Source organism: Acinetobacter sp. WCHA45 (genome assembly GCF_002165255.2).
In the GTDB taxonomy this organism is placed as follows: Bacteria; Pseudomonadota; Gammaproteobacteria; order Pseudomonadales; family Moraxellaceae; genus Acinetobacter.
Genome location: NZ_CP028561.1, coordinates 1,268,775 through 1,384,117, shown reverse-complemented (window position 1 = coordinate 1,384,117; position 115,343 = coordinate 1,268,775). Strand labels below are relative to the sequence as shown.

Genomic DNA, 115,343 nt, shown 5'->3' with positions numbered 1-115,343 from the left:
TTTCTAGATAGCTGATTTCTTGCGAAGCTGTTGCTTCCATTTGTGCACGCGCAAACTGCTCACCTTGATCTTGATGATCATAACCAGCTTTTAAAATACGACCTAACGGACTTTTTACAACGTCTTCTTGCTCTAAATGTGAAATAACATTATCCACATTTGAGCCTTGAACCAGTAATGCTTGAGGTAAAACTTGTGACCGTCTTAAGCGAATATATCGCTCAATTGTAATAGCAACCGTAAAAATTGATGAGAGAATAAGCGGTAGCATTAACCAACCACCCGCTTTCACAAGTTCCCACATATTATTCCCCAATAATATTTAAAATATAAAAGGACGCACCTTAAATATTAGTTAGGTAAACAAATATTTAAAATTCCATCCAACTCATCCAATGAGTGATAATGAATGACCATTTTTCCTTTACCTTTTTGGTTATGGTCAATTTTAACATTTGCTCCAAAACGTTCCGATAGTTTCTGAGTCAATTGTTCAATATCAGGAGAAACCTGCACCTTTTCCTTTGCAGGCTTTGGTTCACTCCACTCACGTACTAACTGTTCAGTCTGACGCACTGATAATGCTTTTTCAATTACGATTTTAGCAACATCCATTTGCTCTTTTGCTTTTAGGGTCAGAATGGCACGAGCATGTCCCATATCAAGTTGACCTTGTTGCATTAAGTCCTTAATTGGATCAGCCAAACTTAATAACCGCAATAAGTTACTCACCGTAGTACGAGCCTTACCTACTGTATCTGCGATTTCTTGATGACTTAAACCAAATTCATCATGGAAACGCTGCAAAGCTACCGCTTGATCAATTGGATTGAGATCTTGTCGCTGAATGTTTTCAATTAACGCCAATGCGATTGCGACTTGGTCATTTAAATCACGTACAATTGCTGGAATTTCAGCCAAACCTGCTAATTGGGCAGCACGCCAACGGCGTTCACCTGCAATAATCTCATAAGGGTGTTGTTCATCATCTACTGGACGAATCACAATCGGTTGCATTACGCCATGCTTCTCAATTGATGAAGCAAGTTCCTGTAAATCTTGTTCTTGAATAAAACGGCGTGGCTGATATTCGCCACGTTTCAGTAAATTGACATCAATTTGCTTGAGTTGACCATGATCCAAAGCCTGTGCTTCAAGTTGCAATTTCTCTTTTTGAATTGAACCCAATAGTGCATCTAAACCACGACCTTTAGCCAATCCGCGTTTTTTGATGCTCATACAGCACTTCCTTTTTTCACTTTACTTTTCTTCAACATTTCTGCAGCTAAATTCAAATATGCAACTGCACCTTTTGAGCTTTTTTCGAAATAAATCACTGGTAAGCCATGTGCTGGCGCTTCAGCCAAACGAATATTCCGAGGGATCACCGTTTCGTATAACTTTTTACCAAAATATTGCTCTAACTCAGCAGACACGTCACGGGTTAAAGCATTACGAGCATCATACATCGTACGTAACACCCCTACAATTTCCAAGTTTGGATTCAGGGCTTTTTGTATACGATCAATTGTTTGTGTCAAATCTGCCAAACCTTCCAAAGCATAATATTCACACTGCATCGGAATAATTACACCATTGACCGCAGCCAAAGCATTCACAGTTATCAAACTTAGGCTTGGTGCACAATCTACAATAATATAATCAAATGCTGAATCTACTTCTTGTAACGCATTTTTGAGAATAAACTCTCGCCCTTCTTGCTCGGCAATTGCTAACTCAACGCCAGCAAGTTCACGATTTGCACCTAAAACTTTATAACCAACGTCAGCTTTCTGAATTGCTGTTTCAATTGGCACTTCACCCAACAACACATCGGTAATCGAGTAAAGTAAGTCATTCTTTTGAACGCCAGACCCCATAGTGGCATTACCTTGAGAATCCATATCAACCAATAAGACACGTTTCTTCAAAATCGCCAAAGAAGCAGCAAGATTAACGGCTGTTGTGGTTTTTCCCACGCCACCTTTTTGGTTTGCAATCGCAATAATTTGAGCCATGATTACCCTTAATATTTTTTATTGAATTCGTTGAAGTAAAAGTAAATGACGTTGTTCATCTAATCGCGGCACACGCAACTCAATCACTTTGCATGAATACTGTTCTTTGATCTGTTCCATTTCATCAGTTGGAACCAAACCTTTCATTGCCGCAATAATACTCTGCTCATGCATATAGGGTTGCGCTGCATCTACAAAATCAGTTAATGAAGCAAATGCACGACTAGTAATGACATCAAACTGACCAAGTTCATCAATCGTGTCTTCATTTTCTACACGTGTTTGAACTGCAACAACATTATCCAATTTTAAATCGGCAATAAATTGCTTAAGAAAACGAATTTTTTTTCCATTTGAATCTAATAATACACACGAGCGCTCTGGTTGACATAATGCAATGATCATGCCCGGCATTCCACCACCCGTGCCAACATCTAATAAACGTCCTTGTGGCAAATCATTTAAAATACTTAAGCTATCTAATAAATGTTTAACCAGCATTTCTTTCGGGTCACGAATCGCTGTCAGGTTATATGCTTTATTCCATAGCACGAGAGCATCTTGATATTTCAATAAGAGTGTTAGCGCTTCCTCACTTAGGTTTAAACCTAACGCTTGACTACCTTGCTTTAATTCTTGAAAAAAAGGATGCATAACAGTGCGACATCTCGATAAACTTGCCGTGCAGTATACCCATTTCTGATGCAAGGCACAGTAGGACTTGTTGAACGATTATGCAGTTAAACATTTTCAAACCTGATAAACTGCACAATCTATTCAGTTTTTTGTCTTTCCTTAGACAAATTTAAGGTAAATAAGACAATAACCTATTACGAAAACTTATTTTGCTTAATTTGTTGATCTAGCTGTTCCAAACGTTCAGGTGTGCCAACATCCACCCAAATCCCTTGTAATTTTTCAGCTGACACTTGTTGTTGTTGCATCGCTTGCTTTAACAATGGCGCTAGAGGTCTTTTACCATTTTCCAAACCATTAAACATCTGCGGAGCTAATACTGCAATACCACTATAAGTTAAGGCTTCACCTATTTGTCCCTGCTCAAAAGTATGGGCCAAATTATTAGACAAGATAAAATCACCTTTCTGGTGCTGTGGTGGATTTTCAACCAATACTAAGTGTGCTTGCTTATCTCCCAAATGGACATTTAACAATGACGAAAAATCCATCGTGGTCCAAACATCACCATTCACCAAAATAAAAGGTTCATCACCCAGTAATGGTAAAGCATTGATAATACCACCTGCAGTTTCAAGCCCTTCTCCTTCATGAGACCACAAAATCGTCACACCGAATTTTGAGCCATCTCCTAAAGTAGTTGCCAGTTTTTCACCCAACCAAGCGGTATTAATGACAATCTCTGTAACACCAATCTTTTGCAACTTTTCAATATGCCAAACAATCAGTGGCTTTCCACCTACTTCAAGCAAAGGTTTAGGTGTATGTAAGGTCAGAGGACGCATGCGATTCCCTAGCCCTGCAGCAAGAATCATCGCTTTCATTATGCTGCAACCTCGTAATCGCCATATTTCGCAATAAATTTAGGCATGACCACGTCACGAATAAACTGCATAAATTCATTCAGCTCATCATAACCTTGGCTTTCTTCAAGCAAATACCACATTACTCGTGGTAAGTCTTTTAAGTACCCAGATTTACCATCGCGCTCAAACAGACGAACAAAGATACCTAGAATTTTGAGATGGCGTTGAATTGCCATCAAATCTGCATCTCGCTTGAATTGCTCGAAACTACGATTTTCTTTCGCTACAGCTGGTAATAAGTTATAGAACACCTCAAACCATTCGTAGACACGCTCAGCATTCCATTGTACATAAGCATCACGTGTAATCGAGATCAGATCATAGGTATCTGCACCAATGACTGCATCTTGGAAGTCGATCACACCTAATACTTGCTCGTTTTCTATTTTCATCAAGTTACGACTATGAAAATCACGATGCACAATCACTTGTGGCTGATGCGTCGCCTCAACAGCTAAAAAGTCAAAAGCTTGTTCAATCGTTTCTAACTGTTGCTCTGTAGGCTGAATATCTAATGAAGGCAACATCCACTCTGTCAGCAAACGCATCTCTGTCATTAATTTTTCATAAGAGTATGCAGGCAGTTGTTCAAGACCGTCGATTTTTTGTAATTCAATCAACTGTTCAAAGCTTTGTGCATAGTATTGGTCAACAGTTTCATCTGTTAGTAAGGTTGAAAGAACAACATCACCAAAATCTTCCAATAGTAACAATCCCAAAGTTAGGTCTTTAGCAACGATATGCGGAACACGCACACCATTTTTGTCAAAAAACTCGTCAATACTTACAAATGGTGCACAATCTTCTTTTTCAGGTGGCGCATCCATCAGCATATATGTTTTGTTTTGTAACTTAATTCGCGCATAACGGCGAAAGCTTGCATCTCCAGCCAAATAATTGATCTCGAATTGATCAGATTGGAGAGTGGCTTGGAGCCAAGTTTGTATCAATTGTTCACGTTGTGTATTCATTTGCAATAAAATCTAAAACTAGCTGAGATTTTGAAAGCTTAAGTGTAGCCACTTATCAACTTTTTCTCTATGATGCGACAATAATTAATTGTGAATTAGCGTACTGGTTAATGAGACAATGAAACATCAGTTTAAATTTAATCCTTTAGCAACAGCTATTTTGACACTCTTGTGTGGCAGCTCGATCCAATCAGGTTTCGCAGCTCCAGCTGATGCTGTCTCTACGCTTGACAATAAACAGCTGAAAGCCACTATCCAAAAAAACCAAGATCAAGACAGTTATCCTGGTGAAAAATTTTTTCAGCAATATTATGTCGACAAATCTGCACCAGAAGCACAATTACGAGACAATCGTTATTTAAGCTCATCTTTTTGTCAGGGAACATGGGTTACACCAATTAATCCCGAAACAAAGGCAAGTAATTCCAATACAACGACTTCCGTGATTACCGCTGATTATGGGCATTACAACCCAACTGGCGATTCTGTTCTACAGGGCAATGTCGTGATTGATCAAGAAGGTCGCACCATTCGTGCAGATCAAGTTACGATTGATTCAACCCAGACACACGCCTCCGCTCAAGGTCGAGTACAGCTTGCTCAATCAGGCCTACTCACTCAAAGTGACGCAATAAATTATAATTTAAAAACTCAAACAGGTGATTTGAACAATAGTTTTTATATTTCTGAACAGCAACATGCTCACGGACATGCAAGTCAGATTAAACGACAGAATGAAAATTTAGTTGTATTGAAAGATGCAAGTTATACCGCTTGCCCTCCTGAACAAAAACCGGCTTGGAAAATCCAAGCTAAACAAATTGAACTTGACCAAGCAACTGGTCGTGGCGTAACTCGCGGAACAAAACTGTATGTAAAAGACGTGCCTGTTTTAGCCGTGCCATATTTCAATTTTCCAATTGATGACCGTCGTACCACTGGTTTATTAAGTCCAACTTTTGGTTATAGTAACGAAAGTGGCGTCCAACTGACTGCACCTGTATACCTTAACCTTGCACCAAATTATGATCTTACACTCACACCAAGTTATATGAGCAAACGCGGTGCAAAATTAGATGCCGAATTCCGTTATATGACTGAAAGTTTTGGTTCTGGACGTATTTGGGGGGGATATTTACCAAACGACAACTATTACGAAGATACAGATCGAAGTGATTTACATTTTCTTCATGATTGGAAAATCAATAACCAATGGTCAACTAACTTAGAGTACAACTACGCTTCCGATAAAGATTACTTCGCAGACTTCAATAACAACCCAAACACGCGAACAGATCTTAACTTACGTCGCGCATGGGAAATTAATTATCGCAATGGTATTCCTGGACTTAAGACTCAATTAAAGGTTGAAGACTTTCAAACGCTAGATCAAAGTATCAAAGATGCAGATAAGCCTTATGCACGTCTTCCACAGTTTTTATTAAATTATGTAGGTGGGAACCCTCAAGGCTTACAATATGAGTTTAATAACGACACTGCTTATTTTAAGAAATCCATCACCGATGGCTCTGCGTTAGAGTCAAGTGGTACACGTATTTATAATCAATTTGCCGTTCGCTATAACTACCTAACTCCATCGTGGTTTTATGCAATTCCAGAAATATCTGTAAGAAGCATTAATACTTTTTATGATCAAGACTCTAAAGAAGGTCGCGATCTTTCTATATCTGATGATTTAGAAAAATCAGTTGCGGTACCTCAATTTAGTTTTGCAACAGGCGTTACTTTTGAAAAAGAAGGTAAATATTTGCAGAGTATTTCCCCTCGTGCGTTTTATGCCTATTCTCCTTATAAAAAACAAGATGATCATCCTAACTTTGATTCCACCACCGCATCAATTAATTACGATCAACTTTTCAACCCTTATCGATTCTATGGACACGACCGCTTAGATGATAATAACTTCTTGTCTCTGGGTGTAACTTATAGCCTATTAGATACAGAGGGCTTAGAACGTATTAAAGCAAGTATTGGGCAAAGCTATTATTTTAGTGATCGACGTGTCACATTAAATCAGCAACCAGATGAGTTTGACACACAGCGCCATACTGGTCCAATTGTAAGTGTTTCAAGTCAATTGAATCAAAACTTTACCATAGCTGCAAATTCTGCTTGGATGTCAAATGGCGACAATGCTCAACGTGACTTCCAAGCCTACTATGCTGGAGAAAAAGGCAACTTATACAATGTAGGTTATTTCTATCGTAGCAATATTCAAGATCGTCAAAGTTCATACGACCAAGCTGTTGCATCGTTTATACAACCAATAAAAGATAATTGGCGTATTATGGGTCACGCTCAATATGACTTAGATAATAGTTTAATGCGAGAATACTTACTTGGTGTGAATTATGAATCTTGCTGTTGGGCAATTTCAGTTTATGGCAGATCTTACTACAATGATTTAGATGATCCAAACTCACCAGATGTTCATAGAAAACGTGCTGTTATGGCTGAGGTTACACTTAAAGGTCTAGGTGCACTCAACAATAAACTCGCCTCTCTTCTTGAAAATAGAGTTTTAGGTTTCAACAAAATTAATCAATCTTGGACACAACGTTAATGAAGATAAAATCTTTCCAACATATCTTTAAAGCGACTGTTCTCGCTACACTTATTTCTTCATCAATGCAAAGCTTTGCGCAACCTACGGATGAGGTTGTTGCAATAGTTGATAGTAGTGTCATTCTTAAAAGTGATTTAGAACAAGGGATTGCAGAAACAGAACATCAGTTAAAAGCACAAAATAAAACTGTGCCGCCCCAACAGTATTTACAGATGCAAGTGCTTGATCAGCTCATTATCCGTCAAGCCCAATTAGAACAGGTCAAACGTTTTGGCATTAAAGCTGATGAAAAGAGTTTAAATGCTGCAGTCTTAAAAATTGCAAATCAATCAGGTGCCAATACACTAGAAGCATTCCAACAAAAATTGGACGCGATTGCACCAGATACTTATGAAAATTTACGCAATAGGATTGCGGAAGATTTAGCAATTGGTCGCTTACGCCAACAACAAGTCATGTCTCGTATTAAAATCAGTGATCATGATGTTGAAAACTTTTTAAATTCACCAGAAGGCCAAGCTGCGCTTGGCACACAAGTCCATGTGATTCACATGCGTATTTCTGGTGAAAATAGCGAAGAAGTTAAAAAAGTTGCACAAGAAGTCAAACAAGCACTTGCAACTAATGATGATCCTAAAGCGATTAGTACCAAGCTTGCGACCAGTGCAATCAAGGTTGATGGTGCTGATATGGGATTCAGAGCACTATCAGACATTCCTACTGAACTTGCAGCACGCATAACACCATTACAAACGGGTCAGACCACAGAACTGATCAATGTCCGCGATGGCGTTCATGTTTTAAAACTTTTAGAACGCAAACAAAATGATCAAAAAGCACTTGTATCACAATATAAAACTCGACATATTTTGATTCAACCATCTGAAGTTGTCAGCTTAGATCGTGCAAAACAAATGATTGATAGTCTTTATAATCGTGCGACGGCGGGCGAAGATTTTGCGACCCTCGCTGCAACCTATTCAAATGATACAGGTTCAGCACGTGATGGTGGCAGTTTAGGCTGGGTAAGTCCAGGTGTTATGGTGCCTGAGTTTGAACAAGTCATGAAAGAAACATCAGTTGGGCAAATCAGTAAACCTTTCCAAAGTCAGTTTGGTTGGCACATTTTACAAGTGACTGATACTCGACAACAAGATATGACTAAAGAAGTGCAAGAACGTATGGCTCGTCAAATTTTAGGTGAGCGTTTGTTTGATACTGAAGTAGACGGTTGGATGCGTGAACTTCGAGCTAATGCTTATGTTGAAATTAAGGATGCAAATCTAGACACGAAAGCACCGAAATAATCCAAGTTAAAACTGCCGGCGATCGCCGGCAGTTTTATTTTAAATATATTCAAAATAAAAATAGCGGCAATTGCCGCTATTTTTATATTACAAATTAATTATTTGTAACGATCAACCATTTTCTCTAAAGAAATTGGGCGGATCTTATCTGCATTACCTGATGTACCAAATGAATTATAACGATCTACACAGATTTGCTTCATCGCTTCAACTGTTTCACCAAAGAATTTACGCGGATCAAATTCGCTTGGTTTTTCAGCCATCATACGACGCATCGCACCTGTAGATGCTAAACGCAAATCGGTGTCAATATTAATCTTACGTACGCCATGTTTGATTGCTTCCACGAGCTGCTCAACAGGAACACCGTAAGTTTCCTTAATATCACCACCATACTGGTTAATCACAGCCAACCACTCTTGTGGTACAGAGCTTGAACCATGCATTACAAGATGCGTATTTGGTAACGCAGCATGAATTTCTTTAATGCGATCAATTGCCAAGATATCGCCTGTAGGTGGACGAGTAAACTTGTACGCACCATGTGAAGTACCAACAGCAATTGCCAAAGCATCTACATTCGTATCAGCGACAAATTGAGTTGCTTCTTCAACAGAAGTGAGTAATTGAGAATGATCCAGCACACCTTCAGCACCAACACCATCTTCTTCACCAGCCATACCAGTTTCAAGGCTACCTAAGCAACCAATCTCACCTTCAACTGAAACACCACACGCATGTGCCATTGCGACAACACGACGAGTAACATCAACATTATAGTCATATGATGTTGGAGTCTTACCATCAGCACCCAATGAACCATCCATCATCACAGAGCTAAAGCCCAATTGAATAGAACGTTGACAGACATCAGGACTCGTCCCGTGATCTTGGTGCATTACCACAGGAATATGTGGCCATTCTTCAATAGCTGCCAAAATCAAATGACGTAAGAAAGGTGCACCTGCATATTTACGTGCACCTGCCGAAGCTTGCACAATAACAGGTGAATTCGTTGCATCAGCAGCGAGCATAATTGCACGCATTTGTTCTAAATTGTTTACGTTAAACGCTGGTACGCCGTAGTTATGTTCTGCAGCGTGATCCAAGAGCTGGCGCATTGAGATGAGTGCCATAATATCCTCCCAGGTAATGCGCCATATTCTACATGTTGATTTACTTCAATTCAGCAACTAATCACTGGATTTCCGAAAAAATCATGAATCATTTGTGTAATTTAGCAAATGAGGGGCTTTCAAAATAAAAAAAGACTGAATTAAGAAATAATTTAGTCTTTTTTAAATGCTATCTAAATATCAGAAAATATTGTTTAGGCTTAACAATATCCATCTAAACGTGTTAAAGGCAACTTTTTACCAATTGCTTTTTCAATTTCTGGCAAATAGAAAGCATCATCTTCCGATAAGAAACTAATACTCACACCTTGAGCACCAGCACGACCTGTACGACCAATGCGATGTACATAATCATCAGACTGCTCTGGCAAAGTAAAATTCACCACATGCGATACGCCGTCAACATGAATGCCACGACCAGCAACGTCTGTTGCGATCATAATGTTGTGCTTACCTTGTTTGAATTGGTCGAGCATCTTCAAGCGTTTATCCTGAGCGATTTCACCAGATAACATACCGACTTTATAACCATCACGCTTTAAGTGATCATATAAACGACGAACCTGATCTCGACGATTTGCGAAAATCATAACTTTATCAATTGGTTCATCACGCAAAATTTCTTGCAATAATTTGTACTTATCTTGTTTCGCAACCACATAAACTCGCTGCTCCACATCATTATTGGTTTTTTGCTCAGGCTCAATCTCAACCGTTACAGGTTCAAAGAGCCACTGACGAGCAAGATTAAGCACATCATAGCTAAAAGTTGCAGAAAACATTAAAGTTTGACGTTGTTCTTTGAAGGGTGAATAACGCACAATCCGTTTTACCGATGGAATAAAACCCATATCTAATAAACGATCGGCTTCATCAATCACAAGGAATTCGATCTTATCCAACCAAACTTCTTTTTGCTCGACAAAATCAATTAAACGGCCAGGCGTTGCAACGATAATATCAACAAAATTACTATCCAACATTTTCTTTTGCTTATCAAAATCCACACCACCAAGTAGAGTGACAAGATGTAAGTTTGAAAATTTTGTTAAAGCTTGTGCATCACTCTCAATCTGTAGTGCTAACTCACGTGTAGGAGCCAGAATCAGCGCACGTGGTTCGCCACGAAAACGTTTTTCTTGTAGCGGATTATTTAATAGATCATTGATCACACTAATCAAAAAGGCTGCTGTTTTACCTGTACCAGTTTGCGCTCGACCAATGGCATCATGCCCTGCTAATGTATATTTCAAAACCTTTTGTTGAATTGGGGTCATTTGTGTAAAACCCAAAGCATCAATTGCCTTCTTCAACTGCGGATGTAAATTTAAGGTTTCAAAACCAGATGTCATATATGCTCTCGAACCATCAATGATCAAAAGAAAGTGGTCATTATAAACAAAAACGCCCCAAATAACATTGGAGCGTTTTTATATTGCGTTAAAGCAACAAATTAGTCTAAAGGCTGAACGTTTTCAGCTTGGAAACCTTTTTGTCCTTGAACTACGCTGAATTCAACGCGTTGGCCGTCACGTAAAGAACGGTGACCGTCACCCATAATTGCGCGGAAATGAACAAATACGTCATCACCACCATTACGTTGAATAAAACCAAAGCCTTTAGTGTCATTAAACCACTTTACTACGCCTTGTTCACGAGCTGTCATAAGTCAATCCTCAGATATTGAAAGATAAGGACCTTCCGGTGTTGCAAACAGCAGAGCCAACAAGGTTTTAAAATATTTATAATTTCAAAGCTTGTAATCATTCTGTAAAACTATCAACAATTTCCGGTTACATCCATTTGTTATAGGTTTTTTAACGATCTTATCGTATAGCATACATCCTAAAACGCATCGAGCTTAACATGGGTTCATGATAATTAATAGATTTATTTTGAGTTATTTCCAATGTTTCTATCTGTTTTTTTCAATAATTTAGCAGTTTTCAAGCGCTTTTTTTAGTATAAAAATGCACTGCTTTATTGCCATAAAACGAGAAACAATTTTAGATAAAATTAATCAGAAAAGAAAATCAAAGCGATTCATTTGCATTCAACGCTATTGAGCTAGTTATTAGGTTTAAAAAACATTCACAACCATTTTTAAGATTAAAAGCTCAAAAGAGAAAAACCGAATTAATATAACTTCCCAAATAATTTAGAGTAAATCCTCAGTAATCACCATATAAATTTGTTAAAATTATATCGAACTCAATTTATTAAAACTTTATGACCCAAATATCCGCATGCCCTGAAGTGATTGATGCACTTGGGCAACCCTGTCCAATGCCACTATTGATGTTGAAACGTGCTCTAAAAAAAGCTGAAGGATCTAAACAGTATTTATTGAAATCATCTGATCCACATAGTGAAATTGATGTAACACGATATTGCCAAATCCAGCAACTTCAATGCCAGACACAAAAAATTTCAGAGAATGAGTATCACTATTTAATTGAATCTATGTAATTCTTTGCTAAACTCTAGCTAAAGATAAACTAGATAACTTTACATTTTTATACTCAAATTTCCTTAGTGATGAAGAACATTCGCATTAAGATGAAATTGTTGACTTAAATACCATCCTATAAGGAGACTCCATGACTACTGACAGCAGCAATCAATTGATGCCCCTGTCATTGTCTGCGCCAGGTGTAAATCTTGGTGCATATATCAGTACTGTCAATCAAATTCCAATTCTAACGGCCGAGCAAGAAAAAGAACTTGCTGAACGTTATTATTATGACCAAGATCTTGATGCTGCCAAACTATTGGTAATGTCACACCTACGTTTTGTCGTACATATTGCACGTAGCTATGCAGGTTACGGATTGCCACAAGGCGATCTTATTCAAGAAGGTAACCTTGGATTAATGAAAGCGGTCAAACGCTTCGATCCAAATATGGGTGTTCGCTTAGTTTCTTTTGCAGTGCACTGGATTAAAGCTGAAATTCATGAATATGTGATTCGTAACTGGCGTATTGTCAAAATCGCAACGACCAAAGCACAACGTAAATTATTCTTTAATTTACGTAGTCTTAAAAAATCAAGCAAACGACTCACATTAGAAGAAGCGAAATCAATTGCCAATGATTTGAATGTGACAGCAGAGCAAGTGCTCGAAATGGAAGGTCGCCTAACAGCTTATGATGCTGCTTTTGAAGCTCAAGGTGATGATGATGACGATACCCCACATACAGCTCCTGCACTTTATCTTGAAGATAATCGATACGACCCAGCTCGACTGATTGAAGAAGAAGATTATGAAGAGCAAAGTAGTTCTGCCTTGCACGAGGCAATGGAACAGCTTGATGATCGCTCTCGTAATATCTTGCAACGCCGCTGGTTAGATGATGATAAATCGACTTTGCATGAACTGGCCGCAGAATATAACGTTTCAGCAGAACGTATTCGACAGCTTGAAAAGAATGCAATGGAAAAAATCAAAACTGCCATGTCTGCAAGCTAAAATCGAATCAAACACAAGGGCTTTAATGCCCTTTTGTTTTATCTGGCTTTGTTTAAGCACTCGAATATGTTAAGTTTGTTCATCAAATTTCCAGTTCCATTATCATTATGTGGATAGCTATCTCGGCGCTTAATCTTGCGCTTGCAGTTATGTTGGGTGCTTTTGGTGCTCATGGACTCAAATCTTTTGCAACCCTAGAACAACTCGCTTGGTGGGGTACAGCAACTCAATACTTTTTCTATCATGCAATTGGTTTGCTTATCTTAGGCGTCCTGCATAAAACCACAGCAACATTTCCAATAAAAATTCCTTTTATTTTGATCCAAATTGGTATAATCTTTTTCTGCGGTTCGTTGTACATTATGGCGCTCGGTCTACCGCGTATTTTAGGTGCGATTACACCGATTGGCGGTGCGTTTATGATAGCGGGCTGGCTGTTACTCGCATGGCAAGCAATCAAGCATGCGAAATAAGGATTAATCATGCACATCTATTTAAATGGCGAGTCAATCGACACGTCTTGTGAAAACCTACAGCAATTGATTCAGAATTTAGCCTTAGAAGGCAAACGTTTTGCTGTAGAGAAGAACCAGCAGATTATTCCGAAAAGTAGACTTGAGCAAACGAAAATTGCTCCTGAAGATCGTATTGAAATTATTCAAGCTGTTGGTGGCGGCTAATCGGCTAAAAATGGAGTAAGCCCATGCAAGATTCCCCTTTAATTATTGGTTCTCGTACTTTCCAATCTCGTTTATTGGTCGGAACTGGTAAATATAAAGATCTCAATGAAACTGATTTAGCCATTCAAGCCAGTGGTGCTGAAATTGTCACAGTGGCAATTCGTCGTGTCAACATCGGTCAGCATGCCGATCAACCAAATCTACTTTCCGTGATTCCACCTGAGAAATACACAATCCTGCCAAATACCGCAGGTTGCTTTGATGCAGATAGCGCAATTCGGACTTGTATGCTAGCTCGTGAACTGCTTGATGGTCACAATTTGGTGAAGTTAGAAGTCCTTGGTGATGAAAAAACTTTATATCCAAATGTCACTGCAACACTTAAAGCGGCGCAAACCTTGATTGATGATGGCTTTGAAATCATGGTCTATACCTCAGACGACCCTATTGTTGCGCAAGAACTTGAAAGTATGGGCTGTGTTGCCATCATGCCTTTAGGTAGCTTGATCGGTTCTGGTCTTGGTATTTTGAATCCACATACTATTTCCATCATCAAAGAAAATGCCAAAGTCCCTGTTTTAGTGGATGCAGGTGTGGGTACTGCCAGTGATGCTGCAATTGCTATGGAATTGGGTTGCGACGGCGTATTAATGAATACAGCGATTGCGGCTGCTCAAAATCCAATTTTAATGGCTTCAGCGATGAAGAAAGCGGTTGAAGCAGGTCGTGAAGCATTTTTAGCAGGTCGTATGCCACGTAAGCGTATGGCCAATGCAAGCTCACCTGAAACAGGATATTTTTTCAAGTAAGAGAAAGAAGGGACTAAATAAGTTCCTTCTCTATTTGTATTAATCACTATTTGCTTAATGCAATAATTATATGGATAAGACCAAATTCTTTAAAAACCACTCATTTGTACAATAATTTTTGAGATAAAATGATTTATTGTTCCTAGAATTATCAATAAGTTATCAATCTAAATTTTAAGAACTAGATAGAAGAATACTGACTTTTTACTTATAGTTTTTTAGTAAAACCATAGCGATAAGATCTTTTTTTACACAAAAAGATTCTGTATTTTTAAATAAAATACTTTTAAAAACATTATTTTAATTTTTATGGTATTTTTAAAGTAATTCGTTCATCAAAAAAATTTAAAAAAATACAGTGCTTAGGTATAGAATACGGCGCTTGTTTAACCTTAAACCACATATAGGTTTATAAGGCTTTTATATGTTTAATGTATTGTCTCGCTTGAGCTTAGTCAGCAAAATTATTATTGCTATTTTTTTAGGGATTGGCGTAGCTTTGCTTTTTCCTAACTTTACACCTTATTTGAGTTTATTAGGTGAATTGTTTATTAAAGCATTAAAGTCGGTTGCCCCGATTCTTGTTTTTGTTTTAGTGCTCGCTTCGATTGCTAATTTCAAAGTTGGGCAAAACTCAAACTTAAAACCTGTTATGATTTTGTATGTGGTTGGAATGCTACTCGCAGCATTTAGTGCTGTTGTAGCAAGTATTGCCTTCCCAAGTCAGCTATTTCTTAATTTATCAACTCAACCAGCTCTACAAGCACCCGGTAGTTTGGCTGAAATTTTAAAGAACTTATTATTAAGCTTTATTGCCAATCCTGTACAAGCGATTAGTGAAGCCAACTTTATTGGTATTTTGGCCTGGGCAATCGGCTTAGGTTTAGCATTACGTCATAGTTCTGAGACTACGAAACAAGTGCTTACTGATGTAGCTGATGCAGTGAATAAAATTATTCACACCGTGATTGGTTTTGCCCCCGTGGGAATTTTTGGCTTAGTCGCAGTCACTTTTGCGGATGCAGGTTTAACAACCTTATCTAGCTATGCACATTTGTTAATTGTACTAATTGGAACAATGCTTTTTGTTGCATTAGTCATTAATCCAATCCTAGTCGCATTGACGATGCGAGCAAACCCTTACCCATTAGTGTTCAAATGTTTAAAAGAAAGTGGAATCACAGCATTTTTCACGCGTAGTTCTGCTGCCAATATTCCTGTGAATCTGGATTTAGCGCAACGCTTAGGTGTAAACGAAGCAACCGCAAGTGTATCTATTCCACTTGGAGCAACAGTCAATATGGCAGGTGCAGCGGTTACAATTACAGTATTAACGCTTGCTACTGTTCATACATTAGATATTCATGTTGATTTAAGCACGATGATTATCCTTTCAGTCGTTGCAACCGTTTCAGCATGTGGTGCATCAGGTGTTGCAGGTGGGTCATTACTGCTTATCCCTGTTGCTTGTAGTTTATTTGGTATATCATCTGAAATTGCGATGCAAGTAGTTGCGATTGGTATGATTATCAGTGTATTACAGGATTCGACTGAAACTGCGCTGAATTCGTCAACTGACGTTTTATTTACTGCTGCTGTAGATTTCCGAAACCGAAAAAACTAGTAGATTGTTATGCCCTTACAGCGTTTACCAAACTGGATTCAACTTGGTGCTTTTTTACTCGCACTAAATGCTGGTATGGTTAACGTATTGGGGCTATTTACTGTTCTACATCAATCAGTTTCACACATGACTGGCAACGTCAGCATGCTGGCAATGAGTTTGCTACAATGGCAACCAGAGCATTTTATTTATCTCAGTTTAGTAGTTTTATGCTTCGTGATTGGATCGTTTTACAGCGGTCTCATTCTTGGGGATAGCAATGTCTCTTTTGGTCATCATTACGGTTTCCCACTTAGTTTAGTTGCTGCATTTCTATTTTTAACTTGGCTTTTGTTACCTTACTTCCCGCGCTATGGTTTGTTATGGGCATGTGTCGCCATGGGCGTACAAAATGCGATGGTCAGTCACTATAAAGGTGCAATTATCCGTACAACACATTTATCAGGCGTTTTAACGGATATTGGTTTAACCTTAGGTTATAAAGTTCGTGGTCTAAAAATAGAAAATAGGCGTATTTTTTTACACTTGCTCATCTTTCTAGGATTTTTTATCGGTGGGCTTATTGCGAGTTTGCTTTATCCTTATTTAAAATTACAAACTTTTCTAATACCAGCAAGTTTAAGTCTGACCATGAGTATAGCTTACTGGGTAATTTACTTTCGCTCTTCATCAAACTCGAATTCGGATTGAATTATGGTTAAAAATGCATTACAAGCTCAGTTACTCAAAGCGGGTTTGGTCGACAATAAAAAAGCCAAAAAATTAACCAAACAGGTGCAACATGAGCAACGCACTGGACAACATGATGATGCCTCATTAAAAGCTGAAATCGATCGAGTGAATCAAGAGAAATTAGCCAAAGACCAAGCACTGAATTTAGAAAAACAAAAGGTTTTAGAAGAAAAGGCCCTTAAAGCTTCAATTATTCAAATGATCAAGCAACATAAAATTTTGCAAACAGAGGGTGATGTTACCTATCAATTCATTGATGAGGGGAAAATCAAAAAGGTTTATCTTTCACAACAAGTTTATAATGCGTTAGTGACGGGTTCTTTAGTTATTGCTAAAGATCAAGATAAATATGCTTATCTCCCTAAAGCTCTTGCAGAAAAAATTGATCAGAAAATGCAAGGATTTATTCTGGTTAACAATAATACTGAGAAAAATGATCAAGCAACTGATGAAGAAGATCCATACGCGGCTTATGTCATTCCAGATGATTTAATGTGGTAAATCACACCTCATTAATGTAATACAATCTTACAGATCGTATTCAAAATGTGATCAACTCATCATAATATCTTTTAACACCTTACAATTAACAAAGTGAAAATTGTAGGTGTTATGATTTGAATTATTTAAGTTTTATTAGCGAAATTAGAAGTGAATTAAGCCAATACCCTTGGTTAGAAATGCTCATTTCATTCGCAATTTTGATTTTTCTAGCGGCTTTAGCAAATTTTATTGCCAAAAGAATTATTGTGCGTGGTATCCGCCATATCATTACAAAGCTTAAGTCACCCCATCAATCAATTTTTGCCCAACACAGCGTTACACGTCGATTTGCAAATATCGTTCCTGCGATAGTCATCATGAATGGGATCAGTGCAGTTCCCCATCTTCCATTAAAAGTAATTACATTAATACAAATGGGAGCGCAGGCATTTATTTTTCTCACGCTTGCTTTATCAATTAGTGAAGCACTGAATATTTTTAACTTATTGTATCAACGCAATCCAAAATCGAGAAATAAACCCATCAAAGGTTATTTACAGCTGATCAAACTGATTTTATTCGTTGTCTGTGGTCTTATGATTTTAGGTACTTTTCTTAAAAAAGATGTGTTTACTTTACTCGCAGGCTTCGGTGCAATGGCAGCAGTTCTCATGCTGGTCTTCCAAAATACGATCCTCTCTTTAGTCGCAAGTGTACAAATTGCCTCTTATGATATGGTTCGCATTGGAGACTGGATTGAGATGCCCTCTTTAAATGCGGATGGCGATGTGATTGATATATCTCTGCATACAGTGACCGTACAAAATTTCGATAAAACACTGACCACCATTCCGACCAACAAACTTGTCACTGATACATTTAGAAACTGGCGTGGTATGAGTAATTCAGGCTGCCGTCGTATTAAACGTTCAATATTTCTTGATCAAAGTAGTGTTCACTTTATGACTGATAGTGAACAGCGAAAATTAAAAGACTTTTTACTTTTAGACCATTATCTTGATGCAAAACAAGATGAAATTAATAAGTTTAATGATCATTTAAGCAATCAATCAGAATGCAACCAACGTCGTTTAACCAATGTAGGAACATTCCGTGCTTATGTAGAGTTCTATTTACGCCAACATCAAGGTATTGCGCAGAATCAAACTATTTTAGTTCGTCAACTACAACCCACTAGTGAAGGTCTACCTTTAGAAATTTATGCATTTACAAATACGACAGCATGGGCATCTTACGAAGCAATTCAATCTGATATCTTCGATCATTTGATTGCAATTATTCCTGAATTTGGTTTGAGAATTTATCAAGCACCGTCAGGATATGATTTTAAAAACTATTTACCTGTTAAAGATGCTCAAATCTAATGTGAACTAAGCTTTAAGGCTTTACATTTTTTACTACTAAAGCCTTAAACCTAATTTCCCAAAATTTTCTATGAAACCTTAAAATGTGTAGATAATGCAGTTTTATTCTTATCGGTTGAGTATCTAAAAAATTTTTGCAATAAACTAAGATAAGGAATCAGAAAGTACACATGCGCTTTATCTATGGTTGAATAAGGCACACCTAATTAATGTTTCTGTTTAAAGGCTTCTAGGGTTAACCAGCCGTTTGCGGAATGCCTTTTGACCAGATTGTAATAAATCTCAATATAGTCAAACAAGACAGCATTCGCCTCTTTTCGAGTGGCAAACACACTACCATGTATCACATGACCTTTCAATGTATGATAGAAGCTTTCTGTCACTGCATTATCCCAACATGAGCAGTGCACTGCGCAAAGCTGCGTGACATACTTTGAATACAGTTATTCGTTAAAAAAGCATTTAGCCATTTTTACATCTCCAAAGTTAGCATGAAGTTAGCTTTAGAGGGACTATGTGTACATTATTTTGGCTAGGGTCACTTATGGATTGGCATCTTGGTTAATCATTCTATATATGCAAATAAGAGTATATAAGCCGTTCAAACAGAATGTGTATCTCCCTTTACAACCTAGATAACGAAGTTATTCAATCTTCATAATACATCGCACGCTTCTTTGAAAATTTCTCAAGTTGCTTCAGAAAACCTTCAAAGTAATTCTTCTCCTTATCTTCAGTACGGTAGCCTGCATATAATGTGCGTCTCAATCCTTGCGGCGACACACAGTCTAAACGACGGCTGACAACCCATCCCTTTTGTTCATATTCATTAACGACCCAATCAGGTAAAGCAGCAATACCACGCCCACTGGCAACCAACTGAATTAACATCTGCGTTAAATCAGTCGTTCGAATATGCTTAGGTTGAATATTTGCTGGAATGAATAAATGCGCCATGATATCTAAACGATGTTTATCAACTGGATAAGTAATCAACGTTTGTTCAGCCAAATCTTCAACTAGGATTATTTCTTTACGCACCAATGGATGTGTCGTTGAGAGTACTAACCGTGACTCGTATTCAAAAATCGGAAAGTATTCAATCCCTTTGAGTGCAATTGGATCAGCAGTGATTAATAAATCAAACTCGGCATTTTGCAATAATTCATGCGGATTAGACTCAAAACCCGCTGCAAAATCTAAATCGACATCTGGATATTGCTGGCGATATTGATTTAATAAAGGCATCAGCCAGTCAAAACAACTATGACATTCAGATGAAAAAATAATTCTCCCCGTTTGTCCATGCACGATACGAGTAATATCCGTTTGTGCTATCTGAACCTGAGGCAACACATCATCTGCTAGTCGAAGCAATCGCTCGCCGACATTGGAAAAACTTACTGGACGACTACGGCGATTAACAACTTCTACACCATACCAATGATCAAGTTCTTTTAATTGATGCGAAATTGCTGAAGGAGTTAGGCATAGATCTGTCGCAGCAGCAACCAATGAACCATGCTCACGTAGTGCAATTAATGTTTTTAAATGACGAAGTTCTAACACAACGATCACCACAATTGAATTTAATTCATCCTATCATGTTATTCATGAGTGTGTCTCACTATGAATTTTATTTTATTATTGTTTATGCTTCCATACCATCTCGATTCGATTTAACTCAGGGCTATAAGCTGGAATAAAATACAGATTCGTCGAAAAGTTAGTTTGAAGTAGCTCTCTGTAATCAGTCATCTTTTTACTTCTATGAATCGAGGCATTATCAACAATAAGAACTAATCGAAGGTTATACGTCTGTTTTACTTGTTGAGCTATTCCAGTTAAATAGGCATAAAACCAAGTGCTTGTAACTGACTCTTGTAAGCAACTTGTCACCAGTTTCCCCGTTGAAAGCAAACACCCCATGACATTAACTCGTTTTAATCTTATTGCATCAACCGCATGAACATCACCTATCTTTGTCCACGCATAGCGGTTATCAGGTGTAGATGAAAACCCTGTTTCATCTACATAACCTAATATAATTTCACCACGTGCCGCTTGCTCTCGTAATTCTTCAATCTGCTGTGTTGCTTGTTCAAATGCAATCGGATCTCTTTTTTTTAAGCTATGACGGGTATGCTTGAAGACCATACCTGAATCACGTAAAAACTTACGAATGGTTTCAACAGACACGGACACTTCGTATTCTTCATGTAGTTTGACTCAGATTTGTTCTGCATTTATTATCCTGAGTTTATTTCTTAATAAACTTAGAAATGCAAAAATGTCGATTTAATGATTCAAACCAATAAAGGGACAATTAAACGCCCTGTATATACGCCTACTCAACAATCAACGCTTTATCAAAATTTTGCGCGTTTAATTGAAACTTTACCAAGAAGCTAATTTTTAATAAATTATATAAAATTCAGTTATCATAATTTTAAATAAATGTGAATTAGTTTAAATTCATATTATAGAGTTATAAATCACCTTATAATTACTGTATTTTATTTAAATTAGTTTAATTAATTCATATATTTAACTGAAAAAATAATGGATAAACTGTAAATTTAAGAATCAATTAAATAAATAATGTTATTTTTTTCTATGATGTTTATTTAATACCATGTAAAATTCGTGCCAAAATTGCATGATGGAATGCAAATAATGCTCAGCTCATATTAGCAGAGAGCGAATGCGAGGCTTGTATGTCAAAAAAAGAAGATATTATTAACACAGCATTAAAACTTTTTAACTCGCATAGCTACAATTCGATTGGGGTTGATCGAATTATTAGTGAGTCAGGCGTTGCAAAAATGACATTCTATAAATATTTTCCATCGAAGGAAAAGCTTATTGAGGAATGTTTACTTCAACGTAATATTAACCTTCAAATCTCATTGAATGAAACATTAGCTCAATGTGATCAATCAAATTATTTAGAGCAAATTGAATCGATATTCAAATGGTACAATGCCTGGTTCCAAAGCGAAGACTTTAACGGCTGTATGTTCCAAAAAGCATTTGAAGAAGTGATTAAAATTTACCCTTCGACTCTTGAACCTGCGACACAATATAAAATATGGCTAACGGCCTTGATCCAAAACTTACTGACTCATTTAGATATTCGAAGCCCGACACACTTAGCTACATTAATCGTAAGTATTTTAGATGGAATCACCATCCAAGCGCATGTAAATAAAAACTCTGTTGAAATGAGTGAGTATTGGACTCGCGTAGAACATTTAATTAATTTTGAAAAGCAAATAACATCCTAAAATTCTCAGAAAGCTGAGTTAAAACAAATAATATGAAATTGAAAGTATAAAAAAATAAAGCGTGATTTATAGTTATTATTGTGGCTCACGCTTGCGTCTGAGTTGGAAAAAGAATAATAAAAATATTACCCTCTGGCGGTCGTACAAATTGCACATCCCGATCCTTCTTATTAAGACAGATCTTTCTGTCTTGTTCTTTATTATATACATTTTTCCTTAAAGCACAAATAAAATTTTAAAAATTTTTATATTTATTAATTAAATTAATTACATAATTTTATTATTTATAAAATTTTAACAATTTCTAACATTGCTAAAAATATCTAAACTCTCAAATTTTAAAGTCTAAGCGTTATTAATGAGAAATATAACTTTCACTGATATAGATATTCACAAAAAACCATTGTATTTTTCAAGTTTTAATACATTTTTATGTTTTTCTCACCTTATACTAAGTTCGGCTTGAATGTAGTGAGAAAAGTATGCAAAAGGATATAGAGATCAACGTGATGAGAGAGTCTGCAAGCTCTATTGTCAATGTACTTAAGTCTTTGGCAAACACAGATCGCTTAATTATTTTATGTCATTTAGCCAAACAAGAATTAAATGTGTCTCAAATTGAAGAAGCTACTCATATCCTACAACCTACCCTGTCACAACAGCTTATGATGTTAAGAAAAAGTAATGTAGTTTCTACACGTCGGGATGGAAAGCAAATCTTTTATTCAATTAGTGACCCTAAGTTACAGGTTGTTTTAACAACGCTTTATGAAAATTATTGTCCTAATATCTGAATTTTACTAAAGAAAGATTATTAGAGAATTATTGAAATTCTTAATTCTCTAAAAAAGGTTAAATTTTAAGTTCTCTTTCGCCCTTTGCTCAAAATTCTGTTGAAAATATTCAGTTTGATACAGCGGTTCTGTCTGATAAAAATGTGCTAGAACTTGTTTTCTTTTAATCAAATAAATATCTGGATATACCCAAGCATATTCCTGCTGAATCTGCTGTTCATATTCCGTAAAACGCTCAGGTGAAGCTGCTAGAATCGCCAAATCAATATCTAGTAAAAACTGTAAATCTAGTTCATTCGTTGCTTCATGCTTTTGCGTGACAAGAATCCATCGCTTAATCTTTTGAACAATATCAAATGATAAATCTTGAGCCAAATACTGCTCGAACAGCTCAGCACTTTTAAGTTCATTATCTTTGGCTTGTGGGTCATAAACTGCATCATGGAACCAGAGCGCCAATGCTACAGCATCCGCATCAATTAAATCAGCTCGAATCGAGTCAACTAGAACTAGACATTCATACAAATGTTGTAGCGTATGATAAGCCCGCTGCTTTTCACTGTAGGCAGCAATCAACTTATTAAAAACTTTCAGCGGCTCTGAAAAATGATAATGCTGATGCAGCTCAAACCATGATTTTTCTAATGTAGATAAATACTGCGGCATTGCTCATCCTCATTGGATTTCTTTATTCAGCCACTTTGCCAGTAATTCAGCATCTTTACGTTCTAGAAAAAGCTGATACAAGGTACAGGAGCCAAACTCATGTTTTAGTTCTTGCTGGCGTACAGGGTGATTACCAAATCGAAAACGTCTGGTTCCATCACGATCTAAAGGTAGCGCATATACCCCATAACTCCGCGGTTCTGTCAATTGCCCTTTAATCTGGACTTGATCAGACGATATCGCGTGTTTTAATAAATGTGCTTTGGTTAACATCCCACCCTGCCTAAGGTAAATCTAAGCTGCGTGTTGCTCATCTCGCTTAAAGACCAATTCTTTATTCGATGAACTTTCAGCATCAAAGTAATACCCTTCACTATCAAATGCTTTTAATTGTTCTACTTGGCTTAATTTATTTTCAATCAAGTATCTTGCCATTAGACCACGCGCTTTTTTCGCATAGAAACTGATGACTTTATATTTTCCGTTCTTCTGATCCAAGAATACAGGCTTGATAATTTCTGCCTGAATTTTCTTTTCATTCACAGATTTATAATATTCGTCAGAGGCTAAATTTACCAACACTTTTGCATCAATTTCAGCTAAATCTTGGTTAATTTGATCGGTGATAATACTGCCCCAGAATTCATATAGATTATGGCCACGGGTATTTTTCAATTTAGTGCCCATTTCCAAACGGTACGGCATCATCAAGTCTAACGGACGCAATAAACCATAAAGACCAGACAACATACGTAAATGCTGTTGGGCAAAATCAATATCTTGGTCTTTTAAGTGATAAGCATCTAAACCCGTGTACACATCACCTTTAAATGCAAACAAAGCTTGACGTGCATTGGAAAAATCAAAATCTGCATTCCAGTCACGAAAACGCTCTACATTTAAATTGGCAATTTTTTCACTCACGGTCATCAACGATGCAATTTCTGTCGCAGAAAGCTTGCGACAAACATCAATCAATTGTTGTGATTGCGCCAACAAACGTGGTTGGGTATGTGTATCTGTAGGAAGTGCTGTGGTGTAATCGAGTGTTTTAGCAGGAGAAATTAAAGCAAGCATAATCAATCAAAAATAAATTTATCTTGGTGAAACTATATCAGTTGATAATTTTTAATGCCAATTCGTGTTCTCGTTCAGTTTTATCGGTAAAATAGTAGATTCTTCCATTATCCATTGCGTATCTTATGTCTGAGCAAGTATTCATCCAAGGTCCTGTTGGTCAAATTGAAATGTTTGTAGATCAACCCCAAGGTGAAATCACAGGTTTTGCTGTCGTCTGCCATCCACATCCTTTGCAAGGTGGTACACCGCATCATAAAGTTCCTGTACTACTGGCTCAGATTTTTAATGAGATGGGATGTATGGTTTACCGTCCTAGCTTCCGTGGCTTAGCTGGCAGTGAAGGTACACATGATCAAGGTCATGGTGAAACAGATGACATTATGGCAGTGATTGAATATGCCCGTGAGAAGCATGCAGGTTTAACCTTCTATGCAGGTGGTTTTAGCTTTGGTTCACATGTACTGGCAAAATGCCAAGCACAACTCAGCGAAGAATTACGTCCGAAGCAATTAGTGCTATGTGGCTTGCCAACAGGCTCAGTGATTGACTTACGCCACTACACAACCCCAGCAATTGATGGCAATATCTTATTTATACACGGCGAACAAGATGACATCACCTTGCTTTCAGATATGATTGCTTGGGCAAAACCACAAAAACATCCGATCACGATTTTGCCAGGTGCAAACCATTTCTTTACAGGTTATCTAAAACAGTTACGCCAAGTGATTGCTCGCTTTTTAAAACTGTAGACTTAAATAGAAAAACAGGACATTGACAGTGAAAAAGGATTTTTACATCATCAATCTAAAAAAAACACTTTATATTGCACATGAATTGCACAAACGAGGATTTGAATCTTTATATGTTGAACCCTCTCTATCTCCTTCTGGTTGTTATTGGAGATGTTCTTTTTTGAATAGCCATAAAAATGCATCTGCCATTATTATTTCTAGCTGGATTCAAAAAAAATAGAGATATCCGCAAAACAGAAATCACTCAAGATATTACTGAACTGACTGAGCTATTTATTCAACAACATCAAGAGTTTTTAAACCAATGCAAAAATAAGAATTCTGTCTATATTGAGTGGTATCAAAATATGCTTAATGGTTTAACTATTGAAGAGCTGCCTTATGCATATTCAGATTTCCACCATGAACGCAATTATTGGATGACAACAAAAGATCAAAAAATACCCATTTTCAAATAATAAAATCAAATATTAACCATTGAAACATATAATAAAATATTCATTCGATTACTAAAATAAATACTCCTAACGCCCCATTTCTGCTTTATCAATATCGATAAAATGAGCATTCGGATTTTTTAATAATGAAATTAAATAAAAAACAGGGACTTTTTTAAAGCAAACTATTGAATATTGGCAACAACAAGGCACGATTACGCCCGATGTTGCCAATGATTTAAATCAAAGTTCTTCGATTCGACCTTTTGACTGGGAACGTTTGGCAAAATACTCATTCTGGATTTTCATGATTTACGCCGTGATTGCGATTGCTGCAATGACAGCCGATAAGTTCTTAATGGAACTGATCGAAAAAATCTTTATTGACTGTAAAATCATCCCTTGTCTGATTTTTGCTGCAGTTGCGGTAGCCAACGTAGGCCAACACTATGGTAAGCCTGTGCTATTCATAATTAACACACCGCAAATGTATAAACACGGCTTTGAGTTTTATCAAGCAGAAAATGGTGTTTGGCTAACAATACATGTACCAACACAATATTTATCACTGATTGATCAGACCAAGACAGGATCATCGGTCTGATCTCAGGATTAATTCGTTACTTCACACTTTCCAGTGCAGTCACCAGTAACTTCCAGCATTTATCTACAGTATCTACTTTCACACGCTCACCTGGTGCATGCGCCCCTTGAATATCAGGGCCAAACGACACCATCTGTAAATCAGGATAATGTTCCGCAATAATGCCACATTCCAAACCTGCATGAATGACTTTTAGATTAGGTTCAATATCAAATGCAGATTGATAAGCCTGTTGTAAGCACTTTAATGCAGCCGATTCTGGATTCGGTGTCCAACCTGATACTAAAGGCGTTAATTCAGATTGAATTTCAAAACTGGCAAAGTGCTGTTGAATCTTTTGAGCAAATGCTACTGCTTCTTGATTCACCATCGAACGAACCATAACTAAGGTTTTCGCTTCATCTTTGGTCAATTTGACCACACCAATATTATTCGAAGTCTCAACCACATCAGCTAAAGCGCTACTCCACTGGGCAGTCCCGTATGGACAACTTGCCAATGCTTGCAACCAAGCTTGCTGTTGCTGCAATGTTATAACTTCATTTATCGGGTTAGCATTTTGCTGTAAGCTGATCTGTAGCTGATCATCAATGTTCTGTAACTTTTGTTGCCATTCAGTTTGTGCCACAGCAACGGCATTTTCCAACGCGGGTAATTGCTCTGCTTTAATTGCAATGGTTGCCACAGCTTCACGCGGGATGGCATTTCGTGCAGATCCACCGAAAAACTCAACCAGTCGGCCATTGGATGGTGCCAAATAATCATTGAGGAAATGGGCTAGAATGACATTGGCATTCCCACGACCTAAATGAATATCAACCCCAGAGTGACCACCTTTCAAAGCTGATACCAGTAAATCTACAAAGATTAAATCACTTGGAGCTGTTTCATATTCAAGTGTCTGTCCCACTTCTAGGTCAATACTGCCTGCACAGCCAAGATACAGCTCACCCCATTCTTCGGTATCAATATTGAAAAGCCACTGTCCAGTTAACACACCTGACTCAAGCAAACGAGCACCACTCATTCCTGCTTCTTCATCAATGGTCAACAGGACTTCAATCGGCCCATGAGCAATATCATTTGATTCTAATACCGCCATTGCAAGTGCAACGCCAATGCCATTGTCTGCACCAAGCGTGGTATTTTCAGCAATCAGCCAACCATCTTTTAAGACTGGTTGAATTGGATCTTTAAAAAAATCATGCTGGGTACCACGATTGGCTTGTGTCACCATATCCAGATGGCCTTGCAAAATCACACCAGCAGCCTGTTCTTTACCCGTAGTTGCCACTTTTCGAATAATTAGGTTACCAATGTTATCGACATAGGTTTCCAAATTGCGCTGTTCTGCCCAATCTTTTAAATGCTGTCTTAACCGTTGTTCATGTTTAGATGGTCGAGGAATTGTACATAAGGTCTCAAAATGTCGCCAAACTACTTGTGGAGATAATTTAGAAAAATCGACCTGTATCATGCACCAATACTCTCAAATAAAGTGTTTAAACAAATATACACCATACACCTAAATGGCGATGCTTAAATCACTTTATTTAAGATTTTATTGACAAAATCGTCTTAGCTTTTCCATACAAATTGAGAAAAGCTATGCTCTGCTTTTAAGCTATTTTCTACGGCTTGAGCCAACTGTCGGATAATACTTTGCGTTTCTATTCGTTCAAACCAAGCTTGTTTTTTCTGTGAATTGGCAGAGATTTCACAGAGAATAATGTTCTAATTGTTTATAGAGTAGCGCTGCAACATATTCTTGCGTGATATAGCATTCATTTGGTAGATGATAATTACCCAATGTTTAGGACAATCTGCTATAAATTGCAATGTTTTCATGGTATTCCCTCTATTTTTATTTTTTTAGCTGGATCGCAGCATAAAATCGACTCGTACGGTAAGAATGATTATATATACAATTGTCTTTAATTGATTAGACGATTGTCTTACTTATTTTACTAAATTGATAAATTTAGACCTAATTAGATATGTACATGGTCAAACTCATCATTTTCATTATTTATACGTTTTATGTTTGCACCTAACAACTTATTTTTATGTATAAACAAATAAAAAATGCAGCATTTAGCTATTCTAAATACTGCATTTCTCAATTCGTTTACTGATTTACGACTTGTAAATCTAAACCTGCTGAGTTTGCTAGCTCAGTAAAGGTTGGAAAACTAGTTGCAACCGTTTCCGTACCATGAATCGTGATGTTACCTGAAGTACGTAAACCTGCGATACTGAAACTCATGGCAATACGATGGTCATGGTGAGATTCAATTTCACCGCCAGCAAAGATTGCCGACCAGTCACCTGACTTGCCTTTACCTTCAATGATGATGCCATCTTCTGTTGGCGTACAATCAATGCCCATGATTTTCAAGCCATCAGCCATGACTTGAATACGGTCAGACTCTTTGACACGAAGTTCAGCTGCACCCGTTAATACGGTTTGACCTTCTGCACATGCAGCCGCAATGAATAATGCTGGGAATTCATCAATTGCTAAAGGTACTTGATCTTCAGGCATATGAATGCCCTTCAATGTTCTTGAACCTTTGATATGAATATCTGCAATCGGTTCACCGCCTGCAATACGTTCATTCTCAACAGTCAGATCAGCGCCCATTTGCTTGAGAATTTCGATCACGCCTGTACGGGTTGGGTTGATGCCCACTGCTTCAAGGACAACATCTGCACCTTCTGTAATAGCCGCACCCACCATAAAGAATGCCGCAGATGAAATATCAGAAGGCACTTGAATATCTGTGCCAACTAATTTACCACCACCCACAAGCGAGATTTTATTTCCTTCAGTTTTTACATCATAACCGAAAGCACGAAGCATACGTTCAGTATGATCACGGGTCGGTTCAGGTTCCGTCACTGAAGTTTCACCAGCAGCCCATAAGCCTGCCAATAAAATTCCTGATTTCACCTGAGCTGATGCCATTGGTAAATCGTATTGAATCCCTTTAAGGGCTTGACTACCCGTGATACTCACTGGTGGCGTACCTTTTTCACCTGTGGTTTGGATTTGTGCACCCATTTCACGAAGCGGCTTAGCAATACGCTCCATTGGACGTTTCGACAATGACGCATCACCTGTCATCACCGAGTCAAATTTTTGTGCAGACAACATACCTGATAGCAAACGCATGCTAGTACCAGAGTTACCCATATACAACGCGCTCGCTGGTGCTTTTAAGCCTTGCATACCCACGCCATGAATCGTGACTTCACCATTCTTAGGCCCTTCAATGCTCACGCCCATATCACGGAAAGCCTGCAAAGTTGCAAGTGCATCTTCACCTTCCAAGAAGCCTGTCACATGCGTTGTGCCTTCAGCAATCGCACCAAACATAATTGAGCGATGTGACACAGACTTGTCACCCGGTACGGTGAATTTACCTGTAAATGTTTTCTTTCCCGGTAAAATGGTAAATTGCTGTGTCACCTTGTTTTTCTCCATCAAAGGTTTTTTGGCCAACATATGGTTAAAGTGCTGACGTGCTGCTTGAGCATGCCCGAGCAGTCCCATCAACGCTTGCGAATCTTCCTGTGCAATCAATTTCTTTAAAATCGACAATTGCTGTTCAAAGCCATCAACAGCATTTAAAATTGCCGTTTTATTGGCAAAGAAAATGTCATGCCACATCTGTGGGTCACTAGCCGCAATACGCGAGAAGTCACGAAAACCTCCAGCAGCATAGCGGAAAATATCTAAATTATCTTCACGATTTGCCAGTTGCTCAACCAGATTGAATGCCATCAAATGCGGTAAATGACTGGTATGTGCCAACACTTCATCGTGCTTAGTGACATCCATGCAAATCACTTCTGCTTTTGCCGCAGACCAAAGTTGAATCAGTTTTTCAACCGCCCAATCGGCACTGGTCGGAAGTGGTGTCAAAATCACTTTATGATTGACGAATAAATCAACTTTGCCCGCATGTACACCTGTATGTTCTGCACCTGCAATCGGATGACCCGGTACAAAACCGACTGGTAAATTTTCACCAAATACCACTTTAGCAGCTTCAACCACATTGCCTTTGGTACTACCGACATCGGTAATGATGACATTGTCTGCAAGATAAGGCTTGATCTGTTCTAGCACTTTTTGTGTCGCACGAACAGGCAAAGCTAAAACAATTAAATCGGCATCCTGAACTGCTTCTTCTGGTGTTGCATAACCGTCTTGAATAAGACCGAGTGCCTTGGCATCTTCTAATGTTTTCTTTGAGCGTGTTGAAGCCACAATTTGAGATGCAAGTCGTTCAGCCACAATCACACGAGCAAGACTCGACCCAATCAGTCCAAGCCCAATAAATGCAACTTTCTTAAATAATGGTTGAGACATAAAACATATTTGCCTATGTAAAAATCTTCCCTAACCCCTCTTTAAAAAGAGGGGAAACTCCTCCCTTTTTGAAGGGAGACTGCTGGGAGGGATTCAAAATACAATAAATAGAACTATAAAACAGCAATAGGATATGAACCCAATACTCGCAATTCTTTTACATTAGGTCGAATTTCATCTAATGCTGCGGCTACATTTTCTTGATCAATATGCCCTTCCAAATCAATGAAGAAAACATAGGCCCATTTCTCAGGAAGCGCAGGACGAGTTTCAATACTAGTCAAACTAATTTTATGTTTGGCAAATGGCGCAAGAATCTCCAACAAAGCACCTGCACGGTCATGCGCAGAGATTAATAGAGAGGTTTTATCATTACCACTTTGAGGAATCTTTTCACGACCAATCACAAGGAAACGAGTGGTATTTTCAGGGTTATCTTCGATATTGCTATGTAAAATCTCAAGATTGTACATGCTTGCTGCAATATCAGATGCAATCGCAGCAGAATGCCATTCATTACGAATACGGCGTGCTGCTTCAGCATTTGAATTCAACGCGACACGCTCTACGCCCGGATAATGCGCATCTAACCATTTACGGCATTGTGCCAAGGTTTGTTGATGTGCATAAATCTGCTTAATGCTGTCTTTACGGGTATTTTCAGATACAAGGAATTGATGATGAATACGTAGTTCAACTTCACCAATCACATTGACTGTCGACGATTTAAAGCAATCGAGAGTATGGTTCACAATCCCTTCTGATGAGTTCTCAACGGGAACGACACCATAATGTGCGCTGCCTGCTTCAACTTCACGGAACACTTCATCAATCGTTGGCAATGGACGTACAACAGCATCTTTACCAAAATGCTTTAACACAGCCGAGTGGGTATAAGTGCCTTCAGGCCCAAGGAATGCAATACTTTGTGGTGCTTCAAGTGCCAAACATGCTGACATAATTTCACGGAACAAACGCGCCATGGTTGCATCAGATAAAGGACCTTGGTTACGCTCCATGACTTTACGTAACACCTGAGCTTCACGTTCTGGACGATAAAACAGCGGATTTTCTTCGGATGCAAACTTCGCTTTGGCTACCGCTTCTGCAAGCGTTGCACGGCGATTAAGTAACTCTTGGATTTGTTGATCAACACTATCAATATCGTTACGAATTTGTTCTAAATTAAGTGAATTCGATGTGTTTTGTCCATCGTTTACCATTGGAATGCAACCTCAGCAAAATCATCTATAAGAATGGATTACAATTCATCTGTGAATTGATTATCCGAGCTAGTATAACAACACTTTAAACTATTAAACACGCTGAGTTTTAACTCTTTTTATTACCAAACTTTATTGATAATGATTTTCATTATATATTGCTAGCAAAATTTTAATGTTCGCAAATAAATTATGATTAAACAATTTGGTATTTTGACTTTTTCTCTGCTCATTGGCACAACATTGTCTTTTGCACAACCAATGCTGATGACCACAGTGGGTACACATGAACATGGTCGAAGTCCAACACCAGACGCTGAATCCTTGCAGAAGCAGAATAACTTCTATCAAAACTTTAATCAGCAACGTTCAAAGCATTTCTTGTTCTGGAATTATCAACATCCAGCAGAGCAGCATTTAACTAATCTCTATGCCAGTTTACCCAAAGCGATTATGTTGGCAGGTTGTATAGATCATAAAAGTTGTTCCGCATTATTTGATAAGCCAGCCAATCCTTGATCTTAAAAACATCACTACAAATAAAAAGACTGAATCAAGTTTCTTGATTCAGTCTGAAATCATCTACTAAATAGAGATGATTTTTGTGCTTAAGACTTACCAATCAATCCACGTGCAACGATTTCTTTCATAATTTCGTTGGTACCACCATAAATACGTTGGATACGCGCATCAACGAAGAAACGTGAAATTGGATATTCTGTCATATAGCCATAGCCACCAAATAATTGAAGTAAATTATCGGCTACTTTCATTTGCATATCGGTACTAAAGCTCTTTAATGCCGCTGCGGTTTCTACATCCAATTTGCCTTCATTATACAAAGCAACGTTTTGGTTATAGAAAGCGGCTGTTGCTAATTCATCAATTTTTGCTTGAGCCAATACAAAACGTGTATTTTGAAATTGAGCAATTGCTTGACCAAATGCCTGACGCTCTTTCACATATTGGGTCGCAAGATCAATTGAGCCACGAATTGCTCCCAAAGAGGTCGCTGCGATTGCAGTACGCTCACGTGGTAATTCCTGCATCAAGTAAGCAAAACCTGAACCTGCATTGCCCAATAACTGGTCTTTAGGTACTTTCACATTATCAAAGAACAATTCAGAGGTATCTTGTGAATGCAGACCTATTTTGTCTAAGTTCGTGCCCTTTTTAAAGCCTTCCAAATGTGTATCAACCAATAATAAAGACACACCTTTAGCACGTGCTTGTGGATCAGTTTTGACTGCTAGAACCACAACGTCAGCATGCTGACCATTTGAAATAAAGGTTTTTGAACCGTTTAACAGATAATGATCATCTTGCAAAATTGCATTAGTACGCATTGCCTGTAAATCAGAACCAGCTCCTGGCTCAGTCATACCAATCGCACCAACAACTTCGCCAGAAACCATTTTTGGCAACCAGTACTGCTTTTGTTCTTCAGTTCCGATATGTTGAATATACGGTGCCGCAATTTCAGAATGACAAGAAATCGCTGTTGATAATGCGCAATAACCCGCACGTGCAGATTCTTCAACTAACATTAATGAATAATGGGTTGGTACACCATAACCACCATATTCTTCTGGTACATCTACACAGAGAAAGCCATTTTCACCCAATGAAGACCAAACTGAACGTGGCATAATGCCTTCGCGTTCCCACTGATCATAATGAGGTGCAATTTGCTCGCTCATAAAACGTTTAAAGTTATCACGGAAGAGTTCCAAATCTGCATCGTAAGCTAACATCATTATTTCCTTTCGCTTTCATTGTTTTTAAAAATTCGATTTGCAGCCATGCTAATGATTTTTAGATTGGATGTCATGTTCCGTTTACATCAAATCACTAGACTGATTCGGTCAATAATTTTATTTGCACTCTGCATAAGCAAACGCTAATTGTTTATTGATTAGACAGCTCCTCATATTTTTTTACGCTAAATACGTCACTTTTATGTCATATTCCTTTTATTGTTGGCGAAGATTTCTCATACGATCATGAATACAAAACGAAATATTTATAAAACTGTAGAACATCCCTTTGCTCAGTATGTTCGTATCTTGGGTAAAGGGAAAACAGGTTCTCGTTCGCTCAGTTATGAAGAAGCCTATCAAGCATTTAGCATGATTTTAAAAGATGAAGTCTTGGATGTTCAGTTGGGTGCATTCTTAATGCTTTTACGTGTTAAGGAAGAATCTGTCGATGAATTGGCTGGTTTTGTTCAAGCAACACGTGATCAACTCAATTTTCAGCCACTTGATGTCGATCTTGACTGGTCATCATATGCAGGCAAGCGTAAGCACTATCCGTGGTTTTTATTGGCGGCATTAACACTGGCTCATCATGGCTATAGAATTGTGATGCACGGCGCATCGGGTCATACCATTAACCGTGTTTATACGGAACAAGTTTTACAATACTTAGGCTATTCTATTTGTGAGAATGAGCAAGATGTCCGTAAACAACTAGATCAACATAATTTTGCATTTTTGCCACTTGAAGCCATTTCACCAATTCTGAGTGAATTGATCTCACTCCGCAATGTGATGGGCTTACGTTCTCCAATTCATACGCTTGCTCGTCTAATTAATCCGTTTAACGCCAAAGCCACTTTACAAGCAATTTTCCACCCTGCTTATCGGACTTCACATCAACACACCGCTTTTCGATTGGGCTATCAAAATAGTGCTGTGATCAAAGGTGAAGGTGGTGAGTTTGAGCGTAATCCTGATGCCAAAACCTTAATTTGTGGGATTAAAAATGGTGAGCTATATGAACATGAGCTACCAAAATTAACACCTGACCGTAGTCCGATTGAAGAAGAGCTTGATTTTGCAGTATTCAAAGCAGTTTGGCTCGGTGAGCAAAAGCATGAATATGGCGAAATGGCAGTGATCGAAACCATGGGAATCGCTTTGTATACCATGGGTGCTGTGAATAGTTATGATGAAGCAATGATTAAAGCGAAAGCGCTTTGGGACAATCGTTTTTAAACCAAAAAATAAATAAGGTGATTTTTTAAATCACCTTTTCTACAAAACTATATCTTTTTGATCCTAAAAATAAAATATATAAAGAGCAACCATTAAATTATTCGTTAAAGTAATCAGTATTTTATTTAAAGACATTACATCAATAATAGACAGCGTAATAAAAAGCGATGACTTTATTAAAATCATCGCTTTAAATACTACTTATATTAACTAAACAAAACGAATCGGCTTAAATTCAGGTTCATTTTTGTGATGGTCGTCATCACACTCTTCACCGTCTTTTTTAGTGCCACGGTCGATATAACCACTGCGCTGTTCTTTTGGTAAATTTTCCATTTCCCATGCATACACGGCTTGCATACAGGTTTCACGCTGTTCTTTAGTGAGTGCAACGCCATTTGGCCATTTACCAATTTCAACAGCAGTACGGAGACGCTCAACAATTTCAGGATTTAAAATAGCGAGCATTTGTTCAATATTCATGAGTCATCCTGTTGAAAAGATTCAAAATCTTGATTCCACCCTAATTTGGTACGGCATGCCATATAAAAATCATAACCTGGTGGATGTAATAAGCTTAGTTTAAACGGATGTTTACGAATATGCACTGTATCACCTACATTTAATGCAACACTATGTTGACCATCGGCACTCACCATCGGTAAGACACGATTTTCACGGATGGTGATCTTAATCTCACTTTGTCCACCGACAACGATTGGACGTGATGACAAAGTATGTGGGTGCATTGGTACAAGTGCGATCGCATCCATACTTGGATGCAAAATTGGCCCACCGCCTGAAAGCGAATAAGCGGTCGAGCCTGTTGGTGTTGAGACAATTAAACCATCACTGTGCTGACGATAGACATATTGCCCATCAATACTCAGCTCAAAATCAATCATATGAACCGATTTACCTGAGTGTAACACCACATCATTCAAGGCAATTGCATCATAAATGGTTTCGTTATTGGTGCGAACTTCCATTTCTAGCAAGAAACGTCGATCGAGTTGAAATTGACCTTGTAGTACCTGATCCAGTTTAAAAATTGCTTCTGCCGGCTTAATATCAGTTAAGAATCCGAGTCGACCACGGTTAATCCCGATAACAGGTGTATTGTATCGGACTAAAGCACGTGCCGCATGAAGTAAAGAGCCATCTCCACCCACAACGATCACCAAATCCACCACTTCACCTAATAAATTACGGCTCACGGTTTGACCATAACTATAGGGTACGAGTTTGGCTGTTTCCTGATCAAAAACGGGATTTAAGCCTAAAGTGATCAAATGATCATGGATTAAACATAACGTTTCTACTACAGAATTCTTATCTGGTCGCCCAATTAGACCAATATTTCGAAAGGATTTATGTGAAATTTGCACGAATAACTCAGCTCCACCGCGACTATTGACTATCATATCATTAACAATCAAATTTTCGTTGATGATTGATTAAAAAGTATAAAAATGTCCATTCGTTGTTTTTTTATACGATTAATATCAACACCTTCTGAAAGTTTTTATTGCATGTTGCTATTTATTCACAGTTTTATGATTGCAAAATGACAATAAGCTATCGCATCATTACTCACATTGTTTCGGTTTTAACGCAAGTCTATGAAGTGTGAACGTGGTATTGGTTTTCTAGCACTAATTTTTTCAATTTTAGTGATTGGTGTGTTTATTGCCTTTAGTATCTATCTGATCCGTTTGGATAATATTATTCGCAATAAATTTGAAGGTCAGCGTTGGGATATTCCTGCCAAGGTATTTGCTCGTCCATTAGAAATCTATGCGAATGCACCCATTACTCAAGATAATTTTGTCCAAGAATTAAAATTACTGGGCTATAAAAATACCACGAACTATGAAAAGTCAGGAAGTTACATCATTCAAGGCAACCAAATGTATGTTCATACACGTGGTTTTGACTATGGTGATAGTAATGAACCTGAACAGGTGCTTGAGATTGCTTTCAATCAAGGTCAAGTCGGTGAAATTCGTTCCACTAAACCTTCGAACACTGGTATTGCTCGTTTAGAACCCCTATTAATCGGTGGTATCTATCCACAACATAATGAAGACCGTGTTCTCATTAAACTAAATAAAGTACCAAAAACACTAATTGAAGCATTAATTTCAACAGAAGACCGAAATTTTTATCACCATCATGGTGTTTCTATTCGAGGTACAGCACGTGCCTTAGTCAGTAATGCAACTGGTGGTCGACGTCAAGGTGGCTCGACATTAACCCAACAATTAGTTAAAAATTTCTATCTTTCACCAGAAAAAACGCTCAAACGTAAAGTCAATGAAGCTCTTATGGCGTTGTTGATTGAGCTGCATTACAGCAAAGATGAAATTCTAGAAGCCTATTTAAATGAAGTAAATTTAGGTCAAAATGGTAATTACTCAATTAACGGTTATGGCTTAGCTTCACAATTCTATTTTGGTTTGCCTCTGAGTGAATTAAATATTTCCCAACAAGCCTTTTTGGTTGGTTTAGTACAGGGTCCAACTTTATATAACCCTTGGCGTAATCCTGAAGCGGCAAAAAAACGCCGTGATGTTGTATTAAACAATATGATGGTGATGGGCTATTTATCCGAAACAGAATATCAAGATGAAATCTCACGTCCTTTAAATATTGTGAGTAAACCAACTTTAGGGCCTGCAAAATTCCCAGATTTCCTTGATATCGTACGTCGTCAATTACGTACAGAATATCAAGAAAGTGATATTACCAATCAAGGCTTGAAAATTTTCACAACGCTTGACCCGATTGCACAGACACAAGTTCAAAATGCTTTTAAAGACTCTGTTGAACGTTTAGCAAAAGCAAATCCAGCACGTTTGAAAAACTTACAAGGCGCTGTGCTTGTAGCTCATCCTGAGAATGGTGAATTGGTTGCTGCTGTTGGTTCAACCCAAGATTTTACTGGCTTTAACCGTACACTAGACGCTAAACGTCAAGTCGGTTCGTTGTTAAAACCTATTATTTATCTAAATGCGATCGAATCCGGACGTTATACGTGGGCGAGTCCGATTGAAGATAGTGCCGTTAATATTCCAGTTGAGGGCGATAAGAGTTGGACACCAAAAAATTATAGTGGTGGTGAACACGGTGTTGTACCTATGCAACAAGCCTTGGCAAATTCATATAACCTATCTGCTGTTCGTTTAGGAAATGAATTTGGATTATCAGCATTTTCAAATAAGCTAAAACAATTTGGTGTCAGTTCAAATATCCCAGCTTATCCATCTATCTATTTGGGTGCAGTAAATATGTCTCCAATGGAAGTACTTGGAATTTATGGTAATTTTGCAACAGGTGGTTTCAAATATCCTCCTCGCTCTATTCGTACTGTTGTTGATGCAAAAGGACATTTGCTTGAACGTTATAGCTTAAATGTTCAACAAACGATTGATCCTGCTGCTGCCTATATTTTGAACTACGGTTTACAACAAGTTATGCGTTCAGGTACTGGACGATCAGCTTATGGCAGCTTACCTGAAACCTTAAATTTAGCTGGTAAATCTGGCACTACCAATGATACACGCGATTCATGGTTCGCTGGTTATTCAGGCAATCATGTCGCTGTCGTCTGGTTAGGTCTGGACGATAATAAAGTTACTGGTCTCACAGGTTCATCAGGTGCATTACCTGTCTGGACCAATGTAATGAAACAGCTTCGTCAAGAACCCGTCAATTTTCGTCAAACTGACAATGTAGAATGGCAATGGATAGACAGCGCAACTGGTGATTTATCGGCGCAGGGTTGTGATGGCGCAATGTATATTCCCCTACTTCGACAAACTGTACCTCGTCGTGCAACCCTATGCGGCCAATCACATTATGAAGTTGAACCAACCAATATCCCATCCGAGGAAGACACTCAGGGGGATCATTATGGTGATGGCAATACCAATTATATTCGAGAAAGTGAAAATCAAATGGACACCGATTTATCCAATCATAATTCTACACGTGTGATTTCGAGCGGTAGTTATAGCGGTGAAAACTAAGTTACAAGGATGATTGGACATGATGAAGAAAATAACGATTGTGATTGGTGTATTGCTGCTTGCAGGTTGTAATTCAGCACCGCCTCCAAATAAAAAAGTGGTAATAAAATTGGGAGAACCACCAAGTACGTCAAACACGCAGAAAAAGAAAACTACTCCGCCCGCGTCGAATGTAAAAATTACGCCGTATGAGCAGAAAGAAATAAAGCGTCAAAAGGTAACAGTGGTTGTTCCTGAGCAAAAAGTACAGCAAAAGTTCAATGATGGGAGTCAATTACCAGCATTTAGAACATTAATGCAAAAAACCCAAGTCGCTTATAAGCAACAGCAACTTGCGGAAGCAGAACGTTATGCTCTTCAAGCTCAACGTATTGCTCCCCAAGCGACCGAAACTTATTTGTATTTGGCACTGATTGCAGACCAACGCAAACAATATGCAAATGCGGAAGCTTTGGCACGTCGAGGTTTAAGCTATGCGCAAAGTAACTCGATGAAAAAACAACTTTGGTTTATTGTGCTCCGAGCAAGTGAAGCACGTAATCACCCTGTAAAAGCCCAAGAAGCTAAAAAAGCAATTCAAGCGTTATAAAAAGTTTGATCAATCAATTGAACTAAATTGACGAATCCCAGCAAGCCCATAAGCATGATGTTTTTGGGCTTGTTCTAAATCTTCAGGTGCGACACCACCTAAAGCAAAAACTGGAATATCACTCTGCTGAGCTAATGCAGCAAAGTCATTCCAACCCAATACTTTTGCATTTGGATGTGTTTCAGTCGCTTTCACAGGACTCAAAAATACGGCATCACAACCTATATGTTGTGCATGTTGTAATGAAACAGCATCATGACAGGCTGCAATAAAACGTTTACCAACAATCAATTCACCTTTTTTAAGTGCCATTAATTGTGATTGTTTAAGATGAATTGTCTTCACTCTAGACTGTAGAACCATGTTGATATTTTGATAAATATCAGTATTGATTATAATTTTTTGTAATTTTTCATCAGTTAAAACCTCTAACTGCTGTTCAATCTGTTCAATTTCAGCTGTTTGGATGCGCCAATACATTTGAAAATTATGATGTGGTAGTGCATCAATTTGATCACTGATCTTAATCAAATGAGACCAGATTAATCGTTCCAGAATTACAGCATTTGCCTTCGGAAAGTTTAAACTCGCTAGTTGATCGCGTTGATACCAAGTCCAAGGTTGATGAATTTGATTGAGCATTTCCTCAGGTACGTGTGCATGAAAAAGATGTAAATTAACAATAACATCTTCATATTCATGACGAATAATATCAAACGGATGCCACTCTTTTAAACCAATACCTACTTCCTCATAAATCTCTCTACGACAAGCTTGTTCAGGTGATTCCCCTAATTCGACTTTTCCACCAGGAAATTCATGTTTATTACCTTGATGTTGATCTGCTTGTCGCCAACCCACTAACACTTTAGATTTATGCAGTAAAATTGCAATCGCAACATCAACTATAGCTTTTGCCATAACAATCTAATATCTCTATTTTTTTCACAATAATTTTAATGAATTTAACAACGATTTCACATGCTAAAAACATCAATAATCAATGATTTTGTAAATTCTTGAAATTTACGTTGACAGGTCTATTCGATAATGATTATCATTTAAATCAATAGAAAACACACCACGGAGCATAACAAATGAACGCACCATTTAACCTATTTACACGTAGCACAGATGCAGCTCAATCATTGCCAATGTTGCATTCCAATAATCTTTTTGCCTTAGGTCGGGAAATACGCATAATGCATGTGGGTGAAGAATACCGCTTGCGTTTAACACGTAATAATCGTCTGATTTTAACGAAGTAATATAATAACAACCGCATAATAATAAACGTGGAAATAGCAGTATGTCAGCGCGTACTGCTTTTTTTGTTTGATCAAACAAGTGGGACAACCTCTTTAAAACAAATGAAGATGAGGTGAATCTGAAGATCAATAATTTGCTTAACTTAAAGGAACAACACGCAATACTTCTTCTAACGTGGTTGCACCTTCAATGACTTTGCGTGCACCTGCAATCCGCAGTGGCTCAACACCTTCTTTCTTGGATTGTGCTTTCAGATCATTCAGTGTGCCATGAGCACTAATAATAGACTTCAACTCTAAACTTACTGGCATAAATTCATAAATACCTACACGGCCTTTATAACCTGTATGGCGACATGCTTCGCATCCAACTGCTTTATACATCGTCGTTGGCATATCCATCATATAATCAAAAGTAAGATGCTCCCACTCTTGTTCATTAATTGCCGTTTCTTGCTTACAAAGTGGGCAGAGTCGGCGCACCAAACGTTGTGCTAGAACACCTAAAATCGTTGCTGCAGTTAAAAATGGTTGTACGCCTAAATCATGCAAACGGGTCAGACTTGAAGGTGCATCATTAGTATGCAAAGTTGAAAGAACCAAATGTCCTGTTAATGCTGCTTGAATCGCCATATTTGCGGTGTCATGGTCACGAATCTCTCCCACCATGATAATGTCAGGATCTTGACGCATCAGTGCGCGAACACCATCGGCGAAACCAAGTTCGATATTTGGATTCACCTGCATCTGGTTAAAACTTGGTTCCAACATTTCAATCGGATCTTCAATGGTACAGACATTCACTTGTTCAGTTGCTAATTGCTTTAAAGACGAATATAGCGTTGTGGTTTTACCTGAACCTGTTGGCCCCGTCACCAAGATAATACCGTGGCTATGCTGTGTCAGTTGCTGCCAACTGTGTAATAAATGCCCTTCAAATCCTAATTGCTGAAAACTACGCACTAATACTTCAGGATCAAAAATACGCATGACCAACTTTTCACCAAAAGCAGTTGGCAACGTAGAAAGACGTAATTCCGTTTCTTGACCTTTCGGTGTACGTGTTTTTAAACGTCCATCTTGTGGTTTACGCTTTTCCGCAACATTCATACGACCTAAGATTTTAATACGGGAAATCACTGCTGTAAGCGTATTGGCTGGCATATTATAAATTGTATGCAATACACCATCGATACGGAAACGTACCTTGCCTTTGTCTTTGCGAGGCTCCAAATGAATATCACTTGCACCCTGCTCAAAAGCAAATTGCAATACCCAATCAACCAGTTTCACAATATGCTGGTCATTGGCATCAGGGTTTTGTGTATCGCCTAATTGCAGTAAAGCTTCGACCCCCTTATTGTCACGGTCAAAAGCACTTGTGCCTTGAGAAGAGCTCACCGCTCGACTAACTTGATAATATTCAATCAAATAACGTTGTAGCTGTTCTGGATTTAATAGTACAGCTTCAACTTTTTTTGGGCTCAAACTTCTTTCTAAATTATTTTTCCATTCCATCATAAATGGCTGATCTGTACCGATTAAAATACGATCAGAGTGAACTTCTACTGCCAAAATATGATTTCGAGCTGCAAACTCTTGAGACATAACACTGGTTAATGCCGTCACATCAGCCTTTAGAGGATCAATGACAAACAAAGGAACATGCGATTTTTCAGCTAACCATAGACATAGACGATTGAGTGTTAAAATGGTTTCTGGATTTAATTGATCTTTCAGATTAAATTTTGCAACCCATTGTAAAGGATGCCACTTCAATTCATCTTTTTGACGATGTGTTGTTTGTACTAGTAATTTATCCCGTTCAGTGATTCGTCCATCTTTTTGTAATTGTTCTAAGCACCAAAAAATATCGATTTGAAAATTAAACGTCATTGTTATACCCCAAGTTATTTCTATAATATAACAGAGATTTATTAAAATCTCCCAGATCATTTCATGACTCAAGAATGATTAAATGCACTTTAAAAAACATATAGATAACTTAGCCATAAAAGTAAAAAGGGTTAAGATAGAGCGATGCATTTATGTAATTTTAAAGTATATAAATTCAACTCAATTTTGCCTAAACAATAACGATGATCCTCTAAGCGAAAGGATACGACATGACTGATTTACTTGATTTATCAATACAAAATACGGCTTTAAGTCAGTTAATCATGATTTTTGCTGTATCGCTCGGTTGTGGATTATTGATCGGTTTAGAACGAGAACAAAGCAAAGCTAAACGTAAGACCAAAACCTTTGCTGGTTTTAGAACCTTTGCAATTAGCTCTCTTTTAGGAACACTGTGCTTTTTATTTAATTTAGAAATAGGAATTACGGGGGCAATTTTAATTGGTGCTATAAGTATTGCATCACTTAAAAATCAACCTGATGATCCTGGTGTGACTACTGAACTTGCACTCATAATGACCTATTTCATTGGTGCTGTTTGCATATGGAATATCAATTTAGCTGCTGGGCTTGCAGTGACGCTGACCATTCTACTTTTTGCGAAACAATCACTTCACGGGCTCGCAAACCAGTGGATTAATGAAAGTGAATTAAGGGATGGCGTGCTACTACTGGCTTTAATACTGATTGCACTGCCCTTAGTGCCTAACCAAGCTTTTTGGGGACCTGTATTAAATCCCTATACAATTTTGAAATTATTAAGCCTCATACTATTTGTACAAGCATTAGCACATTTTGCCAAAAGACTTTTATCATCAAAAAATGCACTCGTCTTTTCTGCTTTGGCATCTGGTTTTGTCTCAAGCACAGCAACTATCGCAAATCTGGGTATGGAAGTTCGTAACAACGGTGCGAACTCTCATGTAAATGCTGGTGCTGCCTTGATGTCCTGCGTATCTACGCTTATTCAAATGCTCATTATTGTTGCAAGCATTAGCTTGGCTTGGTTCAAAATCATATTTTTGCCAACTATCATTTCTACCATCGTTCTATCTATTTGGGCTTTATATTTGATGCGGACATCTATTGGCGATGGTGAAACAATCGTAACCAATGATAGCAGCCGCATGTTCAGCTTCAAAAATGCCATCATTATTACTTTTGCCTTATCAGCAATTCAAGCCGCGGTATATGCTCTCAGCCTTTGGCTTGGTAGTTCAGGTCTGATTTTAGGTACATTAATCGCATCTCTTTTTGAAATACATGCGGCAATTGCTGCAATCGTTGTCCAAGCAGAGCCTGATACCGTTCAAGCAACAACACTTATGATTGCATTAATGATCGGACTTGCTGCTCATGCTTTAGCGAAAAGTATCAACGCTGCGCTAACAGGAGGATATAAATTTGCTCTTGCTTTTATTCCAGCCCAAATCATACATATGACTGTGTTAATTATCATGTTCTGGATGCAACAACACTAATATTAATGCTAATTGAGAGTTTCAAGGTTTAATATGTTGATCTTTTCATCGTCAACATTAAAACTCACATCGAACGTGGAAAACTTCATTTTATAAATTCGACTCGCATCATCATGATAAGCAGGCCGTGGATCTAAAGATAAAACTTGTTCTAACTCGTCAAAGATTCTCGGCTGAGTGTCATTCTCTTGAATGAACTTGTGCTTAATCGATTGTGCTAATTCGCTCCATAGAACACGCTTTCGAATCGGCTCGTCTTGCGCATAGCCACTGACTGAATCCATCACAGCATCTGAATAATGGATATAAGGTTTAATATCCAAAATTGGAGTTTTATTGAGTAAATCACTTCCCATCACATACATTCGAACACTCTTAGCACATTTTTCAACACGTAAAAAGCGAACGACCGACAGACCTATAGGAGATGGACGATACATACTCCTCGTTGCAAATACTCCAATTTTTTGATTACCACCTAATCTAGGTGGACGTACTTGTGGACGGAATTTAGACATTTGATTCAAGGAGTTATCAGTATTTTTATTATCATGGAATTGCCACAATAACCATAAATGACTGAAGTCTTCAATTCCCTCAAATGCCGAAAGATCATTATAAGGTTCTGACAACTCTATATAGGACTCCACCTGCACCAAATTTGGCTGTCTTGGAATACCAAATTTCTCCTGATAAGGAGAATGCATATAACCGATGATCGGCATGACCACAGAATTGCTCATCACTTTTTCTTATAAACACAATTAAATATATTCAGTTTATAGAGAATGATTTTAGATTAGAATAGCAATCTGTTTCTTTTAACTGTGATCGAGACCTTTAATGGCTGCTTTTAACGTTGAACGCATTACTCATGTTCACCACTGGAATGACACGCTTTTCAGTTTTAAAACCACGCGCGATACAAGCTTACGTTTTAAAAATGGTCAGTTTGTGATGATCGGACTTGAAGTGAATGGTAAGCCTTTAATGCGTGCGTATTCGATTGCGAGTGCGAATTATGAAGAAGAACTCGAATTCTTCTCAATTAAAGTACAAGATGGTCCACTCACTTCTATCTTACAAAAAGTACAAGTGGGCGACGAAATCCTTATTTCTAAAAAACCTACAGGTACTCTTGTACATGATGATTTATTGCCAGGTAAAAACCTATATCTGTTATCTTCAGGTACAGGACTAGCACCATTCTTGGCTTTATTACGTGATCCTGAAACATATGAAAAATTTGAAAAAGTGATCATGGTTCACGGTACGCGTTATGTATCAGAGCTTGCATACCAAGATTTAATCTTAAATGAACTACCAAACCATGAGTTCTTTGAAGAATTGGGTATCAAAGATAAATTAATCTACTATCCAACAGTGACTCGTGAACCTTTCCACACCCAAGGTCGCGTTACAACCGCAATTGAATCTGGTCAATTATTTGAAAAAATTGGTTTGCCACGTTTCAATCGTGAAACTGACCGTGCAATGCTTTGTGGTAGCCCTGCTTTCCTAAAAGACGTGGCTGCTTTACTTGACCAACATGGTTTGGTTGAATCCCCTCGTATGGGTGTAATGGGTGATTATGTTATTGAACGTGCATTTGTTGAAAAATAAACGTCAATAACGATATAAAAGAAACCGAGATGATCCCTCGGTTTCTTTTTATCTCTCTGTACACGACAAATTTCATAGGGCCCTTGTCCTATCAGGCTTTTTCTTCCTTAAAATTGCGAGCACTTTCTTAAATTCTTCTTTTTTCCAAAACCAATCAAACGTAGAATAGCCATCTGAACATAGTGCAAACCGTAGCGAAATAAACTTACTGAAAGTCGTCCATGCTTCTTTATTTTTATCACTTTTTTCCGATCATGTTGCCATTCACCTGTTAAATAGCACCAACATAAAACGATAGCTAGCACTGCTATCAATTCCTTGACTCGTCTAGGGTCTGTTAAACGAGTATTTTCAAGATTGAATCCACGTCCTTTGAGACAACTAAATAAGGTTTCGATTTCCCAGCGTAATGCATAATCACGAATAGCTGAAGCATTAAACATAGGAGAAACAACAAGTAAAAGTTCTCCATCTTCTAATCGTAGCGCACTAATATACAGTTTCACTCGACCGACCCAAATACGTCGTTTACGACATTCAGTTTGACCAACTTGAAGATGACGAAATAAATCACTAAATTTATGATTCTTGGCTAAGTGATTGGTCACAATAAAGTGTTTTTAACACGTATACAAAAGTTAATGTCATTTTCAATTAACAGCTCTGTTTTACAATTAATGCCAGCATAATCAGTGTAAAACATTTTGCATGTGACTTGTTCCACTTTAGATATTTGTTTAAGATGAGATGTAAATCATTGAAATATTTCATCATATTGGTCGTTAGAAAACAAGTATTATGCCATTATTTCAATGAGTTATCTTTTTTTGTCGTGTACAAAGAAAAAAGCCCATTGGCATGAGCTTTTTAAATAGTTACTTTAATTATTCATGTATGTATCACTGAATGCTTAACTCATCGTCTTTAGCAATTACGACTGAGGTAACAATTGGAATACCTAAGATCACAGGAACTACAATAATCCACAAATCTGTGGTTAATTTGCTTGAGAAGAAGAACTGAATAACGATAGCAGCCAAGATAAGTACTGAAAGGAGGACAGCCATAAAGCGAATCGCAAATTTAAGAAGCATTTCTAATCCTATGTGATTGTAATGGTTAATTTGAGTATACGCCTTGTATCACGTTTTATGCATTGATTTTTCACTGTAAAAGTTGTATTTCAAATGAATTTTTAAATAATTGCCTAGTGTAGTGTCTTGCTCTTCCTCTATGAAACAAATAGAACTTTAAGTGGGTACACTCCTCTCCATTACCAATCCGTAGCCTGTTAACTACTCGCTTAGGTTTCCCATCTTTTGTATCAAACCGACTCGTTCAACATACATCTAAAATGTCTCTCACTTATATCAGTTTTATCTCCTAAACACTTGTGGGGAAAAGACAGAAATTTTCTATCCTACTAATAGTTATTTGAATACAAAACTAAGATCTCATTCGCAGTTTCTATAAAAAATGAGATAATACCCCTAAGTTTTAAATATTATTAAATACCTTTCATATTAATTTAATATAATTAACTTATTATAACTCTCCAAATAGAAAGATTGATCAAATAGGCATTTTCGGATCAATAACCAATCAAAAGAAATAAATATTAATAAAACCTATTGAATTTTAATTTAAAAAAAATCATTATGTATCAATATTGTTAATTAATGTAATAATAAGTTAGAAGATGCCTCACTCAGCAATAAAATTCAAAAATGAAAAAGATTACTCATTTTTCTCCCAAACTGAGAATATCGGAAATCAATCTGAATTTATAGAACTTCATTTAGAAAAAATGAGTCATAAATCTACACTTTGGATGGATGCTGCGGTCATTGCAACATTTTCTTTTGGTTTCTTTAATAGCTTAAATAATGAGCTTAGAAACAAAATAATTGATTCATTAATGCTCATCAAAGCGAATCAACTCGAACCAATTCTCTTCCAAAGTTCAAATATAGTTGATGATAAAGGATTCTCACTTCATCACACCTTGATGTATGAATTAAACAATTTAAACGCTATAAAATTTTTATTTAATAAAGACTGGAATATTCATGAATTTAATAACGCATGCCAAATAATCATGAGAGAATTAACAGCATTTGAAATGAATCTAAGTAATCAAATTTCAAATTTACTAAACAATAATTTAATTTGTAATTTACTTATTTGTACAGTAGATGTTAACTTCGATACCATTTACACCATTCGTTAATATCAACCATTTGGATTGCTAATGATCAGTTAAAATAATTCGTTAGCAATTTCATTTATCATATTATTTGTTAAGAAAAAATTAATAACAAATCTTATTTAAAATAAACTATTTTCGAAATTAAATTGGGAATTTAATTATCCTTTTGCGAACAAAACCACATTCGCTCTTTTCATCTCTAAAGCTAATTTTCTGATATGCTACTGAACTAGCTGAATTAGAATTTCATCAGAGGATAAGTGTAATGCTGAGTTGGTTTGAAAAATTAGTTGATCCTTACCCAACGAAAGATTTAAACAAACCATTACCGACTACTTTTTTTGCTTTTGTTTGGCAATCAACGAAAGGAGTCAGACCATTCCTCTTTTTACTTATTGCTTGTACAGCTGCTGCAGCGTGCTTTGAGGCATTATTCTTTTCTTATATTGGTAAACTAGTTGATTGGCTCACTAAAAGTCAGCCTAATACCTTTTTAGAAACGAATCATGAAAATCTAACTATTCTCATAAGTATTTTATTCGCAAATATTTTCTTCGTAAGTTTGCAATCTATCGTCAAACACCAAGTGTTATTTAGTAATTTTCCAATGCGTATGCGCTGGTTATTCCATAACTTATTGTTGCAACAAACCTTAGATTTTTTCCACACTGACTTCGCTGGCCGCTTGTCTGCCAAAGTTATGCAAACTGCATTAGCAGTTCGTGAATTTTGGATGATCCTTGGTGACATGTTGGTTTATGTACTGATTTACTTTATTACGATTAGCTTTGTATTAGGCTCTATTTCGCCTGTTTTAATCGTCCCATTACTTTTATGGCTGATCTTATTTATCGCGATTGCCAGTTATTTCATTCCTCGTCTTGGTAAAGTTTCACAACAACAGGCAGATGCGCGCGCTATTATGACTGGACGCGTTACCGATGCTTATACCAATATTCAAACTGTGAAATTGTTTGCACATGCTGGTCGTGAAAGTCAGTATGCAAAAGAGTCCATGCAAGAATTTATGGTCACTGTTTATAAACAGATGCGCTTAGCTGTGAAATACCAAATCAGCATTCGTTTACTCAGTGCTTTTCTCTTTATTGGCGTGATTGGTAGTTCTGTTTGGTTATGGACCCAAGGTCAAGCTGCTATTGGTGTAATTGCAGCAACCACGGCGATGGTTTTAAAACTCGATAGCCTAGCAGAATTCATCATGTGGCACATCACCATGCTGTTTGAAAATGTTGGTACCATTCAAGATGGTATGAAAACTCTAGGTAAGCCTATCCAGATTCAAGATAAAAAAGATGCAACTGAACTAAAAGTTCAACAGGGTGAAATTCGTTTTGAAGATGTTAGTTTTGCTTATAATCAAAAAAATGTAATTGATCATTTTAATCTTACGATTAAGCCTGGTGAGAAAATAGGTATTGTTGGTCGTTCTGGTGCGGGTAAATCTACCCTTATTCAGCTACTTTTGCATTTTTATGATATTAATCAGGGTCGTATCTTGATTGATGGACAAAACATCCATGATGTTACACAAGATAGTTTACGTGCAAATATTGCACTGGTCACTCAAGATACTTCTCTATTACATCGTACGGTAGCTGAAAATATCAAATATGGTCGCCCTAATGCGACTGAAGCAGAGATTCAGCTTGCTATCAAAAAAGCTAAAGCAGAAGAATTTATTCCACAATTGACTGATCAGAAAGGACGTGTTGGATTTGATGCTTATGTCGGCGAGCGTGGCGTAAAACTTTCTGGCGGCCAACGTCAACGTATTGCTATTTCTAGAGTTTTCTTGAAAGACGCACCTATTCTTATTTTAGACGAAGCAACAAGTGCGCTTGACTCAGAAGTTGAAGCCGCGATTCAAAGCAGTTTAAATGACTTAATGGTTGGCAAAACAGTCATTGCAATTGCACACCGTTTATCTACTATTGCTCAAATGGATCGTCTCATTGTACTTGATCAAGGCAAAATTGCTGAACAAGGTACACATGAGCAGCTTATTGCAAATGATGGCTTGTATGCACAATTATGGAAACGCCAAACAGGTGGTTTTTTAGTTGAGGAGCGAGCAGTTGCTCAGGACACAGAATAATGTTGTATTTAGAAGACTTAAATATTGGAGATCGCTTCATTAGTCGTGACTATGAAATCACGCTTGAAGAAGTGAAACAATTTGCAAGCCAGTATGACCCCCAACCATTTCATTTAGATGAGCAAGCAGCTGAGCAACATCCTATTTTTCAAGGTTTAGCTGCCAGCGGCTGGCATACCTCAGCAATCACAATGCGTTTGTGGACCGAATGTTTTCCCATCGCAGGTGGTTTACTGGGTTCAGAATCTAGTCTTCGTTGGCCTCGCCCTACCCGTGTTGGTGATAAGATTCATGTAGAAATTGAAATTACGGCAATCGTGCCGTCTAAAACCAAAACCGATCGCGGTATCGTCAGTTACGTTACGCAAGCTTTGAACCAACATGGCGATGTGCTATTAATATCAACAACCAAAATAATGGTCTTTAGAAAAGCAGCTTAATTTTGGAGATTGGATGACTCTTTTGTCCAACAATTTTTATGATTGATTATTTTATTTCGTGTAAAGATGTTTCAGACATAAATGTTTAAAAGATATTGGCAAAATTGATGAGCGCCACGGAAAGCACATGCAAACAACTTCAACTCGTCAAGATCAAGGTATACCAGGCGTCTATGGCTTATTGCTATTAGATGTTGTTTCACGCTGGGGATATAGCGATGAAACCTTATTTGCTCCTTTTCATTTAACCAGTGAGCAATTAGCTGACCCAAATTATCGAATTCCTACGCCTATTGCGAATGAATTAGTTAAACATTCCTTGCGTTTAACAGGTGAAAGTACATTAGGATTTCACCTAGGTACGCAAATGCGTATTTCTATTCACGGTTTTATTGGTTATGCCATTATGACTGCGCATGACATTACCGATGCGATTGCACTTGCAAGCCGTTTCATTCAATTACGCTTACCTTTTTTACAACTTTACTTTTCTACTTTTGGATCTAAAGCAACCTTACAACTACAATGTGATATTGAAGTTGAACCATTACGTACTGAAATTATCTTAGGTTTAACGATTGGTATTATGACCATGGCCAAAGCCTTGACAGGAATTGAAGACTTAAAGAGTGAAGTTGATTTAGATTTCCCTGAGCCTGCGGGCTTTGATAAATATCGTGATAAATTAACCAGTACAGTACGTTTTAATCAGCCGCATTTAATTTCGAGTTTTGATAAAAAATACCTCGGTTTAAAAATGGTCAATGCAGATCCAATTGCCAGCCAAATTGCAATTAATCAGTGTGAAACTGAACTTTCTGCTTTAGGCGAACGTCGTCGCCTTGCAATGCGTGTACGTGATATTTTAACCAATTCAGAACAGCATTATTTAAGCATCGAGAGTGTTGCTGAGCTTCTGCATATGTCAGATCGCACTCTCAAACGTCAACTAGCAGCTGAAGGTACATCCTTCTCTACCTTGGTAGATGAAGTACGCTATCGTCATGCAACATCTTTACTATCTAGAACAGATTATAGTTTAGAACAAATTGCTGATGAATTAGGGTATTCTGATGTAGCAAATTTTAGCCGTGCATTTAAGCGCTGGAGTGGACGCAGTCCGAGTAACTGGCGTAAAGACCCTTATTTGTAATATTGCAAAGTGCTTCATTTATAAACACTTTTGTTTTAACTAAAAAACCTGTATAAAGCCAAATAAAATGATACGACAGATTGTTTAAGGAGTTGTCATGAATCATCCAGCAGATTTAAAATATGCACGAACACACGAATGGGTAAGAATCGAAGGTGATTTAGTTGTTACTGGAATCAGTGACCATGCACAGGATGAGTTGGGCGATTTAGTCTATGTGGAAACACCAGAAGTAGGCAGCCATGTGACTGCAACTGAACAGGCGGGTATTGTTGAATCAGTCAAAACTGCTTCTGACATTCATGCCCCTGTTTCAGGCACAGTCGTTGAAGTAAACACTGCGCTTGAAGATGATCCTGATTTTGTTAATGAAGAGCCTTATGGTAAAGGTTGGATTTATAAAATCAAACCAGACAATATGGCTGATGTTGAAAAGCTACTTTCACATAGTGAATATGAATCAGGTTTGTAATTTTAAATAAATTCAAACATTAAAAAGCCCAGTTAAGAACTGGGCTTTTTATTTATGCTTAATTAATTAATTAATTAAGCAACATAATCAACCTGAATACCATCTACTTCTGAAACCAAATTCTCAAAAGAGAAAATTTCATCAAGTTGAGCCTGTGTGAGTAAACCTCGCTCTAGCACAACCTCCTGAATCGTTTTATTCTCTGCAATACATTGCTTACCAATTTCATCGCACAAAGCATGACCTAATAATGGATCGAGCAAAGTAATAATCCCTACACTAAGCATGACCGCATCATGGCATGCTTGTTCATGTGCTTTGATTCCACGTACACATTTTTCATCCAAACTTTGAATCGCATGGGTTAATAGCTCAATTGACTCATTGAGGGAAATTGCAATCACAGGCTCCATGACATTTAACTGTAACTGTCCTGCTTCTGCTGCAAATGTAATCGTAAGATCGTTACCAATCACCTTAAATGCAATCTGATTTACAACTTCTGGAATAACTGGATTTACTTTTGCAGGCATAATTGATGAGCCAGCTTGTAATTCAGGTAATTGGATTTCACCCAAACCAGTACGAGGTCCTGAACTTAGCAAACGTAAATCATTGCTAATCTTTGAAAGTTTACATGCAAGACGTTTTAAGGCACTCGATAAAATAATAAAGACGCCACAATCACTGGTTGCTTCAACATAGTCTTCAGCACCAACTAAATTTAAACCTGTAATTTGTTTCAAACACGAAACTACTTTTACAGCATAGCCTTTAGGTGTATTTACACCAGTACCAATTGCAGTTGCACCTAAATTTACTTCAAGCAACAACTCGCGTGTACGTTTAATCAGGCGGACATCTTCTTTTAATAAAGTTGCAAATGCATGAAATTCTTGCCCAAGTGTCATCGGCACCGCATCTTGAAGTTGGGTACGCCCCATTTTTAAAATATAGCGAAACTCGATTGCTTTATTCTCAAATGAAGTAATCAATTTATCCATTTGTGTGAATAATGCATCTAGAGAACAATAAGTCGATAAACGAATCGCGGTAGGATACACATCATTCGTTGATTGTGATTTGTTGATATGATCATTCGGGTGAATAATGTCATATTGACCTTTTTGATGACCTAATGATTCAAGTGCGATATTGGCAATGACTTCATTCGTGTTCATATTAATCGACGTGCCTGCCCCACCTTGATAAATATCAATTGGAAATGAGTCTTGCCATTTTTGTGTTTCATTAATTAAGTCATCACAAGCTCGCTGAATCGCCAAGCTTTGAGTTTCTGTTAATTTATTAAAACTTAGATTCGCTTGAGCAGATGCTTTCTTCACTTGTGCTAACGCACGAATAAAGTGACTATTTTGTCCAACTTTTTGCGAAGAAATTTTGAAATTTTCAATTGCGCGTAAAGTATGAATTCCGTAATAACAATCTATTGGCACTTCTTTTGCGCCAAGTAAATCATGCTCTATTCTTATGGTTGCTGCTTGAACCGTGTCCACTTTCCATTTCTCTCAGACAATGCACCCTAATGGTGCAAAGAAATAATATGGAAGATTTCAAATAAATTTTCATTAGCAGAATTGCTTAACATTACGAGCTTTTTATAATGTAATTTCTCTGCATTGTTGCTTGTGTAACAACATGTGTTGTCATTTCATTCTATTTTCCTGTTCAAAAATGCCTGTTATTACTATCAATTTTTACCGCCGCAATAATTTGAAACATATAGCCTATTTTTAAGCCGCAAATATCTTTCTTTTATTTAAAAAAAAGTGAGCTTTTTTAGATTTAAAAATTAAGATTCATACGCTTAATTTAAATTACATAAAACACACAAACAATATACAAAAACAAAACAGTATTTTAAAAATCATTCGTGCTTGAATCTGTGGCCTTATCAGTCTTGTTAGAGTAGTGAATCATTTTTGTCTATTCAGATGGGATTGCACAGTTATGGATATGTAAGGACAGGCATCCATTATGAATTTTTCGAATCCCACTGTTGTTGTGTTCGTGGTGTATATTATCGCCATGCTTGGTATCGGTTTATACGCCTATTTTTCTACCAAAAACCTTGATGATTATATTCTTGGAGGACGAAGCCTAGGTAGTTTCGTTACCGCTTTATCTGCGGGTGCATCCGATATGAGTGGCTGGCTACTCATGGGTTTACCTGGGGCAATCTATTTGACAGGCTTATCTGAATCATGGATTGCAATTGGCTTAATCATTGGTGCATGGCTCAACTGGTATCTCGTGGCTGGACGTTTACGCGTTCATACTGAGGTTCAGAATAATGCGCTTACGTTACCAGATTATTTCACTGGTCGTTTTGATGACCAGAAAAAGATCTTACGTGTAACTTCTGCATTGATTATTCTGATCTTTTTCGCGATTTATTGTGCTTCTGGCATGGTAGCTGGTGCACGTCTATTTGAAACATTATTCCACTTACCTTACCAAACCGCTTTATGGCTTGGTGCATTTGCAACTATCGGATATGTTTGTATCGGTGGCTTCTTGGCAATCAGTTGGACTGATACATTCCAAGCTGGTTTGATGATTTTTGCGTTATTGCTTTTACCTATCGTCACATACATGTCTTTGGGTGTAGGTGTCGAAGAATTTACAGCAATTGTTGAGAGTGCACGCCCACATGCTTATGATTTTGTTTCAAATTTAAGTATTGTTGGTATTCTTTCAGCAGCTGCTTGGGGTTTGGGTTATTTTGGACAACCTCACATTCTAGTTCGTTTTATGGCTGCCGATTCTGTTAAATCAATCCCTGCTGCTCGTCGTATCGGTATGACATGGATGATTTTATGCTTGGCAGGTGCAGTTGGTTCTGGTTTTGTCGGGATTGCTTATTTCCACCAACATCCTGAATTTGCCGCGGTTGTAACAGCTAACCCTGAAACAGTATTTATGGAACTCACTAAAATTTTATTCAACCCTTGGGTTGTTGGTGTGATCCTTGCTGCAATTTTATCAGCAGTCATGAGTACCTTAAGTTGTCAGTTATTGGTATGTTCAAGCGCATTAACTGAAGATTTATACAAAGGCTTGATCCGTAAAAATGCAACTCAAAAAGAGTTAGTTTGGATTGGTCGAGGAATGGTACTCGCTGTTGCAATGTTGGCGCTTGCTTTAGCTCAAAACCCCGATAGTAAAGTACTTGGCTTAGTTTCTTATGCTTGGGCTGGCTTCGGTGCTGCTTTCGGTCCATTGATTATCATGTCATTGTTCTGGAAACGTATGACGCTAAACGGCGCTTTAGCGGGTATGGTGATCGGTGCAGTTACAGTGATTGTTTGGAAAAATGTATTTGCTAGTACTGGTATTTATGAAATTATTCCTGGTTTCATTTTTGCCTTGATCAGTATTGTTGTGGTGAGCTTACTTGGTAAAGCACCTAACGCAACTGTGACTAGTCGTTTTGAACAAGCAGATGAAATCTATACGAGAGAAATGAAATAAAATTTCTGAGTAAAATTTAAGGGGGCTTTCGAGCCCCTTTGTTTTATTTAATCTTTTATTAAAATTTGGTTCTTGATTTAATTTTTATTTTAGAGCTGTCTTTCACCACCTGCATCACAGGATAACTACGTGTTTCCTTCACCCCAGGAAGTTGCCATAAAATTTGCCCTGCGATACGACGAAACTCCTCCATCCCTGCGCTACGCAATTTGATCAAAAAGTCAAAGCCACCACTCACCATATGACACTCAACAATTTCAGGATATTGCGTTACCGCATCAATAAAATCCTCGAGCACATTTGGGGTGGTTTTATCTAAAAGCACCTCAACAAACACAAGAAAACTCGCATTTAACTTATTCGGATTGAGTTTTGCCTCATATCCCAAGATAAATTCATCCTTCGTCAACTTTTGGACACGAGCCATCACGGCAGTCGGCGAAAGGTTCACTAATTCAGCCAATTTACTGTTGGAAATTCTTCCATCTGTTTGAAGAATATCCAGAATTTTCAGATCGGTACGATCTAATGTATAAATAGGGCCATTCAACTGAATTTTCCTCTAAAAAATAGGTAAATTATAGTGAGTTACTCGGGTTTTATTCTGTAATCATAAATTATCTAAACCTCTCTACTCAATATGTTCTAGAGATTGTTATTGGAATTTAGTATGAATACATTGGATACTCCTGCACAAATGGACACAGCTCACACAGACGGTTATATCACCGAATTTAAAGAAAAAAGTGAGTTTGAGCAACGCATTAATACAGCTTGGCGACGTGCTGAGCATGAAGCGGTTAAACAACTTGCAGAATCAGCAGATATTTCTCCTGATCTTGATCAAAAAATTTATGAATTAGCATTCAGTCTTGCACATAATTTACGTGAACGTAAAAGCTCGGCTGGAAAAGCAGGTATTGTTCAAGGTTTACTCCAAGAGTTCTCACTTTCTTCACAAGAAGGTGTGGCATTGATGTGTTTGGCAGAAGCATTACTTCGTATTCCAGATACAGCAACACGTGATTTATTAATTCGTGACAAGATCAACCAAGGCAACTGGAAAGAGCATTTAGGTCAAAGTAACCTGATGTTCGTAAACGCCGCTGCTTGGGGTTTAATGCTGACTGGCAAGTTAATGGAAACACCTAAACAAACCAGCTTATCAAGTATTTTAACAGGTCTTCTCGCTCGCAGTGGACGTGGCATCATTCGTAAAGCGGTTGATGTCGCGATGCGTATGATGGGCGAGCAATTCGTTACGGGTGAAACCATCGAAGAAGCACTTGAGCATGCAAAACCATTTGAACACAAAGGTTTCCGCTATTCATACGATATGCTCGGTGAAGCTGCGCTAACTGACCATGATGCTGAGCGTTATTATAACGATTACACTCAAGCGATTCATGCGATTGGTAAAGCATCAAACGGGCGTGGTGTTTATGAAGGTCCTGGTATCTCGATTAAGCTCTCTGCTTTGCACCCACGTTACCAACGTGCGCAAATTGATCGTGTACATCATGAGCTTTACAACAAAGTTTTCGAACTTGCATGCTTAGCAAAACAATATGACATCGGCTTAAACATCGATGCTGAAGAATCTGAACGTTTAGAAATTTCCCTCGAATTGCTTGAGCGTTTATGTTTCGAACCAAAACTTGCGAATTGGAAAGGAATTGGTTTCGTTATTCAAGCTTATCAAAAACGTTGTTTCTACGTGGTAGATTATATCGTTGATCTTGCAAAACGTAGTAACAAACGCCTGATGATCCGTTTAGTGAAAGGTGCATATTGGGATAGCGAAATCAAGAAAGCGCAAATTGACGGCATGACGGATTACCCTGTGTTTACCCGTAAAGTTCACACTGATTTGTCATACATTGCTTGTGCGAAGAAGCTTCTTGCCGCACCAGATCAAGTCTATCCGCAATTTGCAACGCACAATGCACAATCACTTGCAACGATTTATACACTTGCAGACCCAAGCAAATATTATCCAGGTCAATATGAGTTCCAATGCCTACACGGTATGGGCGAACCTTTGTATGAGCAAGTTGTAGGTTCAAAAGCAGACAATAAACTTGGTGTGCCATGCCGCGTCTATGCGCCAGTGGGTAACCATGAAACCTTATTGGCTTACTTAGTCCGTCGTTTACTTGAAAATGGTGCAAATACCTCATTCGTAAACCGTATTGCTGATAAGACGTTAAAAGTTGAAGACTTGATTCAGTCTCCAATCAAAGATATTCAAACTGCTGCGAAAGATGAAGGTCAGATTGGCTTAAAACATCCTGCGATTCCACTTCCGCATGATCTTTACCCATTACGTCCGAACTCAAGTGGTTTTGATTTAAATAACGACACACCACTCGCAGCTCTGGATGCGACTGCGCAAAAGCTGCGTCACCAAATTTGGAAAAGTGCGCCTTTACTTGGATTTGAATCAACAGTTCACGATCAAAGTAATGCGATTGCAATTACAAACCCTGCACAAAATAGTGAAATTGTCGGTCATATCAATGAAGCGACTAGCGCGGATGTACAACTGGCATTAGAAGCAGCGGTACAAGCTGAACAAAGCTGGGCTGCAACTGATAAAGTTGAACGTGCAGCTTGCTTAAAACGCGCTGCAGATTTGATGGAAGCTCGCATCCAAGAATTGATGGTATTACTTTGCCGTGAAAGTGGTAAAACTTATGCCAATGCGATTGCAGAAGTTCGTGAAGCCGTTGATTTCTTACGTTACTACGCAACACAAATCGAAAACTTGCCTGCAAATGCACAAGTAAAGCCATTAGGTACAGTCTTGTGTATTAGCCCATGGAACTTCCCTCTTGCGATTTTCTCTGGTCAAATTGCTGCTGCATTGGTCAGTGGTAACTGTGTGATTGCCAAACCAGCAGAACAAACACCACTCATTGCAGCGCAAGCCGTTCAAATGCTTTGGGAAGCTGGTGTGCCACACGCCGTTGTTCAACTTCTGCCGGGTCGTGGTGAAACTGTTGGTGCTCAACTTAGCCAAGATGATCGCATTCAAGGCATTATGTTTACGGGTTCGACAGAAGTTGCAAAAATCTTGCAAAAAACTGTGGCAAAACGTTTATCTCCAAATGGTCAACCAATCCCGCTCATCGCGGAAACAGGTGGTCAAAATGCGATGATCGTCGATTCTTCTGCACTCACTGAACAAGTGGTTCTCGATGTCGTCAGTTCAGCATTTGACAGTGCTGGTCAACGTTGTTCTGCACTTCGTATCTTATGTGTACAAGAAGACAGTGCTGCAACTGTGATTAAAATGTTGAAAGGTGCAATGCAGCAGTTGATCGTAGGCAACCCTGCAATCTTAAAAACTGACATTGGCCCTGTTATCGATATTGAAGCCAAACAAACCATCGATACGCACATTCAAAAGATGAAATCTAAGGGCTACCCTGTTCATCAATTGATGTTTAACGATGCTGTAAGCCAACAGACACTTGCACAAGGTACATTTGTTCCGCCAACAGCGATTGAATTACCAAACCTTGATGACTTAGAGCGCGAAGTTTTTGGTCCTGTTTTGCACATCATTACCTATAAATATGGTGAACTTGAGCAATTGATCGATCGCATCAATGCAAAAGGCTATGGCTTAACCATGGGTCTACACACACGTATTGATGAAACGATTAATACTGTCATCCAACGTGCAGAAGTGGGCAACTTATATATCAACCGCAACATCGTTGGTGCTGTGGTAGGCGTGCAACCATTTGGTGGTGAAGGCCTATCTGGTACTGGTCCTAAAGCTGGTGGTCCACTGTATATGTACCGCTTAATGGAACATTGTTCAGAGAAAGTTTTAGCAACACCTTTTGCGGTTAAAGCTGAAATCTCTCAATTTGATGCTTTATCAAATGTTGCTTACCAGAACTTGTTGACTTGGGCTAAACAAAATATGCCTCACGCAATTCCGACAATTCCAGCATTTAGTGTTGGTAAATTCTACGAGTTGCAAGGCCCAACAGGTGAAAGCAATCAATACATTATCTTGCCTCGTCATCGTGTGCTTTCGATTGCCAATGATGAAGCGAGCCAGTTACAACAGTTATTAGCGATTTTCTCCGTCAGTAGTACTGCTGCTGTGTTGAAAGACAATGCATTCTTAGTAAAACACAAAGCGTCTTTACCAAAAGATGTCTTAGATGCGATCACTGTGATTTCAAGTGTTGAAAATGATACGTTTGATGCAGTGCTTCATCATGGTTCTGTTGAACAGTTACAAGATTTGCAAACTAAAGTTGCTGCCCGTTCAGGTGCGATTGTCGGGATTACCCAGTTACAAGCAAATGAACAAATTCCTTTAGAACGTCTTGTTATCGAACGTGCAATCAGTGTGAATACGGCTGCAGCAGGTGGTAATGCGAGTTTAATGACTTTATCTGAAGACTAATTTAAGTCTTCAATCTCCTAGCCCGAATCATGTTTAAATGGTTCGGGTTTTTATTTTCTAATTTTAAGACAAATGGTTTTTACAAAAATTTCCACACCATCATGTAATGAAACCAATTCGTTTAAATCAGGGATAATCATAATTTCCCTGCACCTTTAACTGCTTTTTTGATACCATTCGGCTTTAGATTTCAGCTGTAGCTTTCTTTTTATGACCGTATCTTATCAACAGCAACTTCAAGAGAAAGTTGAACGCATTACCACACAATTCGCTCCGTTCAATCCCCCAACTTTAGAAGTGTTTCAATCACCTGAACAACACTTTCGTATGCGCGCAGAGTTTCGTATCTGGCATACCGAAAATGATTTGTTCTATGCCATGTTTGAACGTGCTGAAGATGGTAAACAAAAAGAAGTTATACGAGTTGATGAGTTTCCTATCGCAGATCAAAGCATCAATGATTTGATGCCACGTTTATTAGAAGAATTAAAAGCAACTCCTATTTTATCGCAACGTATTTTTGAAGCTGATTTCCTCGCCACATTGAGCGGAGAAATGTTGGTGACTTTAATTTATCATCGCCGTTTAGATGCAGATTGGGAAATCGCTGCGAAAGCTTTAGCAGAAAAGCTGAATATTAAAATTATGGGGCGTAGCCGTGGCCAAAAAGTGATTATTGGTGACGACTACGTGGTTGAACAACTCAATGTTCATGGTCGTACTTTTAAATACAAACAAATTGAAAGTAGCTTTACACAACCCAATGCACAAGTGTGCCAACATATGTTGGAGTGGGCTTGTGATGCTGCTGAAAGCTCTGAGAAAGACCTATTAGAATTGTACTGTGGTAATGGTAACTTTACTCTACCACTCTCTTTGAAATTTAAACGTGTCCTTGCAACTGAACTTGCTAAATCTTCAGTCTACGCAGCGCAATGGAACATTGAGCAAAACCAGATTGAAAATATACAGGTAGCTCGCTTATCAGCTGAAGAATTCACTCAAGCCTATCAAGGTGAACGTGAATTTAGACGTTTGCAGGAAGCTGAGATCGACATTCAAAGCTACGACTTTGACACGGTATTTGTCGATCCACCGCGTGCAGGCATTGATGATGAAACATTGAAATTACTACAGGGTTTTGAGCGTATTCTTTATATTTCATGCAACCCAGATACCTTACATGATAATTTAAAAACACTCAGTCAAACACATCGTATTATAAAATTTGCGATGTTCGATCAATTCCCTTTTACCCATCATGTGGAATCTGGTGTATTGCTCGAAAAGATTTAAACAAATTATTGCAAAGTAACCATTAAAAATAGAGAGTTCTCATAACTCTCTATTTTTATTTAAAGTTTTTACTAGAAAAAATGATGTTTTTCAAAGATCAAGTCATTCAACTGTCATAATTTCGTTAGAAACAAAAAGAATCATCGAAAAAACTGAAGATCAACTGCTGCTTTTATCACTTAAGCTGACTTGTATTTTATTTTAAAGTGACTATATTTCGATCTATGTTAGGTTGTATATGAAGGCTCTATGAGTTTTTGGCAAAAATTGTTTAATGCAGATCAGCAATATAATGAACACAAGAACCAAACCTCTTGCGTTGAAAATGATTGTTCTTGCAAATCAAATGAACAACTACTGGATGCTTTAGTCAAAGCAACAGATGAAGATGTGATTAAAGGTATAAAGAAAGTTCTCATTTCCCGAGGCTATAGCCGCAAAGAGCTTCTTGCTCTTATCAAAACGCCAATTCAATAAAAATAAACGCTTCTCATCTTCTAATGCTTAGAAGATGAGAAGTTGATTAATTACAATTCTCTTGAGCAATTTCAGCAACGATTGGACCTAAATTAAAAGTCTTGTCATGACGTTTAGTTTTGGATAAATATAAACTTGAAATTGAACCATCAAGATACAACACATTATCAATTTTTAAATTTTGCTTGAAAAATTGTGCGAACTGATAAAAATTGACCCGTTGTTGTGAAATCACAAAGTACAACTGATTATTTCTAACACCGACTCCATTTCTTATTTTTAGAGAATTTGAATCTGCTAAAAATTGGCTATTTACTTGGCCTTTATAAACCAACATTGGTCCAGACTGCGTAGCAAACCGTGGCTTAAATCTCATGGATTTATAATCTGTCGTTGTTTTAATTACAGCATATTTATCATTCCATGCAAGCACGCCATTTGGTTGCATAAAAAAATTACCAAATCCTTGCGCTTCATTAAGTTCAACAATTTCTTTACCCTCCTCAACATATAAACCGACAGGTTGAAAATCAGGGTGATACATACCTGCGTTCATAGCAAAACTTAACTGTTCACATGTTGGAAGCATTTTTTGGATATGAGCAAATTTTTGATAATAACGAGCATTCTTTGGATCTTTTAGGAAAAGTCTGAGTTGCTGTAAATGGTCTACTTTAATTACATCGTATGAAATATTGTCTACTTTAATTATTTGATGCTGCATCGCATAAACATGAGACATACAAATACTGACCAATGAGGCTATAAACGATTTTTTTAGCATAATTTAATATTGTTCAAATCGACTAACCGCATTGTCCCACAATGTATTTCAACATAAAAAGAATAGATACAATCTCCACACATAATCGTATAAATGAGTCTTTAAATGCACTCGATAGATTCATATTTTTTGATTAAAATACATCTGTAAATACAATAGTCTTGTATGAGTATGCAGCAAACACAGCGACATTTCCCTCTCGGTGCGCACCTAATTGTTAAACACTTTGGCTATAGTCATCATGGTATTTATGCAGGTCGTGGACGAGTTATTCATTATTCAGGTTTTGCCCATATTTTAAAAAAACGTCCGATTGAAACAACCTCACTGCAACGTTTTGCACATGGCAAAACAATCCATATCAAGAATTATCTATCCCCTCGCTACAAGGCCAAAGCTGTAGTAAGACGTATGCGTTCACGTATGCATGAAAACCAGTATCATTTGATTATCAATAACTGCGAACATTTATGTACATGGGCAATTACAGGTGTTGAGTCCAGCACACAGGTTGAGCGTATGCAACGCCGTCTTGCGACCATTGGTTATATTAGTTCGATCATGAGTTATATGAATAGCATCATGTTAACGATTGCGACGGCTTGTTTTGCAATTGTTTTATACATCAAAATGATGCTACGCAGACAAGCGAAGAAATCTATGCCTGAATATTTATTGCCAGAAGAAAAACAGGCGAAAGATTAAAACGCGTAGGCTTTATCAGATTAATGATTTATCGTTTATGGCAGATTTGGCTTTAAAGCGGATCCGAGACTGGTTTTAGAAAATGTACCTGCTGAATATTTTCAGGTGCTTGCTTTCTCCAAAACCATCCCAACAGGTAGCGTTGTTTATGCCGAAGCTTTCAACGCAACAGCATAATATTGAATCAATACACCAAATTTACACCCAAAATTAAAAAAAGCTCAGGGATTAGTTCCATGAGCTTTTTTTATCAATCTAACGATTTGCTTGATATTACTTTGCAGCAGTTGCTTCAGTCGTAATATTCACAGTGATCTTATCTCCAACATTCGGCACGTAGTTACCGATACCAAATGCAGAGCGGTTAAAGCTTGTTGTTGCATTGAAGCCAATCGCAGGTACTTTCGCCATTGGATGCTCGCCTTGTTTATTCAGCACAGCATCCAATACCACCGGCTTAGTCACACCTTTAACGGTTAAATTACCTGTAATTTTGAAGTGTTTCTTGTCTTTGGTTTCTACTTTAGTACTTTTAAAAGTAATATTTGGATATTTCGCAGCATTAAACCAAGCTTCTTCCTGGAATTCTTTATCCAAAGCAACAACATTGGTATTTACGCTGCTTAAAGGGATCGTCACTTCTACAGATGAATTTGAAGGTTTTGCATTATCAACTTTAATTGTACCTTGAATATCAGTGAAGTTTGCACTCGGCGTAGAGAAACCAAAGTGATTCCAGCTAAATACTGTTGCTGTATGTGTTGGATCGATTTTATAGTCTACTGGCGCAGCTAATGTTACAGAACTTGCGATAGCAGCAGCTAAACCGAGGCTTAATGTTTTAAATTGCATTTTTCGTATCCTTGTTTGATATAAGCAATAGTCTATAGATCAAGTATTTTTATTCACTATTCTTTATAAAACGATATGTTTCATCCGTGCAACAATAAAAACGTTACAGCACATATCAAACACAATTATCATAAGACCATTAGGTAGTGGACAATTGATCTGAGGAATAACATGATCGATTGATAAATTTAGATTTAAATTCTTAAAGATAAACAACAAGGTAGAATATGACTCATACAGTTCAAGCTCTAAATACCCCAACCCCTTATCGTGTTACGCTTACGGATTCTTCGGGTCATACTTGGTATGCAGATGAACCAACAGATAAAGGTGGTCAAGATACAGCACCAAATCCAATTCAACTGCTACTTTCAGCTTTAGGTGCGTGCACAACCATTACACTGGAAATGTATGCAAACCATAAAGGAATTAAACTTGATCATGTTCAGGTTGATTTGGCTTTAAATCCTAGTGCTGAACCTGAAGCAGGTCAAAACAATATTGAACGTAAAATTATCTTAAAAGGTGAATTTACCGAAGATCAGCACAAACGATTACTCAAAGTAGCTGAAAGCTGTCCTGTGCATAAATTATTAACGTCGAATATTTCGATTCAAAGTGAATTGAATATAGGATAAGTACGCTTACTAAATTTCAATTAAATCTGTTTTCCATTCCAATGATTCACTCATAGAAACCATTATCGCCGAATTCACCATTTCGATGAATTCGGCAGGAATGTATGAATACAAGATTTCCCCATCAAAATGAATCCATAATTCAGGTGGTGGAGTATCGCATCCATCGATAAAACCACCTGTTTCACCCTCACCCAAACTGTCAAACATGGTTAAATGAACATTGAAAGCTAAAATTTTCCCTTCTAATTTTAATGATGATTTATTTATATCTAGCTTAAGTCTATTTTGAATTACTTTATCAAAATAGGAATGTAATCGAGAAGTATAGTGATCAATGCTCTTTTTATGATCTTTTATCTTTGAACTTTCGTGGAGAAAACGAATCAAAAAACCATATTCAGCATGTTGCCAAAATCTTTCATCTACGTTCAAATTAAAAAAGTATAAAGATTTGACATTATTTAATATTTCATCAAAAGCATGAAGTTCGAACTCCTTTCTCATCAGAATAACTCAATCTTTTAAGTTTCAATAAAGTACCACTGATCAGCATAAATGTTTATTAAAAGTAGCGGAAATTGCCCGATTCATAAGTTGTTAACGTCGAATATTTCGATTCAGAGTAAGTTAAGTATAGGTTGAGTCTAAGCTGAATATTTGTAAGAACTTTATAGCCAACCCTCATTTCGTGCAACATCTAAAGCATCAGATCGAAGTCGCTCTAATTCCTCATAATTACGATCATCCAATTTTGGTTTTACTTTTTCAAACTTTTCTTTAAGTAAATCCAAACTTCTCATCAGCATTACAAAAATTAGTTTTTGACGACCTAAATCATCTGTTGTATTAAATACACTAGGATCTATCTTTAAACGAAAATCCATACTTCTTTTTTTTACAGAATATTTGACTCGCTCACCAAAATCATTTGGTCCCATCATTACCGTAATACAATCCCAACTTTCTAAAGGCAAATCATATGATTTATTTTTTAACTCTTTCTTAAGTATTTCTTCCACATAATTTCGAGCTAATTGTAATCGAGTAAGTTGCTCTTCATTTAATACTTCTTTACTTGATTCACTACTCATCCATATTTGCATATTAAGCCCTTATTGATTCCATTTAATCGTCATAAAAAAGCGCCCTAATCAGGACGCTTTTTTATACCACTTAATTTGATTAAGCAGTCAATTCTTTAACCGCAGTTACAACTGCTTCAGTAGTGATACCGAAGAATTGGAACAAGTCTTTGGCTGGTGCAGATTCGCCGTAAGTGGTCATACCAATCACTTTGCCGTCTAAACCAACAAACTTCCACCAGTAATCCACATGAGCCGCTTCAACCGCTACACGGGCACGAATATGTGCAGGTAATACAGCTTCACGGTAAGCAGCATCTTGCTTCATAAACTCTTCAGCACATGGCATAGACACTACACGCACACCCTCAAGCTGTGCATATGCTTCCATCGCCAATGAAACTTCTGAACCTGTAGCAATAATGATAGCTTTCAACTCACCTTTTTCTTCTGCAAGTACATAACCACCTTTTGCAGCATTTTGAATTTGAGCTTCATTACGTGCTTGGAATGGCAAGTTTTGACGAGAGAAAATTAATGCGGTTGGACCATCTTTACGTTGTAACGCAGATTTCCAAGAAATTGCAGCTTCAACTGTATCGCATGGACGCCAAGTATTTAAGTTTGGCGTACCGCGTAACGATGCAATTTGTTCGATTGGTTGATGCGTTGGACCATCTTCACCCAAGCCGATCGAATCATGTGTATAAACATGAATCACACGTTGCTTCATCAATGCCGACATACGTACAGCATTACGTGCATATTCCATAAACATTAAGAATGTTGCAACGTAAGGAACAAAACCACCGTGTAAAGCTACACCATTTGCGATTGCGGTCATACCGAATTCACGAACACCGTAATACACGTAGTTACCCGCTGGATTTTCTTGTACGCCTTGGCAACCTTTCCAAAGTGTTAAGTTAGAGCCAGCCAAGTCAGCAGAACCACCTAATAATTCAGGGAGTAATGGACCGAATGCCTGTAAAGTATTTTGGCTGGCTTTACGAGTTGCAATCGTTTCTGCTTTTGCATTGGTTTCAGCAATAAATGCATCAGCTTGTGCAGCAAATTCAGCAGGTAAATCACCATTGATACGACGTAATAATTCCGCTGCTTCAGTTGGATATTTTGCTTGGTATTGAGCAAATAATTCATTCCAAGCGGCTTCAGAAGTTTGACCCTTAGCTTTTGCATCCCAAGCTGCATACACATCTTCTGGAATAACAAACGCTTCTTCTTTCCAACCTAATGCTTCACGTGTTAAAGCGATTTCGTCTTTACCAAGTGGCGCGCCGTGGCAGTCTTCTTTACCTTGTTTATTCGGAGAACCTAAACCAATAATCGTTTTACAGATAATGATCGTTGGTTTATTACTTTCAGCTTTCGCTTCAACAGTTGCTTGACGAATCGCATCAGCGTCATGCCCGTCTACACGAAGCACTTGCCAGCCATAAGCTTTGAAACGTTGCTCAGTATCATCACTAAACCAACCTTCCACTTCACCATCAATTGAAATCCCGTTGTCATCGTAGTAAGCAATCAACTTACCAAGACCTAAAGTACCTGCAAGTGAACATACTTCGTGCGAAATACCTTCCATCAAGCAACCATCACCCAAGAAGCAGTAAGTGAAGTGATCAACAACGTTTAAACCATCTTTGTTAAATTGTGCAGCTAAAGTTTTTTCAGCTAAAGCGAAACCAACTGCATTAGCAATGCCCTGACCCAATGGACCAGTTGTGGTCTCGATACCAGGTGCATAGCCATATTCTGGGTGACCTGGTGTTTTAGAATGTAATTGACGGAATTGTTTTAAATCTTCAATAGATAACTCATAACCTGTCAAATGCAATAATGCATATTGCAACATTGAGCCGTGACCATTTGACAATACAAAACGGTCGCGGTTCGCCCACTGTGGGTTGCTTGGGTTATGATTTAAAAATTCGCGCCAAACTACGTCAGCGATATCTGCCATCCCCATTGGAGCACCAGGATGCCCTGAGTTTGCTTGTTGCACAGCATCCATAGCCAAGACACGAATTGCATTTGCAATACGACGTTCATTTAAAGGGGTTGTCATAAGTCAGAATCCGATTAAATCAAATAAGATGAGAGAAGATGAGAAATCATCTTTCAAAAACTGCGACTATTGTCTTAAAAAAACAAGATGGGGTAAAGTGCAATACACGATTTTTCTTATATTTTGATCATTCAAATACAATTCTTTATATAAATGCTCACCATCTAAACAACCACTAAAATGCATTCACTCCAATATGAAAATTTACAATTCAGAAAAACTTTATTAATTAAAGCATTAATATTAGTTTTACTGATACACATATCAATAAAAACACAATGAAAATGAAATAAATTCATGCATTTTAGTCAGCTTATGCTAGTCCTATCCGCCAAGTCGATGTAACATACTCTGTCTTTTTGAAAATAACCATGATAGGACGTTCATGCGCGAGTATGCTGTTTTTACTTCAGAATCTGTAAGCGAAGGTCATCCAGACAAAATGGCTGACCAAATTAGTGATGCTATTTTAGATGCAATCCTAAAAGAAGACCCGTATGCGCGTGTCGCTTGTGAAACATTAGTAAAAACAGGTGCGGTTGTTCTTGCTGGTGAAATTACAACGACAGCAAATGTCGACTTTGAAGCAATTGTGCGTCAAACCGTAAATGGTATTGGCTACCATCACTCTGATTTAGGTTTTGATGGTTCAACTTGTGCCGTGATCAATATGATCGGTAAACAATCTCCTGAGATTGCACAAGGTGTTGACCGCCAGAAACCTGAAGATCAAGGTGCGGGTGACCAAGGCTTAATGTTCGGTTATGCAAGTCGTGAAACTGACGTACTCATGCCTGCCCCAATTTCTTATGCGCATCGTTTAATGGAGCGTCAAGCAGAATTACGCCGTTCAGGTGCTTTACCTTGGTTGCGCCCTGATGCAAAAAGCCAAGTAACATTTGCTTATGAAAATGGTATGCCAGTGCGTCTAGATGCTGTGGTACTTTCAACTCAGCACGATCCTGAAATTAGTCAAGCTAACTTAAAAGAAGCTGTGATTGAAGAAATCGTAAAACCGATTATTCCTGCTGAAATGTTCCATGCGGGTACAAAATTCCATATCAATCCAACAGGTATGTTTGTGATTGGTGGTCCTGTAGGTGACTGTGGTCTAACTGGTCGTAAGATTATTGTAGATACTTATGGCGGTATGGCACGTCATGGTGGCGGTGCTTTCTCTGGTAAAGATCCATCAAAAGTTGACCGTTCTGCGGCCTATGCAGGTCGTTATGTTGCAAAAAATATTGTTGCAGCCGGTTTAGCGGATAAATGTGAAATCCAAGTCAGTTATGCAATTGGTGTTGCTGAACCGACTTCGATTTCAATCAATACTTTCAATACAGGTAAAGTATCAGACGAATTAATCATTCAATTGGTTCGTGAGCACTTTGATTTACGTCCATACGGTATCACTCGTATGCTGAACCTAATTCAGCCAATGTATAAACAAACAGCTGCTTATGGTCACTTTGGTCGTGAAGGTTCAGATTCTGCATTTACTTGGGAAAAGACTGATAAAGTCGAAGTTCTTAAAGATGCTGCGGGACTATAAGTTTATCGCTCATAAAAAAGTTCGCAAATTGCGAACTTTTTTATTTGTTATTATTTATTAGATTCAGCACTATCTTGTTTAAACATTTCAAATAAAGAACTTGTCTGAGTTGTTTGATCTTCCTCATAATGTAATGAATATACATGTACCATCTTAATTACAAGTACAACTACAAAACATGCAGCCACACAGAACATCCATAAACCATAAGGACTTCTAATATGCTGAGAACCACAATAAGGGCATTCCTTATCTGTTGAAGCGACTACCTTGTCACAACATGCGCAATGATATTGATATAACATCATTCCTCCATCCACTTACTATTTACAACAATTTCTTTCGTCACACTTTTATCCTATGAGAAAAAAAATCAGAATTCAATCTAGTTTTAAAGGCAATTCATTCAAATTAACAATTCTCTTCGATACATTGTAAAGAAGATATACAAAGCTAGATTCAACTAACGCTCAGTATTATTTTGATCTTTCACATAATTTGTTAAAATATATCTTTCAAATCATAGATGACATTACTATGACTCAATTGATCAATAAAGGTGGATTTCGTGAACGAGCTAATCGAAGTCGTTCATATAAACAATCTGAAAATGAAATAACAAATCTCCCTCCTACCCACTATCAACCTCAGAGCAAAGAACAACAAACACCAGACAAAACAGAATCTAAACAAGAGCAAAGTGTAAAAAATAAAGCATAAAAAAGCACATCAACTAGGATGTGCTTTTTAAGCGTATCAACGACTAATTAACATCTTTGAATTCAATTTTCTTTTGATCAGGTTGAACTTCTCTCGCTTCGCCATCAATAATGGTTGAGTCACGATATTGACCACCACCTTGTTGTTGATTCTGCATGTCCTGCATTTGACGCATGAGATCAGCAAATGGATTCTGACCAGCAGCATTACCACCCATTCCACCCATCATTTGATCCATCATCGCCTGTTGACGCTTTGCCATTGCTTTCATCAACATATTTCTAAACGCTGTTTGAACTGCAGGAATTAAAACCAATACAGCCAATACATCAGAAATTAAACCAGGAATCATTAACAAGAAACCCGACATTGCAATTGCTAATTTTTTAGTAACAGCAGGATCAGCTCCAAGTTGACCTGTCATCTGCATTTGTTGCAATTGCGGCATAATATTAGATGTACTAGAACGAACGAGATTCAAACCCACGAAAAAAGTTATAACAAACCAAAAGAATACGTACCACATACTCCCAACAAGGTCGCCCACGCCGATCCATACTAATATCTCAGCAATTGCGCCAAACACTACGATAAGAAGTAGATTCATGTCAAAGTTTCGTCTATCTCAAAAATTAGAAAATAAATACAGTGATTATACTTTTGGTTAAAGCCAAAACGAAAAATATTACTGCGATATTATAATTGATGGGTACAAAAGTAGATTTATCAAGGTCTATCTTTCATTTAGATGAGAAAAGCTTTCAAATTGGTAGATACCAACTTGAAAGCAAGAACTTATTTCACCAATTAACCACAATTTGCACTAAGAATTTTTTTAGATTGCGGATCAATCATTACCGTCACTCGATTTTCACGGTAATCCATCGTTACGGGCTGATTTGGTCCTACACTTCGCACAATTTCGGACTTGGTTTTTTGCTTAATTTGCTGTTCGGTTAAACCAGACTGCCCTACAAGTTTTTGTGCTTCATCAGCAACACATTTACTTTGATTTGCACGGAAAAATGCCCATTCCTCAATCACTTGCCCATTAGGCAATTTACAATAACCAGCCTGACCGTTTGCCTCATTGCGAATCTCAAGCTGACCTCCTTGTTCAACGCAGTATTGGCTTGCAGGATTTGCCATACCAATTTTAGGTGGAGTAACATCCTTGCTGGGTGTTGAAGAACACGCTGTTAATGTAGTAAGTGCTAAAGCTAAAAATAGAATTTTCTTCATAATTTGAAATCTTGCAAAAATTTAAAGATAACAAATAAATCAAAAAATTATGTCTATTACTTGAAACAAAAACCCCAATTTCAGATCAACAATACATATATAGATAAGTCTATAAACAATCGGTTTTTTGTCATTTATAAGCTCCTCTAAATTCAAAATTATTGAATAATGATATATTCAACACGAATAGCCTCATCAATCAAATACTGATCCTTAATCACATAGAAATAAGGTTTGTGTTCAAGCCACTCATCGATTGCTAAAATGGCATTTGTATACCCAGTCAGAGCTGAGAAATCTTTTATTTCAATGGCATCCATAGGCTTATCCTTTTTTCTTAAGCCTAGCATAGAGTGAATATTTAGATATAGTTTAAAATTCAATCTTAATCGTCATTTTTATTGATGTTAGAAGGCTTTGTTGCACAAAGCTATTCTTGAAGGCTTCTTCAGCAATATAATTTCTAGTTGAAGAAGCCTGTGATTAAAACCTATCGTACAACTAATGTTTGAATTGGACAGCACCAAATTACTCCACCCTCTGTAGACGACAAAAGCATATTGATATTCCGAGCCGACAAATCTTTTTAGATCGAGATGCACATGCAGTCATTACTACTAGGAAGCATGCAAAGCTTTGGAAAAATAAGAAATTGAGATATTTAGAGAGAGGAATGAATTATTAAAAACAGTCAAACGGGTAGCTAAGTCACTTTCGAAAAAATGGTCTGGTTATCATCATCGAAGTTTAGTGGAAACCAAAATGCATTGCATCAAATTATTAGGTGATAAATTCACAGCAAGGAGTTTTCCTAGTCAGATGAATTAGATTCATGCACATGTATAAATTTTTAATAAATTCAAAAATTAGACCACCCTCATATCCAAGTTATCACTTGAATTTAGCTCAATTAGGGTAGCATTATCTTTCAAACCTTTGTGCAACAAAGCCAATATAAATTATAAAGTTGCAGTAATTCTAGAGTTATTTTTTTATATGAGAGAAAAACAGCTATAATTCCGAGCAAAATGCTTGGTTGAATCTTAGTAATTATATTTTTAAAATAATTCCTTATTTTTTATATGCCTTTTGCATCATGATTACTGAATTACTCTCTCCTGCTGGTTCACTTAAAAATATGCGTTATGCTTTTGCTTATGGAGCAGATGCAGTTTATGCAGGACAACCACGTTACAGTCTCCGTGTTCGTAATAATGAATTTGATCATGAAAATTTAAAAATCGGAATTGATGAAGCACATGCATTAGGCAAAAAATTCTATGTTGTTGCTAATATTCAGCCACATAACAGCAAACTTAAAAATTTTATTCGTGACATCGAGCCAATTATTGCGATGCAACCTGATGCATTAATTATGTCGGATCCAGGCTTAATTATGATGGTTCGTGAACATTTCCCTGACATGCCTATCCACCTTTCGGTACAAGCCAATGCGATTAATTGGGCAACTGTAAAATTCTGGAAAGACTATGGTTTAAGCCGAGTCATTCTTTCTCGTGAACTCGCATTAGAAGAAATTGAAGAAATACAGAAAAATGTACCAGAAATTGAACTTGAGGTTTTTGTACATGGTGCGCTATGCATGGCCTATTCAGGACGATGTTTACTCTCAGGTTATATGAATAAACGAGATGCAAATCAAGGCGCATGTACCAATGCCTGTCGTTGGGAATATAAAATTCACGAAGCACAAGAAGATGCCAATGGTGACGTGATTCCTGTTCAGCAGATAGAACCATCCAAACAATGCTGTTCCAATAAAGTTCAAGATGATCTAGTTCAAAGTGTTTTAGTACAACGTAATGATGAAGAAATGTTTGCGGCTGAAGAAGATGAACATGGTACTTATTTCATGAACTCGAAAGACTTACGTGCCATTCAACATGTTGATCGTTTGACTCATATGGGAATTGCTTCACTTAAAATTGAAGGACGAACAAAATCCTATTTTTACTGTGCTCGAACAGCTCAAATTTATCGTAAAGCAATTGATGATGCGCTATCAGGTCAACCATTTGACTCAAGTTTAATGGATCAACTTGAAGGTTTGGCAAATCGTGGTTACACAGAAGGATTTTTACGTCGCCATGTGCATAGCGATTACCAAAATTATGAGGATGGTTCATCACATTTCGACTATCAACAGTTTTGTGGTGAGATAATTGAGCGCAATGGCGACTATGTTCAAGTCGAAGTTAAAAATCGATTTTTAGTTGGCGATACACTTGAGCTCATGACTCCCAAAGGTAATCTTGTCTTCACTTTGACTGAAATGCGTGATTTAAAAGGTCATCCAATCGACAATGCAAAAGGTTCTGGACATATTGTGGAAATCCCACTTTCAGCAGATATCGATATTGCTTATGCCTTATTAATCCGTCATCTTCCACACGCCAAAACGCAGTTAAAAACTGATGCACTTGCATATTCGGCAGATTAAATATGGCGCTATTCATTACCACAGCATGTATCAACTGTGATATGTGCTTGCCAGAATGCCCGAATCAAGCGATTTATGAAGGTGCAAAAATCTACGAAATTGAGCCGCAACGTTGCACTGAATGTGTCGGCTTCTACGAATCACCCACATGTATTGCAGTTTGCCCTATTGATTGCATTAAACCTGATCCTTTACACATAGAGAGCAAGGATCAACTGCAAATTAAATTTAATAGCTTAAATTTATTAGGTAATTAGAGGCTTACACAATATAAGTGAATCACTCAATCGCATATCAATCGTCGATTATCATTTCTAAAAAGAAAGCAATATTTACAGACTTAGGCAAAACACTGGCACCAAACTTGCTTTTTAGTATTACGTTTTTAACAATTAGAGAAATTTGCTCAGCTTGTTGATTATCATAAGGCTTTTGAAACTGTCGCACCTCATGTTTGAATTCGCCCTCAAGATACACAAATCGTCTTTACTCGTACTAGAACACATGCTGAATTATTCAAGTAACATCAATACAAAAAGATTCAGCCGAAAAATTGAATTCTTTTAGCTAGCTCCAATAAATCATCACCATAAAAAAACACCCCAAACCAAAGTTTGAGGTGTGTTTAGAATTTTATTTAGCGAAACAAATTACGCAGCGTAAACTGGGAATTTAGCGCACACTGCTTCAACTTTCGCTTTCACATCAGCAATCACTTGTTCATTACCTTTACTGTCGATAATGTCGGCGATCCAACCTGCAAGGTCACGAACTTCATCTTCACCAAAACCACGAGTGGTTACAGCTGGCGTACCAATACGAATACCAGAAGTCACGAATGGAGAACGTGGGTCATTTGGAACAGCATTTTTATTTACTGTGATATGAGCAGCGCCTAACCATGCATCAGCATCTTTACCCGTTACATCTTCTTGTTTAATTAAAGATAATAAGAATAAATGGTTATCAGTACCACCAGATACAACATCATAACCACGAGCAATGAATACTTCAGCCATTGCTTGAGCATTCTTAACAACTTGCTGTTGGTAAGTTTTATATTCAGGTGCCATAGCTTCTTTAAAACAGATTGCTTTAGCAGCAATTGCGTGCATTAAAGGACCACCTTGGTTGCCTGGGAATACAGCTGATTGAAGTTTCTTCTCGATTTCTTCGTTTGCTTTCGCAAGAATTAAACCAGAACGTGGACCACGAAGTGTTTTATGTGTAGTCGTTGTCGTTACATCAGCAATTTGAACTGGATTTGGATAAACACCAGCAGCAACTAAACCAGCAACATGCGCCATATCAACAAAAAGGTAAGCACCAACTTTATCCGCGATATCACGGAAACGTTGCCAATCTACAACACGGCTATAAGCAGAGAAACCAGCTACGATCATACGTGGCTTATGTTCTAAAGCTAAACGCTCAACTTCTTCATAATCGATTTCACCTGTTTCAGGGTTTAAACCGTACTGGATCGCATTATAAGTTTTACCAGAGAAGCTAACTTTAGCACCGTGAGTCAAGTGACCACCGTGAGCCAAGCTCATACCTAATACTGTATCACCAGGATTAAGAAGCGCTAAGTAAACTGCTGAGTTTGCTTGTGAGCCTGCATGTGGTTGTACGTTTGCATAATCTGCTCCAAACAACTCTTTCGCACGGTCAATTGCAAGTTGCTCAATAACGTCAACATATTCACAACCGCCATAATAGCGTTTGCCCGGATAGCCTTCTGCATATTTGTTAGTAAGTTTCGAGCCTTGAGCTTCCATTACAGCTTTAGAGCAATAGTTTTCAGAAGCAATTAACTCGATGTGAGCTTCTTGGCGGTCGCCTTCCGAAGCAATCGCTTGAGCTAATTCTGGATCAAATTCAGCAATAGAGATATTGGCAAACATTAGCGGAGGGTCCTATAAATTAGGGCTTTTAAGCCGTGCTAAAGATTGGTGCGAATTATAGCATGAAGTTTACTATTACAGAGCTTGATATTTATTTAATTATTCGTGAATTTTAATCACATTTCACTAATAATTTTATTTGGCTGGAATTGATCTACTCTTTTTTGAGTCATTCAAAAATTATGATTAAAAGTATAAAGCCCAATCCTCAACACACAGAATTGGGCTTTTATAAAACTTAAATTCTTAATTACTAGTAGGCATTACTGATTTGACATCATTCACAATATTTTCAATATTAAGCACATATGCCGTTCCATGATCCCATTCAGGATTTGTTACATATCGAATAGTAGATCCCTTATTAGCTGCATCAAATACTAAAGCATCCGTTGCTTCTTTTGGTACAGTTGTATCTTTTGCTCCCTGATAAATAACAACAGGTTGATTAAGCTTGACTTGTGCAGGTTGAGAATCTTTTTCTAAAAACTCTTTCACCAAAGGTAAAGCCATAAAGTTTGTTTGGGTACGTGGGTAATTTTTCAAATCAACATTTGTTTTTAAATAATTTTGCATCCCGCTAACAAAATCATTGCCTAACGCACCTGAGCAGTTTGACTCAGCTTTACTCGCAATTAAGTCAGTTGGTGATTTAAATACATTTGAATAACTGAATGTTAAATTATTATTTCTTAGACCTGCAGTAATCAATGCAGTAAAAGTATCAAGTTGTGCATAAACTGGAATTTGAAAGTTTACAGGCGCATCTTTTACAGATAGCTCTCCATTTGTTAAAATTGCACCAAGATTAGATGCGGGTGCTACAGCAATTGTTCCTTTATAGTCTAATTTTGCGCGGCTCGCATATTGAGCTGCTCCTAATGCGGCTTGCCCACCTTGTGAATGCCCGACCGTCATCCATTGACGTGATGTCATTTTTCCTTGACTAGATAAATATGATCTGGCTGCCACTACAGCATCTGTAATAGAATATGCCTCACTTTTTACATTTAAAAATGGATGAAGTTCATGCCCACTCGGTTCACCAAGCCCTTCATAATCAGGTGCAACGACAATGTAACCTGCTGCCAAAAATTTACTAATCATTGCATAAACATATTCATTAGTCACATTAAGACTCGGCGCGCATATATCAGCCACACCGGTTGTTCCATGCGCCCAAGCGACAATTTTCCAACCATCCGCTGGCATCGTCCCTTTCGGAACAAAAACTAAACTTGTTGCCGTCGTTTCTTGACCATTTTGACCTAACATTTTATAAGTCATAACAGAGCTTTCTGACGCTACAAGACTAAAATCACTTTTTGTATATGCTGTTGGCATGCCAACAACAGGGTCTTTGATATTATTTTCAGGAATCTCAGGTTTAGGTACAAAAACTGTCGATTCATTATCGTCGCCACCACAAGCTGTCAAAAACAAAGTCGTGCTCAGCATTGCAACCGTTAATAGTTTAATTTTCATTTAGTTTTTCCTTAACTATCTTCTTTTTTGATTTTGTCCTTAGATGTTATTTTTCTAAGGCAATTACATCCATAACAATTACGCCTATTACAAAATTGTTTCAAGTATTTTTTTATATCCTTTTATATTTGCTTTTTATTTGCGCAATACACTACTAATTTATTTAAAATCCAATCAATCTAAGTATGATTAAGCACAGCTCATCCTAAATTTCTTGTAAGATAAAAAGTCTGAGAGACTATCCTACCCAATTAGGTTCAACTTTATGCAAGCCATTATTTTAGATACGGAAACACATACATTGAATGGTTTGCCTATAGAAATTGCTTATGCGCCAATTGAAATTGAGCATGGAAAGCTGAGCTTAGATAAGAAAAAGATTTTTGATCAGCTGTATCAAGTTGGTCAACCTATCTCTTATGCCGCGATGGCGGTGCATCACATATTAGAATCAGACCTAGCTGATCAACCTTTTTACAGTGAGTTTCAACTGCCTGAACAAACCCAATATATTATCGGTCATAACGTTGATTACGATATTACAGCTATTGCAAAGTGCGGCGTAGATACATCAAAAATTAAACCAATTTGCACTTTAGCACTTGCACGTCGTGTTTGGGAAAATGCGGAAGCACATAATATTTCAGCCTTAATTTATCTGATCTCCAAGGGCAGTGATAAAGCTAGAGAAATGCTCAAAGGTGCTCATAGAGCTGATGCTGACATTATTTTAACAGCTAATATTTTGATGCATATCATTCATCAATTAAACATTGAAAATATTGAACAGCTTTATATAGCTTCAGAAGAAGCTCGTATTCCAAAGAATATTACTTTTGGTAAACACAAAGGTACTGCGATTCAAGATCTTCCAACGGATTATATCCAATGGCTTTTACGCCAAGACGATCTTGATCTCTATTTACGTAAGGCATTGGAAACAAAATTAGTTAGATAAGCCCTCTTAGAAAATTTTTTAAATTATTTTCCAGTCATTCCAATCAAGACAATGATATTTAATAAATCGTTAATATTATTGTCATTTTTTAACTTTATCTTAATCCTCATGCTAGATCTTGGGCTTGTGGGGATTAAGAAATGTCTAATTTTTTCAAAACGGAACTCGGGCAAAATGCCCTGCAACAACGTGATAGTGCTTTAACTCCACGGCAGCGTCGTTTATTGCTTTTGATTGATCATGAAGATTTTCAAGAACTTGATCATGGATATAAAGAAAGAATAGCACCTACGGAATTAGTTCAACAACTGATTGATATGGGCTTATTAGCACATCAACAACCCGAATCCATACATATTGAAGAAGAAGTCACATCAGAAGAGAATCATACTTCTACGATAATCTCACGCATTCAACCAGATCAAAATAAAAACATATCTAATCCAGCAGAAAATCTTGAAGCAGAAATTATTACCTTAGAAAAACTTCCTTTTATTGAAATCCAACAAGTTATGATTCAAACCTTAACAACTTATTGTGGTTTGATGGCGAGACCATTAATACAAAAAATACAGATAATCAAAAACCTACAGCAATTAAAAGCTTGCCAAATGCAATGGATTACTTTTCTACAAGAATCACGAATTCCGCCAGCAGAATTGAATCAAACATTGAAGTTGATTAATTATTCAGTACAGCATTTGCAAACATAATTGAAATATTTTGGCAATTAAAGTTCAAAATCGTTGTTTTAATAAACAATAGACCATATTGCTTACGTCTTTATATTTACCTATATGTATTTTTTGCCTATGATGTGCCACACATGTATGCGCTCATAGCTCAACTGGATAGAGTACAGGTCTCCGAAGCCTGTGGCGTGGGTTCGAGTCCCGCTGAGCGCACCAAATTCGTTTTTCAATTCATATCAAAAGCATTGCACAATAAGAACTCTTAATTTAAGTTTATTATCATAAGTTCCCATGCTTTCCCAACTATTACCGTAATTGATGCGGTAAAGATTGCGGTAAACCTTAAATTACTCAAAAAAGTTACCGTAAAGATGCCAAAACAAATCGTTAGCTTTTCTCTATTATTAATTAGCTGTATTTATTTAATTACTTTTTTAATAAAAATTCTTCTTTTTCAAAATCAATTTATCGTTAAGTCTTAAGCTAGCAACAAAAGTCTTAAAAGCTACGCTCTATTGCTTACGATTATTTTGATAATCGTACCTATAGTTGATGCGATACTTAAAACTCTAAGAGTTTGATAATAAATAAAAAATTTAATATTTGACAATTTAAAAGTAGATCATTTTACAAAATTATCGAATTAATCGTTCTATTTCTAAAACGCCAGAAACCTATTTTTCTACTTGGTTTATTTTTTTATATCACTCAAAATAGTCGTTCTATTTAACAACGTGAGACGTTCATGACTGATGCTTTGGTGTTGAGCGATTTGTCCAAAACTTATCGTAATGGTTTTCAGGCGTTAAAAGGTATTGATTTGACCGTACCTGAAGGTGAATTTTATGCATTATTAGGTCCTAATGGTGCAGGTAAATCTACAACGATTAGTATCATTAGCTCTTTAACCAAAAAAACATCGGGTACAGTGGAAATCTTTGGGCATAACTTAGATACCCATCCATCCCATGCGAAACAATGTCTTGGTGTTGTTCCTCAAGAGTTTAACTTCGGTCAATTCGAAAAAACTTTCGATATTTTAGTGACACAAGCAGGTTATTACGGCATTCCTAAAAAACATGCTGAACAACGTGCTGAATATTATTTAGAAAAACTCGGTTTATGGGAAAAACGTAATATTCAATCACGTATGCTTTCAGGTGGTATGAAGCGTCGTTTGATGATTGCACGTGCCATGATGCATGAACCTAAGTTGCTTATATTAGATGAGCCGACTGCGGGTGTGGATATTGAGTTACGTCGTTCAATGTGGGATTTTCTCACTGAAATGAATGAAAAAGGTACATCAATTATTTTAACGACACATTATTTAGAAGAAGCTGAGATGCTTTGTCGTCGCATCGCAATTATTGATCGTGGTGTGATTAAAGAAGATACCACCATGAAAGGCTTTCTTAATCAGCTCAATGAAGAATCATTCATCTGTGACCTCGCTGAACCTATTGAAAATTTGCAACTGGATATCATCGGCTTCAAATTTAATTTAATTGATCCAATGACATTAGAAGTCACTATGGATAAAGCCCATAGCATGAATGATTTGTTTTTACTATTACAATCACAAAATATTCAAGTCAGCAGTATGCGCAATAAATCCAATCGTTTGGAAGAATTATTCGTGAAAATGGTCGAGAAGAATCTTGCTGGAGCGAATCAGTGAACTTTAATCAATTAAAAACAGCACTTTGGACTTTGGTTGTTAAAGAAATTCGCCGTTTCATGCGGATATGGCCACAAACTTTATTACCACCAGCAATCACAATGAGCCTATATTTTGTGATTTTTGGCAACTTAGTTGGCTCTCGTATTGGCGAAATGGGCGGCTTTAGCTATATGCAATTTATTGTGCCAGGCTTAATTATGATGGCGGTGATCACGAATAGCTACGCCAACGTTTCTTCAAGCTTCTTTAGTGCCAAATTTCAAAAAAGTATTGAAGAACTGATCATGAGCCCTGTGCCATTACATTTAATTCTTTGGGGCTATGTGATTGGTGGCGTATGTCGTGGTGTGTTGGTCGGTTTGATTGTGACCATCATGAGTTTATTCTTTACTCACTTAGAAATTTATAATCTATTCGTGACTATATATACTGTCATTATTACTTCACTATTATTCTCGCTTGGTGGTTTCATCAATGCGGTTTATGCGAAGTCATTTGATGATATCTCTATTATCCCGACTTTTGTATTGACTCCACTTACCTATTTAGGTGGTGTCTTTTATGCGATTAGTGCGCTTAGCCCATTTTGGCAAAATTTATCTTTAGTCAATCCAATTGTATATATGGTCAATGCTTTCCGTTTTGGCATTTTAGGGCACAGTGACGTCAATGTAACGTTCTCACTAAGTATCGTTACCCTATGCTGTGTTGCGCTCTATGCAGTTGCTTATCGTTTATTAGCTCGTGGTTCAGGAATGCGTGAATGAGTGTTGAACATTCTTTATTGGGTAAAGACACCCAATACCCTACTCAATATCAGCCAGAGGTTTTATTTCCAATTTCCCGTGCTGAGTCTCGTCAACAGTATTTGCATGTTGAAGGCATTACACAAGGTAAAGATTGGTGGCATGTATTTGAAATTTCATGGCTGAATCATCTTGGTTTACCACAAGTGGCGATTGGTCGTTTAACCTTACCCGCCAACTCTCCCAACTTAATTGAATCAAAGTCACTTAAACTTTATTTCAATAGCATGAACTTTACTCAGTTTGAGTCTCAACAAGCTTTTGTCGAAACGGTTGAACGTGACTTATCCAATGCGGCGGGTGGAAAAGTTGAACTAGAATTATTCCAAGTTGATGATTTAGAAATTTCTAAACCGCAGGGGATTTGTATTGATGATCTCATCCCTGAGCGTCTATCTGAGCATCCAGATTCAACTCTATTAAGGTTAGATCCTGCGACCCAAGAAAGTGTTGAAATTGAACTTTACTCTCATCTTTTAAGAAGTAATTGTCCAGTCACAGGACAACCAGATTGGGGTACGATTTTTATTCGTTTTCAAGGTAAAAAACCTTGTTATCGCAGCATATTAGCCTATATTATCTCGTACCGTCAGCACAATGGTTTCCATGAGCAATGTGTCGAGCAAATATTTGCTGATATTTGGCAATTGCTTCAACCTGAAAAGTTGATGGTCTATGCAACCTATACACGCCGTGGAGGCTTGGATATTAACCCATGCCGTGTATCAGACTTGTCATGGATGCCCGAGCCAATTCGCTTGGCGAGACAATAAAACGAATAAATTTGATATAGAGGAAATGTTTCAATGACCAGTTATTTCGGTATTCTTCCATCAGCAGGTTTGAGTCAGGATATTCAACTTGCACAGGCTAGCCGTAACAGTAAAGAACCACAATACCCTTTACGTGACAAAATCTCTTTACAATTGTCGGATGAATTACTAGACAACATGCTGATTAAGCTGGTTCAACAATTTCCGCCAAGTGATAAGCGTGACACTACCGAGAAGCTTGCAACCAAAATCCGTGGCATTGTTGAGACTTTACTTAAACAGTTATTAGGCAAGGCACCAAACGAGCAGGTTCTTGAATCGTTGTCGTTTATGGAAAAAAGCCTGTTTACTGACAATGAGGGTCAACAACGCATTGGTACGGTTCTGCCTGATACGCTGGTCGCTGACATGAAGAAAAGCTTTGCAGAAGTCGCTGCTGGAAATGGCAAGGCACAACGTGATGCATTAACTCAGCAATTTAAAACTTTTGCTGACGCATTGATTCACCACTTCATGACCGAATTTAACAAAACGCTGGGTCTGGGCATGATGAAACGTGGTGTTGCGAGCGTTGCAACCAGTGGTGTCGAAACAGCCGTTCATATTGTGATCAATAAGCTCATCCCAGGTTTGAGCCAAGGTGAACTTGAAGTATTTACAAAACATTTTGATCAGTTATTGGTTCAAAAGTAATTCGCCAAATGATGCAAAAGCGATGGTCATGGAACCATCGCTTTTTATTAGGTGCATGCAATATAACATTTAATATATAATATTGATTTATAATAATTATTTAATATAATTCATAGATAACAGATGATCATTCCAATTATAAACTGGATACTTATAAATCTCACATTTTCTAAATTTGCACGCTCTAAATCCGCATTTATGTTAGCATTCGCGAAGCCTTGATTTACCTGATTTAGAATCACATGTCCCCAAGCTCACAATACAAATTTTTACGTCAAGCACCTCGTGATGGCTTAAGTACAGCTGCACAGCCCTCTCGTTGGCAACAATTGCATATCGATCCTTGGCTTTGTTCTTTTTTGGTTTTAAATGCCTTACTTGGACTCACAGTATTATATAGTGCTTCTGCGCAAGATGTCGGTCTAGTCAGTAAGCAAGCAATGAGCTTTGGGATTGGCTTTATTGTTATGTTTAGTTTGGCTCAAATCCCCCCAAAGGTATATCAGGCATTTTCACCTTATTTTTATGTGTTTGGTGTACTTTCCTTAGTGGCAGTCGTCATTTTTGGCGAAGTCCGTATGGGAGCACAACGTTGGATTGATATCCCTGGCTTCGGCAGTGTGCAACCCAGTGAATTTATGAAGATTGGTATGCCAATGATGATTGCTTGGTTTCTATCACGAAAAGCATTACCTCCGAGCCTTTCACAAGTTGTACTGTCATTGATGTTGATTGTCGTACCTTTTCTACTTATTGCAGAACAGCCTGACTTAGGTACATCACTACTGGTTCTAGCCAGTGGTATTTTCGTACTATTTTTAAGTGGTTTATCTTGGCGACTCATCGCTGCAGCAGCAGGTCTAGCCGCAATTATTATTCCAATTGCTTGGGAATTTTTACTACATGATTATCAACGTCAGCGTGTTCTTACATTATTAGATCCTGAGGCAGATGCTCTTGGCACAGGTTGGAACATTATTCAGTCTAAAACTGCGATTGGCTCAGGAGGATTCTCAGGTAAAGGGTTCTTAGAAGGCACCCAATCTCATCTACATTTCTTACCTGAAGGCCATACCGACTTTATTATTGCCGCTTATTCTGAAGAATTTGGCTTAATTGGCGTGACACTGCTTATTATTCTTTATTGTGCAATTATCTTTAGAACATTCCAAATTGGATTGCAGAGCTTCCATAACTATGGTCGCTTGGTTGCAGGCGCATTTGGTTTGTCATTTTTTGTTTATGTATTTGTAAACGCTGGCATGGTCAGTGGTATTTTACCCGTAGTTGGTGTGCCTTTACCCTTCATGAGTTATGGTGGGACGGCAATTATTACCCTGATGTCTACTTTTGGACTGGTTATGTCTATTCATACACATCGATAATGAGGAATTTTATAAACATATGTTTCTTCCTAATTTAAATAAAACTTTTAAATTGCTTGGTTTGAGTGCCAGTTTATTTGTCAGCAGTAATTGGGCTCAAGCAAATGAATTTTATACACATCCGAATTACTTTGCTTTTAAGCAGAAAGCAATGTCAACTTATAATTTAACGAGTGAACAAATTGATGCAGCCATGAGTGGCGCTAAAGATTTACCTAATATTCTTAATATCATGACTCGCCCAGGCGAAAGTAAACCTTGGTATGAATATCGTTCAATGTTTCTTGTTGATGGCACTATTCAACGCGGGGCAAACTTTAAAAATCAATATCAAGATGCATTGAATCGTGCTGAACAGCAGTTTGGCGTACCTAAAGCAGTCATTCTGGGCATTTTAGGTGTAGAAACAGGTTATGGTGCGAATAAGGGCTCTTTCGTCACTAGAGATGCGCTTGCGACACTCGCTTTCGGTTATCCTCGTCGAGCAGACTATTTTAGTGATGAATTAGCCGCCTTGATCGCTTGGACGTACAAAGAAGGTTATCCAACAAATAGTATCGTTGGTTCATATGCAGGTGCTATTGGTTATCCGCAATTCATGCCAAGCAATATTCAAAAGTTGGGTGTAGATTATGATGGAAATGGTCACATTGATTTAAGAAATTCAGCAACAGATGCTATTGGCTCTATTGCTAACTATTTAGCTCAACATGGTTGGCAGCGCGATCGACCAATTGGGTTTCCAGCCCGTTACTTAGGCAACAACCCAGATAGTATTATTTCCAAGGATTTAACCCAACCTATTCCCTATGGAGAATTGAAAAGACTAGGGGTTTCGCCTGTTGACCCTTTGGTAAAAATTGATGATTTAGACTTAGTCAATGTCATTCAATTACAAGACCAATTTGGTCCAATTTACTACATTACTTATCCAAATTTCCAAGTGATTACGACTTATAATAAAAGTCGTATGTATGCAACAGCAGTATGGTTATTGGGCAACGAAGTAGCTAGTCGATAGACTAGCTTTTTTATAACATTCTGAAAAGTCAATAAAAAAATTAAACAAAAAGATCACATATTCAGCAAAAAATATATTTTGTTACAATATTGATTATTTATTAACCATAAACTGTAAGTTTTTACCCTTTTTGTAACTATTTATCGTTAAAGACTAGACACACTTCGTAAGCGATGAATATTATCCACTCAAGTAAAGTAATTGCAAAAGTGAATAATTAGACATGTGCACTATGTTTCAAAGTTGTTTTTTGAAATAGAAAAGCATGTTCTCTAGGAGTTTATACAATGCAGTTTTCGCTAAAATATATTCTAGCGCTGACGGCAGGCTTAAGTTTAAGCCCGTTACATGCGGAAATGGTACAATCGACATCAATGAATAATGATGTGGAGGGTTCTAATTTAGCTGCCCGCGTACTAAGCAAAGATTCTCAAAATTTTAATTCGCGTTTTTCAAACGTTAATAGTCTTTCAATCACTGAGCGTTCAGGTGACCAAATCCGTCGCCAAACGATTGCTGCAAAAATCGATATTCCTGAAGACGAGCCTTCAGTGATTGAAAAACTGAATACTGTTGCTTCGAACACAGTTCGTAAATTCAGCCAAAGTGGCGTTGCATCTTGGTATGGACGTCAGTTTCATGGTCGTAAAACAGCAAGCGGTGAAACATTCGATATGAATGGATTAACTGCAGCTCACCGTAGCCTTCCTTTAAACTGTTATATCCGTGTAACAAATAAAGACAACGGCAAGAGTGTTGTAGTAAAAGTAAATGATCGCGGTCCATTCCATGGTAACCGAGTACTAGATTTATCTTATGGTGCTGCAAAGCAACTTGGTATGTCTGGTTCTGGTACTAGTAATGTGAGCATCGAACGAGTTGATGGGCCAAGTTCTTAATAACTTAGTTTTACACTCTCCAAAAAAAGCCACCTAGTGTGGCTTTTTTTATTATGAGACTAAAGAATTTAGAAATTACAGTTATTCTTTGGAGCAACATCATATCCGCGAATGATTTTGACCCTTTTTATTTAATTCGTTATATTGAGCAAATAAAAATGAATAGAGTAAAGGAATTAACATGAAGTCAATTGATACGTGGTTTGATGAGTATAGTGACAGCCATCAAAATCAAACCAATAAAAAAATTCATTGGGTTTGTGTCCCAGCTATTCTTTTTTCAATTATTGGTATTTTGGCTCATTTTAGCACCCTACTCACCGCTTTGCTTCTTGTACTCACTTTAGTATTTTATGCTCGCTTAGATATTGTTTTGGCTGTTGCAATGGCTGCACTGTTAGCCGTTATGGCATGGCTCATTATTATTTTACCTGTAGGCGTAGGATTCTATATTGGTGTCTTTGTGATAGCTTGGATTGGCCAATTTTATGGTCACAAAGTTGAAGGGAAAAAGCCTTCTTTCTTTAAAGACTTACAATTCCTCCTCATTGGCCCTGTATGGTGCATGGACGCTTATTTAGCTAAAGTCCTACCCAAATGGAAATCTCGTCAGAAATTAGCGCTTACAAGCTGATTGAGAACATACAAATAGAATGAGTGATAAAGGGAAAATATCATTGATATATTTTCCCTTTATATTTTAACCATCCGTCAATATGTTTTCTTTGTGGATCATGATGGGTCCAATGAATCACACCGCCTTTTGGGTTATATTCATATTCACCAAAAAACTCAAGCTGATCACCTTTTTTAAGCCCGTCTATTCTTGGGGCTAAATCAATATTATGTGCAATCAAAACCGTTAAACCATTCTCAAGTTTAAGAATAATTTTCTGATGTTTTGAACCTTGATTGTCATCTGGTAAAACTGCTTTCACAATACCCTGCGCTTGAACTTGAATATTGCTTCTTTGCTGTTGATAAGCCTGCATGATCTTGTTTTGATCATCGACAGAAATATTAGTATCTGAAACTGAAGTTTGTGTGGTGCTGCTAGTAATTCTAGTATTTTGCTTTTCTTTAAAATCGAAATTCAAATAAGCTGCAAGCAACAAAATGATTACTACAAGAATTAGATTATTTATTTTAGTTTTCATCGCAAATTTCCTGACCAAATCCAGATAACAAAATGCCAATCAAGTTGATTGGCATTTAGGTGCTTATCGAACTAAATCCATCGCCATTTAAAACAAACGATTCATACCATTCAAAGCTGCTACACGATATGCTTCTGCCATCGTTGGATAGTTGAATGTCGTTTCAACGAAGTACTTCAACGTATTGTTTGGACTATGCATCACCACTTGCCCAATGTGAATAATCTCTGCCGCATTATTACCAAAGCAGTGAATACCTAGTACTTCTAAAGTATCGCGATGGAACAAGATTTTTAATTCACCGACAGTATCACCCGTAATTTGGGCGCGAGCTAGATGACGGAATGAAGCCTGACCTACTTCATAAGGTACTTTTTCTTCAGTTAATTGCTGCTCGTTCTTACCAATTGAAGAAATTTCTGGGATTGTATAAATACCTGTTGGTACATCTTTAATTGGCTTAACATTTTTCTCACCAACCATATTTGCACCTGCACAACGCCCTTGGTCATAAGCAGCCGATGCAAGTGATGGCCAACCAATAACATCCCCTGCAGCATAGATGTTATCAACTTCAGTTTGGTATTGATCATTGACCATCAGCTGACCACGGTTATTCGGTGTTAGACCGACATTTTCCAAACCAAGACCATCTGTATTACCAGAACGACCGTTGCACCATAAAATTGCATCAGCTTTGATTTTCTTACCGCTCAGCAAATGTAAAACCACATGATCATCAAAGGTTTCTAAGCGGTCAATTTGCTCATTATGTCGAATCAATACACCTTGCTCTCGCAAGTGATATGACAATGCATCTGCGATTTCATCATCAAGGTAGCTTAAAAGCTTTTGTTGAGTATTGATCAAGTCAACTTTATGGTCTAAACCAATGAAAATCGAAGCATATTCGCAACCGATCACACCAGCACCATAAATAATGATTTTTTGAATTGAATAATCCAAATCAAGAATTTTATCTGAATCAAATACACGCGGATGATTGAAATCTAAACCTTGTGGTTGATAAGGACGACTACCTGTTGCAATCACGATTTGCTTACAAATGATCGTATCTTTGATTCCGTCCTGACCAAAAATCAAAACCGTATTTTTATCTTGGATATACGCACGTCCATGAAAAACATCAATTTTGTTGCGATCATAGAAACGTGTATGCGTATCAACTTGCTGTTGAATTACCTTATGTGCATTACGTAGCACTTGTTTCATGGTGAATTGTTTCCACTCACCGACCTTTTGAAACATTGGGTCACGTTGATATCGAATAATACTTGATACTGTTTGACGTAATGCTTTACTCGGAATTGTTCCTACGTGAGCACAATTACCACCAAGTTGATCACGTATATCAACGATCGCTACACGTCTACCTGCTTTAGCTAGCTTCATTGCCGCGCCTTCACCAGCTGGGCCAGAACCGAGAATTACTGCATCAAATTTTACAACATTCCCACCAACGACCTCTTTCTTACGTGGCATTCAAAGCTCCTTTGTCTCTTCGCTATTTACTTCTATATATATGATAACTAATATGCTATGGCTTGATGTATTTCTCAACCATATATTTTTATATATTCACATTTTCAAAATGAATACCTAATTCATCCTATAAACCAATAAATTTGACTATAATAATCGAATATCTCAAGCAATAGGTTGTAGAAAATAATATGTCTGAACACCGTAAACCTGAACAGGGCATAAAACTTCGTGGCGCTGATAAAGTCGCAAGAATTCCTGTAAAAGTTATACCTACGGTTGAAGTGCCTCGTAAACCAGACTGGATTCGCGTCAAAATGACTGCACCTGAAGAGGTTCAGCGTATAAAAACAACTCTACGTTCGCAAAAACTCCATACTGTTTGTGAAGAAGCTGCCTGCCCTAACCTTCCAGAGTGTTTTGGTGGTGGTACTGCGACTTTTATGATTATGGGCGATATTTGTACTCGCCGTTGCCCGTTTTGTGACGTGGCACATGGTCGGCCAAATGTATTAGACCCTGATGAACCACGCCACATGGCTGAAACCATTTCTAACTTAGGTCTTAAGTATGCAGTGATTACTTCTGTAGACCGTGATGATCTATTAGATGGTGGTGCTCAACACTTTGTGGATTGTATTAAAGAAGCTCGCACACTCAGTCCAAAAACTTTATTAGAAATTTTAGTTCCAGATTTCCGTGGGCGTATGGATATTGCCTTACGCATCATGACCGAATGTCCACCTGATGTTTTCAATCATAATATCGAGACTGTTCCTCGCTTATACAAAGCAATGCGCCCAGGTTCTGACTATCAACATTCTTTAAATCTTTTAAAAATGTTTAAAGAATACTGTCCTGACGTACCAACGAAATGTGGTTTGATGGTGGGGATTGGTGAAACAGAAGAGGAAGTGATTGCTTTACTCGATGATCTTCGTGCGCACGACGTAGATTACGTGACTATTGGTCAATATCTACAACCTTCTAAACAGCATGCACCGATTGATCGTTTTGTTACACCAGAAGAGTTTGAGCGTTATGCTGAACATGGTCGTAAATTAGGTTTTAGAAATATTTGGTCAGCGCCGATGGTTCGTTCAAGCTACTTTGCGGACCGCCAGTATTATGGTGAACCTGTTCCAGCGGTACGCCGTAAAGTCGATCCTGCAAAAAAAATCACAGTACAAACTGTCGAAGCGTAAGCAATAAATATATTGAAATCGAGAGAGTTTTAAAATCTCTCGATTTTTTATTTTTGAGTTTTAAAGATTATATTTTTTCATAACAATTACTTTGATAATCTAGAGTTTCATAGCTGCCGTGAAATTAGTGTGAATAATTACAACTCAAAACTCAAATACGAAAAAATCACTTAAAAACACTAGTTTACTTTTAACCTTGCCCCACTTAATCTAATAAAAGTAATTATAAGATTTTTAAATTATTCATTTAAAAATAAAAGTCGAAATCTTTTTCTAAGGCTAGACCCCCATTACAGCAATCCAATCACAAGAAGCTCAGAGTTAATAAATAACAGGGAATCCTTCTCAAAAGCTTCTTATAACCAAAATATGTATCAGGATAAACGACTATGAATAAACGAGTATTAACTTTGACCGCAGCAACTCTGGGTAGCCTAATATTATTGGGTTGTAATAATGATTCTAACAACGATACAGAAACTACAAATACTCATACAGGTGACACATTAATCTTAACAAACAACGGTATGATCAGTTCAATTGATCGAATGATGCCAAATAAAATCGTGTCAAATCTTAAAATAACAGGTCTACAAACAGATGATGAACTCGTTGGAATCGATTATCGTCCGAAAGATGGAAAACTTTATGCAGTGGGTTTATTAGGAAATATCTATACCCTCAATCCATCTACAGGCGTTGCCACTTTTGTAAAAAAACTTGTTGCTGATCCAAATGATACGACTGACGGAAATGCCTCTTTTAGTAAAATTATGGGTGATGCCGATTTAATTACAGTTAATTTCAACCCAGTCGCAGATCGTCTACGAGTCATGACCAACACAGGACAGAACTTACGAATAAATGTTGATACTGGTGCCACAATTACAGATGGCACCCTTAGTTTAACTGCTAGTAGCCCAGCAGTCATTGCAGGAGCATACACCAATGCATTTGACGGTACTGGCTCAACCAAGCTCTATAGTATTGACCAAAATTCTGATCGAATTTATTTACAAAATGCGAATGCTGGAACATTGGGTGTTTCAGCTGTGTTGGGAGCAAATATAAACATTAATGGCGGTGGTGGATTTGACATCGATCCTGTGAGTAACGTCGGCTTCGCAGCGCTAAAACTCAATACTGGTGGTTATAAATTCTTTCAACTTAATCTAGCAAACGTAGGAACAAGCAATGATGCCATTTTTGCATCTGGTGACCTAAATAGTAACTTTAATAGCATGGGAATTCGCGGTATCGCATTAAAAAGAGCAAGTGATGCCACCGCTCAAGCTTATGGATTGACAGCCAATAATAAATTATTGAACTTTGCTTTGAATAATCCAAATGCGGTTATGGAAAAAACCATCACAGGTTTACTCGTTGATGAGAAATTTGTTGGAATTGATTACAGACTCAGAACTACTACGACCAATTCTGGAAAACTTTATGGTCTTACCAATAAAGCAAACTTGTATACTATAAATACAGATACAGGAATGGCTAACCTGATTACCTCACTCAAACCTGCGACGGGTAGTAGTTTCACAACATTAGATGGAACAAGTTTCGCAGTTGATTTCAACCCTACAGCAGATCGACTCCGCGTAATCAGCAATACTGGACAGAACTTAAGAATTAACGTCGACACTGGCGATACTATAAAAGATGGTGATATTAATGGGATTTCTGAGGCTAAAGTTACTGCTGCTGCATATACCAATAGTTTTGCCACACCAATTTCAACGCTTGCTACTGAACTATTTGATCTTGATCAAACAGGCAAAACTCTCACTAAACAGAATCCACCAAACGCAGGCACATTAAACCTGATCGGTAATTTAGGAGTCAACTTAGGTATAGATAATGGCTTTGATATTGCGGGTGGTGATAATGGCTTAGCTTTAGCAGCAGTCTCAGGTGCTTCTGGACCTTCTGTGTTATATCGCATAGATCTAAATAGTGACACGACTATTACAACTCCAAGAGCACGTTTAGCAATTAATGTGGATGGAACACCAAATCTAGCAGCTTCAACTATTGGTGGTAACACGACTCCACAAGTCATCGACCTAGCGATCTTACTTAAATAAGCTGAAATCAAAAAAAACCGCATCATTGATGCGGTTTTTTATTTTTGCCTATAAAATTTAAGCAATATGTTTTTGTACGATAATCGAACCAACCGAATATCCTGCACCAAATGAAGAGATCACAGCATATTCGCCATTATTGACTTGCTCACCTGTACGATGCATCGCAATAATTACGCCGGCAGAAGAAGTGTTAGCAAACTCATCTAAAATAATAGGTGCGCGTTCTAAATCAGCATCTTTACCAACAACCAATTTTAAAATCAGCTCATTCATATTGGCATTGGCTTGGTGCAACCAGAAACGCTTCACTTGTTCAGGAGTTAATTCAAGTTTTTCTAACTGTGCAGTAATAATTTTTGCAACCAATGGGCAAACTTCTTTAAAAACTTTACGACCATCTTGGCGGAACAATTTGTCATCAACCACAGCATCTTCACTGCGGTTTAAGAAACCAAAGTTATTACGAATGTTATTTGAGAATTGAGTAAATAAATGAATATCTAGGATTTCATAGCCTGATTTAGTTTCAGTCTCTTCGATAATTGAAGCCGTTGCAACATCACCGAAAATGAAATGTGCATCACGGGTACGGTAGTCTAAATGACCTGAGGTAATTTCAACATTGAGTAATAATACACGGCGTGCGCCACATTTCACTGCATCATAGGCTTGCTTCAAACCAAATGTTGCAGCAGAACAAGCCACATTCATGTCATAAGCATAACCTTGGATACCCAAAGCTGACTGAATTTCAATTGCAACCGCTGGGTAGGCACGTTGCATATTTGAACAAGCTAAGATAACAACATCGATGTCTTCTGCGGTAACACCTGCATTTTCCATCGCTTGTTTTGCAGCAATGACGCCCCACTCCGCTTGAAGTGAAAGTTCATCATTACTACGCTCTTGTAAACGTGGACGTAAGCGTTTTGGGTCAAGAATACCGGATTTTTCGACCACATAACGACGTTGGATGCCAGAAGCTTTTTCAATAAATTCTGGGCTTGAACCACGCAATGCTTCGATCTCGCCAGCAGCAATTTGCTCAGCATTTTCTTGATTAAATTGTTCTACATAAGCATTTAAACTTTCAACCAACTCTTCATTAGAAATAGATTCGGTTGGGTGAAATAACCCTGTACCTGTTATACGAATGCCCATGTAAAACTCCTGTAAAGAATGCTTATAACTTTCATTATTGCTCAGTTTAACCGATTGCTAATCGATCCCATAGTTTTTGCAATCTAGTTGGTGAAATTGGCATCTTTGTTTTCATCGGTTGAGAAAACAAGGAAATTCTAAGTTCTTCCAACATCAAATACAATTCTTTGATTTTAGGATCATTTTTAAATTTAAATACTTTGTCCATCCATGGATCAACATCGTCAATTGCAGCGAGGTCACGTTGTAGATTATTTGGCAAACGATCCAAACGCAATAGCAATGCTTTTAAAAACCGTGGGTATTCCTGCCAAATCGCAACAGGTTTACTGTAGACAAAGTTCGCCAACGACATTAAATCAAGTTGGTCTTCTATGTCATCCACACTTCGACCAAAGATATCCTGATCTAAAACCAATAACTCGCGACGAATTTGCTGCCATTGAGTAAAAATCTCAGTAATATCAATTAAAACTTTTTGACCATCTGCTAAGAATTGCTTTTTTACATCAGCCATTAGCTGATTAAATTCCGCTGTATCTTTAGGCAAGGTTTTTATTGAAACTTGTAAGGTTGCATAAACCAGCATTTGTTCCAACTTCGCCCGATCACCTAAAGGCGAATATGCCAAAGCTAATGGTTTGGAAATCTGTTTTTTCAATTGACGAATTAAATCCCCCAATTGCATGTGTAAAAGACGAATCACGCCTTCACGATGTTGCTTAATTGCTTCATCCTGATCATTAAAGGTTTGAATCACCACACCCGACTCATCTTTAACATCAAGTTCAGCAAAAACTTTACTTGGAACCAAAGCCTGATATTGCTTTACGACCACACCCGTGACTTTTTGAGATGCTTCAAATACAAAATTTTCAGGAAAAGTCTGGAACTCACCCTTTTGCTGCTTCACAGGACGATGAGTTTCGACACGACAACGCGCTTTGAGTTCGTATAAATCACGTCCTTGCGCAATGAGTTTGCCTTTTTCATCCATAACTTTAATAAAAGGCACCAGATACTGGTCAATACGTTCAAAAGAAAAATCTTTTTCAGTAATTTGCTCACCACGCAGAGCAAAAGCTAAATAACTAAATAAATGCTCACGTAAATGTACTGCATCAACACCTTGCATCAGTTTTTTCGCAGTATCTGGAATCGGGACTAAATTACGACGTTTGTCTTTAGGCAACGCCTTGAGCAAAGCCTCAATTAAATCCTGACGCCACCCAGGAATCCCCCATGACCATTGTTTTTCATCTACTTGTGGCAAAGCCTGCACAGGAATTTTAACCGTTGCACCATCTTCATCATGGCTTGGATCAAAACGATAGCTCGCAGCTAAACGCAATTGTCCATTATGTAAATAATCTGGGAATTGCTGTGTGGTTGGCCGATCATTCATCCATAACGCATCGTCTTCTACAAAAAGATAACGCGGATGATCTGGCTCTACTGTTGCACGCCAATCTTCAAAACTACGGCGGCTAGCAATTTCCTCTGGCACTTTTTCAGCATAAAATTGATAAATAGTTTCTTCATCGACCACTAAATCACGACGACGCAGTTTATCTTCAACTCGCTCAACTTCTTCAAGTTTAAGTAAGTTGTGTTTTAAAAATGGCGGTGTAATACCCAAATTACCAGTCGTTAAGGCATCCCGTAAAAAGATTTCATGTGCCGCGGCTTGATCAACTTTCTCAAAATTCACCATACGTTTTGGTTCAATAATTAAACCAAACAATGAAATTTGCGCATAGGCATTCACAATGCCTGCTTTTTTCGACCAATGTGGTTCGAAATAGTGATATTTCAATAGCTCACGTGCAGCTAATAAAATCCACTCAGGATCAATTTTTGCTAAAGTTCGTAAATACACTTGAGAAGTTTCCACCATCTCAAATGCCATCACCCAAGCAGTATTGGTCTTATGCAGTGTACTGGCAGGAAATACTTTGGCTTTCTGCTGACGTACCGCCATAAAGGTATTACGTTCATCGGTTTTATTGGCGATAAATGACAGTAAACCTGTTAACAAAGCACGATGTAAATTTTCATAATTGGCTGCCTTTTCATTAAAGCTCAGCTTTAATCCTTCAGCCAACTCAACTAATTGTTGATGGGTTTGCTTCCATTCCCGTAAACGTAACCAACTTAAAAAATGTTGACGCGCAAATTGACGGCGCTTGTTTTCAGACTGCGTATCAGGACTGGTTTGCAGCGTATTCCAAAGTTTTAAATAGAATAAAAAGTCTGAATCCGCTTCTTTGAATAAAGCATGCTTCTGATCAGCCTGCATCTGTTTATCGGCAGGTCGTTCTCGTGGATCTTGAATCGCCAAGGCACTGACAATAATCAATGTTTCTTTCAGCACACCAAAATGAGCGCCACCAATCAGCATACGAGCTAATCGTGGATCAATCGGCATGCGTGCCATCATTTGACCGACTTTAGTTAAATCATTCTTACGTTCGCTTAATGCACCTAACTCAATCAAGAGCTTGCGCCCATCATTCACCAAACGAAAATCAGGTGGCTCAATAAAGTCAAAATCTTCTAAACTACCTAAACCAAGACTTTGCATTTGTAAAATTACAGAAGCCAAGTTCGTCCGTTTGATCTCTGGTTCGGTAAACTCAGGACGACTTAAAAAATCTTCTTCACTGTATAGACGAATACACACACCCGCAGCAATACGACCACAACGACCCTTACGCTGATTGGCTGCTGCCTGTGAAATCGCTTCAATCGGTAAGCGTTGCACACGTGAACGGTAGTTATAACGTGAAATACGAGCAAAACCGCTATCAATCACATACCGAATATTAGGAACGGTTAATGCTGTTTCAGCAACGTTGGTTGCAATAATGATACGGCGACCTTTGCCGCTTGGACTGAAAATCTTTTGCTGCTCGGCGAGTGCCAAACGTGCATATAAAGGCAACACTTCAGTATGCCGAGGACCATATTTTTGTAAGGTTTCTTGTAATTCTCGGATTTCTTGCTCAGTGCTGGCAAAAATCAAGATATCAGCATGTTCTGGATGCCCTTTACTCTCAGCATCGGCAAAACACTCTTCGACCGCTTGTACAACAGCACGTGGTAAGTTCTCTTCAAAATCATCAAACTCATCATCATCACTACCAATAATACTGAGTTCCGAAATTGGACGATAACGTACTTCAACAGGGAAGCTGCGCCCTTCTACTTCAAAAATCGGTGCATCATTAAAGTATTGGCTAAAACGATTTACATCTAAAGTCGCTGACGTCACGATTACTTTTAAATCAGGACGCTTTGGTAATAACTGTTTGAGATAACCCATGATGAAATCGATATTCAGTGAACGCTCATGGGCTTCATCGATAATGATGGTATCGTATTTTGAAAGGAAGCGGTCGTTCGTCAGCTCAGCCAACAAAATACCATCCGTCATCAAACGCACGATAGAATCTTGCGATCCCTGCTCATTAAAACGGATTTTAAAGCCAATCGCCTCACCCAGTTTCTGCCCAACTTCTTCTGCAATACGTTGCGAGACACTACGAGCAGCTAAACGTCGCGGCTGAGTATGCCCAATCATCCCAGTGAGACCACGACCAGCAAGCATAGCAATTTGTGGTAACTGTGTGGTTTTACCCGAACCTGTTTCACCCGCCACAATAATCACTTGATGCTTTTGTATTGCGGCAATCAAACGATCTGCATACTGAGTAACAGGTAAATCTTGATTGAGTTTAATTTGGGGAATACGCGCTAAGCGTTGTTTGACTTTGTGGTTAGACTGTTGAAAAAGTTTTTCGATTTCTGCTGGTGGTGTTTTTTTATCTTTGCGCAGTCGATTTAAACGGTGACGGTCACGTGCCATAACCCATTGATCTACATTTAAATGACTCTGCACTGAACAGCTTTCCTAGAAAATAAACTAATCAGCTATTTTACGCCTTAAAGTGTTGCTATGCAAAGCAACCACTTTTAGTTCTTTTCAAAAACATGCACTATTCAATTGATACACAGGGGTACTTTTGCATTTTCTTATTTTTAAACCAAGCAAAACATAGGTAAAAATCTAAGTGTATATCTTGGTTTTGTCTATATTTTTTAGATTTTTTCAATTTTACCCTTGAATTTTAATACTATCGACTGCATGTTGTTATGCAAGTTAGTTTTAGGTATTCGTCATATTTGCTTCATCTTATTGGAGTCAAATAGGCTTATATCTTAGGGTGAAAATCGTTTTATATTGATTCATTCAATTTTCCGATTTTAGTCATGTAAAAATACTATTTCCCCAATAACTAAAAATTATTTATTCTTAACCTCGTAAACAAATAAGGCATTAGCCTCTCAATAAAACCTCAATCATGGAGACAATGATGAGCTTAATTAATACTGAAGTTAAACCATTTAAAGCTGATGCATTCCGTAACGGTGAATTCATTCAAGTCACTGATGCTGATCTTAAAGGCAAATGGTCTGTTCTTATTTTTATGCCTGCTGCATTTACTTTCAACTGTCCTACTGAAGTTGAAGATGCTGCTGAGAACTACGAAGAATTCAAAAAAGCTGGTGCAGAAGTTTATATCGTAACAACTGATACTCATTTCTCTCACAAAGTATGGCACGAAACTTCTCCTGCTGTAGGTAAAGCTCAATTCCCATTAGTTGGCGATCCTACACATCAATTAACACGTGCTTTTGATGTGCATATCGAAGAAGCTGGTTTAGCTTTACGTGGTACGTTCATCATCAACCCAGAAGGCGTAATTAAAACTGCTGAAATTCATGACAATGCAATTGCACGTGATGTTTCAGAAACTTTACGTAAGCTTAAAGCTGCTCAATTCGTAGCAAGCCACCCAGGCGAAGTTTGCCCTGCTAAATGGAAAGAAGGTGAAGCAACTCTTGCTCCATCGATCGATCTCGTTGGTAAAATCTAATTTTTAGATTTAACAATGTTGAAAAGAAACCACTCTAAAAGAGTGGTTTCTTTTTATTTGTCATTTGCTCACATTTTTGCGATACATCGATCTCGATTTAATAGTAAATTTTTTACAATTCTTATACTTATAAATTTATAACGAAATTCATTTATCAATTGTCAGCCTGCTTTACATGGAGTAATGTCAAATTATGAAACATAAAGAGTTTTTCGTATGTACTAAATGATCAAACTAAAATGGGGGAAAATATATGGAAAAAACTGTTGTTGTAACCTTTTGGAAATATGATATTTCTTCACGCTACTTAAAAATTTTTTACAGCAATGGCACAGCCGAGCTTTATCATCCTGTTCCAGAATTTATCTATGACAATTTGCTACGCACAACTGATAAGACTGCTTTTGTCCATAAATACCTTGAGTTTGATCTGCATTTTAAACGACTTTATCTTTTAGCCTCATAAATAAAAAAACCAGCCTAGATTAAGGTTGGTTTTTTTATTTAAATTGATTAAGCAGCTTCGACTTCAACTTGTTCAGCATACTTCTCTAATATTTTTTCTTTTGCGTCTGGATGAATATTAATTTTCTCCATATTGCCTTTGTAATGCTCTACTACTCGATCATCCATAATTTTTGACCACCATGAAGGAATAAAGGCTGGTAAAATCATCGCTCCATAGCCCGCTGGTAACTGTGGTGCATTTTCAAAATGACGTAGCGTTTGGAAGCTACGTGTTGGATTTGCATGATGATCTGAGTGACGCTGTAATTGATACAAGAACAAATTAGTCACTACATTGTTATTGTTCCAACTATGCTCAGGTAAAGTACGCTCATATTGACCATTGGCTTTCTTTTCACGTTTTAAACCATAATGCTCAATATAATTTACTGATTCAAACAAAGTAATTGCATAGGCAGCCTGTGTCACTTGGAACGGTGCTGAACGCACTCCAAATTTGCTAAACATAGCAGCATGGTACACGGCAGACATCGCCCAACCATGAATCAATTCATTCTCTTTACAGAAGAATGGCAATTTTTTACGCTCTAAACGATTTTTCTCAATTTCGATCGCAGATTTGAAACTACCAATCACTGTACGCGGTAAAAATTTCCAGAAAGTTTCACCAAGTCGAGATGATGCTGGATCTTCTGGCGTTGCAACACGGCGGTGATGACCATATGGATGCTCAATACGGAAGTGATTATAGCCCGATGGAGCTAATGCCAAATGTGATAAATAATGTTCGAGACGACCACTTTTATGACTCAATTCATGCGCCGTATTGATGGCAATACCATTCACCATCCCCACCAACGTACCCAATAACGCTTGATCTGCAAGTGATGTACCTTTACGACTTGCCAAATAAGTGCCGTAAATATTGGTCGCATATTGCAATGGAATAAAAAGTTTAACAATTCGAGAATAATATGGATCAGCTTCTAAATCTGCAATCGCATCAAGTGGTGGATTTTCTGTGTCCTCACCAATTAACTTATCCAGTGCAGGAATAACACCATGAATAAATAATGGGCCAAAAGAGGCAAAGAATTTTTTGGTTTTTTTCGGTCCAAATTGATAACCCGCTAAACCACTCATTGCAATGGTCGGTACTGCCAAACCCAATAACCACAAATGACGTTTTTTATCTTTAAAAGTTGTTGTTGCTTGCTCTACATCCAGTTGAGAATGCATATTCATTAGAAACTCCTCAATCAAACACAAAATGTTTTGCTTGAATTGATTGTGTTCTTATGCAGCCACTCTATATTATCATTTTAAGACTTGATATTATCATTATAAGACTTTAGTGGTTTTTTATTGTGCAAAGACAGCAAATCCCTGTTATTCCGTCTCGTTATTACTTGCGGTTGATCGAAATTCTGATTGGCACTCATCAATATGATAATGAGGTATTAAACGCATTTCATAACGAACTCTCTAAAACTGAACTTTTATCAATTCAACAAATTGAACAATTTATTGCACTTGGCCTGAGCCTACCTAACACAGAAGATTTGGCTTTTGAACTCGGTAAAAATCTAAAACTCAGTTCGCATAGTTTGGTTGGATATGCATTAATGACCAGTCCAAATTTAGAACATGCATTGAGATTAATCGCACAATATTTTCGGCTAATTATGCCAAGCTTTAAGCTATCGATTCAATTTCCAGCTAATCAACATAAGGTTGAGTTATTACTTGAACCAATCTTGCAAATGAATAAGCAATGTTTAGCATTTCATATTGAAGCAATTGCCGTTGGATTTTATTACAGCTTATTAGAACTTGCAGGACAACAATTACAACGTTACCAAATTTATTTAAGTATACCCGAGCCTGTTTATGCTGAACGCTATATACATCTCGTTAAAGCAAATTTTCATTTTAATTACACATGGACATCAGGTATACGCGTCGTGATTGATCAACAACAACTGGCACTACCCTTACCTTTGGCGGATGCTCATAGCCTAAAAGTGGTTGAACAACGTTGTCAGGAACAGATTCAAAAAATTTATCATCAAGGTGAAATTGTTGAATGGGTCAGCATGATGTTAAGACAAGCCCATCAGATTCCAACATTAACTGAATGCGCTCAAGTTCTAAATATTTCTACTAAAACTTTACAACGTTATTTGCAGCAACAAGGAGTTGAATTTCAAGCTTTGAAACAAAAAATTAGTACTGAGCGAGCAATTGATTTATTAGAAAATTCAAATTTTACCATCACCCATATTGCTTACGAATTAGGCTATTCGAACCCTGCCAACTTTACTCGTGCATTTAACAAAGTATTAGGTTGTAGTCCGCAGAGCTATCGCTTAAAACATCAAAATCAAAGGTATCTACTTCAAGACAACCAGACATAAACCTGCACCTACAGGTAAAACAGTACTCATATAATTTTCATCTGCTTTAATCAACTCAAGAAAATCTTTGACCTCAGCAGCATGCGAAATCACATTATCAACGATCAAAGTATTACCCGAGAACTGCAATAGACGTTTTAAATCATTCCAGTAACTCACATAGCAGCCACGCTCTGCATCTAACAAAATTAGATCATAGGATTGAGTCGTTTGTGCCAAATAATCTGAGGCATCGCCGACCCAAAAATCAATAAAACGCTCTAATCCAAATTCTTCAGCATATTTCTTGGCTTGAGCACTTCGGAAAGCATTGATCTCTAGGGTTTGAACTTTACCTCCGACCGATTTTGCAGCCTCAGCCAACCATAAGGTTGAATATCCCGTCGATGTTCCAATTTCTAAAATCTGCTTTGATTGCTGAGTACGTACTAACATCCCAAGTAACTTAGCAGATTCAGCTTCAATATTTCGGTAACGTCTTAAACGATCAGACTGCCGAGCATCATGTTGCTTAAATTCATCATATAAATCAGCAATACGTTGTAAAAAAACGGTGCTCGTCATGTCTTGTCTCCGTAATACTCAAAAGCAAAAGTTCAAATTTAAGTCGCTTGTATTAATTTAAAACGTGGAATAACTTGCCCATCTTCAAGTTCAACTGTTTCAACAAACATCGATAATGGACGCACCCACATTGAATAATCACCATATAAACATTGATATACAACAAGTTGTTCCTCAGTTTCGCTATGTCTAGCAACATTAAATACCTGATAAATTTGACCCTTGTAGTGTTGATAAATACCACGTTGTAATACCATTTGCTGCTTCCTTATATATGCTATGAAATAATTGCAGTTATATAACAAGTTCTATTTGATTCAAATTTTTATGCTCATATACGCACAAAAGTTCCACAAATATATATTAAAATTCAAAAATCCGATTAAATTTATAAAAACATACTGTTTTACCTATTTGTTAGTTTTGCGTACTATAGCTTCATCGAATGAATTTAGCTGACTTGAACTGCTTAGAATTTGGAGAAATACATGTTAGATCAAAATATTAAAACTCAATTAAAAGCTTACTTAGAACGTTTAGAAAGTCCAATCGAGTTAGTTGCGGCTTTAGATGAATCAGACAAAGCTGCAAAAATCAAAGAACTCGTGACTGAAATTGCAGAACTTTCTGACCAAGTTACGGCGCGTTTTGACGGTTCAAACGCTCGCCGTCCGAGTTTCGGTGTAGCTAAAGCAGGTGAACAACCACGTGTGTTCTTTGCTGGTTTACCGATGGGACATGAGTTTACCTCTTTGATCTTGGCTTTATTACAAGTATCAGGTTACGCGCCTAAAGTCTCTGATGAAGTCTTGAACCAGATCAAAGGCTTAAATTTAAAAGCAAACTTTGATGTGTTTGTTTCATTGAGCTGCCATAACTGTCCAGATGTGGTTCAAGCACTCAACTTGATTGCAATCTATAACCCGAATACAACGGCGACCATGATTGATGGTGGTTTCTTCCAAGAAGAAGTCGAAGAACGCAAAATCTTAGCTGTACCGATGGTGTTTCAAGACAATGAACATATTGGACAAGGTCGTATGACTTTGGAAGAAATCGTGGCGAAGCTAGATACCAACTCAGCTGAAAAAGATGCCGCAGCACTCAATGCCAAAGATGCTTTTGATGTATTGGTGATTGGTGGTGGCCCTGCAGGTGGTACAGCAGCGATTTATGCAGCACGTAAAGGGATCAAAACAGGTATCGTGGCTGAACGCTTTGGTGGTCAGGTCATGGATACCATGGACATTGAAAACTTCACCACGGTTCAAAAAACTGTAGGTCCAAAGTTTGCTCAAGATATGGAAGCACACGTACGTGAGTACGGTGTGGATATCATGAATTTACAACGTGTCAGCAAGATCACAGGTGCAGATCAGACAGCCAATGGTCTGGTTGAAGTTGAATTGGAAAATGGGGCTAAGCTTGAATCGAAAACCATTATTCTTTCAACAGGCGCACGTTGGAGAGAAATGAATGTACCGGGTGAAGCGGAATACCGTACCCGTGGTGTGGCGTACTGCCCACACTGTGATGGCCCATTATTCAAAGGCAAACGTGTTGCGGTGATTGGTGGCGGTAACTCTGGTGTAGAAGCAGCGATTGACCTTGCAGGAATTGTGGAGCATGTGACGTTGGTTGAGTTTGATACCAAGCTTCGTGCAGATCAAGTGTTGCAAGACAAATTAAACAGCTTGCCAAATACCACTGTGATTTTGAATGCGCTCAGTACTGAAGTGGTCGGAGATGGTGCTCAAGTGACGGCATTGAAATATAAAGATCGCGCGACTGATGTTGAACATACAGTTGAGCTCGCAGGAATCTTTGTGCAGATTGGTTTATTACCAAACACAGATTTCTTGAAGAACAGTGCGGTTGAACTCAGCAATCGTGGTGAGATTGTAATCAATGATCGTAATGAAACCAATGTCAAAGGTGTATTTGCTGCGGGTGACTGTACCACCGTGCCTTACAAGCAAATCATCATCGCGACAGGTGAAGGTGCCAAAGCGTCTCTATCCGCTTTTGATTATATGATTCGCTCTGATGTTTAAAATAATCTAAAAACATGTGCACGCATTTACATTTCAAAAATGTAAGTGCGTGTTTTTACAAGTTATCAACAAATTTTCAACTTTATTATTCATACAGTTTATGTTTATATTTTCGCTATCCATACCTATTGGATGCCACGAAGAAAAGGAAACATGAAAATGAATAAATTACTTGTTGCATTAGGTCTCGCTGCTACTGTTGCACTTGTAGGCTGTAATAAAGATAAAGCGCCTGAAACTGGGGCAACTACTGGCGAACATTTAGAAAACGCTGCTGAACAAGCTGGCGCTGATGTGAAAAATGCTGCTGATGCTGCAACAAGCAATGTAGCTACAGCAGTTGATACTGCTGCTGATCAAATCGATGCTGCTGCTGATCATACTGCTCATGCAACTGCTGAAGCTGCTGCAAAAACTGAAGCCGCTGCACGTGATGCAACTGCTAAAGTTGCTGGTGCAGTTGAAAGCGGCGCTGCTGATGTAAAAGAAAAAGCGCAACAATAATCTTTTAATTATAAAAAAGCCTCTGATCACAGAGGCTTTTTTAATGCAGAGAAAACTAACCGAGTAATCCTTCATCACGCATTGCAATTTGAACCGACTGACGTTCAGCGACTTTATTACGCAAAGCGATAATATGAATATATGGTGTTAAATCGTGTTCAATATGATTTGACCAATTTGTAAGTACAAATAAATACGCATCTGCTGGACCAAAATTATCATCCACTAAATAATCATATTCTGATTCAGCTAAATAATTGTCGATATATTTCAGTAAACGATCTACCTCAGCATATGCTTTGGTTTTTTCATCATCCGTTAACTTACCACTAAAGAAAACTGCATAAGCATCATGCAACTCAGAATTTAAATAACCTAACCATTCAAGGACTTTGGCACGCCCCATGCCCGATGGTGGGATTAAATCCTGTTTAGGATCGTGTTGTGCCAGAAACGGTAAAATTGCAACGTTCTCAGTTAAGATTAAACCAGGATTAATCTCTAAAGCTGGAACATAACCTTTCGGGTTAATTTCATAATAATCTACCCCTTTCGAGGTTTTATGTGTTTTTAGATCAACGCGTTCTAAATCAAAATCTACATTTATTTCATTTAAAATAATGTGTGCTGCCAATGAGCAAGCACCAGGTGAGTAATACAACTTCATAATTGATCCTTGTTATCTAACTCTTATGTTCTAAAATGCTTTACCATAATTTGCAAAATGTGTTTCCACAAATTTGTCAAAAAAAGTAAAAAATACTGAATGATCTGACTATTAGTGAAATTACATGATTTTGCAAGTAGTCTTATGTCAACTTTTTATTATCATCGTATATATCCTGCTCAAATAGATCATTTTTTTGAGGAGAATAGATTACTTCTATCCTCCTCTTTTTGCATAGATCACACTTTATCTTTTCTCGAGCGCTTGGAAAAACTTGCAAGACCCAAAAGACCTAAGATCGATAACCATCCAAAACTCCCCGATGAAGTATTTGACGGTGAAGGTTTATTCTCGGCATCACTCATATCAAGATCAACAATTACAGGATCATGATCTGAAGAGCGATAAGCATCTTCTGAGAAAAATAATGCTTTTTGTGCATCGGTTTTATATTCTTCGTTGTAATCTAAGACTGTTGGTTCATCTGCATTGATATGCCAAGTAAATGCTTTTTTTACTTTACTATATAAATTTGCATCTGCGATTGCGTGATCTAAATTGCCTGCGCCGCCATAGCCTTCCGCATTACTTGATACACCAAACACATAGCTATAAGCCTGCTCACCTTGCCCTACAACTTTGTCATTTAATAGAACTTTGTAATTTGCCTTTTCAAACACCTGAATCGGATCTTCTTTAGCATAACTATTCATATCCCCCAAAACCAAGATGTTTGGCTTTTCAACCTGAGTTGGATTTTTTGCCATCCATTGAACGAGTTGTTCAACAGCTTTCACACGCGTTGGGTTCCAACAACCCTGCCCATCTTTTTGATCAGCATCTGTTGTATTGGTATCGACACCTGTACATCCTTTAGATTTCAAGTGATTAGGAATAATCGTGAACATTTGCTTTCCAGAAATCGGTTGGAAAGTTTGCGCAATCGTCGATCTATTCTTATCACCTAAATCAAGTACAACTGGCTTGTTCACAGGTTTTACACGTTTGCTGTTATAAATAATGGCAACAGCAATCACATCTGTTCCTAAACGATCCTGATTTTCAGGAACTACATATTTCCAATCAGCGCCTAAAGCTTGGGTTAAATATGCAATTGCACTATTTTTATCATAGCCATTGTTTGCAATTTCCATCAAACCGTATACATCGGCATCAATTGCTTTTAAAGCTTTAATAATTTTCAGATGCTGTTTATCAAATTCAGATTGACTAGATGCTCCACGCTCAGTTGGAAATCCTGTTTTGCCATTGTCATAATTTAAGACATTAAATGCTGCTGCACGTATCAACCGCGTATCTTTAGTGGCGACATTTGGTCTTGATGGTGTTTTAGTGACCAATTCTGGGAGACTACGTTCCTGAATAGGCTGAATGCGCCAACCATTAAAACGGTATTCTAAAATCCCTTCAATGTTCTTAAGTTGATCACCAGAGCGCAAACTATTTGTTGCACTGAAGCTCTGCGGCAACCAAGGCGTTCTGTTTTGATTGTTATAACCATCATCTAAAATAATCTTCGATAATAAGTTTTTCTGTGCTAATGCTTTTGCCTCAGCAGATAAAGGTGGATATAAGTTTGTTGGAATAAATAATCGCTCCTTACTCAGTGACAGCTCACCAAAGCGACCATAGTTATAATTTTCACTGATGGTTAAAGTTTGCGGTAGTTTTACCAACATCCCTTGATAAAGTTGCGGTGAATTTGCAGTTAATTCAGTCAAACTATGAAACGGTAAATCAACACTTTTTGGCTGTACCTGATTTGCCATATTGCCATTACAGGTCAAAATATCTTGCTGTAACTGATCAATCTGTAATTGGTTTTGATACGCAGTCAAACGTCCTCGTAAGATCACTTCATCCCCAACTTGCCCGCCTTTAACAGAGCTACTCGCTGGAATATAAACAAAAATCGCATTACTCACGTTTGGTTTAGCTTTGCTATCAATAGTTTGAATATAAAAACCAGAGAAACCATTTTCATAACGATAATCAGCAGTGATCACACCACGGAGCGTATAGTTTTGCCCTTGAGTTGCTTTATTATTTAAATCTGCAATCGCGGTGTCCGTACTTGAGCAACTGACTATTTCAGTAATAGGAGGTGTTGTTGAGCCTGTTAGATTTGAAAAATCATTCCGATCCTTCCATGCACGCCAAGAATTATCAAGATCAAATATGGTTTTAGGATCAACCTCAGCTACAGGATTTACCGTTTGCAAGCGAGTAAAACTATTCGCTTTACTAATTGTTGTTGTGCCCCAGCCACCAGAAGCTGGTTGCTCACCCAATCTTCCAAAACGATCTACCACTTTGCCTTTATAAACCAATAAAATGGCATCATCGCCATTAAACGAAAGTGCAGCGACTTGATTGACCTTATCCCCTAACTCAGTTTGTAAGGCAGTATGTCCAACTAAAAAGCGCCCCTTACTCGCAAGGTTTCCGACTAAAGGATAGACAAATGGCTTAGATGTACCACCATTATTAAACTGTTGAATCTCATAATCAGCTAAATTAACGGCTGTTTGATCTGGATTATAAATTTCTAATCCTTTTTTATTATTACTACCATCAATATATTGGCTAAACATCAACTGGGCATGTGCCATAGAAAATACCGAAGAAGCCCCCAATAAGCCTAAACAAATTGCAATCGAATGGAATTTAAAGTTTTTCATAAATTTTTACTTAATGTTTAAATCGACATTAGGCTATTCAATCTCTGTGACAAAAACATGAAGATTTTTTTACAAGTTTTTGATCGTTTGGAAAAACAAATGATCAAATAAAATCATTTAAAGATTTGACTTGACCTGATGAACACTTAAAATACGGCATTTCTATATTTATATCTCCAGAATCATGTCAAACGATCAGTTAGAAACGCAAATTACGGAACTCGACAATTTGCCTGAGCACCGTGAAATTGTGACGTTTATGCGTCGTTCAGCTCCGCTTAATACATCACAACGGACTGCTTTAGAAGATTATCGTGATTTAATTTTGGAATACCCCGTTGGTGATTTACGTCAACACTTTGAACATCCTGAACGACCTTTAACTGTTGAAATTGGCTTTGGTATGGGGCGTTCTTTGGTACTCATGGCAAAAGCCAATCCAGAACGTAATTTTGTCGGAATCGAAGTACATGTACCAGGAATTGCACAATGCGTGTATGAAGCTGGTATGGCTGGCTTGAAGAATTTATTTGTACTTGATGCAGATGCGATTCAAGTATTACGTGAAATGCCTGACAACAGCATTAACTGTGTGCAACTGTACTTCCCAGATCCATGGCAGAAGAAGCGCCACTTTAAACGACGCTTTGTGATTCATGAACGTATGCAACTGGTTGAACAGAAGTTAGAGCTTGGAGGTACCTTCCATGCTGCTACTGATTGGGAGCCATACGCAGAATGGATGCTTGATATTTTAGATAATCGTCCAGACATGGAAAATTTAGCAGGTAAAGGTAATAGCTACCCTCGCCCTGAATGGCGTCCAGTAACCAAATTTGAGCGTCGTGGACTTGAATCTGGTCACAAGATCAATGACTTTATTTTTAAAAAAATTAAGTAGTGACTCTTAAAATTTCAAATACCAATAGCATTAAATATTATTTATTTAATGCTATTTATCTCTTATTGGCTTACTCATATTCATTTTTTAAATCTTAAAAGAACAAAAACTGAATGCTCTCTGGTGTCCATAGACGATAAAAACTATATCTCTCAAACCGTTATTATCGAACTGACTTTATAGAATCAAACCTGATCAAACCTAAGTTGTTCTATTTACATGATCTATAAATATTTTTTACTCATATTTAGCTAAAATAAGAAACAGATAATTTTTACATCCCTTTAAGAAGTTATCGTTTCATAAATAATGAGTGCTATTCACTGTAATGATTTAACTCAATGATGAAGATAGGTTGGTTTTATGGAAAAAATACTGCAATGCCCCAAATGTGGTTCTACAGAAATCGAAGTACGTGATCATAACAAATTACTAAAAACAACAGGCGGAGTTCTAATGACGGCGGCGGGAACTACGGCTGGAACAGTGGGTGGAGCTGCAACAGGTGCATCAGTTGGTGCCACGATTGGTACTGTAGCAGGTCCATTAGGTGTCATTGTGGGGGGGACTATTGGAACATTTGTAGGTGCAATTAGTGTCGGAATTACTGGAGGAATCGTGGGTAATATTTTTGGGAAAAAAGCAGGTGTGGCGATCGACAAAAATATTTTCCAAGACTATCTTTGTCTCAAATGTAAACATCGTTTTAAACAGAAAAATTGATTAAGCTTAAGGCACATTTACATTCTTTTTTTAAGCTGATATTTAACAAATGATATCAGCTCAATGTATTTACAGATAATCGCTCGATTTTCTAGAATACAAATACATGATGTTCTAACATCTCTTGATATTAAAAATCATTAAAATTTTGTCCATCACAAATAAAATGAAATGGTTTCCCTATCATTATTTTCCGTGTAAATGTCGTTTCATAATACCTTCACTTAAAAGTTTATAAACATCCACAAGATCGCTTCCTGAATTCTTTTGTAATAACTGTTGATGCATTTTTAGAATATTTTCATCACCACGCATTGCAGGACCTGTTTGCATTTCTTTAGGATTAGTGATTGTTGCTTTTTGAGCAGTTTCTAAAATCAATGGATAAAGTAAAGAAAAATCAACCTGTTGCTCATCAACAATTTGTTTAGAAAGATCATAACAGTAATTGCTAAAATTACATGCAAAAACAGCAGCCATGTGTAATGTCTGACGTTGTTGAGAACTATATTGATAAACCTTCGGAGTCAGACTATGTGCTAATGAAGCGAGCAACTCCAAGTCATTGTGCCGAACTGCCTCGACAAACATAGGTGTTTCTGCCCAATCAATCGCACGCTCATGACTAAAAGTTTGTAAGGGATAAAATACGCCAGATCTCTCATGTACTGTTGAAAGCACCTCTAAACTGGTACTTCCTGAGGTATGAACAATTAATGCTTGCTGTAAATAATGATTAATTTTCTGAATAACATCAGCTATGGATTGGTCAGATATAGCAATAATAACGAGATCAGTATTGGGATTTAATTGATCAAAATGATTAATCCCAGTAGCTTCCACTAAAGATGCTAAACGATTTGCTTTTTCTAAATCACGACTAAAAACTTGTACAATCTGGTGATCAGGATGTAATACTTTTGCTAAATGACAAGCAACGCGCCCTGCACCAATAAATGTAATTCTCATTTTTATTCGACCTATATACAAGCAAAGCTATCCATTATTAAATTATTTACGGAAAATTTCTAATAATGAATTAAATCACTAAAAAGTTAAGCAGAATAAGTCACAAAACCTATTCTGCTCAGAAACAAAGTTTAGATGAATGTCTGTACCGCTTTACCCTTCAAGGTCTGGCCTAGCAAAGGTGTATTTTTACCTTGAGATAAAATTGTCTCTTTTGATACTACCCACTCTAGTTCTGGATCAACCAACACCCAACCTGCTTCTTGCTGCCAACGTTCAGTCATATTTGCAACCTGCGCTGGAATTGAAGTCACTTTTTCAACCCACTCTAATGGTTCAAACAGACTTTCTTGAATCAGTTGTACACCCAAAGCTACATAAGTATCAAAAGCCGTTATTCCTGGTTGTGTTTCTGCAAAAGGCGCCATTTTTGCTGAACTGCTTAATGGTTCATGATGAGTACAAATTGCATCTATCACACCCTCTTTCACACCCTGACGCAATAACGCCTTGTCTTGTTCAGAACGTAATGGTGGGCGAACATGCGCAAGTGAGTTAAAACCATCAGTGAGTTGTTCAGTCAAATGTAGTTGGTGCATCGCAACATCCGCAGTGACTGGCAAACCTTTGGCTTTAGCTGCGCGAATCAAATCAACTGACGCACCACAAGACAATAAACCAAAATGTGCTTTCACGCCTGTTGCTTCAATCATCAAAAGGTATTTAGCAATTGCAACTGTTTCCGCGATCGCTGGAATCATTGGTAAGCCTTGACGAGAAGCGATAAAACCTTCGTGCGCGCAACCATCTTTTGCAAGCTGTGGCTCTTCGGCATAGAAGACAACGGTCAAATCCAAACCAGCAGCATACTCAAGAGTACGAATCACAACATCATCATTTTCAAATGCTGCATTGGCATTAGAAACAGCAGTACAACCACCTTTCTTTAAACCTGCCATATTAGCCGGCTGCTTCCCATTCAAACCTTGAGTTTGTGCACCAATAATATGTAGATAAATACCACCATCTAATTGTGCCTTTTCAATCAGACCATGAATAAGTGCGCCATTATCTTGTACGATAGGTTTTGAGTCTGGTGGAGTAATGACATGTAAAATACCATTTGCACGCGCAGCTTTACCTTCTGACTTTAATGTCCCATGTTGTTGTTGCCCTGGCTCACGTAAGCGTGCGCACAAGTCAACCATGGTTGGCATTAACCATTTACCTTGACCGTTAATCGTTTCATCAATTTGATCTGCGCTATCAACGAATTTACCATTCTTAATATAAACCGTTTGAACTTGATCAGTTTTTTGAATTGGATCGAGCACACGGACATTTTCAATTTTTACAATACTCATGTGATCTATCCTTTAAAGTGCAATCGCTTCAATTAAACCTTGTTCTTGTAACTGCCCTTGCATCGCAAGTGCCAGTACCGCCATTCGTACTGCAATACCGTTGGTTACTTGTTTCAAAATAACCGATTGATCTCCATCCGCAATACTTGAATCAATTTCAACACCACGGTTCATTGGACCAGGATGCATAACGATGCAATCAGGTTTAGCGAGCGACAAGCGTTCTTTATTAAGTCCATACATTTTGTAAAATTCAGATTGTGAAGATAATGCAGGTGAATCAATCCGCTCGTTCTGGATACGCAGGGCAATAATCACATCACAGTCTGTCACGCCTGCATCCATTTTATTAAACAGGCGTACATTTTCGCCATATTCATTAAAACCAACTGGTAACAGCGTATTTGGTGCAATCACGCGAATATCGTTGCAACCTAGTGTTTGTAAAGCAGCCACATTGGAACGTGCTACACGCGAATGTTTAATATCACCAATAATCGCAACAGTTAAGTCTTCAAATGGCTTCTTGGTTTCACGGCGAATGGTCAGCATATCTAACATCGCTTGCGTTGGGTGCGCATGACGACCATCACCTGCATTGATAATTGCCACTTTAGGACAAACATCTTTAGCAATAAAATGTGCTGCCCCAGAAGATGAATGACGAACTACGAAAATATCCGCAGCCATCGCTTCCAAATTCCAAAGCGTATCACGTAAGGTTTCACCTTTAGAGGTACTTGAACGTGCAATATCAATATTCAGAACATTTGCAGACAAACGTTTTGCAGCTGCCTCAAATGTAGTGCGAGTTCGAGTAGAGTTTTCAAAAAAAAGATTCATCACCGTCAGCCCTTCTAATAACGGACGGTTAATCAAATTATTATTATCGTCTAAAAAACTTTGTGCGGTATCTAAAATCTTGGTTAGGCTTTCTTTAGAAAGACCCTCAATGGTTAAGAAGTGCTTTAAATTTCCTTGTTGATTCAATTGAACCTGACTTGGTTGATGCAGGGCTGCAATATGCATAAAAGATTCCTATAGGTCGAATCACCAAAACTTGCATAGTGTAGCCCAATTTCTCTACTTTCGCAGAACAACTTTTCACCATTATGTTGCATTAAATGAGAGAGTTGCAACAGATTCGGCTAGCGGAGAGCACCAATATAGTGATGCGATACTTGTGCCCGATAGATTTCCTCTTCAGTGACTTCGGCAAAGTAAAGTTCTTCATCATTTGTTTGCTTTGGTTCTGCTACAAATAATGTTGATTCAGACTCAGGATATAAATCAAGCAAATGACTTAAACGCTCAACATAATGCGCTAATTCGGCATCGCGCGTTTCCAGTGCAATTTGCATAATATATCTAGCATAAGCTTGGTCATGCACCAAATACATCACATCAATCACACGACTACAGACTCGTCTTAAACGCACATACATTTGAGTTGCAACAGAAAAAGCTTCGGCATTTAGTACAAGTTCATGGTTCGTATTTGCTTTCATAAAGTCCTCACATCGTTGGGAGAAGTATTTCTTGATAATCCAGCTTTAGAAAGCAAAATATGTACCAACCATTCAAAACAAATAAAAATTATTTTATGACATGGTGAACTTATCTGATAAGTAAAAAACATATGCTGAAAATTTAAAGCAAAGACGTGATTCAATCTAAATAAGTAATACCGTATTACTAATCCAAAGAGTTTCACAATATGCCTTAGACCACAAATTAGAATTAATCTATGGAACATAATAAGGCTAAACATCAAAAGAAAAACCGTATTTCTCTTCCAAAATCAGTTAAAATAGTCGATTGCTAAAAATGTTTTGGAAATTTGAATGAACGCTAAACCACGTCTAACAGACTATTGGGTGACCTGTGCTGACGGGCTTGAAACCTTATTACAACAAGAACTTGAGAATTTAGGCATTCAAAATATCCAACGTTTTGCTGGGCGTTTAATATTTAAAGGCACACTTGAGAATGCCTATCGCGTTTGTATGTGGTCTCGTTTAGCCTCTCGTGTGTTGTTACCAATACATACCCATGAACTTGAATTCACACATGACGCGCGTGATGTTGCAGAAGAACTCTACGAGGGTGCGATTAGCTTTGATTGGTCTCTTGTTTTTGCACCACAAAGTACCTTTGCTGTTCGTCTACATGTAGAACGCGAAATTAAAGTCAATACACAATTCGCTACACTACGAGTTAAAGATGGTGTTGTTGATTCATTTATGGAGGCTGTTGGCAAACGCCCAAGTATTGATATTAAACAACCCGAAATTACACTTTATGTATTGGCTGGCAAAACTGAGCATACTTACTGCCTAGATTTATCAGGTGATTCTTTACATAAACGTGGATATCGTCACTTTATGACGGATGCACCGATCAAAGAAAACCTTGCAGCAGCAATCTTACAAAAAGCACAATTACAACAACTACAACCTGATCTAATTCTTGACCCAATGTGTGGTTCAGGAACATTCATTATTGAATCATTAATGATTTTAACTGATCGTGCACCAGGCTTAGTACGTCGCTTTGGCTTCAATGGTTGGCATGGACATGATCGTGAATTGTGGTTATCACTGAAAGCAGAAGCAGCAGAACGTCATGCAAAGGCTTTAGAGCAACCTCTACCCAAGTTTTATGCCTACGATGCGGATTGGGAAGCGGTTAAAGCCACTCGCCAAAACATCATTGCAGCAGGTTTTGAAAAAATACTCGACCAAATTCAAATTGAAGAACGGACTTTAGCAGATTGGGATGATTTCCATGCTGAAGGTAAAAAAGCCTTTGTTGTCACCAACCCTCCTTATGGGGAACGTTTAGGTGATAAGGCCTCTAGTCGATCATTCTATTTAGGTTTATCAGGATTATTACAGAAGAATTTTCCAAATCAGCCTGTTGCCGTGATTGCAGCACAAATTGAACAAGCAGATGTACTAGCCATCACCGAACCTCAAACTTTACGTTTGATGAATGGTAAACTTCCAATTTATATCCGTTTCGGCACAGTAAAACCTGCAGCCGTAGTTCAACCATTCTTAGCGACGTGGCAACCTCAGCAATTTGAAAAAATCGAAGGTGCGGAAGACTTTACCAATCGTTTGCAAAAAAATATGCAAGCCTTAAAAAAATGGGCTGTGAAAGAAAATATTTTTTGCTTACGTTTGTATGATGCCGATCTACCTGATTTTAACATTGCCGTCGATTTATATGGAGATCGTTTGCATATTCAGGAATACGCACCACCAAAAACAATTGATCCTGAAAAAGCAAAAAAACGTTTTAATTTGGGTTTAGCTGCCATTCGTGCAGTGACTGGCTTAAATCGTGACGCAATTTTTATCAAAACCCGTGCAAAGCAAACGGGAACCAATCAATATGAGAAACAAAGCACTGCGTCTAAACGTTTTATTGTACAGGAAGGCAAAGCTAAAATTCTCGTCAATTTAACAGACTATTTAGATACTGGTTTATTCTTAGATCATCGTCAAATTCGTCTAAGAATTGCCA

The 115,343-nt window shown here is 37.7% G+C and carries 105 protein-coding genes, 1 tRNA gene and 9 pseudogenes (2 of these 115 cut by a window edge); 62 read left to right on the top strand and 53 right to left on the bottom strand.

The genetic code is table 11. From position 1 onward, the window contains the following. The 6 genes from CDG55_RS08060 to CDG55_RS08035 form a co-directional block, all read right to left on the bottom strand. A protein-coding gene (locus tag CDG55_RS08060) for a MotA/TolQ/ExbB proton channel family protein (protein ID WP_005159881.1) crosses the window boundary here: on the bottom strand, positions 1-304 show its 5' end (the start). It extends 326 nt beyond the left edge of the window; the window shows 304 of its 630 coding nt (coding positions 1-304); it begins with the start codon at positions 302-304; its stop codon lies off the left edge, out of view. A 47-nt stretch (positions 305-351) separates the two neighbouring features. Continuing rightward, positions 352-1,239 carry a ParB/RepB/Spo0J family partition protein gene (locus CDG55_RS08055; protein ID WP_087535851.1) on the bottom strand — a complete coding sequence of 296 codons (888 nt, stop codon included), beginning with the start codon at positions 1,237-1,239 and terminating at the stop codon, positions 352-354. Then, on the bottom strand, positions 1,236-2,018 hold the full coding sequence (locus tag CDG55_RS08050) for a ParA family protein (protein WP_005159877.1): 783 nt from the start codon (positions 2,016-2,018) through the stop codon (positions 1,236-1,238). Before CDG55_RS08050 ends, CDG55_RS08055 begins: the two co-directional genes overlap by 4 nt. Before the next feature lie 18 nt (positions 2,019-2,036). Next, positions 2,037-2,672 (bottom strand): 16S rRNA (guanine(527)-N(7))-methyltransferase RsmG, encoded by a 636-nt coding sequence (gene rsmG / locus CDG55_RS08045; RefSeq protein WP_087535852.1) that lies wholly within the window; start codon positions 2,670-2,672, stop codon positions 2,037-2,039. 176 nt (positions 2,673-2,848) lie between these two features. After that, positions 2,849-3,538 (bottom strand): N-acetylmuramate alpha-1-phosphate uridylyltransferase MurU, encoded by a 690-nt coding sequence (gene murU, locus CDG55_RS08040; protein WP_087535853.1) that lies wholly within the window; start codon positions 3,536-3,538, stop codon positions 2,849-2,851. Next, positions 3,538-4,551 carry an aminoglycoside phosphotransferase family protein gene (locus CDG55_RS08035; protein WP_087535854.1) on the bottom strand — a complete coding sequence of 338 codons (1,014 nt, stop codon included), beginning with the start codon at positions 4,549-4,551 and terminating at the stop codon, positions 3,538-3,540. Before CDG55_RS08035 ends, murU begins: the two co-directional genes overlap by 1 nt. A gap of 118 nt (positions 4,552-4,669) precedes the next feature. Between CDG55_RS08035 and CDG55_RS08030 the strand changes: the two genes are divergently transcribed. Then, on the top strand, positions 4,670-7,135 hold the full coding sequence (locus CDG55_RS08030; protein ID WP_087535855.1) for an LPS-assembly protein LptD: 2,466 nt from the start codon (positions 4,670-4,672) through the stop codon (positions 7,133-7,135). Beyond that, positions 7,135-8,445, top strand: coding sequence for a peptidylprolyl isomerase (locus tag CDG55_RS08025; protein WP_087535856.1), 1,311 nt, complete (start codon positions 7,135-7,137; stop codon positions 8,443-8,445). The genes CDG55_RS08030 and CDG55_RS08025 overlap by 1 nt, the downstream gene beginning before the upstream one ends. A gap of 98 nt (positions 8,446-8,543) precedes the next feature. Here CDG55_RS08025 and fba read toward each other — a convergent pair whose 3' ends face one another. The 3 genes from fba to CDG55_RS08010 form a co-directional block, all read right to left on the bottom strand. After that, a complete protein-coding gene (fba, locus tag CDG55_RS08020) occupies positions 8,544-9,581 on the bottom strand; it encodes a class II fructose-bisphosphate aldolase (protein WP_004662410.1) in 1,038 nt (345 codons plus the stop codon). 200 nt (positions 9,582-9,781) lie between these two features. After that, positions 9,782-10,933 carry an ATP-dependent RNA helicase RhlB gene (gene rhlB, locus CDG55_RS08015; RefSeq protein ID WP_005159857.1) on the bottom strand — a complete coding sequence of 384 codons (1,152 nt, stop codon included), beginning with the start codon at positions 10,931-10,933 and terminating at the stop codon, positions 9,782-9,784. Positions 10,934-11,034: 101 nt separating this feature from the next. Beyond that, positions 11,035-11,247, bottom strand: a complete 213-nt coding sequence (locus CDG55_RS08010) for a cold-shock protein (protein WP_004653893.1) — start codon at positions 11,245-11,247, stop codon at positions 11,035-11,037. Positions 11,248-11,810: 563 nt separating this feature from the next. Between CDG55_RS08010 and CDG55_RS08005 the strand changes: the two genes are divergently transcribed. From CDG55_RS08005 to CDG55_RS07965, 9 genes are all read left to right on the top strand, one after another. Beyond that, positions 11,811-12,050, top strand: a complete 240-nt coding sequence (locus CDG55_RS08005) for a sulfurtransferase TusA family protein (RefSeq protein WP_087535857.1) — start codon at positions 11,811-11,813, stop codon at positions 12,048-12,050. 131 nt (positions 12,051-12,181) lie between these two features. After that, complete coding sequence (gene rpoH, locus CDG55_RS08000; protein WP_087535858.1) at positions 12,182-13,051, top strand: RNA polymerase sigma factor RpoH; 870 nt, start codon at positions 12,182-12,184, stop codon at positions 13,049-13,051. A 107-nt stretch (positions 13,052-13,158) separates the two neighbouring features. Next, positions 13,159-13,524, top strand: a complete 366-nt coding sequence (locus CDG55_RS07995) for a DUF423 domain-containing protein (RefSeq protein ID WP_005159854.1) — start codon at positions 13,159-13,161, stop codon at positions 13,522-13,524. A gap of 9 nt (positions 13,525-13,533) precedes the next feature. After that, the gene (gene thiS / locus CDG55_RS07990) at positions 13,534-13,731 is read left to right on the top strand and encodes a sulfur carrier protein ThiS (RefSeq protein ID WP_087535859.1); all 198 of its coding nucleotides are present in this window, start codon (positions 13,534-13,536) and stop codon (positions 13,729-13,731) included. A 23-nt stretch (positions 13,732-13,754) separates the two neighbouring features. Beyond that, complete coding sequence (locus CDG55_RS07985; protein ID WP_004639328.1) at positions 13,755-14,540, top strand: thiazole synthase; 786 nt, start codon at positions 13,755-13,757, stop codon at positions 14,538-14,540. Positions 14,541-14,964: 424 nt separating this feature from the next. After that, positions 14,965-16,164 (top strand): serine/threonine transporter SstT, encoded by a 1,200-nt coding sequence (gene sstT / locus CDG55_RS07980; RefSeq protein WP_087535860.1) that lies wholly within the window; start codon positions 14,965-14,967, stop codon positions 16,162-16,164. A gap of 9 nt (positions 16,165-16,173) precedes the next feature. Beyond that, positions 16,174-16,854: a YoaK family protein gene (locus CDG55_RS07975; protein ID WP_087535861.1), complete on the top strand. Its 681-nt coding sequence runs from the start codon at positions 16,174-16,176 to the stop codon at positions 16,852-16,854. 3 nt (positions 16,855-16,857) lie between these two features. After that, the gene (locus CDG55_RS07970) at positions 16,858-17,397 is read left to right on the top strand and encodes a DUF2058 domain-containing protein (protein WP_004662427.1); all 540 of its coding nucleotides are present in this window, start codon (positions 16,858-16,860) and stop codon (positions 17,395-17,397) included. A 116-nt stretch (positions 17,398-17,513) separates the two neighbouring features. Next, positions 17,514-18,764, top strand: coding sequence for a mechanosensitive ion channel family protein (locus tag CDG55_RS07965; protein WP_087535862.1), 1,251 nt, complete (start codon positions 17,514-17,516; stop codon positions 18,762-18,764). A gap of 206 nt (positions 18,765-18,970) precedes the next feature. On the opposite strand, the pseudogene CDG55_RS07955 reads toward CDG55_RS07965, so the two are convergent. From CDG55_RS07955 to CDG55_RS07945, 3 genes and pseudogenes are all read right to left on the bottom strand, one after another. After that, positions 18,971-19,218, bottom strand: a pseudogene (locus CDG55_RS07955) (IS3 family transposase); the annotation flags it as partial. Between the two features lie 194 nt (positions 19,219-19,412). Further along, complete coding sequence (locus CDG55_RS07950; protein ID WP_162620833.1) at positions 19,413-20,333, bottom strand: LysR family transcriptional regulator; 921 nt, start codon at positions 20,331-20,333, stop codon at positions 19,413-19,415. 87 nt (positions 20,334-20,420) lie between these two features. Continuing rightward, positions 20,421-20,963: pseudogene (locus tag CDG55_RS07945) on the bottom strand (IS630 family transposase); the annotation flags it as partial. Positions 20,964-21,481: 518 nt separating this feature from the next. Between CDG55_RS07945 and CDG55_RS07940 the strand changes: the two are divergent. Together CDG55_RS07940 and CDG55_RS07935 are read left to right on the top strand one after the other, a co-directional pair. Next, entirely contained in the window at positions 21,482-22,051 is a 570-nt protein-coding gene (locus tag CDG55_RS07940; protein ID WP_087535863.1) for a TetR/AcrR family transcriptional regulator, read from the top strand. 482 nt (positions 22,052-22,533) lie between these two features. Next, a complete protein-coding gene (locus CDG55_RS07935; protein ID WP_005215950.1) occupies positions 22,534-22,845 on the top strand; it encodes an ArsR/SmtB family transcription factor in 312 nt (103 codons plus the stop codon). 48 nt (positions 22,846-22,893) lie between these two features. Here CDG55_RS07935 and CDG55_RS07930 read toward each other — a convergent pair whose 3' ends face one another. The 3 genes from CDG55_RS07930 to yaaA are packed head-to-tail and all read right to left on the bottom strand — an operon-like array spanning position 22,894 to position 24,588. After that, a complete protein-coding gene (locus CDG55_RS07930) occupies positions 22,894-23,511 on the bottom strand; it encodes a metal-dependent hydrolase (RefSeq protein ID WP_087535864.1) in 618 nt (205 codons plus the stop codon). 9 nt (positions 23,512-23,520) lie between these two features. Next, positions 23,521-23,784 carry a hypothetical protein gene (locus CDG55_RS07925; RefSeq protein WP_087535865.1) on the bottom strand — a complete coding sequence of 88 codons (264 nt, stop codon included), beginning with the start codon at positions 23,782-23,784 and terminating at the stop codon, positions 23,521-23,523. Between the two features lie 21 nt (positions 23,785-23,805). Further along, positions 23,806-24,588, bottom strand: a complete 783-nt coding sequence (gene yaaA / locus CDG55_RS07920) for a peroxide stress protein YaaA (protein ID WP_070074951.1) — start codon at positions 24,586-24,588, stop codon at positions 23,806-23,808. Between the two features lie 125 nt (positions 24,589-24,713). Here yaaA and CDG55_RS07915 point away from each other — a divergent pair, with 125 nt between their 5' ends. The 4 genes and pseudogenes from CDG55_RS07915 to CDG55_RS15625 form a co-directional block, all read left to right on the top strand. Beyond that, entirely contained in the window at positions 24,714-25,343 is a 630-nt protein-coding gene (locus CDG55_RS07915) for an alpha/beta hydrolase (RefSeq protein WP_087535866.1), read from the top strand. A gap of 179 nt (positions 25,344-25,522) precedes the next feature. Further along, positions 25,523-25,804, top strand: coding sequence for a hypothetical protein (locus CDG55_RS07910; RefSeq protein WP_087535867.1), 282 nt, complete (start codon positions 25,523-25,525; stop codon positions 25,802-25,804). 125 nt (positions 25,805-25,929) lie between these two features. Further along, positions 25,930-26,234 (top strand): annotated as a pseudogene (locus tag CDG55_RS07905) (DUF2157 domain-containing protein); the annotation flags it as partial. Beyond that, a pseudogene (locus CDG55_RS15625) lies at positions 26,217-26,387 on the top strand (RNA 2'-phosphotransferase); the annotation flags it as partial. The pseudogenes CDG55_RS07905 and CDG55_RS15625, both read left to right, overlap by 18 nt. Positions 26,388-26,403: 16 nt before the next feature. On the opposite strand, the gene CDG55_RS07895 reads toward CDG55_RS15625, so the two are convergent. The 4 genes and pseudogenes from CDG55_RS07895 to pheA all read right to left on the bottom strand — a co-directional run bounded on the left by CDG55_RS07895 (position 26,404) and on the right by pheA (position 31,988). Beyond that, positions 26,404-27,864, bottom strand: coding sequence for an aminoacyl-histidine dipeptidase (locus tag CDG55_RS07895; RefSeq protein WP_087535868.1), 1,461 nt, complete (start codon positions 27,862-27,864; stop codon positions 26,404-26,406). Between the two features lie 101 nt (positions 27,865-27,965). Next, a pseudogene (locus CDG55_RS07890) lies at positions 27,966-28,235 on the bottom strand (hypothetical protein). A gap of 280 nt (positions 28,236-28,515) precedes the next feature. Continuing rightward, positions 28,516-30,765: a bifunctional prephenate dehydrogenase/3-phosphoshikimate 1-carboxyvinyltransferase gene (locus tag CDG55_RS07885; protein ID WP_087535869.1), complete on the bottom strand. Its 2,250-nt coding sequence runs from the start codon at positions 30,763-30,765 to the stop codon at positions 28,516-28,518. Positions 30,766-30,878: 113 nt separating this feature from the next. Further along, the gene (pheA, locus tag CDG55_RS07880) at positions 30,879-31,988 is read right to left on the bottom strand and encodes a prephenate dehydratase (RefSeq protein ID WP_005159784.1); all 1,110 of its coding nucleotides are present in this window, start codon (positions 31,986-31,988) and stop codon (positions 30,879-30,881) included. A gap of 261 nt (positions 31,989-32,249) precedes the next feature. On the opposite strand from pheA, the pseudogene CDG55_RS07875 reads away from it, so the two are divergent. Beyond that, positions 32,250-32,507 (top strand): annotated as a pseudogene (locus tag CDG55_RS07875) (alpha/beta hydrolase); the annotation flags it as partial. Between the two features lie 89 nt (positions 32,508-32,596). Here CDG55_RS07875 and CDG55_RS07870 read toward each other — a convergent pair. Continuing rightward, positions 32,597-33,742, bottom strand: a complete 1,146-nt coding sequence (locus CDG55_RS07870) for an acyl-CoA dehydrogenase family protein (protein ID WP_087535870.1) — start codon at positions 33,740-33,742, stop codon at positions 32,597-32,599. A 249-nt stretch (positions 33,743-33,991) separates the two neighbouring features. Here CDG55_RS07870 and CDG55_RS07865 point away from each other — a divergent pair, with 249 nt between their 5' ends. Beyond that, positions 33,992-34,987, top strand: coding sequence for a glycosyl transferase family protein (locus CDG55_RS07865; protein WP_087535871.1), 996 nt, complete (start codon positions 33,992-33,994; stop codon positions 34,985-34,987). A gap of 210 nt (positions 34,988-35,197) precedes the next feature. Here the strand turns inward: CDG55_RS07865 and CDG55_RS07860 are convergent, their stop codons facing one another. Both CDG55_RS07860 and CDG55_RS07855 read right to left on the bottom strand, forming a co-directional pair. Further along, a complete protein-coding gene (locus CDG55_RS07860; RefSeq protein WP_005230905.1) occupies positions 35,198-35,470 on the bottom strand; it encodes a YeaC family protein in 273 nt (90 codons plus the stop codon). Next, the gene (locus CDG55_RS07855; RefSeq protein WP_034601775.1) at positions 35,467-36,375 is read right to left on the bottom strand and encodes an NAD(+) kinase; all 909 of its coding nucleotides are present in this window, start codon (positions 36,373-36,375) and stop codon (positions 35,467-35,469) included. The genes CDG55_RS07860 and CDG55_RS07855 overlap by 4 nt, the downstream gene beginning before the upstream one ends. Before the next feature lie 234 nt (positions 36,376-36,609). Here CDG55_RS07855 and mrcB point away from each other — a divergent pair, with 234 nt between their 5' ends. Next, entirely contained in the window at positions 36,610-39,018 is a 2,409-nt protein-coding gene (mrcB, locus tag CDG55_RS07845; protein WP_087535872.1) for a penicillin-binding protein 1B, read from the top strand. A gap of 19 nt (positions 39,019-39,037) precedes the next feature. Beyond that, the gene (locus CDG55_RS07840) at positions 39,038-39,607 is read left to right on the top strand and encodes a tetratricopeptide repeat protein (RefSeq protein ID WP_087535873.1); all 570 of its coding nucleotides are present in this window, start codon (positions 39,038-39,040) and stop codon (positions 39,605-39,607) included. A 9-nt stretch (positions 39,608-39,616) separates the two neighbouring features. Here CDG55_RS07840 and CDG55_RS07835 read toward each other — a convergent pair whose 3' ends face one another. Continuing rightward, positions 39,617-40,528 carry a thiamine phosphate synthase gene (locus CDG55_RS07835; RefSeq protein WP_087535874.1) on the bottom strand — a complete coding sequence of 304 codons (912 nt, stop codon included), beginning with the start codon at positions 40,526-40,528 and terminating at the stop codon, positions 39,617-39,619. Positions 40,529-40,704: 176 nt separating this feature from the next. Here CDG55_RS07835 and hemP point away from each other — a divergent pair, with 176 nt between their 5' ends. Next, entirely contained in the window at positions 40,705-40,875 is a 171-nt protein-coding gene (hemP, locus tag CDG55_RS07830; protein ID WP_087535875.1) for a hemin uptake protein HemP, read from the top strand. A gap of 138 nt (positions 40,876-41,013) precedes the next feature. Here hemP and CDG55_RS07825 read toward each other — a convergent pair whose 3' ends face one another. After that, positions 41,014-42,771 carry a GspE/PulE family protein gene (locus CDG55_RS07825; RefSeq protein ID WP_087535876.1) on the bottom strand — a complete coding sequence of 586 codons (1,758 nt, stop codon included), beginning with the start codon at positions 42,769-42,771 and terminating at the stop codon, positions 41,014-41,016. A 284-nt stretch (positions 42,772-43,055) separates the two neighbouring features. Here CDG55_RS07825 and CDG55_RS07820 point away from each other — a divergent pair, with 284 nt between their 5' ends. Next, the gene (locus tag CDG55_RS07820) at positions 43,056-44,273 is read left to right on the top strand and encodes an MgtC/SapB family protein (RefSeq protein WP_416333007.1); all 1,218 of its coding nucleotides are present in this window, start codon (positions 43,056-43,058) and stop codon (positions 44,271-44,273) included. 8 nt (positions 44,274-44,281) lie between these two features. On the opposite strand, the gene tsaA is transcribed toward CDG55_RS07820, so the two are convergent. Next, entirely contained in the window at positions 44,282-44,998 is a 717-nt protein-coding gene (tsaA, locus tag CDG55_RS07815) for a tRNA (N6-threonylcarbamoyladenosine(37)-N6)-methyltransferase TrmO (protein ID WP_171287546.1), read from the bottom strand. 118 nt (positions 44,999-45,116) lie between these two features. On the opposite strand from tsaA, the gene CDG55_RS07810 reads away from it, so the two are divergent. Further along, positions 45,117-45,896, top strand: coding sequence for a ferredoxin--NADP reductase (locus tag CDG55_RS07810; RefSeq protein WP_005159755.1), 780 nt, complete (start codon positions 45,117-45,119; stop codon positions 45,894-45,896). 72 nt (positions 45,897-45,968) lie between these two features. Here CDG55_RS07810 and CDG55_RS07805 read toward each other — a convergent pair. Beyond that, positions 45,969-46,667, bottom strand: a pseudogene (locus CDG55_RS07805) (IS4 family transposase). A 128-nt stretch (positions 46,668-46,795) separates the two neighbouring features. Then, complete coding sequence (locus CDG55_RS07800) at positions 46,796-46,990, bottom strand: hypothetical protein (protein WP_087535879.1); 195 nt, start codon at positions 46,988-46,990, stop codon at positions 46,796-46,798. Between the two features lie 605 nt (positions 46,991-47,595). On the opposite strand from CDG55_RS07800, the gene CDG55_RS07795 reads away from it, so the two are divergent. The 5 genes from CDG55_RS07795 to gcvH all read left to right on the top strand — a co-directional run bounded on the left by CDG55_RS07795 (position 47,596) and on the right by gcvH (position 52,286). Continuing rightward, positions 47,596-48,126: a hypothetical protein gene (locus CDG55_RS07795; protein ID WP_087535880.1), complete on the top strand. Its 531-nt coding sequence runs from the start codon at positions 47,596-47,598 to the stop codon at positions 48,124-48,126. Positions 48,127-48,370: 244 nt separating this feature from the next. Continuing rightward, on the top strand, positions 48,371-50,221 hold the full coding sequence (locus CDG55_RS07790; RefSeq protein WP_087535881.1) for an ABC transporter ATP-binding protein: 1,851 nt from the start codon (positions 48,371-48,373) through the stop codon (positions 50,219-50,221). Further along, entirely contained in the window at positions 50,221-50,661 is a 441-nt protein-coding gene (locus CDG55_RS07785; protein WP_004662447.1) for a MaoC family dehydratase, read from the top strand. The genes CDG55_RS07790 and CDG55_RS07785 overlap by 1 nt, the downstream gene beginning before the upstream one ends. A 127-nt stretch (positions 50,662-50,788) precedes the next feature. Next, the gene (locus tag CDG55_RS07780; RefSeq protein WP_087535882.1) at positions 50,789-51,814 is read left to right on the top strand and encodes an AraC family transcriptional regulator; all 1,026 of its coding nucleotides are present in this window, start codon (positions 50,789-50,791) and stop codon (positions 51,812-51,814) included. Positions 51,815-51,911: 97 nt separating this feature from the next. Beyond that, the gene (gene gcvH / locus CDG55_RS07775) at positions 51,912-52,286 is read left to right on the top strand and encodes a glycine cleavage system protein GcvH (RefSeq protein WP_005159743.1); all 375 of its coding nucleotides are present in this window, start codon (positions 51,912-51,914) and stop codon (positions 52,284-52,286) included. Positions 52,287-52,360: 74 nt separating this feature from the next. On the opposite strand, the gene aspA is transcribed toward gcvH, so the two are convergent. Further along, a complete protein-coding gene (gene aspA, locus CDG55_RS07770) occupies positions 52,361-53,803 on the bottom strand; it encodes an aspartate ammonia-lyase (protein ID WP_087535883.1) in 1,443 nt (480 codons plus the stop codon). Positions 53,804-54,284: 481 nt separating this feature from the next. Between aspA and putP the strand changes: the two genes are divergently transcribed. After that, entirely contained in the window at positions 54,285-55,781 is a 1,497-nt protein-coding gene (gene putP, locus CDG55_RS07765) for a sodium/proline symporter PutP (protein ID WP_087535884.1), read from the top strand. Positions 55,782-55,839: 58 nt separating this feature from the next. Here the strand turns inward: putP and CDG55_RS07760 are convergent, their stop codons facing one another. Continuing rightward, the gene (locus CDG55_RS07760) at positions 55,840-56,331 is read right to left on the bottom strand and encodes an Lrp/AsnC ligand binding domain-containing protein (protein WP_004662457.1); all 492 of its coding nucleotides are present in this window, start codon (positions 56,329-56,331) and stop codon (positions 55,840-55,842) included. A gap of 120 nt (positions 56,332-56,451) precedes the next feature. Here CDG55_RS07760 and putA point away from each other — a divergent pair, with 120 nt between their 5' ends. The 3 genes from putA (at position 56,452) to CDG55_RS07745 (ending at position 61,986) form a co-directional block, all read left to right on the top strand. Next, a complete protein-coding gene (gene putA, locus CDG55_RS07755; protein WP_087535885.1) occupies positions 56,452-60,213 on the top strand; it encodes a trifunctional transcriptional regulator/proline dehydrogenase/L-glutamate gamma-semialdehyde dehydrogenase in 3,762 nt (1,253 codons plus the stop codon). A 210-nt stretch (positions 60,214-60,423) separates the two neighbouring features. Then, positions 60,424-61,509, top strand: coding sequence for a tRNA (uridine(54)-C5)-methyltransferase TrmA (trmA, locus tag CDG55_RS07750; RefSeq protein WP_087535886.1), 1,086 nt, complete (start codon positions 60,424-60,426; stop codon positions 61,507-61,509). Between the two features lie 249 nt (positions 61,510-61,758). After that, positions 61,759-61,986 (top strand): hypothetical protein, encoded by a 228-nt coding sequence (locus CDG55_RS07745; protein ID WP_004661846.1) that lies wholly within the window; start codon positions 61,759-61,761, stop codon positions 61,984-61,986. Positions 61,987-62,032: 46 nt separating this feature from the next. Here CDG55_RS07745 and CDG55_RS07740 read toward each other — a convergent pair whose 3' ends face one another. Further along, positions 62,033-62,770 carry a phosphodiester glycosidase family protein gene (locus tag CDG55_RS07740; protein WP_087535887.1) on the bottom strand — a complete coding sequence of 246 codons (738 nt, stop codon included), beginning with the start codon at positions 62,768-62,770 and terminating at the stop codon, positions 62,033-62,035. 171 nt (positions 62,771-62,941) lie between these two features. Between CDG55_RS07740 and CDG55_RS07735 the strand changes: the two genes are divergently transcribed. Continuing rightward, complete coding sequence (locus CDG55_RS07735; RefSeq protein WP_087535888.1) at positions 62,942-63,475, top strand: lecithin retinol acyltransferase family protein; 534 nt, start codon at positions 62,942-62,944, stop codon at positions 63,473-63,475. A 273-nt stretch (positions 63,476-63,748) separates the two neighbouring features. On the opposite strand, the gene CDG55_RS07725 is transcribed toward CDG55_RS07735, so the two are convergent. Continuing rightward, positions 63,749-64,327, bottom strand: a complete 579-nt coding sequence (locus tag CDG55_RS07725) for a YceI family protein (protein ID WP_005159723.1) — start codon at positions 64,325-64,327, stop codon at positions 63,749-63,751. Positions 64,328-64,554: 227 nt separating this feature from the next. Here CDG55_RS07725 and CDG55_RS07720 point away from each other — a divergent pair, with 227 nt between their 5' ends. Then, positions 64,555-64,965, top strand: coding sequence for an OsmC family protein (locus tag CDG55_RS07720; RefSeq protein WP_087535889.1), 411 nt, complete (start codon positions 64,555-64,557; stop codon positions 64,963-64,965). Between the two features lie 9 nt (positions 64,966-64,974). On the opposite strand, the gene CDG55_RS07715 is transcribed toward CDG55_RS07720, so the two are convergent. Further along, entirely contained in the window at positions 64,975-65,472 is a 498-nt protein-coding gene (locus CDG55_RS07715) for a hypothetical protein (RefSeq protein ID WP_087535890.1), read from the bottom strand. Between the two features lie 34 nt (positions 65,473-65,506). Here CDG55_RS07715 and CDG55_RS07710 point away from each other — a divergent pair. Continuing rightward, positions 65,507-65,610, top strand: a pseudogene (locus tag CDG55_RS07710) (OsmC family peroxiredoxin); the annotation flags it as partial. A 26-nt stretch (positions 65,611-65,636) separates the two neighbouring features. Here CDG55_RS07710 and CDG55_RS07705 read toward each other — a convergent pair. Together CDG55_RS07705 and tkt are read right to left on the bottom strand one after the other, a co-directional pair. Beyond that, on the bottom strand, positions 65,637-66,071 hold the full coding sequence (locus CDG55_RS07705) for an Imm44 family immunity protein (RefSeq protein WP_087535891.1): 435 nt from the start codon (positions 66,069-66,071) through the stop codon (positions 65,637-65,639). A gap of 79 nt (positions 66,072-66,150) precedes the next feature. Continuing rightward, positions 66,151-68,139: a transketolase gene (gene tkt / locus CDG55_RS07700; RefSeq protein ID WP_087535892.1), complete on the bottom strand. Its 1,989-nt coding sequence runs from the start codon at positions 68,137-68,139 to the stop codon at positions 66,151-66,153. Between the two features lie 385 nt (positions 68,140-68,524). Between tkt and metK the strand changes: the two genes are divergently transcribed. Beyond that, positions 68,525-69,691 carry a methionine adenosyltransferase gene (metK, locus tag CDG55_RS07695; RefSeq protein WP_004661829.1) on the top strand — a complete coding sequence of 389 codons (1,167 nt, stop codon included), beginning with the start codon at positions 68,525-68,527 and terminating at the stop codon, positions 69,689-69,691. Between the two features lie 50 nt (positions 69,692-69,741). Here metK and CDG55_RS07690 read toward each other — a convergent pair whose 3' ends face one another. Continuing rightward, positions 69,742-69,999 carry a hypothetical protein gene (locus tag CDG55_RS07690; RefSeq protein ID WP_087535893.1) on the bottom strand — a complete coding sequence of 86 codons (258 nt, stop codon included), beginning with the start codon at positions 69,997-69,999 and terminating at the stop codon, positions 69,742-69,744. 229 nt (positions 70,000-70,228) lie between these two features. On the opposite strand from CDG55_RS07690, the gene CDG55_RS07685 reads away from it, so the two are divergent. Next, entirely contained in the window at positions 70,229-70,411 is a 183-nt protein-coding gene (locus CDG55_RS07685) for a hypothetical protein (protein WP_087535894.1), read from the top strand. A gap of 43 nt (positions 70,412-70,454) precedes the next feature. Here CDG55_RS07685 and CDG55_RS07680 read toward each other — a convergent pair whose 3' ends face one another. From CDG55_RS07680 to CDG55_RS15335, 3 genes are all read right to left on the bottom strand, one after another. Then, the gene (locus CDG55_RS07680; RefSeq protein WP_087535895.1) at positions 70,455-71,018 is read right to left on the bottom strand and encodes an FxsA family protein; all 564 of its coding nucleotides are present in this window, start codon (positions 71,016-71,018) and stop codon (positions 70,455-70,457) included. 200 nt (positions 71,019-71,218) lie between these two features. Then, positions 71,219-71,653, bottom strand: a complete 435-nt coding sequence (locus tag CDG55_RS07675; RefSeq protein WP_087535896.1) for a DUF333 domain-containing protein — start codon at positions 71,651-71,653, stop codon at positions 71,219-71,221. Between the two features lie 158 nt (positions 71,654-71,811). Continuing rightward, positions 71,812-71,973, bottom strand: a complete 162-nt coding sequence (locus CDG55_RS15335; RefSeq protein ID WP_005159687.1) for a hypothetical protein — start codon at positions 71,971-71,973, stop codon at positions 71,812-71,814. Positions 71,974-72,227: 254 nt separating this feature from the next. Here CDG55_RS15335 and CDG55_RS07670 point away from each other — a divergent pair. The 3 genes and pseudogenes from CDG55_RS07670 to CDG55_RS07660 form a co-directional block, all read left to right on the top strand. Continuing rightward, positions 72,228-72,499: pseudogene (locus CDG55_RS07670) on the top strand (IS5/IS1182 family transposase); the annotation flags it as partial. A 250-nt stretch (positions 72,500-72,749) separates the two neighbouring features. Further along, on the top strand, positions 72,750-74,114 hold the full coding sequence (yegQ, locus tag CDG55_RS07665; protein ID WP_087535897.1) for a tRNA 5-hydroxyuridine modification protein YegQ: 1,365 nt from the start codon (positions 72,750-72,752) through the stop codon (positions 74,112-74,114). A 2-nt stretch (positions 74,115-74,116) separates the two neighbouring features. Further along, complete coding sequence (locus CDG55_RS07660; protein WP_087535898.1) at positions 74,117-74,371, top strand: YfhL family 4Fe-4S dicluster ferredoxin; 255 nt, start codon at positions 74,117-74,119, stop codon at positions 74,369-74,371. A 393-nt stretch (positions 74,372-74,764) separates the two neighbouring features. On the opposite strand, the gene glyA is transcribed toward CDG55_RS07660, so the two are convergent. Continuing rightward, entirely contained in the window at positions 74,765-76,021 is a 1,257-nt protein-coding gene (glyA, locus tag CDG55_RS07650) for a serine hydroxymethyltransferase (protein WP_005159681.1), read from the bottom strand. A gap of 246 nt (positions 76,022-76,267) precedes the next feature. Continuing rightward, on the bottom strand, positions 76,268-77,506 hold the full coding sequence (locus CDG55_RS07645) for an alpha/beta hydrolase (RefSeq protein ID WP_087535900.1): 1,239 nt from the start codon (positions 77,504-77,506) through the stop codon (positions 76,268-76,270). A 265-nt stretch (positions 77,507-77,771) separates the two neighbouring features. Between CDG55_RS07645 and CDG55_RS07640 the strand changes: the two genes are divergently transcribed. The 11 genes from CDG55_RS07640 to CDG55_RS07590 all read left to right on the top strand — a co-directional run bounded on the left by CDG55_RS07640 (position 77,772) and on the right by CDG55_RS07590 (position 87,051). Then, positions 77,772-78,464, top strand: a complete 693-nt coding sequence (locus tag CDG55_RS07640) for a 3'-5' exonuclease (protein ID WP_087535901.1) — start codon at positions 77,772-77,774, stop codon at positions 78,462-78,464. Between the two features lie 140 nt (positions 78,465-78,604). Further along, on the top strand, positions 78,605-79,177 hold the full coding sequence (locus tag CDG55_RS07635; protein ID WP_087535902.1) for a hypothetical protein: 573 nt from the start codon (positions 78,605-78,607) through the stop codon (positions 79,175-79,177). Between the two features lie 119 nt (positions 79,178-79,296). Further along, positions 79,297-79,372: transfer RNA gene (locus tag CDG55_RS07630), tRNA-Arg, on the top strand. A 529-nt stretch (positions 79,373-79,901) separates the two neighbouring features. Then, the gene (locus CDG55_RS07625; protein WP_087535903.1) at positions 79,902-80,837 is read left to right on the top strand and encodes an ABC transporter ATP-binding protein; all 936 of its coding nucleotides are present in this window, start codon (positions 79,902-79,904) and stop codon (positions 80,835-80,837) included. Next, positions 80,834-81,607 carry an ABC transporter permease gene (locus CDG55_RS07620; protein WP_005159666.1) on the top strand — a complete coding sequence of 258 codons (774 nt, stop codon included), beginning with the start codon at positions 80,834-80,836 and terminating at the stop codon, positions 81,605-81,607. The genes CDG55_RS07625 and CDG55_RS07620 overlap by 4 nt, the downstream gene beginning before the upstream one ends. Next, entirely contained in the window at positions 81,604-82,419 is an 816-nt protein-coding gene (queF, locus tag CDG55_RS07615) for an NADPH-dependent 7-cyano-7-deazaguanine reductase QueF (protein ID WP_087535904.1), read from the top strand. Before CDG55_RS07620 ends, queF begins: the two co-directional genes overlap by 4 nt. Before the next feature lie 33 nt (positions 82,420-82,452). Beyond that, positions 82,453-83,112, top strand: coding sequence for a hypothetical protein (locus CDG55_RS07610; RefSeq protein WP_087535905.1), 660 nt, complete (start codon positions 82,453-82,455; stop codon positions 83,110-83,112). 242 nt (positions 83,113-83,354) lie between these two features. Continuing rightward, positions 83,355-84,497 (top strand): rod shape-determining protein RodA, encoded by a 1,143-nt coding sequence (gene rodA, locus CDG55_RS07605; RefSeq protein WP_005159663.1) that lies wholly within the window; start codon positions 83,355-83,357, stop codon positions 84,495-84,497. 19 nt (positions 84,498-84,516) lie between these two features. Continuing rightward, positions 84,517-85,518 (top strand): lytic murein transglycosylase B, encoded by a 1,002-nt coding sequence (mltB, locus tag CDG55_RS07600; protein ID WP_087535906.1) that lies wholly within the window; start codon positions 84,517-84,519, stop codon positions 85,516-85,518. A 287-nt stretch (positions 85,519-85,805) separates the two neighbouring features. Further along, on the top strand, positions 85,806-86,417 hold the full coding sequence (locus tag CDG55_RS07595) for a septal ring lytic transglycosylase RlpA family protein (protein ID WP_087535907.1): 612 nt from the start codon (positions 85,806-85,808) through the stop codon (positions 86,415-86,417). A 181-nt stretch (positions 86,418-86,598) separates the two neighbouring features. Continuing rightward, the gene (locus CDG55_RS07590; RefSeq protein WP_004662548.1) at positions 86,599-87,051 is read left to right on the top strand and encodes a DUF962 domain-containing protein; all 453 of its coding nucleotides are present in this window, start codon (positions 86,599-86,601) and stop codon (positions 87,049-87,051) included. Between the two features lie 40 nt (positions 87,052-87,091). Here CDG55_RS07590 and CDG55_RS07585 read toward each other — a convergent pair whose 3' ends face one another. Next, positions 87,092-87,574: a DUF3465 domain-containing protein gene (locus CDG55_RS07585; protein WP_087535908.1), complete on the bottom strand. Its 483-nt coding sequence runs from the start codon at positions 87,572-87,574 to the stop codon at positions 87,092-87,094. A gap of 87 nt (positions 87,575-87,661) precedes the next feature. Continuing rightward, positions 87,662-89,077 (bottom strand): Si-specific NAD(P)(+) transhydrogenase, encoded by a 1,416-nt coding sequence (gene sthA, locus CDG55_RS07580; RefSeq protein WP_005159656.1) that lies wholly within the window; start codon positions 89,075-89,077, stop codon positions 87,662-87,664. Positions 89,078-89,268: 191 nt separating this feature from the next. Here sthA and lipA point away from each other — a divergent pair, with 191 nt between their 5' ends. Both lipA and CDG55_RS07570 read left to right on the top strand, forming a co-directional pair. Beyond that, positions 89,269-90,282, top strand: coding sequence for a lipoyl synthase (lipA, locus tag CDG55_RS07575; RefSeq protein ID WP_087535909.1), 1,014 nt, complete (start codon positions 89,269-89,271; stop codon positions 90,280-90,282). A 389-nt stretch (positions 90,283-90,671) separates the two neighbouring features. Further along, on the top strand, positions 90,672-92,375 hold the full coding sequence (locus CDG55_RS07570) for a DUF4394 domain-containing protein (RefSeq protein WP_087535910.1): 1,704 nt from the start codon (positions 90,672-90,674) through the stop codon (positions 92,373-92,375). 57 nt (positions 92,376-92,432) lie between these two features. Here the strand turns inward: CDG55_RS07570 and CDG55_RS07565 are convergent, their stop codons facing one another. Continuing rightward, entirely contained in the window at positions 92,433-93,539 is a 1,107-nt protein-coding gene (locus CDG55_RS07565; protein WP_087535911.1) for a beta-ketoacyl-ACP synthase III, read from the bottom strand. Positions 93,540-93,585: 46 nt separating this feature from the next. Further along, positions 93,586-97,440 carry an ATP-dependent RNA helicase HrpA gene (gene hrpA, locus CDG55_RS07560; protein WP_087535912.1) on the bottom strand — a complete coding sequence of 1,285 codons (3,855 nt, stop codon included), beginning with the start codon at positions 97,438-97,440 and terminating at the stop codon, positions 93,586-93,588. Positions 97,441-97,915: 475 nt separating this feature from the next. Here hrpA and ahpC point away from each other — a divergent pair, with 475 nt between their 5' ends. Both ahpC and CDG55_RS07550 read left to right on the top strand, forming a co-directional pair. Then, positions 97,916-98,479 (top strand): alkyl hydroperoxide reductase subunit C, encoded by a 564-nt coding sequence (gene ahpC / locus CDG55_RS07555; RefSeq protein WP_004662563.1) that lies wholly within the window; start codon positions 97,916-97,918, stop codon positions 98,477-98,479. A 253-nt stretch (positions 98,480-98,732) separates the two neighbouring features. Continuing rightward, on the top strand, positions 98,733-98,945 hold the full coding sequence (locus CDG55_RS07550) for a KTSC domain-containing protein (protein WP_005159645.1): 213 nt from the start codon (positions 98,733-98,735) through the stop codon (positions 98,943-98,945). A 47-nt stretch (positions 98,946-98,992) separates the two neighbouring features. Here the strand turns inward: CDG55_RS07550 and CDG55_RS07545 are convergent, their stop codons facing one another. Next, positions 98,993-100,192, bottom strand: a complete 1,200-nt coding sequence (locus CDG55_RS07545; protein WP_087535913.1) for an alkane 1-monooxygenase — start codon at positions 100,190-100,192, stop codon at positions 98,993-98,995. Between the two features lie 122 nt (positions 100,193-100,314). On the opposite strand from CDG55_RS07545, the gene CDG55_RS07540 reads away from it, so the two are divergent. After that, positions 100,315-101,364: a helix-turn-helix domain-containing protein gene (locus CDG55_RS07540; protein WP_087535914.1), complete on the top strand. Its 1,050-nt coding sequence runs from the start codon at positions 100,315-100,317 to the stop codon at positions 101,362-101,364. Here the strand turns inward: CDG55_RS07540 and CDG55_RS07535 are convergent. Both CDG55_RS07535 and CDG55_RS07530 read right to left on the bottom strand, forming a co-directional pair. Beyond that, positions 101,341-101,928, bottom strand: coding sequence for an O-methyltransferase (locus CDG55_RS07535; protein ID WP_087535915.1), 588 nt, complete (start codon positions 101,926-101,928; stop codon positions 101,341-101,343). The two genes, CDG55_RS07540 and CDG55_RS07535, sit on opposite strands and share 24 nt — an antisense overlap. Positions 101,929-101,966: 38 nt before the next feature. Then, on the bottom strand, positions 101,967-102,185 hold the full coding sequence (locus CDG55_RS07530; protein WP_004662574.1) for a DUF1653 domain-containing protein: 219 nt from the start codon (positions 102,183-102,185) through the stop codon (positions 101,967-101,969). Between the two features lie 231 nt (positions 102,186-102,416). Between CDG55_RS07530 and ahpF the strand changes: the two genes are divergently transcribed. Beyond that, complete coding sequence (gene ahpF / locus CDG55_RS07525) at positions 102,417-103,982, top strand: alkyl hydroperoxide reductase subunit F (protein WP_111313917.1); 1,566 nt, start codon at positions 102,417-102,419, stop codon at positions 103,980-103,982. Between the two features lie 159 nt (positions 103,983-104,141). Continuing rightward, on the top strand, positions 104,142-104,486 hold the full coding sequence (locus CDG55_RS07520) for a hypothetical protein (RefSeq protein WP_005159630.1): 345 nt from the start codon (positions 104,142-104,144) through the stop codon (positions 104,484-104,486). A gap of 55 nt (positions 104,487-104,541) precedes the next feature. Here the strand turns inward: CDG55_RS07520 and CDG55_RS07515 are convergent, their stop codons facing one another. Further along, on the bottom strand, positions 104,542-105,153 hold the full coding sequence (locus CDG55_RS07515) for a glutathione binding-like protein (protein ID WP_004662579.1): 612 nt from the start codon (positions 105,151-105,153) through the stop codon (positions 104,542-104,544). A 239-nt stretch (positions 105,154-105,392) separates the two neighbouring features. After that, the gene (locus tag CDG55_RS07510; RefSeq protein ID WP_087537346.1) at positions 105,393-107,855 is read right to left on the bottom strand and encodes an ExeM/NucH family extracellular endonuclease; all 2,463 of its coding nucleotides are present in this window, start codon (positions 107,853-107,855) and stop codon (positions 105,393-105,395) included. 184 nt (positions 107,856-108,039) lie between these two features. Between CDG55_RS07510 and trmB the strand changes: the two genes are divergently transcribed. Next, positions 108,040-108,756, top strand: a complete 717-nt coding sequence (gene trmB, locus CDG55_RS07505) for a tRNA (guanosine(46)-N7)-methyltransferase TrmB (protein ID WP_004662584.1) — start codon at positions 108,040-108,042, stop codon at positions 108,754-108,756. A gap of 363 nt (positions 108,757-109,119) precedes the next feature. Further along, positions 109,120-109,479, top strand: a complete 360-nt coding sequence (locus tag CDG55_RS07500; RefSeq protein WP_004662586.1) for a hypothetical protein — start codon at positions 109,120-109,122, stop codon at positions 109,477-109,479. 186 nt (positions 109,480-109,665) lie between these two features. Here the strand turns inward: CDG55_RS07500 and CDG55_RS07495 are convergent, their stop codons facing one another. The 4 genes from CDG55_RS07495 to CDG55_RS07480 all read right to left on the bottom strand — a co-directional run bounded on the left by CDG55_RS07495 (position 109,666) and on the right by CDG55_RS07480 (position 113,320). After that, positions 109,666-110,448, bottom strand: a complete 783-nt coding sequence (locus tag CDG55_RS07495; RefSeq protein ID WP_087537347.1) for a Rossmann-like and DUF2520 domain-containing protein — start codon at positions 110,446-110,448, stop codon at positions 109,666-109,668. A gap of 131 nt (positions 110,449-110,579) precedes the next feature. Further along, a complete protein-coding gene (locus CDG55_RS07490; protein ID WP_087537348.1) occupies positions 110,580-111,812 on the bottom strand; it encodes a dihydroorotase in 1,233 nt (410 codons plus the stop codon). 12 nt (positions 111,813-111,824) lie between these two features. Beyond that, a complete protein-coding gene (locus CDG55_RS07485; RefSeq protein ID WP_087537349.1) occupies positions 111,825-112,841 on the bottom strand; it encodes an aspartate carbamoyltransferase catalytic subunit in 1,017 nt (338 codons plus the stop codon). A gap of 119 nt (positions 112,842-112,960) precedes the next feature. Beyond that, positions 112,961-113,320, bottom strand: coding sequence for a hypothetical protein (locus tag CDG55_RS07480; protein ID WP_005159614.1), 360 nt, complete (start codon positions 113,318-113,320; stop codon positions 112,961-112,963). Positions 113,321-113,656: 336 nt separating this feature from the next. Here CDG55_RS07480 and rlmKL point away from each other — a divergent pair, with 336 nt between their 5' ends. Beyond that, positions 113,657-115,343, top strand: partial view of a bifunctional 23S rRNA (guanine(2069)-N(7))-methyltransferase RlmK/23S rRNA (guanine(2445)-N(2))-methyltransferase RlmL gene (rlmKL, locus tag CDG55_RS07475; RefSeq protein WP_087537350.1) — the 5' portion only. The gene runs 518 nt beyond the window's last position; only the first 1,687 of its 2,205 coding nucleotides appear in the window; its start codon is at positions 113,657-113,659; its stop codon lies off the right edge, out of view.

Coding starts and splice junctions, on each gene's coding strand:
- CDG55_RS08055 (WP_087535851.1), bottom strand. CDS start 1,239: ATGAGCATCAAAAAACGCGGATTGGCTAAAGGTCGTGGTTTAGATGCA.
- CDG55_RS08050 (WP_005159877.1), bottom strand. CDS start 2,018: ATGGCTCAAATTATTGCGATTGCAAACCAAAAAGGTGGCGTGGGAAAA.
- rsmG (WP_087535852.1), bottom strand. CDS start 2,672: ATGCATCCTTTTTTTCAAGAATTAAAGCAAGGTAGTCAAGCGTTAGGT.
- murU (WP_087535853.1), bottom strand. CDS start 3,538: ATGAAAGCGATGATTCTTGCTGCAGGGCTAGGGAATCGCATGCGTCCT.
- CDG55_RS08035 (WP_087535854.1), bottom strand. CDS start 4,551: ATGAATACACAACGTGAACAATTGATACAAACTTGGCTCCAAGCCACT.
- CDG55_RS08030 (WP_087535855.1), top strand. CDS start 4,670: ATGAAACATCAGTTTAAATTTAATCCTTTAGCAACAGCTATTTTGACA.
- CDG55_RS08025 (WP_087535856.1), top strand. CDS start 7,135: ATGAAGATAAAATCTTTCCAACATATCTTTAAAGCGACTGTTCTCGCT.
- fba (WP_004662410.1), bottom strand. CDS start 9,581: ATGGCACTCATCTCAATGCGCCAGCTCTTGGATCACGCTGCAGAACAT.
- rhlB (WP_005159857.1), bottom strand. CDS start 10,933: ATGACATCTGGTTTTGAAACCTTAAATTTACATCCGCAGTTGAAGAAG.
- CDG55_RS08010 (WP_004653893.1), bottom strand. CDS start 11,247: ATGACAGCTCGTGAACAAGGCGTAGTAAAGTGGTTTAATGACACTAAA.
- CDG55_RS08005 (WP_087535857.1), top strand. CDS start 11,811: ATGACCCAAATATCCGCATGCCCTGAAGTGATTGATGCACTTGGGCAA.
- rpoH (WP_087535858.1), top strand. CDS start 12,182: ATGACTACTGACAGCAGCAATCAATTGATGCCCCTGTCATTGTCTGCG.
- CDG55_RS07995 (WP_005159854.1), top strand. CDS start 13,159: ATGTGGATAGCTATCTCGGCGCTTAATCTTGCGCTTGCAGTTATGTTG.
- thiS (WP_087535859.1), top strand. CDS start 13,534: ATGCACATCTATTTAAATGGCGAGTCAATCGACACGTCTTGTGAAAAC.
- CDG55_RS07985 (WP_004639328.1), top strand. CDS start 13,755: ATGCAAGATTCCCCTTTAATTATTGGTTCTCGTACTTTCCAATCTCGT.
- sstT (WP_087535860.1), top strand. CDS start 14,965: ATGTTTAATGTATTGTCTCGCTTGAGCTTAGTCAGCAAAATTATTATT.
- CDG55_RS07975 (WP_087535861.1), top strand. CDS start 16,174: ATGCCCTTACAGCGTTTACCAAACTGGATTCAACTTGGTGCTTTTTTA.
- CDG55_RS07970 (WP_004662427.1), top strand. CDS start 16,858: ATGGTTAAAAATGCATTACAAGCTCAGTTACTCAAAGCGGGTTTGGTC.
- CDG55_RS07940 (WP_087535863.1), top strand. CDS start 21,482: ATGTCAAAAAAAGAAGATATTATTAACACAGCATTAAAACTTTTTAAC.
- CDG55_RS07935 (WP_005215950.1), top strand. CDS start 22,534: ATGCAAAAGGATATAGAGATCAACGTGATGAGAGAGTCTGCAAGCTCT.
- CDG55_RS07930 (WP_087535864.1), bottom strand. CDS start 23,511: ATGCCGCAGTATTTATCTACATTAGAAAAATCATGGTTTGAGCTGCAT.
- CDG55_RS07925 (WP_087535865.1), bottom strand. CDS start 23,784: ATGTTAACCAAAGCACATTTATTAAAACACGCGATATCGTCTGATCAA.
- yaaA (WP_070074951.1), bottom strand. CDS start 24,588: ATGCTTGCTTTAATTTCTCCTGCTAAAACACTCGATTACACCACAGCA.
- CDG55_RS07915 (WP_087535866.1), top strand. CDS start 24,714: ATGTCTGAGCAAGTATTCATCCAAGGTCCTGTTGGTCAAATTGAAATG.
- CDG55_RS07910 (WP_087535867.1), top strand. CDS start 25,523: ATGCATCTGCCATTATTATTTCTAGCTGGATTCAAAAAAAATAGAGAT.
- CDG55_RS07895 (WP_087535868.1), bottom strand. CDS start 27,864: ATGATACAGGTCGATTTTTCTAAATTATCTCCACAAGTAGTTTGGCGA.
- CDG55_RS07885 (WP_087535869.1), bottom strand. CDS start 30,765: ATGTCTCAACCATTATTTAAGAAAGTTGCATTTATTGGGCTTGGACTG.
- pheA (WP_005159784.1), bottom strand. CDS start 31,988: ATGGTAAACGATGGACAAAACACATCGAATTCACTTAATTTAGAACAA.
- CDG55_RS07870 (WP_087535870.1), bottom strand. CDS start 33,742: ATGTTAGCTTACGATGCAGATTTGGAACTCTTCCGTGATAACTTTAAA.
- CDG55_RS07865 (WP_087535871.1), top strand. CDS start 33,992: ATGAATACAAAACGAAATATTTATAAAACTGTAGAACATCCCTTTGCT.
- CDG55_RS07860 (WP_005230905.1), bottom strand. CDS start 35,470: ATGAATATTGAACAAATGCTCGCTATTTTAAATCCTGAAATTGTTGAG.
- mrcB (WP_087535872.1), top strand. CDS start 36,610: ATGAAGTGTGAACGTGGTATTGGTTTTCTAGCACTAATTTTTTCAATT.
- CDG55_RS07840 (WP_087535873.1), top strand. CDS start 39,038: ATGATGAAGAAAATAACGATTGTGATTGGTGTATTGCTGCTTGCAGGT.
- CDG55_RS07835 (WP_087535874.1), bottom strand. CDS start 40,528: ATGGCAAAAGCTATAGTTGATGTTGCGATTGCAATTTTACTGCATAAA.
- hemP (WP_087535875.1), top strand. CDS start 40,705: ATGAACGCACCATTTAACCTATTTACACGTAGCACAGATGCAGCTCAA.
- CDG55_RS07825 (WP_087535876.1), bottom strand. CDS start 42,771: ATGACGTTTAATTTTCAAATCGATATTTTTTGGTGCTTAGAACAATTA.
- CDG55_RS07820 (WP_416333007.1), top strand. CDS start 43,056: ATGATTTTTGCTGTATCGCTCGGTTGTGGATTATTGATCGGTTTAGAA.
- tsaA (WP_171287546.1), bottom strand. CDS start 44,998: ATGCCGATCATCGGTTATATGCATTCTCCTTATCAGGAGAAATTTGGT.
- CDG55_RS07810 (WP_005159755.1), top strand. CDS start 45,117: ATGGCTGCTTTTAACGTTGAACGCATTACTCATGTTCACCACTGGAAT.
- CDG55_RS07800 (WP_087535879.1), bottom strand. CDS start 46,990: ATGCTTCTTAAATTTGCGATTCGCTTTATGGCTGTCCTCCTTTCAGTA.
- CDG55_RS07795 (WP_087535880.1), top strand. CDS start 47,596: ATGCCTCACTCAGCAATAAAATTCAAAAATGAAAAAGATTACTCATTT.
- CDG55_RS07790 (WP_087535881.1), top strand. CDS start 48,371: ATGCTGAGTTGGTTTGAAAAATTAGTTGATCCTTACCCAACGAAAGAT.
- CDG55_RS07785 (WP_004662447.1), top strand. CDS start 50,221: ATGTTGTATTTAGAAGACTTAAATATTGGAGATCGCTTCATTAGTCGT.
- CDG55_RS07780 (WP_087535882.1), top strand. CDS start 50,789: ATGCAAACAACTTCAACTCGTCAAGATCAAGGTATACCAGGCGTCTAT.
- gcvH (WP_005159743.1), top strand. CDS start 51,912: ATGAATCATCCAGCAGATTTAAAATATGCACGAACACACGAATGGGTA.
- putP (WP_087535884.1), top strand. CDS start 54,285: ATGAATTTTTCGAATCCCACTGTTGTTGTGTTCGTGGTGTATATTATC.
- putA (WP_087535885.1), top strand. CDS start 56,452: ATGAATACATTGGATACTCCTGCACAAATGGACACAGCTCACACAGAC.
- trmA (WP_087535886.1), top strand. CDS start 60,424: ATGACCGTATCTTATCAACAGCAACTTCAAGAGAAAGTTGAACGCATT.
- CDG55_RS07745 (WP_004661846.1), top strand. CDS start 61,759: ATGAGTTTTTGGCAAAAATTGTTTAATGCAGATCAGCAATATAATGAA.
- CDG55_RS07740 (WP_087535887.1), bottom strand. CDS start 62,770: ATGCTAAAAAAATCGTTTATAGCCTCATTGGTCAGTATTTGTATGTCT.
- CDG55_RS07735 (WP_087535888.1), top strand. CDS start 62,942: ATGCAGCAAACACAGCGACATTTCCCTCTCGGTGCGCACCTAATTGTT.
- CDG55_RS07725 (WP_005159723.1), bottom strand. CDS start 64,327: ATGCAATTTAAAACATTAAGCCTCGGTTTAGCTGCTGCTATCGCAAGT.
- CDG55_RS07720 (WP_087535889.1), top strand. CDS start 64,555: ATGACTCATACAGTTCAAGCTCTAAATACCCCAACCCCTTATCGTGTT.
- CDG55_RS07715 (WP_087535890.1), bottom strand. CDS start 65,472: ATGAGAAAGGAGTTCGAACTTCATGCTTTTGATGAAATATTAAATAAT.
- CDG55_RS07705 (WP_087535891.1), bottom strand. CDS start 66,071: ATGCAAATATGGATGAGTAGTGAATCAAGTAAAGAAGTATTAAATGAA.
- tkt (WP_087535892.1), bottom strand. CDS start 68,139: ATGACAACCCCTTTAAATGAACGTCGTATTGCAAATGCAATTCGTGTC.
- metK (WP_004661829.1), top strand. CDS start 68,525: ATGCGCGAGTATGCTGTTTTTACTTCAGAATCTGTAAGCGAAGGTCAT.
- CDG55_RS07690 (WP_087535893.1), bottom strand. CDS start 69,999: ATGATGTTATATCAATATCATTGCGCATGTTGTGACAAGGTAGTCGCT.
- CDG55_RS07685 (WP_087535894.1), top strand. CDS start 70,229: ATGACTCAATTGATCAATAAAGGTGGATTTCGTGAACGAGCTAATCGA.
- CDG55_RS07680 (WP_087535895.1), bottom strand. CDS start 71,018: ATGAATCTACTTCTTATCGTAGTGTTTGGCGCAATTGCTGAGATATTA.
- CDG55_RS07675 (WP_087535896.1), bottom strand. CDS start 71,653: ATGAAGAAAATTCTATTTTTAGCTTTAGCACTTACTACATTAACAGCG.
- CDG55_RS15335 (WP_005159687.1), bottom strand. CDS start 71,973: ATGGATGCCATTGAAATAAAAGATTTCTCAGCTCTGACTGGGTATACA.
- yegQ (WP_087535897.1), top strand. CDS start 72,750: ATGATTACTGAATTACTCTCTCCTGCTGGTTCACTTAAAAATATGCGT.
- CDG55_RS07660 (WP_087535898.1), top strand. CDS start 74,117: ATGGCGCTATTCATTACCACAGCATGTATCAACTGTGATATGTGCTTG.
- glyA (WP_005159681.1), bottom strand. CDS start 76,021: ATGTTTGCCAATATCTCTATTGCTGAATTTGATCCAGAATTAGCTCAA.
- CDG55_RS07645 (WP_087535900.1), bottom strand. CDS start 77,506: ATGAAAATTAAACTATTAACGGTTGCAATGCTGAGCACGACTTTGTTT.
- CDG55_RS07640 (WP_087535901.1), top strand. CDS start 77,772: ATGCAAGCCATTATTTTAGATACGGAAACACATACATTGAATGGTTTG.
- CDG55_RS07635 (WP_087535902.1), top strand. CDS start 78,605: ATGTCTAATTTTTTCAAAACGGAACTCGGGCAAAATGCCCTGCAACAA.
- CDG55_RS07625 (WP_087535903.1), top strand. CDS start 79,902: ATGACTGATGCTTTGGTGTTGAGCGATTTGTCCAAAACTTATCGTAAT.
- queF (WP_087535904.1), top strand. CDS start 81,604: ATGAGTGTTGAACATTCTTTATTGGGTAAAGACACCCAATACCCTACT.
- CDG55_RS07610 (WP_087535905.1), top strand. CDS start 82,453: ATGACCAGTTATTTCGGTATTCTTCCATCAGCAGGTTTGAGTCAGGAT.
- rodA (WP_005159663.1), top strand. CDS start 83,355: ATGTCCCCAAGCTCACAATACAAATTTTTACGTCAAGCACCTCGTGAT.
- mltB (WP_087535906.1), top strand. CDS start 84,517: ATGTTTCTTCCTAATTTAAATAAAACTTTTAAATTGCTTGGTTTGAGT.
- CDG55_RS07595 (WP_087535907.1), top strand. CDS start 85,806: ATGCAGTTTTCGCTAAAATATATTCTAGCGCTGACGGCAGGCTTAAGT.
- CDG55_RS07590 (WP_004662548.1), top strand. CDS start 86,599: ATGAAGTCAATTGATACGTGGTTTGATGAGTATAGTGACAGCCATCAA.
- CDG55_RS07585 (WP_087535908.1), bottom strand. CDS start 87,574: ATGAAAACTAAAATAAATAATCTAATTCTTGTAGTAATCATTTTGTTG.
- sthA (WP_005159656.1), bottom strand. CDS start 89,077: ATGCCACGTAAGAAAGAGGTCGTTGGTGGGAATGTTGTAAAATTTGAT.
- lipA (WP_087535909.1), top strand. CDS start 89,269: ATGTCTGAACACCGTAAACCTGAACAGGGCATAAAACTTCGTGGCGCT.
- CDG55_RS07570 (WP_087535910.1), top strand. CDS start 90,672: ATGAATAAACGAGTATTAACTTTGACCGCAGCAACTCTGGGTAGCCTA.
- CDG55_RS07565 (WP_087535911.1), bottom strand. CDS start 93,539: ATGGGCATTCGTATAACAGGTACAGGGTTATTTCACCCAACCGAATCT.
- ahpC (WP_004662563.1), top strand. CDS start 97,916: ATGAGCTTAATTAATACTGAAGTTAAACCATTTAAAGCTGATGCATTC.
- CDG55_RS07550 (WP_005159645.1), top strand. CDS start 98,733: ATGGAAAAAACTGTTGTTGTAACCTTTTGGAAATATGATATTTCTTCA.
- CDG55_RS07545 (WP_087535913.1), bottom strand. CDS start 100,192: ATGAATATGCATTCTCAACTGGATGTAGAGCAAGCAACAACAACTTTT.
- CDG55_RS07535 (WP_087535915.1), bottom strand. CDS start 101,928: ATGACGAGCACCGTTTTTTTACAACGTATTGCTGATTTATATGATGAA.
- CDG55_RS07530 (WP_004662574.1), bottom strand. CDS start 102,185: ATGGTATTACAACGTGGTATTTATCAACACTACAAGGGTCAAATTTAT.
- ahpF (WP_111313917.1), top strand. CDS start 102,417: ATGTTAGATCAAAATATTAAAACTCAATTAAAAGCTTACTTAGAACGT.
- CDG55_RS07520 (WP_005159630.1), top strand. CDS start 104,142: ATGAATAAATTACTTGTTGCATTAGGTCTCGCTGCTACTGTTGCACTT.
- CDG55_RS07515 (WP_004662579.1), bottom strand. CDS start 105,153: ATGAAGTTGTATTACTCACCTGGTGCTTGCTCATTGGCAGCACACATT.
- CDG55_RS07510 (WP_087537346.1), bottom strand. CDS start 107,855: ATGAAAAACTTTAAATTCCATTCGATTGCAATTTGTTTAGGCTTATTG.
- trmB (WP_004662584.1), top strand. CDS start 108,040: ATGTCAAACGATCAGTTAGAAACGCAAATTACGGAACTCGACAATTTG.
- CDG55_RS07500 (WP_004662586.1), top strand. CDS start 109,120: ATGGAAAAAATACTGCAATGCCCCAAATGTGGTTCTACAGAAATCGAA.
- CDG55_RS07495 (WP_087537347.1), bottom strand. CDS start 110,448: ATGAGAATTACATTTATTGGTGCAGGGCGCGTTGCTTGTCATTTAGCA.
- CDG55_RS07490 (WP_087537348.1), bottom strand. CDS start 111,812: ATGAGTATTGTAAAAATTGAAAATGTCCGTGTGCTCGATCCAATTCAA.
- CDG55_RS07485 (WP_087537349.1), bottom strand. CDS start 112,841: ATGCATATTGCAGCCCTGCATCAACCAAGTCAGGTTCAATTGAATCAA.
- CDG55_RS07480 (WP_005159614.1), bottom strand. CDS start 113,320: ATGAAAGCAAATACGAACCATGAACTTGTACTAAATGCCGAAGCTTTT.